Annotated in this window: 108 protein-coding genes, 1 pseudogene and 1 riboswitch (2 of these 110 running past the window's edge); of the genes and pseudogenes, 41 read left to right on the forward strand and 68 right to left on the reverse strand. The window is 67.6% G+C overall.

Going from position 1 to position 114711, the window contains the following annotated elements:
• The 6 genes from C5E41_RS04795 to C5E41_RS04820 all read right to left on the reverse strand — a co-directional run.
• Positions 1-166, reverse strand: the 5' portion of a protein-coding gene (locus C5E41_RS04795; protein ID WP_104374623.1) for a carbohydrate ABC transporter permease. 674 nt of this gene lie to the left of the window's left edge; only the first 166 of its 840 coding nucleotides appear in the window; its start codon is at positions 164-166; the stop codon falls past the left edge of the window.
• A complete protein-coding gene (locus C5E41_RS04800; protein ID WP_104374624.1) occupies positions 156-1022 on the reverse strand; it encodes a carbohydrate ABC transporter permease in 867 nt (288 codons plus the stop codon). The genes C5E41_RS04795 and C5E41_RS04800 overlap by 11 nt, the downstream gene beginning before the upstream one ends.
• Before the next feature lie 55 nt (positions 1023-1077).
• The gene (gene fabG, locus C5E41_RS04805) at positions 1078-1830 is read right to left on the reverse strand and encodes a 3-oxoacyl-ACP reductase FabG (RefSeq protein WP_104374625.1); all 753 of its coding nucleotides are present in this window, start codon (positions 1828-1830) and stop codon (positions 1078-1080) included.
• Between the two features lie 108 nt (positions 1831-1938).
• A complete protein-coding gene (locus C5E41_RS04810; RefSeq protein ID WP_104374626.1) occupies positions 1939-2799 on the reverse strand; it encodes a DUF4190 domain-containing protein in 861 nt (286 codons plus the stop codon).
• 161 nt (positions 2800-2960) lie between these two features.
• Positions 2961-3215 (reverse strand): hypothetical protein, encoded by a 255-nt coding sequence (locus tag C5E41_RS04815; protein WP_104374627.1) that lies wholly within the window; start codon positions 3213-3215, stop codon positions 2961-2963.
• The gene (locus tag C5E41_RS04820) at positions 3212-3415 is read right to left on the reverse strand and encodes a hypothetical protein (RefSeq protein ID WP_104374628.1); all 204 of its coding nucleotides are present in this window, start codon (positions 3413-3415) and stop codon (positions 3212-3214) included. Before C5E41_RS04820 ends, C5E41_RS04815 begins: the two co-directional genes overlap by 4 nt.
• 527 nt (positions 3416-3942) lie before the next feature.
• Here C5E41_RS04820 and C5E41_RS04825 point away from each other — a divergent pair.
• Positions 3943-4080, forward strand: coding sequence for a hypothetical protein (locus tag C5E41_RS04825; protein ID WP_258080744.1), 138 nt, complete (start codon positions 3943-3945; stop codon positions 4078-4080).
• 100 nt (positions 4081-4180) lie between these two features.
• Here the strand turns inward: C5E41_RS04825 and C5E41_RS04830 are convergent, their stop codons facing one another.
• From C5E41_RS04830 to C5E41_RS04860, 7 genes are all read right to left on the reverse strand, one after another.
• Positions 4181-4927, reverse strand: coding sequence for a succinate dehydrogenase/fumarate reductase iron-sulfur subunit (locus C5E41_RS04830; RefSeq protein ID WP_104374630.1), 747 nt, complete (start codon positions 4925-4927; stop codon positions 4181-4183).
• Positions 4928-4929: 2 nt separating this feature from the next.
• The gene (locus C5E41_RS04835; protein WP_104374631.1) at positions 4930-6945 is read right to left on the reverse strand and encodes a fumarate reductase/succinate dehydrogenase flavoprotein subunit; all 2016 of its coding nucleotides are present in this window, start codon (positions 6943-6945) and stop codon (positions 4930-4932) included.
• Between the two features lie 60 nt (positions 6946-7005).
• Positions 7006-7836 carry a hypothetical protein gene (locus tag C5E41_RS04840; RefSeq protein WP_104374632.1) on the reverse strand — a complete coding sequence of 277 codons (831 nt, stop codon included), beginning with the start codon at positions 7834-7836 and terminating at the stop codon, positions 7006-7008.
• A gap of 306 nt (positions 7837-8142) precedes the next feature.
• The gene (locus C5E41_RS04845; RefSeq protein ID WP_030514117.1) at positions 8143-8433 is read right to left on the reverse strand and encodes a hypothetical protein; all 291 of its coding nucleotides are present in this window, start codon (positions 8431-8433) and stop codon (positions 8143-8145) included.
• A gap of 180 nt (positions 8434-8613) precedes the next feature.
• Positions 8614-9117, reverse strand: a complete 504-nt coding sequence (locus tag C5E41_RS04850) for an alpha/beta fold hydrolase (RefSeq protein WP_439956352.1) — start codon at positions 9115-9117, stop codon at positions 8614-8616.
• 616 nt (positions 9118-9733) lie between these two features.
• Positions 9734-11719 (reverse strand): acyl-CoA dehydrogenase family protein, encoded by a 1986-nt coding sequence (locus C5E41_RS04855; protein ID WP_104374634.1) that lies wholly within the window; start codon positions 11717-11719, stop codon positions 9734-9736.
• 93 nt (positions 11720-11812) lie between these two features.
• The gene (locus C5E41_RS04860) at positions 11813-12997 is read right to left on the reverse strand and encodes an ATP-binding protein (protein ID WP_030514121.1); all 1185 of its coding nucleotides are present in this window, start codon (positions 12995-12997) and stop codon (positions 11813-11815) included.
• 165 nt (positions 12998-13162) lie between these two features.
• Here C5E41_RS04860 and C5E41_RS04865 point away from each other — a divergent pair, with 165 nt between their 5' ends.
• The 3 genes from C5E41_RS04865 (at position 13163) to C5E41_RS04875 (ending at position 14997) form a co-directional block, all read left to right on the forward strand.
• Entirely contained in the window at positions 13163-13447 is a 285-nt protein-coding gene (locus tag C5E41_RS04865) for a hypothetical protein (protein ID WP_104374635.1), read from the forward strand.
• A gap of 249 nt (positions 13448-13696) precedes the next feature.
• Positions 13697-13860: riboswitch (cyclic di-AMP (ydaO/yuaA leader) on the forward strand.
• Positions 13861-13878: 18 nt separating this feature from the next.
• Positions 13879-14550, forward strand: a complete 672-nt coding sequence (locus C5E41_RS04870) for a C40 family peptidase (RefSeq protein WP_104374636.1) — start codon at positions 13879-13881, stop codon at positions 14548-14550.
• A 60-nt stretch (positions 14551-14610) separates the two neighbouring features.
• A complete protein-coding gene (locus tag C5E41_RS04875) occupies positions 14611-14997 on the forward strand; it encodes an RNA-binding S4 domain-containing protein (RefSeq protein ID WP_258080774.1) in 387 nt (128 codons plus the stop codon).
• A gap of 17 nt (positions 14998-15014) precedes the next feature.
• Here C5E41_RS04875 and C5E41_RS04880 read toward each other — a convergent pair whose 3' ends face one another.
• The 4 genes from C5E41_RS04880 to C5E41_RS04895 form a co-directional block, all read right to left on the reverse strand.
• Entirely contained in the window at positions 15015-16703 is a 1689-nt protein-coding gene (locus C5E41_RS04880; protein WP_104374638.1) for a fatty acyl-AMP ligase, read from the reverse strand.
• Positions 16700-21865: a type I polyketide synthase gene (locus C5E41_RS04885; RefSeq protein WP_104374639.1), complete on the reverse strand. Its 5166-nt coding sequence runs from the start codon at positions 21863-21865 to the stop codon at positions 16700-16702. Before C5E41_RS04885 ends, C5E41_RS04880 begins: the two co-directional genes overlap by 4 nt.
• Entirely contained in the window at positions 21862-22158 is a 297-nt protein-coding gene (locus C5E41_RS04890) for an acyl carrier protein (RefSeq protein WP_258080745.1), read from the reverse strand. Before C5E41_RS04890 ends, C5E41_RS04885 begins: the two co-directional genes overlap by 4 nt.
• Positions 22159-22347: 189 nt before the next feature.
• Entirely contained in the window at positions 22348-23319 is a 972-nt protein-coding gene (locus C5E41_RS04895; RefSeq protein WP_181063102.1) for an NAD(P)H-dependent flavin oxidoreductase, read from the reverse strand.
• Between the two features lie 417 nt (positions 23320-23736).
• Here C5E41_RS04895 and fadD5 point away from each other — a divergent pair, with 417 nt between their 5' ends.
• On the forward strand, positions 23737-25302 hold the full coding sequence (fadD5, locus tag C5E41_RS04900) for a fatty-acid--CoA ligase FadD5 (RefSeq protein ID WP_104374641.1): 1566 nt from the start codon (positions 23737-23739) through the stop codon (positions 25300-25302).
• 165 nt (positions 25303-25467) lie between these two features.
• On the opposite strand, the gene C5E41_RS04905 is transcribed toward fadD5, so the two are convergent.
• The 3 genes from C5E41_RS04905 to C5E41_RS04915 all read right to left on the reverse strand — a co-directional run bounded on the left by C5E41_RS04905 (position 25468) and on the right by C5E41_RS04915 (position 29616).
• Positions 25468-27840: a lysylphosphatidylglycerol synthase transmembrane domain-containing protein gene (locus C5E41_RS04905; RefSeq protein WP_104374642.1), complete on the reverse strand. Its 2373-nt coding sequence runs from the start codon at positions 27838-27840 to the stop codon at positions 25468-25470.
• A gap of 248 nt (positions 27841-28088) precedes the next feature.
• Entirely contained in the window at positions 28089-28859 is a 771-nt protein-coding gene (locus C5E41_RS04910; RefSeq protein ID WP_258080746.1) for an SDR family NAD(P)-dependent oxidoreductase, read from the reverse strand.
• Positions 28846-29616: a 2OG-Fe(II) oxygenase gene (locus C5E41_RS04915; RefSeq protein WP_104374644.1), complete on the reverse strand. Its 771-nt coding sequence runs from the start codon at positions 29614-29616 to the stop codon at positions 28846-28848. The genes C5E41_RS04910 and C5E41_RS04915 overlap by 14 nt, the downstream gene beginning before the upstream one ends.
• An 87-nt stretch (positions 29617-29703) precedes the next feature.
• Between C5E41_RS04915 and C5E41_RS04920 the strand changes: the two genes are divergently transcribed.
• Together C5E41_RS04920 and C5E41_RS04925 are read left to right on the forward strand one after the other, a co-directional pair.
• Positions 29704-30330: a GDSL-type esterase/lipase family protein gene (locus C5E41_RS04920; protein WP_104374645.1), complete on the forward strand. Its 627-nt coding sequence runs from the start codon at positions 29704-29706 to the stop codon at positions 30328-30330.
• 123 nt (positions 30331-30453) lie between these two features.
• Positions 30454-31014 (forward strand): dihydrofolate reductase family protein, encoded by a 561-nt coding sequence (locus tag C5E41_RS04925; protein WP_104374646.1) that lies wholly within the window; start codon positions 30454-30456, stop codon positions 31012-31014.
• Between the two features lie 92 nt (positions 31015-31106).
• On the opposite strand, the pseudogene C5E41_RS34785 reads toward C5E41_RS04925, so the two are convergent.
• The 3 genes and pseudogenes from C5E41_RS34785 to C5E41_RS04940 all read right to left on the reverse strand — a co-directional run.
• Positions 31107-31217, reverse strand: a pseudogene (locus C5E41_RS34785) (glyoxalase); the annotation flags it as partial.
• Between the two features lie 35 nt (positions 31218-31252).
• Positions 31253-32815 (reverse strand): phytoene desaturase family protein, encoded by a 1563-nt coding sequence (locus C5E41_RS04935; RefSeq protein WP_104374647.1) that lies wholly within the window; start codon positions 32813-32815, stop codon positions 31253-31255.
• Positions 32816-32827: 12 nt separating this feature from the next.
• Complete coding sequence (locus C5E41_RS04940; RefSeq protein ID WP_258080747.1) at positions 32828-33499, reverse strand: class I SAM-dependent DNA methyltransferase; 672 nt, start codon at positions 33497-33499, stop codon at positions 32828-32830.
• Between the two features lie 96 nt (positions 33500-33595).
• Here C5E41_RS04940 and C5E41_RS04945 point away from each other — a divergent pair, with 96 nt between their 5' ends.
• Complete coding sequence (locus tag C5E41_RS04945; RefSeq protein WP_104374648.1) at positions 33596-34123, forward strand: NUDIX domain-containing protein; 528 nt, start codon at positions 33596-33598, stop codon at positions 34121-34123.
• Positions 34124-34134: 11 nt separating this feature from the next.
• Here C5E41_RS04945 and C5E41_RS04950 read toward each other — a convergent pair whose 3' ends face one another.
• Both C5E41_RS04950 and C5E41_RS04955 read right to left on the reverse strand, forming a co-directional pair.
• Positions 34135-34830, reverse strand: a complete 696-nt coding sequence (locus tag C5E41_RS04950; RefSeq protein WP_104374649.1) for a class I SAM-dependent methyltransferase — start codon at positions 34828-34830, stop codon at positions 34135-34137.
• A gap of 26 nt (positions 34831-34856) precedes the next feature.
• Positions 34857-35879, reverse strand: coding sequence for an NAD(P)/FAD-dependent oxidoreductase (locus C5E41_RS04955; protein ID WP_104374845.1), 1023 nt, complete (start codon positions 35877-35879; stop codon positions 34857-34859).
• 78 nt (positions 35880-35957) lie between these two features.
• Between C5E41_RS04955 and C5E41_RS04960 the strand changes: the two genes are divergently transcribed.
• The 4 genes from C5E41_RS04960 (at position 35958) to C5E41_RS04975 (ending at position 39731) form a co-directional block, all read left to right on the forward strand.
• Positions 35958-36548 carry a helix-turn-helix domain-containing protein gene (locus tag C5E41_RS04960; protein WP_104374650.1) on the forward strand — a complete coding sequence of 197 codons (591 nt, stop codon included), beginning with the start codon at positions 35958-35960 and terminating at the stop codon, positions 36546-36548.
• A 394-nt stretch (positions 36549-36942) separates the two neighbouring features.
• Positions 36943-38202: an MFS transporter gene (locus C5E41_RS04965; protein ID WP_104374846.1), complete on the forward strand. Its 1260-nt coding sequence runs from the start codon at positions 36943-36945 to the stop codon at positions 38200-38202.
• Between the two features lie 120 nt (positions 38203-38322).
• The gene (locus tag C5E41_RS04970; protein WP_308706028.1) at positions 38323-38679 is read left to right on the forward strand and encodes a metalloregulator ArsR/SmtB family transcription factor; all 357 of its coding nucleotides are present in this window, start codon (positions 38323-38325) and stop codon (positions 38677-38679) included.
• 41 nt (positions 38680-38720) lie between these two features.
• Positions 38721-39731: an LLM class flavin-dependent oxidoreductase gene (locus tag C5E41_RS04975; RefSeq protein WP_439956351.1), complete on the forward strand. Its 1011-nt coding sequence runs from the start codon at positions 38721-38723 to the stop codon at positions 39729-39731.
• 54 nt (positions 39732-39785) lie between these two features.
• Here the strand turns inward: C5E41_RS04975 and C5E41_RS04980 are convergent, their stop codons facing one another.
• Positions 39786-41477, reverse strand: coding sequence for a cutinase family protein (locus C5E41_RS04980; protein ID WP_104374652.1), 1692 nt, complete (start codon positions 41475-41477; stop codon positions 39786-39788).
• Between the two features lie 251 nt (positions 41478-41728).
• Here C5E41_RS04980 and C5E41_RS04985 point away from each other — a divergent pair, with 251 nt between their 5' ends.
• A complete protein-coding gene (locus tag C5E41_RS04985) occupies positions 41729-42313 on the forward strand; it encodes a helix-turn-helix domain-containing protein (protein WP_104374653.1) in 585 nt (194 codons plus the stop codon).
• 25 nt (positions 42314-42338) lie between these two features.
• Here C5E41_RS04985 and dnaB read toward each other — a convergent pair whose 3' ends face one another.
• The 5 genes from dnaB to rpsF all read right to left on the reverse strand — a co-directional run bounded on the left by dnaB (position 42339) and on the right by rpsF (position 46230).
• Positions 42339-43718: a replicative DNA helicase gene (dnaB, locus tag C5E41_RS04990; RefSeq protein WP_104374848.1), complete on the reverse strand. Its 1380-nt coding sequence runs from the start codon at positions 43716-43718 to the stop codon at positions 42339-42341.
• A gap of 786 nt (positions 43719-44504) precedes the next feature.
• Positions 44505-44960, reverse strand: a complete 456-nt coding sequence (gene rplI, locus C5E41_RS04995; protein ID WP_104374654.1) for a 50S ribosomal protein L9 — start codon at positions 44958-44960, stop codon at positions 44505-44507.
• 16 nt (positions 44961-44976) lie between these two features.
• Positions 44977-45231: a 30S ribosomal protein S18 gene (rpsR, locus tag C5E41_RS05000; protein ID WP_104374655.1), complete on the reverse strand. Its 255-nt coding sequence runs from the start codon at positions 45229-45231 to the stop codon at positions 44977-44979.
• Positions 45232-45289: 58 nt separating this feature from the next.
• On the reverse strand, positions 45290-45829 hold the full coding sequence (locus C5E41_RS05005) for a single-stranded DNA-binding protein (RefSeq protein ID WP_104374656.1): 540 nt from the start codon (positions 45827-45829) through the stop codon (positions 45290-45292).
• A 110-nt stretch (positions 45830-45939) separates the two neighbouring features.
• Positions 45940-46230, reverse strand: a complete 291-nt coding sequence (gene rpsF, locus C5E41_RS05010) for a 30S ribosomal protein S6 (protein WP_030514152.1) — start codon at positions 46228-46230, stop codon at positions 45940-45942.
• 260 nt (positions 46231-46490) lie between these two features.
• Here rpsF and C5E41_RS05015 point away from each other — a divergent pair, with 260 nt between their 5' ends.
• Complete coding sequence (locus C5E41_RS05015; RefSeq protein ID WP_104374657.1) at positions 46491-47861, forward strand: glycosyltransferase 87 family protein; 1371 nt, start codon at positions 46491-46493, stop codon at positions 47859-47861.
• Positions 47862-47921: 60 nt separating this feature from the next.
• On the opposite strand, the gene C5E41_RS05020 is transcribed toward C5E41_RS05015, so the two are convergent.
• The gene (locus C5E41_RS05020; RefSeq protein WP_104374658.1) at positions 47922-48485 is read right to left on the reverse strand and encodes a CGNR zinc finger domain-containing protein; all 564 of its coding nucleotides are present in this window, start codon (positions 48483-48485) and stop codon (positions 47922-47924) included.
• Between the two features lie 283 nt (positions 48486-48768).
• Between C5E41_RS05020 and C5E41_RS33675 the strand changes: the two genes are divergently transcribed.
• The gene (locus C5E41_RS33675) at positions 48769-48930 is read left to right on the forward strand and encodes a hypothetical protein (protein ID WP_181063103.1); all 162 of its coding nucleotides are present in this window, start codon (positions 48769-48771) and stop codon (positions 48928-48930) included.
• A gap of 140 nt (positions 48931-49070) precedes the next feature.
• Here the strand turns inward: C5E41_RS33675 and C5E41_RS05030 are convergent, their stop codons facing one another.
• From C5E41_RS05030 to C5E41_RS05045, 4 genes are all read right to left on the reverse strand, one after another.
• Positions 49071-49823, reverse strand: coding sequence for an isocitrate lyase/PEP mutase family protein (locus C5E41_RS05030; RefSeq protein ID WP_104374659.1), 753 nt, complete (start codon positions 49821-49823; stop codon positions 49071-49073).
• Positions 49820-51535, reverse strand: a complete 1716-nt coding sequence (locus tag C5E41_RS05035; protein WP_439956357.1) for a glycosyltransferase family 87 protein — start codon at positions 51533-51535, stop codon at positions 49820-49822. The genes C5E41_RS05030 and C5E41_RS05035 overlap by 4 nt, the downstream gene beginning before the upstream one ends.
• A gap of 29 nt (positions 51536-51564) precedes the next feature.
• Positions 51565-54219 (reverse strand): transglycosylase domain-containing protein, encoded by a 2655-nt coding sequence (locus C5E41_RS05040; RefSeq protein WP_258080748.1) that lies wholly within the window; start codon positions 54217-54219, stop codon positions 51565-51567.
• 359 nt (positions 54220-54578) lie between these two features.
• Positions 54579-54992, reverse strand: coding sequence for a DUF5318 domain-containing protein (locus C5E41_RS05045; RefSeq protein WP_030514161.1), 414 nt, complete (start codon positions 54990-54992; stop codon positions 54579-54581).
• Between the two features lie 146 nt (positions 54993-55138).
• On the opposite strand from C5E41_RS05045, the gene C5E41_RS05050 reads away from it, so the two are divergent.
• Both C5E41_RS05050 and C5E41_RS05055 read left to right on the forward strand, forming a co-directional pair.
• Positions 55139-55696 (forward strand): PadR family transcriptional regulator, encoded by a 558-nt coding sequence (locus C5E41_RS05050; protein WP_104374661.1) that lies wholly within the window; start codon positions 55139-55141, stop codon positions 55694-55696.
• The gene (locus tag C5E41_RS05055; RefSeq protein ID WP_104374662.1) at positions 55689-56783 is read left to right on the forward strand and encodes an inositol-3-phosphate synthase; all 1095 of its coding nucleotides are present in this window, start codon (positions 55689-55691) and stop codon (positions 56781-56783) included. The genes C5E41_RS05050 and C5E41_RS05055 overlap by 8 nt, the downstream gene beginning before the upstream one ends.
• A gap of 149 nt (positions 56784-56932) precedes the next feature.
• Here C5E41_RS05055 and C5E41_RS05060 read toward each other — a convergent pair whose 3' ends face one another.
• The 6 genes from C5E41_RS05060 to C5E41_RS05090 all read right to left on the reverse strand — a co-directional run bounded on the left by C5E41_RS05060 (position 56933) and on the right by C5E41_RS05090 (position 63737).
• On the reverse strand, positions 56933-57358 hold the full coding sequence (locus C5E41_RS05060) for a GyrI-like domain-containing protein (RefSeq protein WP_062966483.1): 426 nt from the start codon (positions 57356-57358) through the stop codon (positions 56933-56935).
• A gap of 6 nt (positions 57359-57364) precedes the next feature.
• A complete protein-coding gene (locus C5E41_RS05065; protein WP_104374663.1) occupies positions 57365-57868 on the reverse strand; it encodes a GyrI-like domain-containing protein in 504 nt (167 codons plus the stop codon).
• A 110-nt stretch (positions 57869-57978) separates the two neighbouring features.
• Positions 57979-60270 carry a transglycosylase domain-containing protein gene (locus tag C5E41_RS05070; RefSeq protein ID WP_104374664.1) on the reverse strand — a complete coding sequence of 764 codons (2292 nt, stop codon included), beginning with the start codon at positions 60268-60270 and terminating at the stop codon, positions 57979-57981.
• 283 nt (positions 60271-60553) lie between these two features.
• Positions 60554-61405: a carbohydrate ABC transporter permease gene (locus C5E41_RS05080; RefSeq protein ID WP_104374665.1), complete on the reverse strand. Its 852-nt coding sequence runs from the start codon at positions 61403-61405 to the stop codon at positions 60554-60556.
• A complete protein-coding gene (locus tag C5E41_RS05085) occupies positions 61405-62388 on the reverse strand; it encodes a carbohydrate ABC transporter permease (RefSeq protein ID WP_104374850.1) in 984 nt (327 codons plus the stop codon). The genes C5E41_RS05080 and C5E41_RS05085 overlap by 1 nt, the downstream gene beginning before the upstream one ends.
• An 86-nt stretch (positions 62389-62474) precedes the next feature.
• Positions 62475-63737 carry an ABC transporter substrate-binding protein gene (locus C5E41_RS05090; protein WP_439956356.1) on the reverse strand — a complete coding sequence of 421 codons (1263 nt, stop codon included), beginning with the start codon at positions 63735-63737 and terminating at the stop codon, positions 62475-62477.
• Between the two features lie 287 nt (positions 63738-64024).
• Here C5E41_RS05090 and C5E41_RS05095 point away from each other — a divergent pair, with 287 nt between their 5' ends.
• Complete coding sequence (locus C5E41_RS05095) at positions 64025-64864, forward strand: DUF2786 domain-containing protein (RefSeq protein WP_104374851.1); 840 nt, start codon at positions 64025-64027, stop codon at positions 64862-64864.
• A gap of 247 nt (positions 64865-65111) precedes the next feature.
• On the forward strand, positions 65112-65624 hold the full coding sequence (locus C5E41_RS05100) for a TIGR04338 family metallohydrolase (protein WP_104374667.1): 513 nt from the start codon (positions 65112-65114) through the stop codon (positions 65622-65624).
• 58 nt (positions 65625-65682) lie between these two features.
• Here the strand turns inward: C5E41_RS05100 and C5E41_RS05105 are convergent, their stop codons facing one another.
• Both C5E41_RS05105 and C5E41_RS05110 read right to left on the reverse strand, forming a co-directional pair.
• Complete coding sequence (locus C5E41_RS05105) at positions 65683-66480, reverse strand: VOC family protein (protein WP_104374668.1); 798 nt, start codon at positions 66478-66480, stop codon at positions 65683-65685.
• 122 nt (positions 66481-66602) lie between these two features.
• Positions 66603-67574 carry an o-succinylbenzoate synthase gene (locus tag C5E41_RS05110; protein WP_104374669.1) on the reverse strand — a complete coding sequence of 324 codons (972 nt, stop codon included), beginning with the start codon at positions 67572-67574 and terminating at the stop codon, positions 66603-66605.
• Positions 67575-67810: 236 nt separating this feature from the next.
• Here C5E41_RS05110 and C5E41_RS05115 point away from each other — a divergent pair, with 236 nt between their 5' ends.
• Positions 67811-68155: a hypothetical protein gene (locus C5E41_RS05115; protein WP_104374670.1), complete on the forward strand. Its 345-nt coding sequence runs from the start codon at positions 67811-67813 to the stop codon at positions 68153-68155.
• Between the two features lie 3 nt (positions 68156-68158).
• On the opposite strand, the gene C5E41_RS05120 is transcribed toward C5E41_RS05115, so the two are convergent.
• Positions 68159-69328, reverse strand: coding sequence for a thiolase family protein (locus tag C5E41_RS05120; protein ID WP_104374671.1), 1170 nt, complete (start codon positions 69326-69328; stop codon positions 68159-68161).
• A gap of 109 nt (positions 69329-69437) precedes the next feature.
• Between C5E41_RS05120 and C5E41_RS05125 the strand changes: the two genes are divergently transcribed.
• Positions 69438-69941: a winged helix-turn-helix transcriptional regulator gene (locus tag C5E41_RS05125; RefSeq protein ID WP_439956350.1), complete on the forward strand. Its 504-nt coding sequence runs from the start codon at positions 69438-69440 to the stop codon at positions 69939-69941.
• Positions 69942-70051: 110 nt separating this feature from the next.
• On the opposite strand, the gene C5E41_RS05130 is transcribed toward C5E41_RS05125, so the two are convergent.
• A complete protein-coding gene (locus C5E41_RS05130) occupies positions 70052-71131 on the reverse strand; it encodes an ABC transporter ATP-binding protein (RefSeq protein WP_104374673.1) in 1080 nt (359 codons plus the stop codon).
• A 168-nt stretch (positions 71132-71299) separates the two neighbouring features.
• Here C5E41_RS05130 and C5E41_RS05135 point away from each other — a divergent pair, with 168 nt between their 5' ends.
• The 3 genes from C5E41_RS05135 (at position 71300) to C5E41_RS05145 (ending at position 74882) form a co-directional block, all read left to right on the forward strand.
• The gene (locus tag C5E41_RS05135; protein WP_104374674.1) at positions 71300-72094 is read left to right on the forward strand and encodes an LLM class F420-dependent oxidoreductase; all 795 of its coding nucleotides are present in this window, start codon (positions 71300-71302) and stop codon (positions 72092-72094) included.
• Between the two features lie 215 nt (positions 72095-72309).
• The gene (locus tag C5E41_RS05140) at positions 72310-74106 is read left to right on the forward strand and encodes an ABC transporter substrate-binding protein/permease (protein WP_104374852.1); all 1797 of its coding nucleotides are present in this window, start codon (positions 72310-72312) and stop codon (positions 74104-74106) included.
• A gap of 44 nt (positions 74107-74150) precedes the next feature.
• Positions 74151-74882 carry an amino acid ABC transporter ATP-binding protein gene (locus tag C5E41_RS05145; protein WP_104374853.1) on the forward strand — a complete coding sequence of 244 codons (732 nt, stop codon included), beginning with the start codon at positions 74151-74153 and terminating at the stop codon, positions 74880-74882.
• Here C5E41_RS05145 and C5E41_RS05150 read toward each other — a convergent pair.
• Positions 74879-75637, reverse strand: a complete 759-nt coding sequence (locus C5E41_RS05150; protein WP_104374675.1) for a glycoside hydrolase family 25 protein — start codon at positions 75635-75637, stop codon at positions 74879-74881. The genes C5E41_RS05145 and C5E41_RS05150 overlap by 4 nt on opposite strands.
• A gap of 51 nt (positions 75638-75688) precedes the next feature.
• Positions 75689-77023 (reverse strand): glucosylglycerate hydrolase, encoded by a 1335-nt coding sequence (gene ggh / locus C5E41_RS05155; protein ID WP_104374854.1) that lies wholly within the window; start codon positions 77021-77023, stop codon positions 75689-75691.
• Between the two features lie 345 nt (positions 77024-77368).
• Between ggh and C5E41_RS05160 the strand changes: the two genes are divergently transcribed.
• Positions 77369-78079, forward strand: coding sequence for an SDR family oxidoreductase (locus C5E41_RS05160; RefSeq protein WP_104374676.1), 711 nt, complete (start codon positions 77369-77371; stop codon positions 78077-78079).
• A gap of 163 nt (positions 78080-78242) precedes the next feature.
• Entirely contained in the window at positions 78243-79064 is an 822-nt protein-coding gene (locus C5E41_RS05165) for a polysaccharide deacetylase family protein (protein ID WP_104374677.1), read from the forward strand.
• A 36-nt stretch (positions 79065-79100) separates the two neighbouring features.
• Here C5E41_RS05165 and leuS read toward each other — a convergent pair whose 3' ends face one another.
• Positions 79101-82157, reverse strand: coding sequence for a leucine--tRNA ligase (gene leuS / locus C5E41_RS05170; RefSeq protein ID WP_104374678.1), 3057 nt, complete (start codon positions 82155-82157; stop codon positions 79101-79103).
• 168 nt (positions 82158-82325) lie between these two features.
• On the opposite strand from leuS, the gene C5E41_RS05175 reads away from it, so the two are divergent.
• Both C5E41_RS05175 and C5E41_RS05180 read left to right on the forward strand, forming a co-directional pair.
• A complete protein-coding gene (locus tag C5E41_RS05175) occupies positions 82326-82730 on the forward strand; it encodes an SdpI family protein (RefSeq protein ID WP_104374679.1) in 405 nt (134 codons plus the stop codon).
• Between the two features lie 25 nt (positions 82731-82755).
• Positions 82756-83367 carry an HAD family hydrolase gene (locus C5E41_RS05180; protein ID WP_104374680.1) on the forward strand — a complete coding sequence of 204 codons (612 nt, stop codon included), beginning with the start codon at positions 82756-82758 and terminating at the stop codon, positions 83365-83367.
• A gap of 207 nt (positions 83368-83574) precedes the next feature.
• On the opposite strand, the gene C5E41_RS05185 is transcribed toward C5E41_RS05180, so the two are convergent.
• From C5E41_RS05185 to C5E41_RS05205, 5 genes are all read right to left on the reverse strand, one after another.
• Positions 83575-83907, reverse strand: coding sequence for a YnfA family protein (locus C5E41_RS05185; protein WP_104374681.1), 333 nt, complete (start codon positions 83905-83907; stop codon positions 83575-83577).
• 73 nt (positions 83908-83980) lie between these two features.
• Positions 83981-85330, reverse strand: a complete 1350-nt coding sequence (gene gdhA, locus C5E41_RS05190; RefSeq protein WP_104374682.1) for an NADP-specific glutamate dehydrogenase — start codon at positions 85328-85330, stop codon at positions 83981-83983.
• Between the two features lie 143 nt (positions 85331-85473).
• Positions 85474-86238 (reverse strand): ABC transporter permease, encoded by a 765-nt coding sequence (locus C5E41_RS05195; RefSeq protein WP_104374683.1) that lies wholly within the window; start codon positions 86236-86238, stop codon positions 85474-85476.
• Positions 86235-87173: an ATP-binding cassette domain-containing protein gene (locus C5E41_RS05200; RefSeq protein WP_104374684.1), complete on the reverse strand. Its 939-nt coding sequence runs from the start codon at positions 87171-87173 to the stop codon at positions 86235-86237. Before C5E41_RS05200 ends, C5E41_RS05195 begins: the two co-directional genes overlap by 4 nt.
• Positions 87174-87305: 132 nt before the next feature.
• Positions 87306-87821, reverse strand: coding sequence for an EXLDI protein (locus tag C5E41_RS05205; RefSeq protein ID WP_104374685.1), 516 nt, complete (start codon positions 87819-87821; stop codon positions 87306-87308).
• 160 nt (positions 87822-87981) lie between these two features.
• Here C5E41_RS05205 and C5E41_RS05210 point away from each other — a divergent pair, with 160 nt between their 5' ends.
• The 5 genes from C5E41_RS05210 (at position 87982) to C5E41_RS05230 (ending at position 93041) form a co-directional block, all read left to right on the forward strand.
• The gene (locus tag C5E41_RS05210) at positions 87982-89667 is read left to right on the forward strand and encodes a thiamine pyrophosphate-binding protein (protein WP_104374686.1); all 1686 of its coding nucleotides are present in this window, start codon (positions 87982-87984) and stop codon (positions 89665-89667) included.
• A complete protein-coding gene (locus C5E41_RS05215) occupies positions 89664-90332 on the forward strand; it encodes an SRPBCC family protein (RefSeq protein WP_104374687.1) in 669 nt (222 codons plus the stop codon). Before C5E41_RS05210 ends, C5E41_RS05215 begins: the two co-directional genes overlap by 4 nt.
• 11 nt (positions 90333-90343) lie before the next feature.
• A complete protein-coding gene (locus C5E41_RS05220; protein WP_104374688.1) occupies positions 90344-91381 on the forward strand; it encodes a 3-oxoacyl-ACP synthase III family protein in 1038 nt (345 codons plus the stop codon).
• On the forward strand, positions 91381-92469 hold the full coding sequence (locus tag C5E41_RS05225) for a pyridoxal phosphate-dependent aminotransferase (RefSeq protein ID WP_104374689.1): 1089 nt from the start codon (positions 91381-91383) through the stop codon (positions 92467-92469). Before C5E41_RS05220 ends, C5E41_RS05225 begins: the two co-directional genes overlap by 1 nt.
• Before the next feature lie 95 nt (positions 92470-92564).
• Complete coding sequence (locus C5E41_RS05230) at positions 92565-93041, forward strand: DUF1772 domain-containing protein (protein WP_104374690.1); 477 nt, start codon at positions 92565-92567, stop codon at positions 93039-93041.
• Between the two features lie 94 nt (positions 93042-93135).
• On the opposite strand, the gene C5E41_RS05235 is transcribed toward C5E41_RS05230, so the two are convergent.
• The 4 genes from C5E41_RS05235 to C5E41_RS05250 all read right to left on the reverse strand — a co-directional run bounded on the left by C5E41_RS05235 (position 93136) and on the right by C5E41_RS05250 (position 95690).
• The gene (locus tag C5E41_RS05235) at positions 93136-94044 is read right to left on the reverse strand and encodes an anti-sigma factor family protein (RefSeq protein WP_104374691.1); all 909 of its coding nucleotides are present in this window, start codon (positions 94042-94044) and stop codon (positions 93136-93138) included.
• Positions 94041-94577, reverse strand: coding sequence for a sigma-70 family RNA polymerase sigma factor (locus C5E41_RS05240; RefSeq protein WP_104374855.1), 537 nt, complete (start codon positions 94575-94577; stop codon positions 94041-94043). Before C5E41_RS05240 ends, C5E41_RS05235 begins: the two co-directional genes overlap by 4 nt.
• Before the next feature lie 72 nt (positions 94578-94649).
• A complete protein-coding gene (locus C5E41_RS05245; RefSeq protein WP_081879338.1) occupies positions 94650-95273 on the reverse strand; it encodes a YqgE/AlgH family protein in 624 nt (207 codons plus the stop codon).
• 87 nt (positions 95274-95360) lie between these two features.
• Complete coding sequence (locus C5E41_RS05250) at positions 95361-95690, reverse strand: GNAT family N-acetyltransferase (protein ID WP_104374692.1); 330 nt, start codon at positions 95688-95690, stop codon at positions 95361-95363.
• Positions 95691-95816: 126 nt separating this feature from the next.
• Here C5E41_RS05250 and C5E41_RS05255 point away from each other — a divergent pair, with 126 nt between their 5' ends.
• Positions 95817-96041: an alpha/beta hydrolase gene (locus tag C5E41_RS05255; protein WP_104374693.1), complete on the forward strand. Its 225-nt coding sequence runs from the start codon at positions 95817-95819 to the stop codon at positions 96039-96041.
• 149 nt (positions 96042-96190) lie between these two features.
• Positions 96191-97366, forward strand: a complete 1176-nt coding sequence (locus C5E41_RS05260; protein ID WP_104374694.1) for a glycerate kinase — start codon at positions 96191-96193, stop codon at positions 97364-97366.
• Between the two features lie 7 nt (positions 97367-97373).
• Here the strand turns inward: C5E41_RS05260 and C5E41_RS05265 are convergent, their stop codons facing one another.
• Positions 97374-97721: a winged helix-turn-helix transcriptional regulator gene (locus C5E41_RS05265; protein ID WP_104374695.1), complete on the reverse strand. Its 348-nt coding sequence runs from the start codon at positions 97719-97721 to the stop codon at positions 97374-97376.
• A gap of 92 nt (positions 97722-97813) precedes the next feature.
• On the opposite strand from C5E41_RS05265, the gene C5E41_RS05270 reads away from it, so the two are divergent.
• Positions 97814-98716: an NAD(P)-dependent oxidoreductase gene (locus C5E41_RS05270; RefSeq protein ID WP_258080777.1), complete on the forward strand. Its 903-nt coding sequence runs from the start codon at positions 97814-97816 to the stop codon at positions 98714-98716.
• An 8-nt stretch (positions 98717-98724) separates the two neighbouring features.
• On the opposite strand, the gene aroQ is transcribed toward C5E41_RS05270, so the two are convergent.
• Positions 98725-99153 carry a type II 3-dehydroquinate dehydratase gene (gene aroQ, locus C5E41_RS05275; protein WP_062966518.1) on the reverse strand — a complete coding sequence of 143 codons (429 nt, stop codon included), beginning with the start codon at positions 99151-99153 and terminating at the stop codon, positions 98725-98727.
• 19 nt (positions 99154-99172) lie between these two features.
• Positions 99173-99757 carry a hypothetical protein gene (locus C5E41_RS05280; protein ID WP_104374697.1) on the reverse strand — a complete coding sequence of 195 codons (585 nt, stop codon included), beginning with the start codon at positions 99755-99757 and terminating at the stop codon, positions 99173-99175.
• Between the two features lie 346 nt (positions 99758-100103).
• Between C5E41_RS05280 and C5E41_RS05285 the strand changes: the two genes are divergently transcribed.
• Positions 100104-101708, forward strand: a complete 1605-nt coding sequence (locus C5E41_RS05285) for an NTF2-like N-terminal transpeptidase domain-containing protein (protein ID WP_258080778.1) — start codon at positions 100104-100106, stop codon at positions 101706-101708.
• 13 nt (positions 101709-101721) lie between these two features.
• Here the strand turns inward: C5E41_RS05285 and C5E41_RS05290 are convergent, their stop codons facing one another.
• The 3 genes from C5E41_RS05290 to C5E41_RS05300 form a co-directional block, all read right to left on the reverse strand.
• A complete protein-coding gene (locus C5E41_RS05290; protein ID WP_104374698.1) occupies positions 101722-102132 on the reverse strand; it encodes a DUF3054 domain-containing protein in 411 nt (136 codons plus the stop codon).
• 48 nt (positions 102133-102180) lie between these two features.
• Positions 102181-103353: a lysylphosphatidylglycerol synthase transmembrane domain-containing protein gene (locus C5E41_RS05295; protein WP_104374699.1), complete on the reverse strand. Its 1173-nt coding sequence runs from the start codon at positions 103351-103353 to the stop codon at positions 102181-102183.
• 72 nt (positions 103354-103425) lie between these two features.
• Entirely contained in the window at positions 103426-104901 is a 1476-nt protein-coding gene (locus tag C5E41_RS05300; protein ID WP_104374857.1) for an adenylate/guanylate cyclase domain-containing protein, read from the reverse strand.
• A gap of 238 nt (positions 104902-105139) precedes the next feature.
• On the opposite strand from C5E41_RS05300, the gene C5E41_RS05305 reads away from it, so the two are divergent.
• The 4 genes from C5E41_RS05305 to C5E41_RS05320 all read left to right on the forward strand — a co-directional run bounded on the left by C5E41_RS05305 (position 105140) and on the right by C5E41_RS05320 (position 108987).
• Positions 105140-106384: an AI-2E family transporter gene (locus C5E41_RS05305; RefSeq protein WP_219823097.1), complete on the forward strand. Its 1245-nt coding sequence runs from the start codon at positions 105140-105142 to the stop codon at positions 106382-106384.
• On the forward strand, positions 106368-107564 hold the full coding sequence (gene macS, locus C5E41_RS05310) for a MacS family sensor histidine kinase (RefSeq protein ID WP_104374858.1): 1197 nt from the start codon (positions 106368-106370) through the stop codon (positions 107562-107564). Before C5E41_RS05305 ends, macS begins: the two co-directional genes overlap by 17 nt.
• Positions 107565-107602: 38 nt before the next feature.
• Complete coding sequence (locus tag C5E41_RS05315; protein WP_181063115.1) at positions 107603-108232, forward strand: response regulator; 630 nt, start codon at positions 107603-107605, stop codon at positions 108230-108232.
• A 110-nt stretch (positions 108233-108342) separates the two neighbouring features.
• The gene (locus C5E41_RS05320) at positions 108343-108987 is read left to right on the forward strand and encodes a DUF1707 SHOCT-like domain-containing protein (RefSeq protein WP_104374701.1); all 645 of its coding nucleotides are present in this window, start codon (positions 108343-108345) and stop codon (positions 108985-108987) included.
• A 117-nt stretch (positions 108988-109104) separates the two neighbouring features.
• On the opposite strand, the gene C5E41_RS05330 is transcribed toward C5E41_RS05320, so the two are convergent.
• The 4 genes from C5E41_RS05330 to C5E41_RS05345 form a co-directional block, all read right to left on the reverse strand.
• A complete protein-coding gene (locus tag C5E41_RS05330) occupies positions 109105-112653 on the reverse strand; it encodes an MMPL family transporter (protein ID WP_104374702.1) in 3549 nt (1182 codons plus the stop codon).
• Positions 112653-113408, reverse strand: coding sequence for an NYN domain-containing protein (locus C5E41_RS05335; protein WP_062966523.1), 756 nt, complete (start codon positions 113406-113408; stop codon positions 112653-112655). Before C5E41_RS05335 ends, C5E41_RS05330 begins: the two co-directional genes overlap by 1 nt.
• A gap of 2 nt (positions 113409-113410) precedes the next feature.
• Positions 113411-114151, reverse strand: a complete 741-nt coding sequence (trmB, locus tag C5E41_RS05340; protein WP_104374859.1) for a tRNA (guanosine(46)-N7)-methyltransferase TrmB — start codon at positions 114149-114151, stop codon at positions 113411-113413.
• Between the two features lie 300 nt (positions 114152-114451).
• Positions 114452-114711 carry the 3' portion of a lipase family protein gene (locus C5E41_RS05345; protein ID WP_104374860.1) on the reverse strand. The gene runs 1096 nt beyond the window's last position, so the window shows 260 of its 1356 coding nt (coding positions 1097-1356); its start codon lies off the right edge, out of view — the gene reads right to left on this strand; it ends in the stop codon at positions 114452-114454.

Here is a 114711-nt window from a genome sequence, read left to right on the forward strand (position 1 = left end):
GCAGTGCCAGCGGAGATTCCGTCGCGAACTGCCCCGGCGTCTTCACGGCCGTGAACGCTCCCAGCACCAGCGGTGCCACCGTGCATACCGCGCCCGCGAGCAGCAGCAGGTAAGCGACGATCGATCGCACACTCGCTGAACGGCGATGTCGGGCATCAGAATTCATAGCCGGTCCGGGTGCGGAAGTAGCGATGCTGGAGCACGGTGATCGCCAGCACGATCACGAAGACCACGATCGCCATGACCGCGGCCCGCCCGGGTCGCGCGGCGTCGAACGCTTCCGAAAAGATCTGCATCGCCACCACATTCGTGCGATCGCCCGGGCCGCTCTCGGTCAGGGCATACACGGTGTCGAAGGTCTGGAACGCGGTGATGGTCCCGGTCACCAGGACGAAGAACATGGTGGGTCGCAGCAGCGGCAGTGTCAGCCAGCGAATCCGCCGCCAGCCGGTGGCCCCGTCCAACGCCCCCGCCTCGTGGATCTCCGAAGGTATCGCCCGCAGTCCCGCGACGAAGAACAGGGCCACATAGCCGAAGTTCGACCAGATGCTCACCGCCGCAACCGAAGGCAGGGCCAGCGCCGGATCGGCCAGCCATTCGATCCGCCGGCCCAGCAGTGCGTTGAGCGCCCCGTCGGTGGGTGCGAACAGCCAGCGCCAGATCACGCCCACCGCCACCGGCGCGCACATCCAGGGCAGTGCGAACAGCACCCGGAACGCACCACCGGCACGGCGGCGCACCAGCAACGCGGCCACCGCGAACCCCAGGACGGTCTGCAGCGGCACCACAAGCAGGGTGAGCGCGGCCGTCACCAGGAGCGAGTGGCCGAACCCGGCATCGGACAGCACCGAGCGCCAATTGCGCAGGCCCGCGAACTCCATGGGCCCCAGCAGATTCCAGCTGTGCAGGCTGAGCCAGCCGACCAGCACGATAGGCAGGATCAGGAAGACCCCGATCCCGAACAGGCTCGGCGCCAGCAGCACCCAACTCGTCACGGCACGACGAACCGCTCGTCGGTTCACAGCAGATGACGCTACCGGGCACCCGGTATCGGGGTCGCCGCGGCGACGGGCTCGTTCAGTCCAGCGGGCCGCCGGCGACGTAGACGACCTGCCCGGAGACGAAGCCGGCGCCCTCGCTGACCAGGAACGACGCGGTATGCGCGATGTCCTCCGGCCGGCCCACGCGCTGCACCGGGATCTGCGCGGCGGCGGCCTCCTGGAAGTCCTCGAACGGTACGCCCACCCGCTCGGCGGTCGCGGCGGTCATATCCGTGACGATGAAGCCGGGCGCGATGGCATTGGCCGTGACGCCGAATTTGCCGAGTTCCAGCGCGAGGGTCTTGGTAAAGCCCTGCAGGCCGGCCTTGGCCGCGGAATAGTTGACCTGGCCGCGGTTGCCCTGTGCCGAACTGCTCGACATGTTCACGATGCGACCCCATTTGGCGTCGACCATGTACTTCTGCACCGCGCGGCTCATGAGGAACGCCCCGCGCAGGTGCACGTTCATCACCGCGTCCCAGTCGTCGACGCTCATCTTGAACAACAGGTTGTCGCGCAGGATGCCGGCGTTGTTGACCAGGACGGTCGGCGGTCCGAGCTCGTCGGCCAGCGTCGTCACCGCGGCGGCGACGGAATCCTCGTTCGAGACATCGGCGCCCAGCGCGAGGGCCCGGCCGCCGGCATCGGTGATCGCCTGGACGGTGTCGGCGCAGTGCGCCGCGTCCAGGTCGAGTACGCCTACCTGCAGTCCGTCCTGAGCCAGCCGGGTCGCGATCGCTGCCCCGATGCCTCGTGCCGCGCCGGTGACGACGGCAACGCGTTCGCCCATTGGCGGTCCTCCTGTACCTCTCGCAACATTCGCTGTGCGGAACGGTACGCGCCGCTGTTCCACCTCCCGCGGCGGCAGCCGCTGTTCCACCTCCCGCGGCGGCAGCCGCTATTCCACCCACAGCGACCAGATGCTGCTGCGCCCCTGTCCTTCGCAGACCAGCGCGTGCCCGTCCGGGGTGCGGGCCGTCTTGTCCAGACCGGGATCACATTTCGCCCCGCCCTCGTACACGGCCGTCGACACCGTATACGGCCCGGTCCAGCGGTAGCCGCTGCTGCCGTGCAGGCACAGCAACGTGCTGCCGTCGGTCGCGGACCCGATCAATCCGGCCTGCGCCTGCGTGCACACCTCGCCCTTGGCCGCCGAGACGGGACCGGCGGGAGCGGCCGTGGTCGTGGGTGGCGCGGTGGGCGGCGGTGTTACCACCGTCGTCGGCACCGCGGTTCGCGTCGCGGCGGTATTCGAGGTGACGGTCTCGGTGCTGAGGGCGGCGGGAACCGCGCCCAGCGTGGTGCGCGGCACGGTGACGCCCGAAAGCACCAGCGCCGCAGCGAGGATCAACACCTCGGCCAGTCCCAGTAGCAGGGCGGACATCGCCATCACCCGTCCGCGCGGATGGCTGAAGGCGATCAGGCCGAATACGATTGCCACCGGGAACAATCCGAGCAGCGCGGCCACCAGCGCGACGATCGCGTACGGATTGACGAGAGGCGGCACCTCCACCCGCAGCCGTCCGGTGCGGCGGCGATTGGGTGCGCCGTCGCGGCGGTCGTCCTCGGCCTCGGGCGCCGGCCGCCGCCGGTTCGGCGTGGTTTCCCACCGGTCGTCGGGCGGTTCGGCGATCCGGGGATTGGCGGCCCGTCGCGGCGGCGGATCCCAGCGATCGTCCGTGGGGACGGGCTCGTCGGCCCAGTACTCTTCCTCGGGGACCTCGGACCAGCGATCCTCCGCGTACTGGTTGCGGACCATGTGGTTCCTCTCGGTCGTGCAGGAACCTGGACACGCGGACCCGCCCGTTACCGAAGAAGAATAGGTGGATCGGCGCGACCCGCAACCCCCGTCTCTTCAGAGCGGGCAGCCGGTGTGCGCGCAGCCGCCGGACGTCATCCCCGAGCGTCCGACGCGCGCCACTAGACCTCGTCGATCACGTGCTCCCCGACGAATGCGATCCGGATCGCCAGCAGCCAACCGGCAATCGCGAGAACGATGCGGTCGTACAGGTCCGGTCCGCTGCGGCGCGCATGGCGGGGGCGGTGGGCGCCATCGCCGACGGGTAGCGGCCGGGTGTCCGGGAGATAGACCGCCGCGCGGTGGCCGCCGTCGACCCGGTGCCGTGCGTGTCGGTGGGCGGCATGCCGGGCGCCTCCCCCGGCGAACGCGGTCACGGGATGGCCCGATCGTCGAGGACGCAGCGGCCCTGTTCGACCAGCACCGCCCGCGCCCGCCGCCTGACCACGCACGTATCGACGGTGCAGTCGAGGTGCAGTTGCATTGCGGCGTGGGCTTGTTCGACGGTCATGATGCCCGGGTCGGCGCCGCAGTGCAGTAGTCCGGCGACCGGCATGTGCAGATTCGTCAGTTGCATTCGGACACCTCCGCTGCGAACCGGCGGCGCGGTGGAGCTGGTGGATCCTGTGGTCCGGTCGCGGCGCGGCCGGTCGAAGCGGACGAAAGTTCGCTGGTCATCAACGACGACCCGATGACATGAACAGCCATGACTCCTCGTTCCTGCATGCGATACCCGACTGTGCCCGGCGAGCCGACTCCGGGGCCCCGCTGCGAGCACACTCCCAGCATCCATCAGATCGTCGCTGCGCGGGGCGGAATCGCCGATCCCGTCCGATTCCCAGCGAATCGCCAGCACCGAATCAGCTTGGGAGAACAGGACTTTTCGCATCCGCCCGAGCGTCGCTACCCGCGAACACCCCGGGCATGCCGCCGCGCCGCCGCCCGGGATGCGCGCCCCGAATATTCGCCGGCAGATCACGAAACCACACCCGTTTCGCAACGAACGTATGTTTAACGCGGGACCGATCGGGTAATAAGAACTACATGGATCGCGGGCTGAGAAATACCTCAACTCGGTACCGCAAACTGCTTCCGGGTGACTGGGTGGAACACCTTATCGTCGGAATGTTGTTCGTGGTATCGGCCGTCGGGGTGTACGTACTGACCGGTGCCATGCTCTCGTCACTGCTGGTAGGAGCGCTGGTCGCCGTGGTCGCGACCGGTGTGGTGACAATGCTGTAGCCGGTCGGCGAACCGACCGGCCTACTTGGTTACCGTTATTCGAAATAAAGCGAAAAAGGCGGAATCGGCGAAGAATTTCTGCGCCGATTCCGCCGTAGGATTATCGCCGGAACAATTTGTTACCCAACCAGACGATCGGATCGTATTTGCGATCCACAACCCTTTCCTTCATCGGGATGAGGGCGTTGTCGGTGATCTTGATGTGTTCCGGGCATACCTCCGTGCAGCACTTGGTGATGTTGCAGTAGCCGAGTCCGAACTCCTCCTGCGCCATCTCGCGCCGGTCCGCGACATCCAGCGGGTGCATCTCCAACTCGGCCACCCGCATCAGATAGCGCGGCCCGGCGAAGGCGTTCTTGTTGTCCTCGTGGTCGCGCACGACGTGACAGGTGTTCTGGCACAGGAAACATTCGATGCACTTGCGGAACTCCTGCGAGCGTTCCACATCGCGCTGCTGCATCCGGTAGTCGCCCGGCTTCAGATCGGCCGGCGGCGTGAAAGACGGGATCTCCCTGGCCTTCTGATAGTTGAACGATACATCGGTGACGAGGTCGCGGATCACCGGGAAGGTGCGCATCGGGGTCACCGTCACCACCTCGTCGGCGGCGAAGGTCGACATTCGGGTCATACACATCAGGCGCGGGCGGCCGTTCACCTCCGCCGAGCAGGAACCACACTTGCCGGCCTTGCAGTTCCAGCGCACCGCCAGATCCGGAGCCTGGGTGGCCTGCAACCGATGAATGATGTCGAGGACGACTTCGCCCTCGTTCACCTCGACGGTGTAGTCCCGCAGTTCACCCTTGTCGTCGTCACCGCGCCACACGCGGAAGTGGGCATCGTAACCCATTGCTACTCATCCCCTTTCGCGGATGATTCGGCGGCCGCGGGATGAGCGGCGGTCTCCGCCGGGGTGTAATACTTCTCCAGCTCGCTCAACTCGAACAGGGCGAGCAGGTCCGGTCGCATCGGCTGCTGATCCTCCGAGGTGACCACCACCGGTGGCACGGTCTGGCCGACACCGTCCGGATCGGTCCGGCACACCAGCAGCCGATTGCGCCACTGCGGATCCATCTGCGGATGGTCGTCACGGGTGTGACCACCCCGGCTCTCGGTGCGCAGCAGCGCGGCCTGCGCGACACATTCGCTGACCAGCAACATGTTTCGCAGATCGAGTGCGAGATGCCATCCGGGATTGAACTGCCGGTGGCCCTCGACGGTCACGCTGTCGTAGCGCTCCCGCAATTCGCCCAGGCGCACGATGGCCTGTTCCAGTTCGTGCTCCTTGCGGATGATGCCGACCAGGTCGTTCATCGTCTGCTGCAGATCGGTGTGCAGGGTGTACGGATTCTCGCCGGTCCCCGTTGTCGGCGGATCGAAGGGCGCCAGTGCGGATTTCGCGGCCGCGTCGACGTCGGCGTCGGCGACCGTGGGCCGCTGTGCCAGCTGTTCGACGTAGCTGGCCGCGCCCAAGCCGGCGCGGCGGCCGAAGACCAGCAGGTCCGACAGGGAGTTGCCGCCGAGGCGATTGGATCCGTGCATACCGCCCGAACATTCACCCGCGGCGAACAATCCGGGCACGGTGGCCGCGCCGGTGTCGGGATCGACCTCGATTCCGCCCATTACGTAGTGGCAGGTCGGCCCGACCTCCATCGGCTCCTTCGTGATGTCGACATCGGCCAGCTCCTTGAACTGGTGATGCATCGACGGCAGCCGCCGCATGATCTCGGCGGCCGGCAGCCGGGAGGCGATGTCGAGGTACACGCCGCCGTGCTCGGTGCCGCGCCCGGCCTTGACCTCTTCGTTGATCGCGCGAGCCACCTCGTCGCGGGGCAGCAGGTCCGGGGTGCGGCGTGCGGAATCGTTGTCGCGCAGCCACTGATCGGCCTCGTCCTCGGTCTCGGCGTACTGGCCCTTGAACACCGCCGGGATGTATTCGAACATGAAGCGCTTGCCCTCGGTGTTCTTGAGCACGCCGCCGTCACCGCGTACGCCCTCGGTGACCAGAATGCCCTTCACACTCGGCGGCCAGACCATACCGGTCGGATGGAACTGCAAGAATTCCATATTGATCAGCGAGGCGCCGGCGCGCAGTGCGAGCGCGTGGCCGTCGCCGGTGTACTCCCACGAGTTCGAGGTGACCTTGTAGGACTTGCCCACCCCTCCCGTGGCCAGCACTACGGCCGGAGTCTCGAAGAGGATGAACCGCCCCGACTCCCGCCAGTAGCCGAAGGCACCGGAGATGACGCCTGTGTCTGTGGAGCGGGATCGGGCGCCCTCCGTGGTTACGCCGGCTGCCTCCTCCGGGCGCTGACCGATTCCGCTCGTGTCCTTGAGCAGATCGGTGATCGTGCACTCGGCGAACACCTTGATACGAGCCTCGTAGTCGCCGGTCGCGGCATAGTCCTCCTGCTGCAGCGAGACGATCTTCTGCTGCATGGTGCGGATGATCTCGAGGCCGGTACGGTCGCCGACGTGGGCGAGACGGGGATAGGTGTGCCCGCCGAAGTTGCGCTGACTGATCCGCCCGTCGGGCGTCCGGTCGAACAGCGCACCATAGGTCTCCAGCTCCCACACCCGGTCGGGTGCTTCCTGGGCGTGCAGTTCGGCCATGCGCCAGTTGTTGAGGAATTTTCCGCCGCGCATGGTGTCGCGGAAATGCGTCTGCCAGTTGTCCTTCTCGTTGGCATTGCCCATCGAGGCGGCGCAACCGCCTTCGGCCATGACCGTATGGGCCTTGCCGAACAACGATTTACACACCACCGCCACCGACAGACCGTGTTCGCGCGCCTCGATCACCGCACGCAGGCCGGCGCCACCGGCACCGATCACGACGACGTCGTACTTGTGCCGTTCGACTTCAGGCATGAAACGAATACTCCTGGGACACTGAGGAATTGGGCTCTATGGCGTTATCTGACGCCGGAATCAGCCGACGAAACGCGGATCGGAGATGGTCCCGCTGGCGACCAGCATGATGTAGAAGTCGGTGATCGCCAGGGTGGCCAGCGTGGTCCACGCCAGCTGCATGTGCCGAGTGTTCAACTTCGACACCTGCGTCCACATCCAGTAGCGCACCGGATGGGCGGAGAAGTGTTTGAGACGGCCGCCGGTGATATGCCGGCAGGAGTGGCACGAGATCGTATATGCCCACAGCAGAACGACATTCACCACCAAGACGATGTTGCCCAGGCCGAAGCCGAAGCCGCCGTCCTTGCCGTGGAACGCCATGACCGCGTCGTAGGTGTTGACCACCGACACGATGACCGCCACATAGAAGAAGTAGCGGTGCACGTTCTGGATGATCAGCGGAAGCCGCGTCTCACCGGTGTATTTGCCGTGCGGTTCGGCGACCGCGCAGGCCGGGGGCGAGAACCACACCGCGCGGTAGTAGGCCTTGCGGTAGTAGTAGCAGGTCAACCGGAACAACAGGAGGAACGGCAGCACCAGGAAACCGAGCGGAATCCACATCGGCAGGTTGCCGACCCAGTGCCCGAAGTGGCTCGAACCCTCGACGCACGAAGTGCTCACGCACGGCGAGTAGAACGGCGTCAGATAGTGGTAGTCGGAGACCCAATATGCCGATCGCACAAAGGCTCTCACGGTTGCGTAGATGATGAATGCGGCCAGTCCGAGCACCGTGAGCAGTGGGGGGACCCACCACCGGTCGGTACGCAGAGTGCGTGTGGAAATGGCCGCGCGGCCTTTGCTGAAAACTCCCGTGCCCGCCTCGGGGGCGCGTGTCGGTGCTGCGCTCACTGCAAGCTGCCTCGCTGGTCTACCCCGTGGAACGTCATCGTTACCTCCGGCGTCGAATGTGATGCTGAGCACCATACGACACCCGGGCTATGACTCGAGGCCGGTCCAGGCAAGATGCATCCACGCCGCGTCCTATGATTTGCGCCACATTTTCTGCGCGCTCGGCGGCGGCGGTGCAACGAGTGAATGACGAGCTACTTCAGACCTTCTTCGCGAATACGGTGGGTTGAGAACCGACGGACCGCAGCGCTGTCCCGGCGGGGTCGATGGCCGCCTCGACAGCCTGTGTCGCTGGTGAATGTCCGGTTACTTGGTGCGTGGCCGCGAATGGAAGCCGAGGCCTTCGTCCTGCGCGCCCATCCATGCCGCCTCGTCGGACTTGCTGTCCGGCACGTAGATGACCTCCTGCTGACGGCGGCTGTCCACCTCGGGCGGCGGGGTGTGTTCGAACTCCTCGGCATCGATGGTGAGTCGTTCGAGATCGTTCTCCAGCCGGCGGACCGAATTCGCATCTCCGTAATGGGTGCGCAACGCGCCGACGCATTGCCGGAGCTGTCCGACCGCGAAGCGCAGTTCGGCGATCTCACTGCGTGTCATCGAAACCTCCTGGTGTTTCCGGGCCGATCACCGGCTCGGACCTCGCCCGAGGGCGAAATCAAACCTGTGACGGACCGCACATCGTGATCTACAACACATTACGTGATCATTTGCGTTCTGGCTCGCCGCACACGGAAAAAGATCTCCTCACCTGCGCGTACCCGGCGCGGGATCGGAGTCTCATCCGGCGGCCGGCAGGACCGCCGTCACCGACGGGGACTCCACCTCGCCGAGAGATGTGAGAACCGGAAGTACGGCGGGGATGGCCGGACGGCTTCCGGAGGTCCCGGCCGACGTTCCGAGTGCGCGGCCCACGAGCGCCGCTACCAGCCCCACCGCCGTGATGCCGGCGGCCGCCCCGGCGATCAGCCCGACGCCGACCACCCGGGTGCCGATCGTGGCCGGGAACAGGCGAGCGTAGGCCAGGACCACCATCGCGCCCATGGAATGGCTGATCAGCACCACCGGTCCGGTCGGCGCGACCGCGCGCAGGACCGCGTCGAGATCGTGGCCCAGCTGGTCGATGGTGTAGGTTGCGGGATCGGCGCCGGCGGAATCGCCGTGACCGCGGTGGTCGTAGAACACCATCCGGGTGTCCGAGCCCCATTGCCGCAGCAACTCATCCCGCAGGAACCACCAGGCTTCGGTCCGCAGGCAGTGACCGTGCACGAAGACCACGATCACCGAGGCCGTGGTCGAACCGAAGGTCCACGCGGCCAGCGGGGTGCCGTCGTCGGCGCAGACGGTGACGCGGGTGGTGATCGCGTTAACTGCTCTTACCTGGTGTTATGCATAAGTTGCACAACCGAGGCCGCTGGGTCGCCGACGATCCGGCGGGGCGGCGATCGGGAGAATCTTCTCGTATCTATGAACATCTGTAGACAGCCGTAGAAAAGAATCGAGACCTTTCCCGCGCACTAGGACGGTGTCTGGCCTACATCGCCCATAGCGTGGTGGTCATGAGCGCAGAGATCCGCGGCTTCCGCAACCGGATGGAGCGCCGAGCGCGTCGGCCGGATGTGGGTGGAACTGGTGCGCCGGCTCGGCTCCGAGCGGTACGGCGTCCACGGCGGCGACCTCGGCGCCTACGTGGGCACCGCGATGGCCGAGGCGGCGCCGGATCGGGTAGCCGGGCTCTACATCACCGCCGGTCTCGCACTGGCCCGAGCGCAACCCGCCGGGGCACCATTTCATCGCGATGGATCAGCCGCAGGCATACGCGGCGGACCTGCGCACATTCTTCGGCAATCTGGGCTGAGCGACGTTTCATCGGGAAATCTAAGGCTCTCGATCGCTGAAGCTAGAAAGCCCTAGATTTCCCGATGGATCGCGAGGCGTCGGCCGCCGTGCGCGTGGACGGCAGGAACGGGGTGAGCAGATTGTGCTCGGTGGACGGCCCGAATTCCCATTCCGCGATCCACGGGCCGGTGCCCTCGCTCGGGTCGAGCACACCCGACTCCAGCCATTCGTAGCGGCCCTCGAGCACCTGACGAGTCAGCGCGGTGTCGGCATCGTCGGTGTTGTCCCACAGCGCGTCGAAGGCGGCCTCCACCCGCAGCCGGGATTGGCGGCAGAAGGTGTCGGCCAACTCCGTCGCCGCGGCCGCGTCCCGGCTGTCGTCGGCGCGCATGGCCTGTGCCCGAACGCAGGCCGCCGACATGGCGAACAGTTCGGCGCCGATATCCACGAGGCGGCCCAGGAACCCCTGCCGGTATTCGAGTTTCGCCTGCCAGCGCGCCATCGCGTACATCAGTTCGCGCGCCTGCTTACGGGACATGCGCTCGACGAAGCGCAGATGCGTTGCCAGCGGCCCGAATTCGGTATATCCGGCGGGGAATGTGCCACGGCCGACCGCCAACTGCGGGAACCACTTCGCGTAGAATCCGCTCGCCCCGACCGCGGCGGTGGCCTTGTCCTTCAACGCCGCGTGGCGATCCACGAGTGCGCCCGCGGCGGCCATGTGCGCATCGGCCATCTCCCGGGCGATCAGCAGCCGCATGATCTCGCTGGAGCCTTCGAAGATCCGATTGATCCGCAGATCGCGCACCAGCTGTTCGGCGGGCACCGCCCGCTCACCTCGATGGCGCAGGGAGGCGGCGGTCTCGTAGCCGCGCCCGCCGCGTATCTGCACCAGCTCGTCGGCGATGCGACAACTCATCTCGGAGGCCCACAGTTTGGCCAGTGCGGCTTCGATGCGGATATCGTTGCGCGCCTCGTCGCACATGGTCCCGGACAGCTCGAGCACCGCCTCCAGTGCGAAAGCGGTTGCGGCGACGAACGATATCTTCGACGCGACCGCCGCGTGTTCACCGACCGGGCGGCCCCACTGCACGCGCGCCGCCGACCAGCCGCGGCTGATCTTCAGCGACCACTTCGCCGCCGCCGTGCACAGCGCGGGAATCGCCAGCCGTCCGGCGTTGAGCGTGGTCAGCGCGATCTTCAGGCCGTCGCCCTCGCGACCGATCAGATTGCGCGCCGGCACCCGGACCTTGTGCATGCGGGTGACGCCGTTCTCGATCCCGCGCAAACCCATGAAGGCGTTGCGGCGCTCGACGGTGATGCCGGGGGTGTCGGCCTCCACCACGAAGGCGGATATCCCGCCGCGATGTCCGGGCCCCTTCGGCACCCGCGCCATCACCACCAGCAGTTCGGCGACCACACCGTTGGTCGTCCACAACTTCACTCCGTCGAGTTCGTAGGCCTCGCCGTCGGCGGTCGGGGTCGCGGTACTCGCCATCCGGGCGGGGTCGGATCCGACATCCGGTTCGGTCAGCAGGAAGGCGCTGATCGCGCCCCGCGCGCATCGGGGCAGGAATTCGCGCTTCTGTTCCTCGGTGCCGGCCAACTTCAGCGGTTCCGGCACGCCGATCGACTGATGCGCCGAGAGCAGCACGCCCAGACTCGCGTGTACCGAGCCGACCAGCATCAGCGCCCGGTTGTAGCCGACCTGCGACAGGCCCTGTCCGCCGTATTCCGGCGGAATCTTGAGTCCGAAGCAGCCGAGTTCGGCCAAACCGCGGACGTAGTCGTCGGGGATCTTCGCTTCGGCCTCGATAACCGACCCGTCCAGGGTCTCGCAGAAGGCTCGCAGCCGTTCCAGGTAGGCCTCGGTCCGCGCCGCATCGTCGGGAGCCGGCTGTGGGTACGGATGAATCAGGTCGAGCCGGAACCGGCCGAGGAACATCTGCTTGGCGAACGACGGTTTGGCCCAGGTACTTTCGCGTGATTCCTCGACCAGTGCGCGGGCCTGCTCTTCGGTGGCGTGAACTTTCGCGGCTGTCGCCATGGGACCCTCCCTCGAAACGTGATAAGGATCACATTCGAGTGTAGGAGGGTTGGTTACCCGCCGGTAGGCCTCCGGTGAAATCGGGGTGAGTAATTACTGCACGCCGCGCAGATAGCGTCCGAAATGCGGCACCGTGAAGCCGATCGTGCCTCGCTCGGCGGAATAGATCAGCCCCTTCTTGATGAGTCCGTCCCGGGCCGGGGACAGGGAGGCGGGTTTGCGGCCCAACTCCTGGGCGACGGCCGCGGTCGGCACCGGCCCATCGTCGCCGGCCAGGTCGGCCATCGCCCGCATGTACTCGCGCTCGGCGGGGGTTGCCCGTTCATAGCGGGAGCCGAAGAACCCGACCGCCAACTCCTCCTCGGCCGCGGGCGCCGCGAGTTCCACATCCTCGGCGCCGATCGGGCTGCGGGCGGCCACATCCCAGGTCGCCTTACCGTAGGCCTGGACGAAGTAGGGGTATCCATCTGCCTTGTCGTACAAGGCTTTCAGTGCCTCCTCGGTGAACTCCACCGCCTCGCGCTCGGCGGGGGCGATCAGCGCGCGGTCCGCGGAATCGCGATCGAGTCGGTCGATGCGGTGGTAGCCGAACAGTCGCTCGGAATAGCTCTTGGAGGCCGAGAGGACGGCCGGCAGATGTGGCAGGCCCGCGCCCACCACGATCAACGGCGCTGTCTCCTGGCTCAATTCGTGGCAGGCGCCGCAGATCGCGGAGATATCGGCCGGTCCCAGATCCTGCATCTCGTCGATGAACACGGCGATGCCCACGCCGATATCGCGGGCGAGCTGGGCGGCCTCCAGGAGCAACTCCACCAGATCGATCTCGATGTCACCGGAGTCCGCGCGTCCGGTGACGGCGGGGACGTCGATACCGGGCTGCCAGCGCTCCCGCATCCCCTTGTCGGCGGTCGCGCGCAGGGCGAAGGCCTTGAGGATGCCGAGGAAATCATCAACCATCTCGGGATTGCGGTGGGCGACCGCGATCTGGCGCACCGCCATATGCAGCGCCGATGCCAGCGGGCGCCGCAATTCCTGATCCGGGCGAGCCTCCAGTTTGCCGGTCCCCCAGCCGCGCGAGCGGGCCGTGGACCGAAGTTGGTTGAGCAGCACGGTCTTTCCCACGCCGCGCAGTCCGGTGAGCATCACACTGCGTTCGGGGCGCCCGCGTGAGATGCGTTCGAGCACGATGTCGAACGCGTCGAGTTGTTTGTCGCGCCCGGCGAGTTCGGGCGGGCGCTGGCCGGCGCCCGGGGCATACGGATTCCGCACGGGGTCCATGCCCCGACACCGTAGCGCGTTCGTACCGAAATCTCGGGATATATACGGGATGTCCTAGATTGCGCTATCCAACCGAATGGCAGCCGCTGCGCGGGGGATGACCGGGCGCGAGGGGCTCTCTACGCTGGTGGCCGGTCGAGGTTCGAGATGTCCGCAGGAGGGATCATGTCCACCGATTCGGAAGATCAGCAGTCCGGCGATCGGCCGAACCCCACGGTGGCCGAGGTCGTCGGATCCTGGGACGTGCCCGCCGGAGCGAGCGTCGCCCGGCAGATTCGCGACAACATTCTGCAGGCGATCGCCCAGGGATACGACGATCCGCAACTGGTGGCCGATCTGGCGGTCGGTCCACTGGTGATCGCTCTGGGCCGGCTGGAAACGGAACTGGCGGACGCGCGAGGGCGCATCGCGGAACTCGAGCGTGCGGTCCGCTCGCGCGGCGAGGCGTGAATCGGTCGCCGGGGTACGGCGCCGGGATGTAACGCCCCGGCGACTCGTTTCGATAACGAGGGCAGAGCCGCGGATACCGTGCCGTGATCTCCATAGCAGGTGGATTCGTTGGGCTGTAATGGGGGGTGGTCCTGGCGTTTTGGCGACACGCGGGCAGACACGCCGTCGTGTGGGGTGGACAACCACACCGAGCCGTCGTAATCTCTTCGTGACTTCGCGGAGTATGTCGCTTCATTAGAGGGGCGGCCCGCTGAGTCACCGCCTAATCAGCAGTCGAGTGGGCAGCTCGACCGCTGAACCGGGGACCCAGGTTTCTGGGGTGAATCCTCTTCGGTCGCAAGGTCGATGGGGTAGGGCCGATCTTCCCGGTCCGAACCCGTCAGCTAACCCGGTCGGCGCGTGGGCAAGGAAGAAACAGGAGACTCAGCTCGGTGGGTAAACACAGTCTGCAACGGGAATCTCGGCTGCCGAATTCCGTCAAGGGTGCGCTGGTCTGCGGCGCGGTAGCGGCCACAACCGGTGCGATTCCGGCGATTCCGGCCATGGCGGCCACGATCAACGTTCCCGGCGTCGGCAACTTCGACGTTCCGCTGGGTTCGGAATTCGACCAGCAGGTCAGCCAGGCGAACCAGGCACTTGCCGATCACGCGGATCAGATCAAGGGAGTTCAGCAGGCGCTGAGCTCGCAGGCGATCGCACCCAGCATCCCCAACGCCGCGCAGAACCCGATGGGTGGCATGTTCGGCCAGCAGCAGCACGGCGCCGGTGACGTCGCTCTCGATGCTGCGCGCAGCAAGATCGGCGCCGACTACGTGTGGGGCGCCTCCGGTCCTTCGAACTTCGACTGCTCCGGCCTGGTGCAGTGGGCGTACAAGCAGGCCGGAATTCAGTTGCCGCGCACCAGCTTCGAACAGTCACATGTCGGCAAGCCGGTCGCCTTCCAGGACCTGAAGCCGGGCGACCTGGTCATCCAGAACGGCGGCGGCCACGTGGCCATGTACGCCGGGGATGGCAAGATTCTCCAGGCGCCGCAGTCGGGTGAGACCGTCAGCTACGCGCATCTGGATCCCGACTCGATCGTCACCGCACGCCGCGTCGCCTAGTCGTTTCGCTCGACAGCACGGCCCGGCGGTGACCCGCCGGGCCTACTGTGAGGAGCGAAACTGGAACAGGCACAACCAGCTACAGCTCGGATCGACTCCTGGATCTGGGCTGTCCGGCTGTTCAAGACTCGATCCGCCGCGGCCACCGCGTGCCGCGGCGGTCATGTACGTGTCAACGGCACGACGGTCAAACCCGCTCATCCGATCAAGCCCGGTGATGAAGTGCGGGTCCGCAATGCCGGGATCGAACGCATCGTCGTCGTGGTCCGGCTGGTCGTCAAACGCGTCGGCGCTTCGATTGCGACGCAATGCTATATCGACAAGAGCCCTCCGCCACCCGCACCCGAAATCGCCGCCGCGATGCCCAAGCGCGACCGTGGCGCCGGACGGCCCACCAAGCGCGAACGCCGCGAAACCGATCGGCTACTCGGCCGGGATTCGACCTGAGTTCGCGCGGAGGGCGCTTACTTCGGTGCCGAATCCCCGCTGAACTCTCCTGCCCGATAGAGAGTGCGGCATTCGCCCCGGCGCACCTTTCCGCTCGACGTCTTAGGAATCGCGCCGCGCGGCAGCAACAGCACATCCGCCGGCGCGATACCGTGCACAGTCGCCACCGCGGCCCGGACCCGTCGGCCGATATCGCTCGCTGCGGCCCGTGGGCTCACCACTTCGGCGATGACCACCAGGTCCTCGCGTTCACCGGTATCGACCCCGAACGCGGCGATATGCCCGGGCCGCAGTTCGGGCGCGGAGTCCGCGGCGGTGGCTTCGATATCGGCGGGGAAATGATTGCGGCCGTCGATGACGATCGTGTCGCGCAAGCGGCCCGCGATGTAGAGACCCCCGTCGTGGACGAAACCGAGATCTCCGGTGCGCAGCCACCTTCCGGAGTGTCCGGGTAGCACCGCGCCGAAGGTGGCCGCGGTCCGCTCGCGCAGTCCCGCATATCCCGCGCCGACATTCGGGCCTCGCACCCATATCTCACCGACGGCACCGTCGTCGCATGGTGTGCGCGTGACGGGGTCGACGATGCGCACGGTTTGCCCGGCGGGACGGCCGCAGTCGACCAGTGCGATACCGTCGTGGCGCGCGGACGTGACGATCGCCCGGCCCGAGCTCAGCGCGGCGCGGTCGAAGTCGACGCATACCGGTTCCGCCGCCGGGCGCGAGATGGTCACCGGGAGGGTCGCCTCGGCCAAGCCATATCCCGCGGTGTGGGCCCGGTGACGGAATCCGTATGGCGCGAAGGTGCGAGTGAAGGCGCTCAGAGCGGTGGCGCGGATCGGTTCGGCCCCGTTGAGCAGCAGATCCAGCGATGACAGCTCGAGACCGTCGCGTTCCTTCGCCGTCGTGCCCGAAACGGCCAGTGTCAGACCGAAATTCGGGCTCGCGGTCGCGGCGGCGCGATAATCGCTGCACGCGCGCAACCATCGGATCGGGCGTTTGGCGAAGTCGGCCGGTGGCAGCGTGATCGCATGAACGCCCAGATACAGCGGCAGCGACAGGGCGAAAACCAGGCCCATATCGTGGAAGAACGGCAGCCAGGTCACCATCGGACCGTCGTCGGCCGGTGCCAGGGCCGTACGCAACTGGTCGAGTGCCGCCGCGAGATTGGCGTGGGTGATGCACACTCCCGCAGGCGAAGTGGTGGAGCCGGAGGTGTACTGGAGGTAGGCGGGATGCGCGCCGGCCGGATCCACTCGGACGTCGCCGGTGCCGGCGTGTGCATCGACCGTCAGGAGTTCGCCGTGCGGGATGTCGTCGGCATCCGGAAACTCGGGCGTGCCGGTCGCCGAGCGTGGCGAGACGAGGCTCAGACGCGGCTCGGCGTCGACGAGGATCGTCCGTAACCGTTCGGCATTGCGGCGCATCGCCATCGGAAACAGGGGAACCGCGGTGCGGGCACTGTAGAGACAGGCGAGGAAGGCGACGACATAGTCGAGCCCGTGCTCGCACAGGATGGCGACACGATCACCGGGCGATGTCCGCTCCCGAAGCCGCCCGGCCAGTGCGCCTGCCGCACTGTGTAATTCGGATACGGTGACGGTGGCCGCCGTACACCGACCGCCCGGGTACGACAGCGCGGTGAAGGCCGGATGGTTCGGTGTTCCCGCTACCCGGTCCGCGACGGTGGCCGCCAAGCGGTTGATCATGGTCGCTCCTGTCGCGGCATTCGAAGCGCCAACGCGGCCGACAACGCAGTGACAGAGGGGTTGTCGAACAGTTCGGCGGTGGCGATCCGGATCCCCAGCCGCGTCTCCAGACGGCGCCGTAGATCTATGGCCAACAGCGAGGAAAGATTCAGTGTCGCGAAATCCGCTTCGGGATCGACGGATTCGACGTCGCGCGACAGTGCACCCGCGACCGTGGCGCGCACGATTCGCTGTAGGTCCTCGCCCGCGTCGGCCACAGTGGTTGCCGAGCCCGGCGCGCGCCCGCGCGGCAGATCGGCTGCGAGCGACCCCGCAGGAGTCAGGGCCTCGCGAAGTCGGGCCGCAACCGGTCCTGGGTCGTCGGTGGGCGTGTAGTCCAGCGCGAGCACCACCGCCTGCGGACGGCCGAGGACCGCGGACAACACCGACATGCCGCGGGCGGCATCGAACGGGGTGATGCCGGCGGTCCGTAGATGTGCGGCGCCTCCGGCCGAGCGGGCGAGGCCGGCGTCCCAGCTGCCCCAGGCGATGCTGGTCACCGGTCGGCCGGCGGCGGCGTACGCCAGCGCGTCCACTGCCGCGTTGGCGGCGGCGTACGCGGCTTGTCCGGGCGCCCCGAACAGACCGGTGGCGGAGGAGAAAAGAAGGGTGAAGTCGACCGGGTCGCTCGCCGTCAGTTCGAGCAGCGAGACGGCCGCGGCCACTTTCGGTTCGAAGTGCAAGGCCAGGGATTCGCCTGTCACGCGGTCGAATTCGGCGTCTTGCAGCACACCGGCGGAATGCACCAGACCTCGTATCGTCGACCCACACGCTCGGATGTCGTCGAGGGCGTTGGCCAGGTCCGCGCGATCGGCGACATCACAGCGTACGACCACCACGCGGTCCTCGGCGCCGTCGAGCAGCGGCGGCAGCGGCCGAGGGCGCCGGGTCAGGACGACCACATCGCGTGCTCCCTGCTCGAGCAGCCACCGCACGGCGGCTGCCCCCAGCGCGCCGAGCCCGCCGGTGACCACGTAGGTGCCGTCGGCACAGATCGGGACCCCGGAGCCTGCTCCCCCGAGTCGCCGGAACCGCCGCATCAGCGTCCGCGCACCGTCCACTCGTACTTCCGCCGGCCCCTGCGGGTCCAGGACGAGGTCGCGCACGGTATCGGCGCCCGATTCGTCGGACCAGATCAGGCGCGCCGGGCGGCCTGATTCCAACTGCAGGGTCCGGACCAGTGCGGCGACAGCATTGTGTTCGACGGATGCCGGATCCCGAAGTACCACAGTGAGGCTCGCCGTTGTTTCCGCGGCGATCACCTGCTGCAGGACGTGCAAGGCTCGCTCGAGCCCGGTCACGACCGGACTCGTGTCGGTCCCCGCTGTTTCCGCCCAGACCAACACCACGGCCGTGGGCGCCGATCCCGGTGCCGCTGCCGCCGTCAAGGCCGTCGACTCGCCGGGCTCCCGAGCGATCCGCTCGGCGGGGATGTACCGGTCCAGCGCGCGGGCGATCGACCTGGCGAGGCGTGATTCTCCGACGACCGACGCCCGCTCGACGGCCGGGTACACCGCCCGCGCAGCCTCCGCTGAGAACGGCAACGCAATCCACTGTTCCTCGCGCAGTACGGAGTTCGCCCACTCCGGTGCCGTGGCGACCGTCGCGTCGTACTCGGCTCGTCCGCGCGCGGCGGTGCGCCCGCGAAGCAGGTTGATCCCCGCGCCGACGGCGTCTTCGAAAACGGCTTCGGCACTGCCGCGTTCGCGCGGCACCCCGTCCGGGACCGGCGCGCGATTCTTCTGCGACTGTGTGTACCGACCATCGTCGGCGGCAGCGTCGGGTCGGTCGACGTCGGCCCCGGCGCTTCCGGAAGGCCGGTAGGCGACCGTGTTCCCGGACGGGTCTCTCGGCGCCCGCTGCGAGGAGAAACCCTTGTCCGCGACCGCGATTCGCACGCCGATCAGTGCCACGGCGGGGGCATCGTCCTGGTCCAGCGCGATCACGTCGCACAGCAGCCCGCGCGGCTCGTGCCCGCGCACGAACGCATGCGCCTCGGACAGCAGCACGCGGGGGGCATCGGAAAGCCATACCGACCCGATGGCTACCGGCACCGCGAGCCCGCCCGCGGGCAGGACCTCCCGGCCGGCGGCGGCGATCAGCTGTAAACAGCCGTCGAGCGCGGCGGTGGTGAGCGGGATCGAATCGAAAAGTCCTACGGCGCTGCGGCTTCCGGCACGGACGGAGGCCAGCGTCCGGAAGCGCGGACCGTATTCGAGTCCGCGGGTGCGCAAGGACGTATAGAACTCGTCGATATCGAGTTCGTCCGCCGGCGTAACGGAGATGCGATGGTCGTCCACCATCCGCATCCACCGGAGAATGTCGGCGGGTGAGGCGGCTCTCTCCGCTCGCGCCGAGGCCAACGACACCGGCCCCAGCAGTACGCGCAGATCCGACCCGCTGCGATAACCGACCGCCGCGAGATCCGCGATATCCGTGCGTTCGTGAACCGTGAAATCGGCCAGCCGAATCGGGCCGGGAATCGAATCCAGCAGGCGCCGAATCCAATACGCGGCGGGCACGGTCGGCACACCGTCCACCACGTGATCGTCCAGTCGTTCGCGGCCGGGATCGGTCGCGGTACGGGTGAGCAGCGGGAAAGTCTTTCGCCGCCATCGTCGTTCGACCGCCGGACCGGCCGTCGCGCCCTGGATCGACCAGTCGACATCACGCCCCCGCAGATACATGGCACCGACGGTCCGGAGCAGGGCGGTGACCTCGCCGTCGCGATGCGCGGCCGAGAAGACGGCGTCGGCCAGTTCGGGATAGTCCCGCACGGCCGGCGCCAGCACCGGATGCGGTGAAATCTCCACGATCGAGGTGTAGCCCCGGCTCACGGCGGATTCCACGGCCGCGTCCAGATCGACGGTGTCACAGAGGTTGTCGATCCAGTAGTCGGTATCCATCGCGGCGGAATCGATCACCCGGCCGGATCGTGCCGTCGAGAACACCGGCACGCGGGGCGCCCGCGGCGCCGGCGCTCGCAGCGCGGTGGTGAATTCGTCGGCGAGCGCGCGAACCTGCGGGCTGTGCGCGGCGAAGTCCACCGGCACCGGTCGCACGTAGTACTGCCGCCGCCGCGCTCGCCGCAGCAACGTCTCCATATACCGCGTCGTCCCGGAGACCACCACCGCCCGGGGCCCGTTCACCGCCGCCACCGCGACCTCCGCGCGCAATGGCTCGACCAGCCGCCGTGCTTGATCCGGTGTCGCCTCGAGCAGCGCCATCATGCCCTGCCCGGCCAGCCGGCCCAGCGCCCGCGAGCGCACGGTGACCAGATGCGCGGCATCGTCGAGGGTCAGGGCTCCCGCGATCACCGCGGCCGCGATTTCCCCCAGGCTGTGCCCGGCCACCGCATCCGGCTCGATTCCCCACGCCGCGAGCAACCGGGCCAGCCCCACCTGGTAGACGAACAGTGCCGGTTGCACCGTCTCGGTGGCGCCGACGCTGTCGGCGAAGCCGTCCCGGGGCGTCCACACTCGCGGACCGCCCGCATCCGCCACGGCGTCGGCCGCTTCGGCCACGGCCTGGGCGTATTCGGGATACCGAGCCGCCAGCTCGCGCCCCATCCGCGCATGCTGACCACCCTGTCCGGAGAACAGGAAAAGCACGCGTCCGCGCCGTCGCCCACCGACTCCGACCAGGGCCTGCGATCGGGAGCCGCTCGTCACCGCGCGCAGTGCGTCGGCCGCGTCGTCGGCCTCGCCCGCCACGATCGCGGCCCGAATCGGCTGGGGCAGTGCGCGTCCGGTCGCCGCCAGCGTGGACAGCGATATCTCGCCGCTGCCGGCCAGTTCGGCCGCGGTGTCACGCAGTTCGTCCTCGTCGCGACCGGTGAGGCCGATGAGTACCGGAGGCCGCACCTCCCGCACCGGTCCCGGCTCCACCTCCCGCAGGACCACATGCGCATTGGTCCCGCCGAATCCGAACGAACTGACGCCCGCGCATCGCGGCATGCCGGAATCCGCGGGCCAGCCGACCACTTCGCCCGGCACCCGGAGGCCACGTTCGGACAATCGCAGCAGCGGATTTTCGCGCTGAAAGTTGATGGTGGGCACGATGGTTCCGTGGTGCAGGCACAGCGCCACCTTCGCCAGCCCGGTCACCCCGGCGGCCGCCTCCAGATGGCCGATATTCGATTTGATCGATCCGACATACGGTTTCACCGTGCCAGTCGGCGCATCGAGTACCGTGGCCAGCGCCTCGATCTCCACCGCATCGCCGACCGGGGTTCCGGTGCCGTGGCATTCGAAGTATCCGGCGGAGCGGACATCCAGGCCGGCGCGTGCCCACGCTGTGCGGATCACCTGTTGTTGCGCGCGCCCGTTCGGGGCGTAGAGACCGTTCGAGCGGCCGTCAGAACCTACTGCGGCACCCGCGATTTCAGCGTAGCGGCGGTTACCCTCGCGCTGCGCGTCGGCGGTGCGCTGTAGCACCAGCACGGTCGCCCCGTCGCCGCGGACGTATCCGTCGGCGGCCGCGTCGAACGGCTTGCACCGCCCGTCCGCGGCGAGGAAGCCGCCCTGTTCCAAATACTGCGAAGTGTGCGGCAGCAGCGCGAGATTCACGCCGCCGACGACGGCGTACGGCACCGCGTCGTCGGCCAGCAACCGCACCGCGAGGTCCACCGCGGCGAGCGAGGACGAACACGCGCTGTCGAGCACCACACTCGGTCCATGCAGATCCAGCGCATACGAGATCCGATTGGCGATGATGCTCAGCGCGGACCCGGTCACCGCGTAGGGCGCGTCCTGTCCGCCGCTGCCGAGGACGACCGCGCCGTGGTCGAAACCGCAGGCGCCGAACAGAACCGCGGTATTCGAGCCGCCCAGCCGATAGCCGATTCCGGCATCGTCGATCGCTTCGACCGAGACCTCGAGCGCCAGCCGCTGTTGGGGATCCATCAGGGCCGCTTCGCGATCGGAGATCGAGAACCGCTCGTTGTCGAATTCCGTGATCGAATCCAGATAGCCGCCGCGGCCCGCGCCGTCGCGTCCCAGCGGCGGATCGCCGACTCCGCTGCGACTCTCGATCAGCAAGCGCCACAATTCGTTCACACCGGAGGCGCCCGGTACCCGGCATCCGATACCGATGATCGATATCGGTGGTGTGGCGGCTCTCATCGGCCCTCGAGATGGTCGACGAGCCGCTCGATATCCGGGTTGTCGTAGAGCTCGGTGAGCGAGATCTCCACGCCCAGAGCATCTTCCAGCACGCCGGCGAGTCGGGCGAGCTGCGCGGAGCTCAAGCCCAGATCGGTGAAAGGCACTGTGGTCGAGACGGATTCGGGTTCGGCGCCCAGCATGTGCGCGACCGCGGCGACCGCCGCGTCCGCCAAGGTGCCGCTCCGTTCCCGCTGCCCCACCGCCATGTCCTCCCCGTATCCGGCGCCGTCGCACGACGGTCGAATGGCCACGTGAGCGATATTCGCGCAGCGGCTCACGGTGCCGACCGGGTGCGGGTGTCCCGCATAGTGCAGGTTCCTCAGCGATTATGCCGATAAGTCGGGGCTCGGTGAAGAGGGCGAGACAGCTGAGGCCACAGGGGCGGGAGTGACGAAACGAGCCGCGGCACATACCGGTCGCGGCTCGCCCCGTATGCCGAATCAGACGACCAGCGAGCCCAGCCGCGCGTTGATCAGCGTCTCGGCCTCGTCCACGATGCGCGAGATCAGCTCGGCGCAGGTGGGGATGTCGTCGATCAGGCCCTGCACCTGTCCGGCCGTCCAGATGCCGGCGTCCAGGTCGCCCTCGTCGAAGACGCGGCGGCCGCGGGCTCCGGCGACCAGATCGCGCACATCCTCGAATTTGCCTCCGGCGGCCTCGATTTCGACCACCTTGCGGCTGATCTCGTTGTCGGCCACGCGGGCGGTGTTGTGCATGGTGCGGAAGATGAGCTGCGTGTCGCGCTCGGTGTGGGCGACGATCTGCTCCTTCACCTTTCGATGCACCGGGGACTCCTCGGTGCACAGGAAGCGAGTGCCCATGTTGATGCCGTCGGCGCCCAGAGCCAGCGCGGCGACCAGGCCGCGGGCGTCGGCGAAACCACCCGACGCGATGACCGGAATGTCGAGAGCCTTGGTGGCGGCCGGGATCAGGATCAGGCCGGGCACGTCGTCCTCACCCGGGTGGCCGGCGCATTCGAAACCGTCGATGCTCACCCCGTCGACGCCGATCTTCTGCGCCTTGAGCGCGTGCCGGACGCTGGTGCACTTGTGCAGCACCTTGATTCCGGCTTCCTTGTAGTACGGCAGGAACGGCTCCGGGTTGCTGCCCGCGGTCTCGACGATCTTCACGCCCGATTCGATGATCGCCCGAACGTATTCCTCGTACGGCGGCGGGTTGATCGACGGCAGGATCGTGACGTTGACGCCGAACGGCTTGTCGGTGAGCTCGCGGGTGCGCTCGATCTCGCGCCGCAGATCGTCGGGGGTCGGCTGGGTGAGGGCGGTGATGAAGCCGAGGCCCCCGGCATTGGCGACCGCCGCCACGAGTTCGGCTCGGCCGACGTGCATCATGCCGCCCTGCACGATCGGGTGTTCGATACCGAACATCTCGGTGAATCTGGTGCGCAACATCTGGTTGTCCTCCTGGCCGCGGTACGACTCGGGGCGGCGCGCCCGGCATCTCCGGCACCCCTCGATGCCGGTGTGTGCGCAGACTGCCGCCCCTCGGGTGCCTGGCCGCGTGCGAGCCGGGCCTGCCCGGATGGGTCGATACTGGCATGGCGACCGCATCGGAGACAACAGGATGTGAGCGGCAGTTTGCTCCGATGGTCCCGGAGTGCCGGGAACTGACGTCACCGTGAACTCAGGCAAAAAGCCAGTTCATCCCCATCAAAGGGCTCGATATTGCGAATATTCGGTGAATCTGGATTCTCGTATGTAACCCTTGTCACGGTAAAAAGTTAGTTGTTATTCTCCCTGTTGGTTCAGCCGTCGACGCCGCCGGGCCCATTCGGTGGCGAACTCCGACGGTCCGAGAGGAGTTCCAGCATGACCACCGGTGTCCAGACCGACGAACCGATCCGGTCGCGTCGAAACCACTGGAACAATCAGATCGCCACGCATGCGCTGATGCGCCCGGACGCGGTGGCGATCCGGTTCCGCGGGCAGGACACCACCTGGAAACAGCTGCACGAGCGGTCCCTGAAATTCGCCGATGCCCTGGCGCGGCGCGGTGTCGGCTTCGGCGACCGGGTGCTGATTCTGGCGCTCAACTACACCCAGTACCTGGAGGCCGTATTAGGCGTCAACGCGCTGGGCGCGATCGCGGTACCGGTGAACTTCCGGCTCACCCCGCCCGAGTTCGCCTACATCGTGGCCGATTCGGGGGCCGCGGCGATCGTCACCGACTCGCTGCTGCAGCCGCTGGCCACCGGTGTGATGACGCAGAGCGAGGCGTTGCGCACCTGCGTCGTCATCGGCGGCACCACGGGCGAGGGCGTCATCGGCTACGACGACTTCCTCGCCGAGACCGGCGAACCGCATGTGCCGCAGGACATTCCGGAGGACACTCCGGCGTTGATCATGTACACCTCGGGCACCACCGGCAGCCCCAAGGGTGCGATCCTGTCCTACGCGAATCTGAACGCCCAGGCGCTGACCTGTATTCGGGCGATGAACGCGACCCCCGAAAGCATCGGCTTCTGCACCTCGCCGCTGTTTCACATCGCCGGGCTGGGCTCCCTCACGCCGGCGTTCATGCTCGGCTCCAAGACCGTGCTGCATCCGCTCGGCGCGTTCGACGCGACGGAGTTCCTCGACGCCATCGAGTCCGAACAGGCCACCACCGTGTTCTGTGTCCCCGCCCAATGGCAGCTGATCTGCGAGGACCCGACGGTCAAGGAGCGCAAGCTGGCGTTGGAGACATTGAGCTGGGGCGCGGCACCGGCCTCGGAGACCGTGCTGCGGGCGATGGCTGAATGCTTCCCGAACGCGCAGAACCTCGCCTTCTTCGGCCAGACCGAGATGTCGCCGGTCACCTGCGTGCTCGAGGGCAAGGACGCGCTGCGCAAACTCGGCTCGGTCGGTAAGCCCATCCCTACCATCCAGAGCCGCGTCGTCGACGACGAGATGAACGATGTCGCGCCGGGCGAGATCGGCGAGATCGTCTACCGCGGGCCGACGATGATGCAGGGCTACTGGAACAAGCCCGAGGCGACCGCGGAAGCCTTCGCCGGCGGGTGGTTCCACTCCGGTGACCTGGTTCGCCAGGACGAGGAGGGCTTCGTCTGGGTGGTCGACCGCAAGAAGGACATGATCATCTCCGGCGGCGAGAACATTTACTGTGCCGAAGTGGAGAATGTGTTGTTCGCGCATCCCAAGATCCACGAGGCCGCGGTGGTCGGCCGGGCCCACGAGAAGTGGGGCGAGGTGCCGGTGGCCGTGGTCGCGTTGCTCGATGGCGAAACGCTGACCCTCGAGGAGCTGACCCCGTTCCTCAACGAAAACCTCGCCCGGTACAAACATCCGAAGGATCTGGTGATCGTGCCGGAGCTGCCGCGCAATGCCAGCGGCAAGGTGGTGAAGGTGCAGCTGCGCAAGGACTACGCGAGCTGACCCTTCGGGCAGGACGACATTCCCGGCACGGCCGGGAATGGGCCTGCGCCGCCCGCATACCCGGTCGTGAACGAGTCGCCGAGGCGACACTCGGCGACTCGTCGCCGTATCGGCCCCGCGGCCTCGCTGTTTTCGCTCCGCGACCGGTGCGTATCGGCGTGCGGCTCAGATCATGTCGTGCTTGGTGAGCCAGTTCATCAGTGGCCAGCCGCAGAAGACCGGCAACCAGCAGGTCAGTACCCGGTACAGCAGAACGGCCGGCACGCCGATCGCCGCGGGCACGCCGAAAGCGGCCAGACCACCGATCAGCGCCGCCTCCACCGCGCCCACACCACCGGGCGTGGGGGCGGCCGAGGCCAGCGTCCCGCCGATCATCGTCACGACCGTCACGGTCACGAATGTCGTTGCGCCGCCGAATGCCTCGATGGCCGCCCACAGCGCGCCCGCGGCGCCGAGCGTGGTGGTCGCGCAGCCGCCGACGATCATCAGCAGCCGTTTCGGTTCACGTGACAGCGTGCGCAGTTCCGCGACGACCTCCGCCAGCTGCGGTCGCACCTCGTTGCGCAGCCAGCGCCGCACCGTCGGCACGAACATGGCCGCACCGACCGCGCCCAGCAGGCCACCGGCCAGCAGGTACAGCACGGTCGCACTCGGCACGAAATGTTCCAGGTTCGTCGAAACACCGGCGGCCACACTGAAGACGATCAGCAGCACCACGTGCGTGATCACCTGCACCGCCTGGTTCAGTGCCACCGCCGCGGTCGCCTTCACCGTGCCCAGGCCGCTCTTCTGCAGGAATCGCACACTCAGCGCCAGCCCGCCGACCCCGGCCGGTGTCGTGGTCGCGGCGAAGGTGTTGGCGACCTGCATGCCCAGCAGCTTGCGGAAATTCACCGACGTCCCGGCGCATCCCCACAGCGCCATCGCCGCGCCCACGTAGGTGGAGGCCGAGATCGTCAACCCCAGCATCGCCCACCACCAGTTCGCGGTGCGCAGTTCGGTGAAGAAGGTCGGCACCTGGCTGATGAACGGGTAGGCCACGTACACCAGCGCGATCAGCAGCACCAACTGCACGATCTGGTTGCGCGAGTACCGGGTGATCCGCGCGGCCTCGATCCGATCCTTACCGGTCTGCTGAAGTACGTGGGCGCGGACCGTTTTCATCAGTTCGCCGCTGTCGGGGACCGATTTGCGGACCTGGGTGCCGATTCCGTTCTTGGTGAGCCGGCGGGAGGCGTCGAGCACCGCCTGTTCCCCCAGCACGTGAATGGCGGTGGCCACCACCGTTTCCGCCCCGAACAGGGAACTCGTGGTGAGCAACAGCTGTGCGATATCGGCGGAGAAGCGGGAGTCGAAGGCGCCGAATTCCGCCGCCATGAAGCCGCCGAACAGGACCCGGCCCTCGGCGATGCGGATTTCCTCGACCCGCAGATCACCGTGGGTGATCTGGGCGCGATGCATGTTCTGCAGTGACCGCCAGACGTTGGTCAGCACCACCTCACTGTCGCCGACGGCCAGCTGCCGGCCCCGGGGCGCGGTGTGCGCGTACAGGGTCCAGCCGCGGCTCAGCGCGGCCACCGTGAGCGGTTTGTTGCTCGCCAGGCCCAGATCGCCGAGCGCGATACCCATCAGTGCGCGATGTTCGACCGCGCGGCGCATCGAGGCGAAGGCGGGGGTGCGTTCACTGCTGCGGAAGGTCAGCCAGCGCCGGACCTGCCGCAACATTCCCCAGCTGCGCTGATTCTGTCCGTACATCTCCACGATCAGCTGGCGATGCGGCCCGGTGTCGGCGCTCAGCAGCAGCGGTCCGGGACCGGCCGGGCGCAGCACGGTGAATCCGGTGACGGTGTATCCGCGGCCGGCCAGCACCCGCACGGCGGCCTCCAGCGGCACCTCCAACGCCGGAGTGCCGACGACCAGCACGATCACCGCGCCGACGAACCAGCCCACGACCAGCCCGAACATCGCCCGCGAGGGCACCACCAGACTCACGAACAGGTGCAGCGGCACGAATGCGATCAACAGCGCCCACCACAACCGCCGCCAGGATGCCGGCAGCCAGGGGCTGGCCACGGTCAATCCGGCGGCCAGCATCGCGATCCAGCGGGGATCGTCGAGAAATTGGGACAGGAAGGTGTCGAGTTGGCGTGGCACCGCCAGATGCCACTGCGGCGCCGAGATTCCGGATTCGGTGATGGACAGCGCCAGCACCGCGATCAGACCCGCGGCGACATAGCCACTGAGCAGTTTCCATTGCATCCGCAAGATCAGGCGAACGAGAATCGCGAAGGGCAATGCCAGAATCGCGATGCCGTAGAGCAGATAGACCAGGTTGGACTGTTCGGGCGTGAGGAAGCCGACGATATCGGAGACTGATCGTTCCAGGGCTTCCCAGCGCGGCCGGGTGATGAGCGATCCGGCGATCACCACCGCTACCAGCAGGGCGGACAGCACCACGCGAATGATATCGCTGGTCCGCCTGATCCGCGGCTGCAGCAGACTGCCGGAGACGGGGATCTCCCGCCCGTCTACTCGCATGTCGTATCGAAACTTTCGGATCGAGGGAGCTGCGTTGGTCCCTGGGTCGGCTCGGGTGTGAGTATGCAGGAGGCCGTCCGAGCGCCCGTCGGCAACACGCCGTTCTCCGGGTTCACACAGGTGGGCGGGCGCGTACTCCACACGAGTCGATCGAACTCGGGTGGATGCTGCGCGTCCGGATCTCCGCTCGCTCGGGCCGAGGCCACCGCGCGAGCGCCCGGGTCTTCGCGGACCGGCAGGGCGCAGCGTCACCCGGGCGGTCCCGGACCGACTGTGACGGGTTCGGGTGCGTCGGTGTCGCCGACACTGAAGATCCCGCCGGTCATGGTGCCGGTATCGAGTTCGGCGATCGCGGCCGCGACCAGCTCCGTCGGCACCAGCGCGGGAAAGGAATTGGGGGCGACAGCGTTCGCGCGGACCCCGAATTCGGCGAATTCCGCGGCGATATGCCTGGTCAGGTGGTCGAGTGCGGCCTTGGTCGCGGAATAGACGGCCTGCCCGCCGGAATAGACCCGGGATCCCGACAAACTCGAGACGTTGACGATATTGCGATTGCGCGTCCGATTCTCGTCACCGCGATGCAACCAGCACCGCTGCGCGAGCCGCGTCGCCAGTCGCAGCGGCACCTCGACGTTCATCGCGAACTGCGGCGCGAGCGCGTCTAGGGCGGTGTCGCCGTCGACCAGCCCATTCGGCTGCGGATCCAGCTGCGCCGCATTGTTGACCAGCAGATCGACCGCGCCGAATTTCGCCAGTGCCAGATCCACCACTCGCTCGGCCGCGCCCTCGCGGCGCAGATCGGCGCGCACGACGAAGACGCGAGAGTCGTTCTCCGGAACCGGCTGCCAGGGTTCCAGCGGATCGATGAACCATTCCTCCTGGGAGGGCGCGGCCGGAACACGATTGCGGCAGACGGCCACGATGTCGTAGTTCCGGTAGTACGCGCGGCAGAACGCATCGCCCAATCGCCCACCCGCCCCGGTGAGCAGGCACACACGACGGCTCTCACCAGTGGACAATGTGGTCCCCTCCCCAGCAGCTCGCCGCCTGCTCCTTCGGCCGATGCAACCACATCACCACACTGTTGCGGGCCGTGGTGTTGGCGCCGAGGAAGGTGTGCCAGGACCGCGGCGTGCATTCGAAGACGACCATCGAATTGTCCAGCGGCGGAACGACCACCGTCGGCGCCGGCTCCGCGGCGCCGATCTCGGCGAACAGTCCCGTCTCGCCGCTGTCGCCCGGCCGCCATTCGCCGTTGCCGAGATAGAACAGCACCGCGACGGCGCGCACCATTTCACGCGCCGGCACCCCCGCGGGCCGTGCGCCGGACTTCAGATCGATATCGTCGCTCGGCAGACCGACCGCGTCCGGCCCGGGCGCTGCCCCCGGGAACCAGGCCGGGGTGAGGTCGTGGTGCGGCCGGCCGCGCGGACTCCCCGGCGGGTGATGGCGCAGTGAGCCCTCCACGTCGCCGCTGGCCGGGACGCCCGCGACCCGTTCGATCAGGTCGTGCCAGGCGCGCGACAGAAAGACCTCGAGCGGTCCGTTGCGCATCCGGGTCAGGCTCGCGCCGCAGGCACCGTTTCCCGCAACCGGACCGAACAGGTCCGGGCGATCGGTGCGCACCCGTTCGAATTCGACCGCGAGCCGCTGGTAGAACTCGGCGATGAAGACGTCACGGACGTAGACATGGGGGAAGGGACGGGTGCGGCGAATCCACCGCCGATGTGCCAGCAGATCGACGAACCAGTGCGGCAACGGCGCCTCGGACACCATACAAGCTCCCTCCCGGACTACCCCGCCGATCCTATTGCCTTCCCGGTACCGCGCCGAGTTCGTCCCGGTTTGTGCAACCATCACCCGGTGGTGCGCGACGTCCGGGTCTGTTTCGTGGGGGATTCTCTGGTGGCGGGGCTGGGAGATCCGCAGTGTCTCGGCTGGGCGGGCCGGCTCGCCGGGCGTGCGACAGCGGCCGGAATACCGCTGACCTACTACAACCTCGGAGTGCGACGCCAGACCTCCTCCGATATCGCCGCCCGCTGGGAGGCTGAGTGTGGACAGCGATTATCCGGCGAGGTCGACGCGCGGGTCGTCTTCTCCTTCGGCGTCAACGACACGCTGTGGGAAAACGAGGCGATCCGGGTGCCGGCCGACGAGTCCGCGGCCAATCTCCGCCGCATGCTGCGCCGCTGCGCCGAACTCGACTGGACCGTCCTGGTGGTCGCGCCACCGCCCTGTAGTGACGGCGAACAGAACGCGCGCACAATCGAATTGGACGATCGATTCACCGAAATGTGCTCCCGCGAACAGGTTCAGTATCTTCGCGTTCACCAACCGCTGCGCCACAACGACATCTGGATGCGCGAACTGCGCGAGGGCGACGGCTACCACCCCGGCGCGCCGGGCTACGAGCAACTGGCGGCCATGATCGGCCCGCACTGGCTGCAATGGCTGACCGAACCTCGCACCCGCCTCCCCACGGTGAGCTGATCCGCTGATTTCTCCGCACCGCGTTTTCCCGCACCGATTAGTTACCGTTGTTCGTCCCGTCTTCATGGTTCGAACGCATCGGCCGATCCGGCCGGTCACCGGTTGCAGAGGAGCAGGTAGATCATGGGAAAGATCGTTGTCGCCGAGTTCGTTTCGCTGGACGGATTCATCCAGGATCCGCTGTGGACCGCACCCTTCTGGTGCGACGGCATCGCGAACTACAAATCCGGTGAGCTGGACGCGGTCGACGCCCTGTTGCTGGGCCGCACCACGTATCAGATGTTCGCCGCGTCCTGGCCGGACCACCCGGAAGAGGGTGCGTACAAGGACAAGATGAACAGCATGCCCAAATATGTGGCGACCGATTCGCTGCGCGATCTGGAGTGGAACGCTCAGCGCATCGAGGGCGACCTCGCCGCCGGCATCGCGAAATTGCGGACCGAGCAGAACCTGCTCGTCTTCGGCAGCGCCTCGCTGGTGAAGTGCCTGCGCGAACACGAACTGGTCGACGAGTACCGCCTGGTCGTCTACCCCGTTCTGCTGGGCAGCGGACTGCGCTTGTTCGAGGCGGTCGAGCCCGAGGCCACCCTCGCCCTCGCCGAATCCGAGGTCCTCGACAACGGCGTCGTCCTGACCACCTATCGGGTCACCGAGAATTCGGTGGTGCGACCGAGCTTCGGCTGACCGGTCCGCCGCTCACTCGCGGTGTCGGACGATATTGCGCACCTTGCCGTGTTGAGCACCTTGCCGTATTGAGCACCTTGCCGTATTGAGCACCTTGCCGTATTGACCACGTTGCCGTCCGGGGCACGGACCAGAAACCGGCGAACTCCCCAGGGTTCGGTGGTGAGTGGATGGACGATCTCGTAGCCGAGGCGTCGCGCCTGCGGTTCTCCTGTCCGCCGGGCATCGGTCGGTAATGCTAGTCCGCCGCGGCGGCGGTGCGGCCCCTAATCTCCAGTACCGCCATCGCCGCGTTGTGACCCCCGATCCCGCTCACGCCACCGCCGCGGACCGCGCCGGCACCGCACCGGAATATATTGCGATGGCCCGTGCCGACTCCCCAGCGAGCGGCGGGCGCGGAATCGTCATCGGTGCGAAACGGAAAATCCAAGTCGCCGTGGAAGATATGGCCGCGTGGCAGGCCGAGTTCGGCTTCCAATTCCAGCGGCGTTCTGGCCTCGATACACGGATCGCCGTTGGCATCCGCGGCGAGACAGCCGGAAAGCGGCTCGGCCAGAACGGCATCCAGCTGTCGCAGCGTCGATGCCAGCAGCTCGTCGCATGATCCGTGCTCGAAAAGAGTTGCCGGAGTATGCAAACCGAACAGAGTCAAGGTATGCATGCCCTGTTCGGCGGCCCCGGAACTCAGAATCGATGGATCCGTCAACGTATGGCAGTAGATCTCCGACGGCGGAGCGCTCGGGAATCGCCCGTCGGCCGCCTCGCGATAGGCCCGTTCCAGCTGGTCGTATCCCTCCGCGATATGGAACGTCCCCGAGAACGCCTCGCGCGGATCGATCTCGGTGCGCAGCCGGGGGAGTCGGCGCAGCAGCATATTCACCTTGAACTGACTGCCCTCGGGCATCACGTCGACCGGCTCGCCCACCAGCCGGGCGAGGGTCGCGGGCGCCGCGTTGACCAGGACGTGGCGGGCATCGGCCAGACCGGATTCGTCCGGCGTGTCGAACCGGACCTGCGCTGTGGCGCCGTCGGTGTCGATCCCGGTCACCGTGCACGAGGTGCGCACGCGCGCACCCGCCCGCCGCGCCGCATCGGCGAGGGCATCGGTCAGCGCGCCCATCCCGCCGACCGGCACGTTCCACTCGCCGGTCCCGTTGCCTATCACGTGGTAGAGAAAGCAGCGATTCTGCCGCAGCGCCGGATCGTGCGCGTGCGTGAACGTGCCGATCAGCGCATCGGTGAAGACCACGCCGCGCACCGTGTCGTCCCGGAATCGCGCCTCCACGGTTTCGCCGAGCGGCCGCTCGAACAGCATCTCCCAGGCTTCCGGATCGTCGAGCACTCGCTGTAGTTCGGCGCGGGTGGGCAGCGGCCGCAGCATGGTCGGAAAAATCCGCTGCGCGGCCCGCGCGGTCGTCGCGTAGAACCGTTGCCACGCCTCGAAATCCGCATCGGACCCGGTGACGCGGCGAAAGCTCTCGCGGGTTCGTCCGGCGTCGGCCGTATCGACGAGCAATCCGGTATCGCCGACCGGCGTGTACGACGAGATCCGCCGCTCACGGGTCCGGAACCGCAGATCCAGATCCCGGACGATCCGATCCGGAAGCAGACTCACCAGATACGAATAGCGCGACAGTCGCGCATCGATCCCGGCGAATACCCGCTCGGACACCGCCGCCCCACCGGTATGGTCCTGCCGCTCGAGGACCAGTACCGACAGTCCGGCGCGCGCCAGGTACGCCGCGGCCACCAGCCCGTTGTGCCCGCCGCCGACGATGACGACGTCATAGGAGTCGCGCATCAGCCCTGGATATCATGAATTCGCGCGACCCGCGTCCGCTCCGCCGGGTGTCGCGGACTTGCGTACCAGCAGATATCCGTGCGGACACCGCTCGTCGGGTTCCGGGGGGCGCACCATCCGGGTCACCGGGACGAATCCGTGCGGCCGCAGCATCTCCGTGAGGCGTTCGGGAGACCACCGCACCACCGGCGCTACCTTGTGGTCGTACGGTTGCCGGTCGGCGCCGTCGTCGGCCGCCTGAAACGCCAGCATCAGATAACCGTCGGCGGCCAGCGCGCGAGCGAATTCCGCGAATAGATCCGGCAATTGCTCCGGCAGCATATGAATAATGCTGTACCAGGCCACAATTGCGCCGAACCCGCCGTCGGCGACATCCAGCTTCTCCATCGAGCCCTGTTCGAATCGCAGATGTGGATGGACCTCGCGGGCCATCCGGATCATCTCCGCCGAGGCGTCGAGCCCGAAGATATTCAGCCCCAACTCATCCAGATATCCGGTGATCCGGCCCGGACCACATCCCAGGTCTGCCACCGGCCCGCGGTCCTCGGCCTGCACCAACTCCGCGAACAGCCCCAGCATCGCCCGATCGACCGGCGCTTTCACCATCGCATCCCGGAAGAGGTTGGTATAGAGCTCCGCCACCTCGTCATATGCGGCCGCCACCGCATCGGAATTCGCACTCACCCCGGCAGCTTACCCACGCCGAGCCCGGACCCTTCCGGGTTTCGGAGCGTAGGGTCGCGGCATGGCCACCTCGACGCAGCACCGGGAGGCGGACGGATGAGGACGCTCACCTCCCGCATCGTGTATCGAAATCCCTGGATCGAGGTCCGCGAGGACAGTATTCGCCGCGCCGACGGCTCCACCGGCATCTACGGCGTGGTCCACCGGGCGGAATTCGCGGTGGTGGTGCCGCTGGAGGGCGACCGCCTGCATCTGGTCGAGCAGTTCAGATACCCACTGGGACAACGGTGCTGGGAGTTCCCGGCGGGCGCGCTGCCGGGTGGCGAGTCCGGCGACCCAATCGAGATCGCCCGCCGCGAACTGCGCGAGGAGACCGGTCTGCGCGCCACCGACCTGACCCACCTCGGCATCCTCGACGCCGCTCCGGCCACGCTGGCCCAGCGCGGCCACGCCTACCTGGCGACCGGTCTCACCGCGGGCGAACCCGAACGCGAACCCGAAGAACAGGACATGCGGTCCCAGTGGTTCGACCGCGGCGCCGTGGAACAGATGATCCGCACCGGCGAAATCACCGACTCCCAGACCATCGCCGCCTACGGTCTGCTCCTGCTCCACGAGCGCTGATCCAGCGGTGGTCAACGCTTCCGGGCTCGGAAAACGCTGTCCTGCAGTGTGATCGACTCACCGTTGGTACGAACGACGGATCGCGTCCGGTTCTCGACCCGCTGGATATCCCAGCCATCCGGCGCCAGTGCGGCGGCGATCTGCTCGGCGGTGACGTGCACGTGGGAAGCGGAGGTGTGGGCGGCCGACTCGTGATCACCGGGGGCGTGGCCGACGATGAACAGCGTTCCGCCCCGCGCCACGGCGGCGGCCAGGCGCTCGAACAGGGCATCGTTCGAATCGACCGGGTGCACGTAGCACGCGCAGACCAGGTCGAAGCGGTTCTCGCCCGTGACCCACTGCGTCATATCCGCTGCGTGCCAATCGATTCGGTCGGCAATAGCGCGTCCGGCCCGATCGGCCCCCATTCGGCCGCGCGCGACGGCCGCCGCCGCGATGTCGACGGCGGTGACCCGCCAGCCTTGCCGGGCCAGCCAGATCGCCTCCGCGCCCTCACCGCAGCCGGCGTCCAGGGCCGTGCCGGGCGGCAGTTCGGCGAGTTCGCCGGTGAGGTGGGGATTGGGTTCGCTCTCTGAGGCCGAACCGGCACCGTGATAACGCTGTTCCCAATAGTGCCGGTCGAATTCACGCGCGGCGGAGCCGTGCCGGTGCTCATGGTGTGCGTGATCACCGGTCGTGTCGCCGCCGGTCGGATGGTTGCCGCTCATGTCGACTCCTTGGGTGGGGTGCGAGCTCACAGGCCGTGGCGCCGATCGCCGAGCACCCGGTCGGCAAGCTCCCGCTCATCGTCCGCGGAGAACCCGCGTCGCCGCCGTTCCACCGCCCGGCGCGTCTGCTCCTCCACCAGATCGGCATTGATCTGCGCGGCCGCGAACGCGCCCGCGGCGGCCGCCGCACCCACCTGTGCGCTCAGGTCGGTGACATTGCCCGCCGCCCACACGCCCGGAACGTCGGTGCGGCCCATCGCATCGGTCGGAATGTATTCGCCTGCGCCCGAGGGATGCTCGACGGGCTCGAGGCCGAGTTTGCGAAGGATCTCGGACCGCGCGACCATGCGCGGGCCGACGGTGATCACCTCGCGTGCCACCACCGTTCCGTCGGCCAGCCGTACGCCGGTGATGTGGTCCCCGGCGACCTCCAGCGCCGCCACTGTCCCCGTGATCACCGGAATGCCCCGCGCGGCGAGCTTTTCCGCCGCTTCGCCGCCGGGCGCGTCCATGGTGTGGGTGAACAGGACGACATCGTCGGTCCACTGCCGGAACAGCAGCGCGCCGTGGACCGACATCGGGCCGTTGGCGATCACCCCGATCCTGCGGTCCCGGACCTCCCATCCGTGGCAGTACGGGCAGTGCACGACATCTCGGCCCCAGCGTTCCCGCAGGCCCGCGATATCCGGAATCTCGTCGACCACGCCGGTGGTCACCAGCAGGCGGCGCGCTCGCACGGTCCGTCCGTCGGCGAGGTCGAGGAGAAATTCACCGTCCTCTCGGATCGCGCCGGTGATCTCACCGGACACGATGTGCCCGCCGTAGCCGCGCACCTCGGTCCGGCCGCGGGCGAGCAGTTCCGCCGGCGGCATCCCTTCCCGGGCGAGCAGTCCGTGCACCCCGTCGGCCGGGGCGTTGCGGGGTGCGCCGGCGTCCACCACCGCCACTGATCGGCGGGCTCGTGCCAGCATCAACGCGCCGTTCAACCCCGCTGCTCCACCGCCGACGATCACCACGTCGTAGTTACTGTTCAGCTCATCGGTCACCATGACCACCTCCTGGCGTTCACGGTGCCGGACACATCGAAAAAATGGCAAACATCTTTGCTGAAATGGCAAACTGGGGTCATGGACGACAACCTGGACCGCGCGCTCGACGCCGTGGGCCCGCGGCTGCGCGCACTGCGACAACAACGTCAGACCACGCTCGCCGACCTCGCCGCGACGACCGGCATTTCGGTGAGCACCCTGTCCCGGCTGGAATCGGGCGACCGCAAGCCGACCCTCGAACTGCTGCTGCCGCTGGCCCGGGCCCACGGCGTCACGCTCGACGAACTCGTCGACGCCCCGCCCACCGGCGACCCGCGCATCCATCTGCGACCGATCACCCGGCACGGGATGACCATGCTGCCGCTGACCCGGCGCGCGGGCGGCATTCAGGCTTACAAAATGGTGATCCACCCGGAGAACCGCCGCGGTGAACCGGATCCGCAGACCCACGAGGGTTACGAATGGCTCTACGTCCTCAACGGACGTCTCCGCCTGATCCTCGGTGAACACGACCTGGTGCTGGCCCCCGGCGAGGCCGCCGAATTCGATACCCGCGTCCCGCACTGGTTCGGCCCGGCCGACGAACAGTCCGTCGAATTCCTGAGCCTGTTCGGCAAACAGGGCGAGCGCGCCCACGTGCGCGCCCGCCCCAGATCCGGCGGGGATTGACGTCCGGCCATATCCAGCGCGGCCAGATGGCTGAACAGCACCGATGCACCAGCGGTGACCTTCCTTCCCTCGTGCGCCCTGCCGTGATTCCCCAGGGACCCATGGTGGCCACCGAAAGTCCTTCCCGCGCAGCGGTATAGGCGCCGGCCAAACCGCCGCCCGAACCCGCGACCAGTACATCGACTTCTTCGTTCCAGTCCGTCACCGCACACTCCCCGCACTCGTCTGTGCTCACGGTAAGCGTCCGGCGCCCCCGCGTCACCGATGATCCCGATGGGCAGGAATGTGGTGGTCGCCGCGCCCGATCCGTGCCACCGCGATACAACCGGCGGTTGTGGCCGCGCGTGTGTCGGTTGTTTGCGCGCCGGCCGGGCCGATTGCTTCGATCCCCTCGATGATGAATCGTTCGCTGGGCACCTCGTTCACCCGGCTCTGGTCCGCCTACGCGGTGAGCACCTTCGGCACCTGCCTGGCTCTGGATGCTCTACCCCTGATCGCGATACGCGTGCTGCACGCGGGACCGGGCGCGGTCTCGGCACTGGCCGCGGCCGGTCTGGCGGTCGGCGTGGTGCTCGCCCTCCCGCTCGGCCCCTGGGTCGAGTACCGGCCGAAACGCCCGGTGATGGTCGCGACCGATCTGCTGCGGTTCGCCGCCATGCTCAGTATTCCGGTCGCCTTCGCCTTCGGCGTGCTCGGTTACGCGCAACTGCTCATCGTCTCCGTCATGGCGGCCGCGGCCGATATCACCTTCCGCGCGGCGAGCGGCGCCTACCTGAAAAGCGTTGTCTCGCAGGCGAATCTGCTCGCCGCCAACGGCAGATTCGAATCCACCACCTGGACCGCGACCGCGCTGGGACCGCCGCTGGGCGGTACCGCGATCGGGTTGTTCGGCCCGGTCACGACCGTCCTCGCGGACGCGTGCAGCTATCTGCTGTCCGCCGCGGCGCTCGGCTCGATCCGCGCCGACGAACCGCGTCCGGATCGTGGGAAGGCCGCGCGCACCCGCGCCGCCGACCTGTTCGTGGGCTGGCGCTATCTGCTGGCCCATCCCGGTCTGCGGCCGCTGTTTCTCAACTCCGTTGCGGTGAGCGGGCTGATCATGGCGACCGCGCCGGTGCTGGCCGTGCTGATGCTCGGCCGCCTCGGCTTTCCGACCTGGCAGTACGGGCTGGCATTCGGAATACCCTGCCTGGCGGGCCTGCTCGGCTCCCGGCTGTCGCCGCGACTGGTCCGGCGGTACGGGGAACGCCGGATCGTCTTGGTCGCCGGCACCCTGCGGGCCTGCTGGCCGATCGGATTGGCGGGGATCACCGCAGGGCTCGGTGGTCTGGTGCTCGTGATCGTCGTCGAGGCCGGCCTCATCGCGAGCATCGGGATCTTCAATCCGGTGATGGCGACCTACCGCCTGCAGCGCACTGATCCGGGAGTGGTGGCACGCATGCTGACCGCGTGGTCGATCACCGGAAAGGCCACCACCGCGATACTGACCGCACTCTGGGGCGTACTGGCGCAACTCACCGGCCCGCGCACCGCACTCGCCGTCGCGGGTGTGCTGTTGCTGGCCACGCCGTTGCTGCTGCGAGGCGGATACGTCGACGTGGACACCGCGACGGAACCGTCGCAGTCGCCGCCGGCGCCGTTGCGGCAGGGGTGAGCAGCGACCGAGCGAGCACCGACTCCAGTGATCACCGACCCCAGTGATCACCGACACAGTGCCGTGTCGCCGTTCGCCGCCTAAATTCGTTAATTAGCGAAATGCCGAAGGATGGTGGATGTGCGCGACAGCGGATCGGTCCGCGCGGGAGACCTCGCCGAGGAGGTGGAGGCCGAATGCGAGATGCTCGAGGAATGCAAGGCCCTGGCCAACCGAACCAGGCTGCAGATCCTGCACTGGCTCAAGGATCCACACGCGAATTTCGCTGAACTGGAACATGATTCGGCCGGACTCGGCGTGTGCGTCGGACTGATCCAGCGCCGGGCCGGAACGTCGGCCTCGACCATCTCGGCCCATCTGGCGGTACTGCAGCGCGCGGGTTTCCTCACCGCCACCCGCCGCGGGCAGTGGACCTACTACCGCCGCGATGAGGCCCGCATCCGGCACTTCACCGACCGACTACACCGCGTGCTCTGATCGACGCGCCCCGAGTACGAAAGGCAGCGACCATGCCTACCGTGACTGCGCCCACTGCCCTGTCCATCCTCGACCTGGCGTCGGTGGCACCCGGCGCGACCGCGCGCGAGAGTTTCGCCAACAGCGTCGCCCTCGCCCAGGCCGCCGAGCGCAGCGGATATCGGCGCGTCTGGTACGCCGAACACCACAACATGCGCTCGATCGCGTCCAGCGCCACCAGTGTGCTCATCGGCCACGTCGCCGAACACACCGAGACCATCCGGCTCGGTGCGGGCGGCATCATGCTGCCCAACCATTCTCCGCTGGTGATCGCCGAACAGTTCGGCACCCTCGAAACGCTCTTCCCCGGCCGCATCGATCTCGGCCTCGGCCGCGCGCCCGGCAGCGATCAGAAGACGATGCTCGCCCTGCGCCGCGATCCGCGTTCGGCCGACTCGTTCCCGCAAGACGTTCTGGAGCTGCAGGGCTACCTGAGCGGCCGGTCGCGGATCCCCGGAGTGGAGGCCGTGCCGCGCGCGGAAGGCATCGTGCCGCTCTACATTCTGGGTTCCTCGCTGTTCGGCGCGCAGCTCGCGGCGCATCTCGGCCTGCCGTACGCGTTCGCATCGCACTTCGCGCCCGACGCACTTCACCAGGCGGTCGAGGTCTACCGCGAGAAGTTCCGAGCCTCCGAGCAGCTTTCCGAACCGTATGTGATGGCCGGCGCCAACGTGTTCGCCGCCGAGACCCACGACGCGGCGATCGCGCAGAAGACCGTCTCCTACCGCGCCCGCGCCCGCATGATGATCTCTCGCGGCGCCGGCACGGCAACCTTCACCGACGAGGAGATCGACGCCTTCCTCGCCTCCCCGAACGGCGCCCAGCTGTCCTCGATGACGCGCTACACCGCCGTCGGCACCGCCGACGAAGTGCGCGACTACCTCGACGAATTCGCCGCCTCGATCGGCGCCGACGAGCTGATCCTCGTCCACCACGCCGCCGATATCGTCGACCGCGTCCGATCCGTCGAACTGACCGCGGCCGCGATGCTCACCGAGCGGGCTGCCAACTGAAACGGCCGGGCCCGTCGCTACGGGCCCGGCCGTTGTCGGCTCATCTGTGCTCGGCTACTTCGTGGCCGTGGTCGGTGCCGCCGATGTGGTGGTCGGCTGCGTCTTCGGCTGGGTGGTGGTCGGCTCGGTGGTGGTCGGCTGGGTGGTGGCCGGTGCCGTGGTCTCGACCGGGGCCGCGACCTGGGTGCGAGCCGGCGGTTCGGCCGGTGCGACGGTCGTGGTGGCCGGGGCCTGCGTGGTGGTCGGCGCCGCGCTGCTGTTGGTGGTTGTCGGCGTCGCGGTCGTCGGCGCGGGCTGAGTAGTGGTGGGCGCCGGGCTCGTGGTGGTGGTCGCCGCCTTGGCGTCCGCCGCCTTACTGTCCTGCACGGTCTTGTACGCTGCCTGGACGTCGGCCTGGGTCGGCTGCGACTTCGTGTCGATCTGCTGTCCCGCCTGCGCCTGCTGAGCCAGGTGGGTGAGATACGCTGCCGCATATTCGGCCGAGGTCATCGGCTTGCCGTTCGCGGCATCGGAATCACGCCAGTAGTCGAAGTGGTGACCGGTCCCGTTGGGGCCCAGGGTCAGCTGGTATGGATCACTCATGATCACCGGGATCGTGTTCTGGTTGGTGACGATCAGGCCGATGATCTCGTTGAGCACCTTCTGCGGCAGATAAGCCAGCGGCGCCATCTGATCGGTCGAAATCGACTGTGCCGGAGCGGGTGCGGGCGGATTGTCGCCCGGCTTGTAGCCCGGCTCGGACACTTTCAGCAGTACCTGCAGGAAGGTTTCGTTGCTCGCCATCCAGTTCGGCTGCGAAGCGATGTAGGAAAAGGCGTTCATGGCGATCCGGCCGAGCGTGACGGCCACGTCCTGACCCGTCGCGGGCGTCAGCCCCTCGTTCTGCAGGGCGTCGACGTTCAACTGCCGGCCCACGTTCGCAGCCAGTTGCAGCAACGAGATGTTCTGCGGCGCAGCACAAGTGAGATCGCCTTCGGAGCAGAACGAGGCGACCTTGCCGTTCAGCGCACCGAAGTCGCCGGCCTGGTCCGGCAGCGCGCCCTGCCCGGAGATCGGCTTGTTGCCGTTCTGGTAGTTCTGATCGAAGCCGTCGGGATGGTTGGGGTCCTTGGCGCCGGGGAACGGGCCATCGCCCGCGGTACGACCCGCATCCGCCAGAATCACCACGCCCAGAACGTTTTTCGGGTCGACGACATCGTATTTGCCGTCGGCGCCCGGCTGGTCGTGCCCGATGCCCATGGCCACGCGGCGCGCGACGTCGGCGCCCTCGCTGTAACCGACGATCGAGAATTTGGTATTCGGACAGGCCGCCGAGATGTCGTGCATCACCTTTTCGGCATTGGCCACACCGGTGTCCACCGCTTGCTCGTAGGTGCTCATATTCGCCGGATACGCGATGTATACCGCGGCATAGGAACCCGGGTCCACCTTGTCGGCGGGTGCGTTGACCACCGGATCGACCCAGTGACTGCTGTAATCACTCGACAGCGCCGCCGGTAGCGCGTTGCCGTTCGCGTCGACCAGCATGGCCGTCTTGTTCGGGTCCGGGCTGTCGTTGCGGCCGGCCACCGAGATGGTCACCATGTCATGACATTCGGTGACCGACGAGGTGAGCCGCGTATCGCGGGTCTCGGGCGTCGCCATCAGGCCCCACGAGGCCGCGACAATGGCCGCCACCCCCAAAACTGCTGGTCCGGCAGCCGCGGAGGCGATGCGGTGCCGTTTGATGAACTCGCGAAGAGCCATGTCCTGATCCCCAATTCGGTCCGACAAGAAAGCGGGACAGGCCCCCCGACGGGCCGTGTGTGTCACGAGAGGTGTCGGGAACCACAGGGCGAGTGTTACCAGCCGGAACAGTTCTGTGATCTGAACCGCGACGTGTAAACGCGAGGCGTCGCCGCAGCGATAAGGCTTTTTCCGCCACCGCGAGGACAACCGCTTTGACGATCCGGCAAATTTCTTTGCGCTCCGGGCGCGGGACCGGTCACGGTGAGGGCGTGGACGACGGGTTCGAACCGGTAGTGGCAGCGCTGGGACCACGGCTGCGCGAGTTGCGCCGCCGCAGCGGCAGGACGCTGACCGAGCTCTCGGCCGCGACAGCGATTCCGGTCAGCACTCTGTCGCGGCTCGAGTCCGGGCAGCGCAAACCCGGACTCGAACAGTTGCTGGCGCTCGCCCGGGCCTACCGGATTCCACTGGACGAACTGGTCGGCGCCCCGGCGAGCGGTGATCCCCGCGTCTATCCGCAACCGTTCACACGCGACGGCATGACCGTCATCCCGCTGACTCACAATCCCGGTGGACTGCAGGTATTCCGCCAGATCCTGCCCGCCGGAGGCGGTCACCGCGAGCCGGCACCGCGCTCGCACGAGGGCTATCACTGGCTGTATGTGCTCGATGGCCGGTTGCGCGTGGTGCTCGGCGACCAGGACCTGATTCTGGGCACCGGCGAGGTCGCCGAATTCGACACCCACCTCCCGCACTGGTTCGGCAACGCCGACGCCCGCCCGGTGGAATTCCTGAGCATTCTCGGTCCCCAGGGCGAACGTTTCCACTTGCGAGCGCGCTACCGCCCGAACTGAATTCGCCGGCCGCGGCAACTGCCCGCTACCCGCGAGCCATGTCCACGAAGCGGCTGAGGTGGAGCTGGTGGGCGACGGTGATCGTCGCGGTGGGGCCGTTTCGGTGTTTGCCGAGGATCAGGTCGGCCTCGCCGCCGCGCGGGTCGTCGCGTTCGAACGCGTCGGGGCGGTGCAACAGGATCACCATGTCGGCGTCCTGTTCCAGTGAACCGGATTCGCGGAGGTCGGAGACCATGGGGCGCTTGTCCGTTCGCTGTTCGGGACCACGGTTCAGCTGACTGATCGCGACCACCGGAACTTCCAATTCCTTGGCCAGTAGTTTCAGGCTTCGGGAGAATTCCGACACTTCCTGCTGGCGAGATTCGACCTTCTTACCGGATGTCATCAGCTGCAGGTAGTCCACCACGACGAGCCGCAGATCGTGGCGCTGCTTGAGCCGCCGCGCCTTGGCCCGGATCTCCATCATGGTCAGGTTCGGCGAGTCGTCGACGAACAGCGGCGCTTCGCTGATCTCGCTCATCCGGCGCGCGAGTTTGGTCCAGTCGTCGTCGCTCATCCGCCCGGCCCGCATATCCCCGAGCTTGATCTTCGCCTCCGCCGACAGCAGACGCATCACGATCTCGGTTTTGCTCATTTCCAGCGAAAAAATAACGCTCGCCAAGCCATGCTTGATCGAACAACTCCGCATGAAATCCATTCCGAGGGTTGATTTTCCGACTCCAGGCCTGGCCGCGACGATGATCATCTGGCCGGGGTGCAGGCCGTTGGTGACCTCGTCGAGTTCGGTGAAGCCGGTCGGTACGCCGAGGGAGATGCCGCCGCGGCTGGCGATGGAGTCGATTTCGTCCATCGTCGGCTGGAGGAGTTCCTCCAGGGGCAGGAAGTCTTCGCTGGAGCGGCGTTCGGTGACCTCGTAGATTTCGGCCTGGGCGCGGTCGACGACCTCGGCGACGTCCTGACCGTCGGCGCCAGCGTAGCCGAACTGGACGATGCGCGTGCCGGCCTCGACCAGTCGGCGCAGAATCGCCTTCTCCGCGACGATTTCGGCGTAATAGGAGGCATTGGCTGCGGTCGGCACCGTCTGAGTCAGCGTGATCAGATACGGCGCGCCGCCGATGCGTTTGAGTTCGCCGCGGCGATCCAGGGTGGCGGCGACGGTGACCGGGTCCGCCGGTTCGCCACGGCCGTAGAGGTCGAGAATCGCGTCGTAGACGGCCTGGTGCGCCGGACGGTAGAAGTCGCCGGGTCGGATGACCTCGACGACGTCGGCGATGGCGTCCTTGCTGAGCAACATGCCGCCCAGGACCGACTGTTCAGCGGCCATATCGTGCGGCGGCTGCCGACCGAAATCCTCGCCGGGCTGATCGTTGTAGTCCGAGTGCCCGCGATCGTCGACGACTGCCACTCGACCGTCCTCTCTCATCGCACCCGGCCTGATCCCACCCGGCTTCGACCCTATTGACGACTTGTTGTACGCCCGGGTACCGACACGTCGGAACATGTCGCACCGGTCGTCGCGGCGGCCGCCACATGATCGGGAACCCGCCCGTAGCTAACGATTTCTCGCAGCGAGAACCGCGGCGCTACCGGCGCGTGATGACGGCGCCTGGAAGAACCTAAGGGACCGAGTTGGGGATCGCCAAACCGTCCTGTGGAAACAACTGTGGATAAACTGGGCACAGTTCACCCGCTGTTGTGTAGGCCTTGTGCATCAACTGGGGACAAACCGGTATGCGCAGTGGCTATGACCAGGTGGAACCACGTTTTTTCGATTTCCCACATGTGGATCGAAATGCCTTCGGCGTGTCATTCGAGATGAACGGCCGGGCGTGTTGGGTTAACACCGCTCTCTCACGATATGACGCAGATCACATTCAAGACGGTCGGTTCGGCTATTTGTCCACAAATCCCCAGGAGCTGGGTAAAAAGTGCGCAGGATCTATCGGCGACGGGAACCGGTGCCCACCGTCACCATATAGCAAATCTTTCGCAACTCTATCGTGTCGCATCCGATTCCGGTCCGAAATGCGACAAGAGCCGTAGACGCGTGTGTCCGGCCCGGCGAACGCGCGCAGGCGAAGACCATCCCCGCAGTGACTACGGGGATGGTCTTCGGAGAACTGTGATCCACCGTCCGGATCGAGCACACCGGCGAACCGGTGCGGTGCCCCGGCGGACGGCGGAGCGGACATCACTCCGCGGCAGCAACCTGCAGATCGAACGTGGCAATCACGTCGGGGTGCAGGTGCACGGTGACGTTGTGCTTGCCGGTGCTCTTGATGTGCGACTTCGGCAGCTCGATGCTGCGCTTGTCGAGCACCGGGCCACCGGCGGCCTTGACCGCGCCGGCGACGTCGGCGGTGGTGACCGAACCGAACAGCTTGCCGGTGCCGGCGGTCTTCACCGACAGGGACACGCCCTCCAGGCCCTCGATCGCGGCCTTGAGCTCCTTGGCGTGGTCCAGGTCGCGCACGCGACGGGCGTCCTGCGCCCGGCGGATGCCCTCGACCTGCTTCTCGGCGCCGCGGGTGGCGACGATCGCCAGGCCGCGGGGCAGCAGGTAGTTGCGGCCGTAGCCGTCCTTGACCTCCACGGTGTCGCCGGGCGCACCGAGGTTGTCCACATCAGCAGTCAGAATCAGCTTCATCGTCTGCCTCCCGTTCTCAGCGAGCCGTGGACACGTACGGCAGCAGCGCGACCTCGCGAGAGTTCTTCACCGCGACGGCGATGTCCCGCTGGTGCTGCACACAGTTTCCGGTGACGCGGCGGGCGCGGATCTTGCCGCGGTCGCTGACGAACTTGCGCAGCAACGCCGTGTCCTTGTAGTCGATGACGGCCGTGCCGTCCTTCTTCGCTTCCTTGCAGAAGGCGCAAGCCTTCTTCTTCAGCACCTTTTCGCGTGCCGGTGCTTTGGCCATGGGTATTCACTCCGTTTGCCTGGGAGCCGCATATCGCGGGCCCCTCTATGTGAGCCGTTCAGAACGGCGGTTCGTCATCGATCTGGCCGCCTCCGAAGGAGCCGGCCGCGGGAGCGCTGCCCCACGGATCGTCACCGGCGGAACCCTGTCCGCCGCGACTGCCACCGTTGGAGCCGCCGAAGCCCCCACCACTGCCGCCGGAATTGCCGCCGAAACCACCACCGCCCCCGCCGCGCGAGGTCTTGTTGACCTTCGCGGTCGCGTAGCGCAGGGAGGGACCGACCTCGTCGACCTCGAGTTCCACGACCGTGCGCTTCTCACCCTCGCGGGTTTCGTAGGAGCGCTGCTTGAGCCGTCCGCTCACGATCACGCGAGCGCCTCGGGTCAGGCTCTCGGCGACATTCTCCGCGGCCTCACGCCAAATGTTGCAGCGCAGGAACAGTGCCTCGCCGTCTTTCCATTCGTTGGCGTTGCGGTCGAACACCCGGGGAGTCGAGGCAACGGTGAAATTGGCCACCGCCGCGCCCGCGGGCGTGAATCGAAGTTCCGGATCTGCCGTCAAATTGCCGATGACGGTGATTACGGTGTCGCCTGCCATGGTTCCTCCTGGTCTCCGGTGCGATCAGCTGTGCACTCGCCTGTTGCGCTAGAGCCTAAGCGCAGGCAACGACAAGTGCGGTTTGCTTTCCGACAGGTATGCCAGGGGGCTTACTTCTTGTCCTGCCGCAGGACCTTGGTGCGCAGCACCGACTCGTTCAGGCCCAGCTGACGGTCGAGCTCGCTGACCGTGGCCGGCTCGGCGGTCAGGTCGACGACGGCGTAGATGCCCTCGGCGCGCTTCTCGATTTCGTAGGCCAGCCGGCGGCGGCCCCAGAGGTCGACCTTGTCGATCTTGCCGCCCTGCTGCGAGACCACACTGAGCATCTTGTCCAGGTTCGGACCGACAGTGCGCTCGTCCAGGTTCGGATCGAGGATGACCATCACTTCGTAATGACGCACGGGAACCCATCACCTCCTGTGGACTGTGAACGGCCACGGACTTTCCGTGGCAGGAGGGGTCGTTGCGTCAGCAACCCGACAAGGCTACATGAACGGCCGGTCCGGACCCGAATCCGGGGCACCGGGTGCGAAATGGGTCTCCTTCCCGGGGAATAACGCCGTTCGCGGGGTAGCCCACCTATCGTGGTGCACATGCCGATTCGACCCGCCGATCGTGGGGACCGCGGCGGTCGCGACGGCGTGGCTGCGGAGGTGGCCGCGTGGCCGATGCGGTAGTCCGAGCGCGCGCAACCGGCCGGGTCGCGGCCACGGCCGCGGTGCTGGCCTGCGCGGTCACGCTGATCTTCGCCTATCTCAACAAGGCCCGCTGCGCGGGCGCGCCGTTCGACGGCGACGGGCGCAGTCTGATCTTCGACCGCATCAAGGATGCCGAGGTCTGCTATTCCGACATCCAGTTCCTCTGGCTCGGCCGCGGCATCGACGAGCACCTCTTTCCGTACGTCGGCGGCGGCATTACCCCCGACGGCACGCTGACCGGTGGCGCTGTGGAATATCCGGTGCTCAGCGGGCTGCTGATGTGGCTCGGCGCGGCCGGGGTGCACGACGACGCCGGCTTCCTGCTGCATTCGGCCCTGCTGCTGGCGCCGTTCGCCTTGCTGACCGCCTGGATGCTGGGACGGATGTCGGGAGCCGTCGCGCTGCTGTGGTCGGTGGGGCCGCCGCTGGTGCTCTACGCGTTCCACAACTGGGAACTGCCGGTGGTGTGCACGGCCGTCGGCGCGGTCTACGTGATGACCACGCTGACTCGATATTCGTTGCGCACCAGGGGAATCGTCGCGGCGGTTCTGCTGGGCATCGGGTTCTGCCTGAAGTTGTATCCGGGGATCTTCGTCCTGCCGCTGATGCTCCACATATTTCTCGGCGAGCCGGACCTCGGCGAGTCGCGGCCGGATACCCCCCGCCGCGGCTACGACCCGGGCGGCGCGTTCGCGGCCGCGGGTGCGGCGATCGCGACGGTGGTGGCGATCAACCTGCCCTTCGCGCTGCTCGGCTACGACGGCTGGCGGGCCTCGTTCACCTTCCAGCAGATGCGCCAGGCCGATATCACCACCAACTCCGTCTGGTACTGGGGGCTGCGGCCGATGTTCGCGCAGGGGCAGAGCGGGGAAGCGTCGTTCCAGGATGTCGTGGCGACCGCCTCGCCGGTCCTGGTGGTCGCCTCGTTCGCGCTCGCTGTCTGGATGGGGTGGAAGCGTTTTCCCGCACTCGGCTACTACCCCTGGGTGGGCGTGAGCGCGGCGATGCTGTGCGGATTCCTGCTGTTCCACAAGGTGCACTCACCGCAGTACACGCTGTGGTTGCTGCCGTTCTTCGTCCTGCTCGAGGTGCCGTGGGTGGCGATCGGCGCCTATCTGCTGGCCGATCTGGCCCTCGGTATCGGGGTCTTCCGCTACTTCCATGCCCTGGGTAGCGGAACGGGTGCGGACTTCTCCGAGAAGCTGGTGCAGTTCGGGGTATGGGGACGCGCGGTACTGCTGGTGTTCTTCTTCTTCGCGTTCGCCCGCGCCCGCCCGCGCGGACACCGGCCGATAATGTCGCCGGTCGCGCGCGAACTAGTTCCCGCGCGGTGAATTACGGCTTGCCGTGGCGAGCGCGGAACGACGCGCTCTTGGCCCGGTTGCCGCACAGCGTCATATCCACCAGCGTCGCGAGCCCGCGCGGGAGGTGTCGCGGTAGAGGCGTGTGCAGGTGTCGCGGCCGCATTGTTCGATCCGGTCGCGATCGGGGCCGCCGAGGAGTTCGATCACCGCGGTCGCGATCCGGGCGAGGGCATGGTCGCACTCGCCGCGCCGGGTCACGCCGGCGTCGGCGCGCCGGGTGATCGAGGGTTTCGGCCCGTCGGCGATCCGATTCACCAGCAGGCGGTCGGCATCGCGCCACGGCTCGCCGAGGCTCGTGGCCAGGGCCAGGCGGTACACCGCTTCGCGCAGTTCGACCGCCCGCGCGAGCGCTGCCGCGTCGCACCGTGCCGCGGAGTCCAGCACTCCGGCCGCGATCAGCCATTCGTCGAGTGCGGCGGGGCGCTTCGCCTTCGCCGGGGTGGCCTTGGCCGCGTACTGGTGCAGGGAGTGAATCGAGTCGTGATCGCGCTGTTCGCCGGGACCGTGCTCGGGGAGTCGGTCACCGTGCGGCAGTGGACCGGGTTCGGTGTCGGCGGCATCGGCGTCGGACTGGCCGTCTTCGATCAATCCCATTTCTCCGCAACGGGATTGGTGCTGTGCGTGGTCGGTCTGCTGGGACTGAGTCTCGGCACGGTCTATCAGAAGCGTTTCGTGCCGCAGGTCGACCCGCGCACCAATACCGCTGTGCACGTTCTGGTCAGCGCCGGTGGCAGGAATCTTCCTGCTCGCGAACGGCAGTTACCCACATCGCCGATCCACTTCGCTTCGCCGGCTCGCTGCCAATGTCGGCGAGAACCGCGCGCCGACCACACCGGCGGCGGCCGAGCGGGTGCTCGCCGATGGCTGAGCCGACCGGGTGTCCTTAGGGCGCGCCTTCATCGCCAACCCCGATCTGGTGTCGCGGATTCGGCACGACCGAGCGCTGGCGCCGGTGCGCGGGGACGGTCTCTACGGCCGGGGGCCGACCGGATATACGGACTACCCGTCCTGGTCCGACCGCGACGAGCGGGTTGCCTGACCGGGAATCGCAGCGCCGATGACCGCCCCGTTCGCATGCCGTCGGCTCGCTCATCTCGGGCTTCGCGGCATGCGTTGCGACGGGCATCGGCGTGTTCCATTGTCACAGAACCACACCCGGTTCGGTGCCGGGTTCCGGGATTACTGCCAGCGCGCCAGCAACCGGTTCGCCTTGGTGCTCAGCGCCCGTTGCAGGAAGGGCCCGAAACTGACTCGGGCAACACCCAATTCGGCGAACCAGGCCCGATCGCCCTGATCCGGCAGACCGATGGCGTTGACCGGCAACGGAAGTTCGGCACACAGCCGGCGCAGGATCTCCGGATCGCGCTGGCCCACCGGATACAGCACGTCGGCGCCCGCTTCGGCCGCCAGCCGCATCCGCTCCAGTGCTCGCTCGACCCGATCCGGGGTGTTCTGGTCCTCGCGCAGGAACAGGTCGGTGCGGGCGTTGACCACCACGTGCACACCGGCGGCATCGGCCGCCTGCCGCAGTCCGGCAACGAAGTCGGCGTGCTCGCCCGGCTCGCGCAGGCGGCCACCCTCGCTGTGCACCGAATCCTCGATGTTGAGGCCGACCGCGCCCGCCTCCAGCAGCCCGTCGATCAGTTGTGCGGGCTTCAGGCCGTAGCCGGATTCGATATCGACCGAGACGGGAATGTCCACCGCCGCGGTGATCTCGCGAACGCGGGCCATCGATTCGGGATAGGTCATCCCCTCCTGATCCGATTTTCCCAGCGAATCCGCCAGTGGATGACTGCCGACGGTGAGTGCGGCGAAACCGGCCGCCTGCACCAGATTCGCCGACCACGCGTCCCAGACGGTCGGCAGAATCGCCGGGTCGCCAGGGCGGTGCAACTCGAGGAAGGTGGTCGCCTGCTCGCTCAATGCGGTCATGTGTCGATCCTGGCCCACGAGCGGGTGTTCGCGCCAGATGCCGGATACGGCGCCTTGGGTTGCAGGGCCGACGGCAACCACGCCAGCGCCGGATCCTGCGCGCGGTCCAGAATCCCACCCGCCGGATCGTCGGCGCCGTCGCTTCGCACGAGGTCCAGGTCGGGCCGGTAGATCTGGCGGACCACCAACGCGCACAGGCCCACGACCGCGAGGTCGCGGATCAGGACCGCGCTGGTGAACCACTGTTCGGGGACGCCCTTGTCCTCGGTGCCGAGGTAGTAGTACATGCGCGGGAACCACACCAGCGCATCGATCGTCATCCACGCCAGCAGGATTCGCCGGTGCGGCAGGGCCAGCACCGCCAGCGGCACCAGCCACAGCGAATACTGCGGACTCCACACCTTGTTGGTCAGCAGGAACGCCGCCACCACCAGGAAGGCCAGCTGTGCCACTCGGGGCCGGCGGGCAGCGGTCAGCGCGATGTAGCCGATCACCGCGCAGGCGGCCGCGAACAACACCAGCGACACCAGATTCAGTGCGGTCGGGGTGTCGGAGGAGGCGAGTGGACCGTCGAATCCCTGCCAGCCGGTGAAGGAGGTGATCACGTTGTAGAGCGAATCGGGATCGGCATGGCGTTCACTGTTGAGCCGGAAGAATTCCCACCAGCCCTGGGTGAACGGCACGGCAATGGGCAGATTCACCGTCAGCCAGGCCAGCACCGCCGACACCACCGTCACCAGGGCCGCGCGCAGTGGGCTGATCCGCGCCCCCGCCAGATAGTCGCGCAGCGCGCCGATCACGTTGTTGCCGTTGCGCCGCAGCTGTTCTCGCAGGCCCGGCAAGCGGTCGCGGCCGTCGACGCGCAGGCACAACACCACGATCGGGCCCAGGAGCAACAACGGATACAGCTTGGCCGCACCGCCCAGCCCGAGCAATATCCCGGCCAGGACCGGTCGCCGCCTGGCCCACGCCAGCAGACCCGTGGCCGCGAAAGCCGTTGCCAAGGCGTCGAAATTGGTGAAGATGTGCACGAGCACCAGCGGTGAGAGGGCAACCAGCGCCGCGTCCCAGATGCGTCGGCCCGCCAGCATCGCCGACGCCCACACCGTCACCAGCCAGGCCAGTGCCAGTCCCACGGCGACGACGTTGAAATACACCACCACCGACAGCGCCTTCGGCAACGGCAGCGACATCCAGATGTTGGCGACCTCCATCGCCAGGTACTGGTAGAGGCCCGACAGCACCGGATACTCCATGTACCGGGTCTGCAGTTTGCCGTCGGGGCCGACCTCGGTCCACTTCTTCTTGTAGGGGAACGCGCCCTCGTCGAGATGTTCGGCGCCGTAGAGCGGCACCGTATCCGAGTAGCACATGGCCACGTATTGGCGGCCGTTGTTCCAGTCGAGGGTGAGATGGCCCTCCGAGGTGGTCGTCTGCTGAATGCAGCCGGCCTTACCGGCCCAGCCGAAGGCGAGGAACACCACCGCGAAGGCCAGCAGGATGCGCAGCGGAGTCCAGAATCGGGAACGGCCGATGAGGGCGTGGTCGCCGACCGGGCCGCCGATCGTGCTGCTCAACTGAGCGGTCATCGAATCGGTGCGGCTGGGTTTGTCCCGGCGTGCCGCCGACCTCCGATCCGCCGCTAGGGGCGCCGCGGAAACCAAACCGGTGGCGGTCTCGACACCTTCGTCACCGAACGTCGAGGCCGCCACCGGCTGTTGTTCACTCACGTCACCCGAGGCTACCGGTGACTGTTGGTGTACCCGTCTCCTGTCCCGTCGGTACTGTTGCCGACGCCCGCGCCCGGACGCTGGGACCGTGAATTGCCGCTGGTGTCACCGGAGTTCGAGGTACTCGGCGAACTGCCGTCGGCGGGCGCCACCGGTTGCCCCGGCAGCGGCCCCGTGTCCTGCGACTGCGGCTGGTTCTGCTGCGGTTGTGAGCGCGGATTCGGCTGGATGCCCGGTACCGGAATGGTGATGCCCGGCAGGATCTCGACCTGCGACGGCTTCACCACGACCGGCGGCTGATACTCCTGCTGCGTGGTGGTCGGCGCGGTGTAGGGCGCCGAATAGGACGGCACACCGGCCTGGCCGCCGATCGCGGCCGGCTTCGGGAAGTTCTCCTTCGGCGTGCCCTCGAGCGCGCCGTCCATGGTGTCCTTCCAGATATCCGATGGCAGGCCGGAGCCGTACATGATCGAGCCGCCGGGCGTCTTCAGTGCGACACCGTCCGCGGTACCCACCCAAACCGCTGTCGACAGCGACGGGGTGAAGCCGATCATCCACGCGTCCTTGTTCTGACCGGTGTCACCGAGCTGGGTGGTACCGGTCTTGGAGCCGGACGGCCGGCCGCCAGCCAGGCCGTGGTTGCGGGACGAGGCAGCGATCGGTTGCATCGCCGACGCGAGGTTGTCGGCGACCGCTGCGGAGATCCGCTGCTCACCGGCGACCTGTCCGCGGTCGAGCAGAACCTGACCGTCGGCCGTGACGACCTTCTGCACGAAATGCGGTTTGTGGTAGACACCCGAGGCCGCGATGGTCGCGTACGCGGAGGCCATATCCAGTGGCCGCACCTGGTACTGACCCAGGATGATGCCGTTGTTGGGCCCGGAACCATCGGGTTCGGTCAGGGTCTGGCCCACGCCCGGAATCGTGTCGGGAATGCCCATCCGATGCGCCATCGCCGCGATCTTGGCCGGGCCGTCCGGCATATCGAGTTCCATGCGGTAGAAGCTGGTGTTCAGGGAGCGCTTGAGCGCCTCGGCGATGGTGCAGGTACCGCAGGTTTCGCCTTCGGCGTTGGTGATCTTGATGCCGTTGACGGTCAGATCGGAACTGTCGTACATCGTCGACAGCGGCTTGCCGAGTTCGAGATTCTCGGCCAGGCCGAAGACCTTGAAGGTCGAGCCGGACTGCAACCCGGCATTGGCGAAGTCCCAGCCGGTCGCGTTGTCGCCGCCGTAATAGGCGCGCACCGCACCGGATTTCGGATCGACCGAGACGACCGCGGTCCGGACCTCGTCGCGTTCACCCTGCATGTTCTTGTGCACCGAATCGATCGCCGCCTGCTGGGCCTTCTGATCGATGGTCGTGGTGATCTGCAGACCCTCGGTGTTCAGCTGGGTATCGCTGATGCCGGCCTCGGACAGCTCGCTGAGCACCTGCCGCTTGATCAAGCCGTTGGGGCCCGCGGTCTTGCTCTCGCTGTCGTCGTTGTTGGCGCTGGACGGCAGGACCTTCGGATACACCATCTTGGCGCGTTCGGCGGCGGGTACGGAACCAGCCTTGACCATGCCGTCGAGGACGTAGTTCCAGCGCTGTTCGGCGCCCTTCGGATTGTTCTCCGGGTCCAGGCCGTACGGCTGGTTGATGGTGGCGGCCAGCATCGCGCCCTCTTCGACGGTGAGCTGTTCGACCGACTTGCCGAAGTAGGCCTTGGCCGCGGCGTCGATACCGAAGGTGCCGCGACCGAACGGGATCGTGTTCAGATACGCGGTGAGGATGTCGTCCTTACTCCACTGCCGCGCCATCTTCGCCGAGATCACCAGCTCGCGCATCTTGCGGCTCAGCGAATGCTGATTGCCGACCATCGCGTTCTTGACGTACTGCTGGGTGATCGTCGAACCACCACCGGCGGTGTCCTTGCCCATCAGGTTGTCGCGCGCGGCGCGGGCGAAACCGCTGATGGAGAAGCCCGGGTTGGAGTAGAAGTCCCGGTCTTCGGCCGCGATCACGGCGTTGCGCACGTGCGGCGGGATCTGGTCGATGGTGACGTCGGTCCGGTTACCTTCCGGCGGAACGATTTTGCTGATCTGCGTGGTGCCGTCGGAGGCCAGGATCGTGGCGACCTGAGGGGTTTTGAGATCGCCCGGCTGGGGTATCGAGACCGTCGTGTACGCGATCAGGAAGACCGCGCTCGGCACCACGATGGCCAATGCCACCAGGACATAGATCACTCGGCGCACGATGCGCCACGGCGATTTCTTCTTGGTCTTCGGCCCTTTGCCCGCCGAACCGCCCGGACCGTCTCCACCGCCGTTGCCCTTGCGCGGCGGCGGACCCGACGGAGGCGTACCTCCGGCGACCGCGCGGCGCCCGCCGGTGCCCGGACCGGATCCGGAGCGTGTCCCGGCGCCACCGGGCGCCGACCGGTTGGCCGCGGTCGAGCGCGGGCCGCGCTGCGCCATCGCCTCGCCGAGGGTTCCGGCCGCGATCTTCTGGGTCGCCTGAGGTTTCTGCTCGCCCGGTTTGGCGATCTTCTGCGTTGCCCCCGCACCCGGACGCGGTGCTGGGTTCGCGGAACGCCGCGGCGGGCCACCGGCCGGATTCGGCTGACCGCCGCGCACCGTGGGCTGCCCGCCCGTGCGGGGCGGGCCACCGGCCGGGCCGCGCATCGGCGGCGTGCGGTCCCCGCCGGGCGGCGGACCGGGGCGTCGCGGCGGGCCGCCGGCCGGATTCGGCGGTCCGCCCGGCTGGCCGCCGCGGGGACCGCCCGGTCCCGGAGGCGGTGCCTGGCGACGCGGCGGTAGCGGCCGGGCGCCGGGCGGGTTGCCGCCTGCCGGACGCGGTGGTTGACCACCGGGTCCGGATTGCGGGCCGCGCGGGGGCCGACCGCCGTTCGGTCCATCGTCGTAAGGCGAAGTCACAGCCTGGATCTCCATAACTCGATACGGTCCGGATAGCTCGGTGCGGGCGTGCACGGCCGTCGCCGGCCGGTATGGGAACGGCTCCACATATCAGTCGAGTGTGCCCGTCATTCGGCGGCAGTCCGGCGAGCGCCGCCACCACGACGGCGCCGCGGTGCCGGAGTATGCCCCAGCACATACGACTGCACCAGATGATTCCAACTACAGGTCCGGCACACCTCGACCACGTGCACCGAGAACTCTTCCCGAGTCTCGGCCAGCCGTACCAATTCCTCGGGGGTTCGGGCCGAACCCGCGATCGGTCCCAGTCCGTCGCCGTAGACCCACGAAACGAGCGTGAGCTGCTCTTTCCGGCAGATCGGACATGTGACCTCGCTCCCCCGCCCGTGGAATTTCGCCGCACGCAGCAGGTACGGATTCGCATCGCATACCTCGGCGACGTCCACACGGCCCGCATAGACATCGGCCAGCAGCGACCTGCGCCGGAGCGCATAGTCGACCACCTGCCGCTGAATTCGCACGGATCCCAGAGTACTTGCGTCGGCGGGGGCACGGCATGCCACCGAGAGAAGCCCCACGTTCCTTTCCGCTCACTATATCGGTCCGATATAGTTTGTAATCGCATCCATCGGTTAGGTCTGTTCAATAGAGTCAGGAGGTGAGGCCCGTGCTCGAACTCGCGATTCTCGGGCTGCTCCTGGAGTCACCCATGCACGGCTACGAGCTGCGCAAACGGTTGACGGGCCTGTTGGGACCGTTCCGGGCCTTCTCCTACGGGTCGCTGTATCCGACGCTGCGGCGCATGCAGACCGACGGTCTGATCGCCGAGGAGAGTCCGGCCGGCACGGTCACCCGCCGGGCCCGCCGGGTCTACCAACTGACCGAATCGGGTCGGGAGCGGTTCGGTGAACTGCTCGCCGATACCGGTCCGCAGAACTACACCGATGACGGCTTCGGCGTTCATCTCGCCTTCTTCAGCCGCACCCCCGCCGAGGCGCGGATGCGGATCCTCGAGGGCAGACGACGGCAGGTCGAGGAGCGCCGAGAAGGACTGCGGGAGGCGATCAAACGCGCCAGCGGAACACTGGATCGCTACACCCGCCAGCTCCATCAACTCGGTCTCGAATCAAGCGAGCGCGAAGTGCGCTGGCTCAACGAGTTGATTGCAGCGGAGCAATCAATGAAGGCGGCACCACAGAAAGAGGGAAATGTCGGCCATGAGTGATGTCAACCCGGCTGCCAATGAGATTCGCGTGGCCATCGTCGGCGTGGGCAACTGCGCCTCCTCGCTGGTCCAGGGCGTGCAGTACTACAAGGACGCGGACGAGAACGCTACCGTTCCCGGCCTCATGCACGTCAAGTTCGGCCAGTACCACGTGCGCGATGTGAAGTTCGTCGCCGCATTCGACGTCGACGCGAAGAAGGTCGGATTCGACCTGTCCGATGCGATCTTCGCCAGCGAGAACAACACCATCAAGATCTCCGACGTGCCGCCGACCGGCGTCACCGTCCAGCGGGGCCCGACCCTCGATGGCATCGGCAAGTATTACGCGCAGACCATCGAGCTCTCCGAGGCCGATCCGGTCGACGTCGTGCAGGCGCTGAAGGATGCCGAGGTCGACGTGCTGGTTTCGTACCTGCCTGTCGGTTCGGAAGATGCCGACAAGTTCTACGCGCAGTGTGCCATCGACGCCAACGTCGCATTCGTGAACGCGCTGCCCGTCTTCATCGCGTCCGACCCGGCGTGGGCGCAGAAGTTCGTCGACGCCGGCGTGCCGATCGTCGGTGACGACATCAAGTCTCAGGTCGGCGCGACCATCACCCACCGCGTGATGGCCAAGCTGTTCGAAGACCGCGGCGTGCAGCTGGACCGCACCATGCAGCTCAACGTCGGCGGCAACATGGACTTCAAGAACATGCTCGAGCGCGAGCGCCTGGAGTCGAAGAAGATCTCCAAGACCCAGGCGGTCACCAGCAACCTGAAGAAGGAGCTGGGCGCCAACGACGTGCACATCGGCCCGTCCGACCACGTCGGCTGGCTCGACGACCGCAAGTGGGCCTACGTGCGCCTCGAGGGCCGCGCCTTCGGTGACGTGCCGCTGAACCTGGAGTACAAGCTCGAGGTGTGGGACTCGCCGAACTCGGCCGGCATCATCATCGACGCCGTGCGCGCCGCCAAGATCGCCAAGGACCGCGGCATCGGCGGACCCGTCATCCCGGCCTCGGCCTACCTGATGAAGTCCCCGCCGAAGCAGCTCGCCGACGACGTCGCGCGCACCCAGCTGGAAGCGTTCATCATCGGCGCCGAGTAATTCGGCCTCGCTCCGCTCGGCGGGTTCGCGGTCGCCCGTGCGTGGTTGCGGTAGGCGCGCTGTCGCCTGGGGCGTTGGCTGCCGAAAAAGGCTGGGCTACATGGTTTTCCATGTAGCCCAGCCTGATTTCGTGCTCTGCCGTCCGGCGGTCAGTCGAGGGAGACGTAAACCTCGACCGAGGTGGGGCCGGTGTAGCGTTCGATCTCCGCGGTGTGGGAGCGGGTGATCGTGCCGGCGCTCTCGGCCTTGGCGACCTCGGCCCAGGCGGTGCGGAGCAGGTCGTAGGGCTTGTCGGAGACGACGAATTTGGCGTAGCGGCCCGCGGGGATGCGGGTGATCACGTCGCCGGTGTCCAGTTCGTCGAGTCCGCCGAGTTCGTAGCCGAGGACCGCGACCGCGTGGTCGTCCTGGCCGATGTAGGCCGCCACGCGGGGGACGTTCTTCTCCCGCGACAGATAGCGGTCCCAGGTGAAGTTCACCAGATCAAGATCTCGTGCGGTCACCTCGCGCCCGGCCAGCGGGACCGTGAGCCCGCCGACGAGGCTGGGTTCCAGGGTGACGATTTCGAAGTCCACGAGTCCCTACCTGTTCTCGCCGGAATCGGCTTGGGCCACACCGTTGTTCAACGCGTCGGTCAGCGGGTCGCTCTGCAGGGCGACGAACACCTCGACCGTGCGCGCCTCCGGATAGTGCTCGAAATCGCCGGTATAGGCCCGCACCAGCACGCCGGCCGCTTCCAGATCCCAGACCGCGCGCCAGATCGAGACGATGGTGTCGCCCAGGTTGTCGCCGGTGCGCAGGAAGCGCGCGAACTTCGCCGCGGGGACACGGGCCAGCACATCACCGGGCTGCAGATCGTCGAGGCTTTCGCATCGGTAACCGACGATATGGGTCAGATAGGAACCGATCTCGGGCGCGTGGTCGACATATGCGGTCGCCGGCGGGCCGGGTAACCGGCGTGCCAGAGTTCGCTTCCACGCCTCTTCCACCTTCTGCCGGCGCGGTCCCTCGACCGCCAGCGCCGGGCTGCGTAGCACCGTGCCCGCCACCAGTGTCTCGTGGCGCTCAACCACTTCGAAATCCACCCGTGTCGCCCCTAATGTCTCGTATCAACCCCGTTCCACCCTATCGGCGTGTGCTGGGTGATGGCCGGATAACTCCAATTCGTTTCATCACAGCGTGCCGGATCGGACCGTCATCCCGGAACCGGGACGGTCAGCCCCGGAAAGATCTCCACCTGCCGCGGCGGCGGGGGTGGTGGCGGCGGAGCGGGCGGAATGACGATCACCGGGGGTGGCTGCTGCTCCGACTGCGACGGCGGTTGCAAGATGTCGAACGGCGCGTTTGCGGTCGGCTGCGGCGCCGCGGTCTGGGGCTCCGGCTCCGCGAACGGCCCGGCCGAATTCGGTGGCGGCGGCGCCGCGAACGGTCCGGCCGCGGCGCTCGGATCGGGATTCGCGAACTGCTCGACCGGAGTGCCGGCGAGCGCGCCGTCCATGGTGCGCTTCCAGATATCGGACGGCAGCCCCGAGCCGTAGATCATGCCGCCGCCCGCCGTGCGGATCGGCTCCGGCTGATCGGTACCCACCCACACCGCGGTGGACAGCGACGGGGTGAACCCGATCATCCAGGCGTCCTTGTTCTCGCCGGTGTCACCGAGCTGGGTGGTCCCGGTCTTGGCCGCCGACGGCCGCCCGGCCAGATTGTGGCCGTTCGAATACGCCGGGATGGGTTGCATCGCCTTGGTGGTCGTATCGGTGATTCCGCGAGGAAAGCGCTGCTGCGGCGGTGGCGGCTGCCCCGCCCCCGGCTCCCCGCGATCGAGTAGGACCCGCCCGTCACCGGCCACCACTCGCTGCACGAAATACGGCTGGTGATAGCTGCCCGACGCCGCGATGGTGGCATAGGCCGACGCCATATCGATGGGCCGCACCGAGTACACGCCGAGGACGATCGTGGGAGCCGGCTGCCCGTCGGGCTCCGACAGCGAGGTGCCCGGTACACCCGGGATCTGCTGCGGGATACCGGCCTGGTGGGCGGCATCGGCCACCGCGCGCGGCCCGATGGCTTGGGTGAGCCGGATGAAACTGGTGTTCAGCGAACGCTTGTAGGCCTCGGCGAGACTGCAGGTCCCGCAGGATTCGCCCTCGACGTTGGTCACCCGCACCCCGTTCACCACGACCGGCGAACTGTCCAGCTGGGACGTCAGCGTATAGCCCTGCTGCAGCGCCGCGAGCACGGCGAAGGTCTTGAACGAGGATCCCGTCTGCAGGGGCGCCTGGGCGAAGTCGTAGCCGACCCCGTCCTCACCGCCGTAGTAGGCCCGGATCGCACCCGAACGCGGATCGATCGACACCACCGCGGTGCGCAGCTGCGGCGGCTGGCCGTCGAGGGTGCGGTGTACCGCGTCCAGCGCGGCCTGCTGCGCTTTGGCGTCGATGGTCGTCATGATCTGCAGTGCACCGGTGTTGATCTCCTGATCGCTGATCCCCGCGGCGCGTAACTCCTTCAGCACCTGGGTGCGGATGAGCCCGGCGGGGCCGCGAGCGGCATCGTCGTCGGGTTTGCGCGCGGGCGCGATCGTCGGGAATTGCACTTTGTCGCGTTCGCCGAGCGGCAGCACGCCCATCCCGACCATGCCGTCGAGCACGTAGTTCCACCGGGCTTTCAGCTGGTCGAGGTGCGTCTCGGGGTCCAGGATCGACGGCGCGCGCACCACCGCGGCCAGCACCGCGCCCTCGGCCAGGGTCAGCTGCGAGACCGGTTTGTCGAAGTAGGCGCGTGCGGCCGCCGCGATCCCGTAGGCATCCCGGCCGTAGTAGATGGTGTTGAGATACGCGGCGAGAATGTCGTCCTTACTCCACTGCCGCGCCATCTTCGCCGAGATCACCAGCTCCCGCATCTTGCGCGACAGGGTGCGTTCCGAGCTGAGGAAGGCGTTCTTGACGTACTGCTGGGTGATGGTGGACCCACCGCCCGCGTCGTCGCGGCCGAGCAGATTGTCGCGCGCCGCTCGCAGGAAGGCCGGCGCCGAGAATCCGGGATTGCGGTAGAAGTCGCGATCCTCGGCCGAAAGCATGGCGTCGCGCATGGTCTGCGGTACTTCCGAAAGCGGCACCGGCGTGCGATTGCCTTCGGGGGGAACTATTTTCGCCAGGACGGTCGTTCCGTCGGCGGCGGTGACGGTGGCGATCTGATTGGTCTGCACCGCACTCGGATCGGGTATCTCGGCGCTCCAGTACGCCAGCACCAACAGCAACGACGGAATCGCGACGAAGATCAGGAACAGGGCCAGCAGCAGGCGCCGAATCCGCTGCCCGCGCGTGCGTGGCGGGCGTTCGCGGGCGCCGGCCGGTTTCTCGCGGCGGCGGGGACGCCCGCTGTTCGGCCGGGGCACACCGTCGAGCTGCTTCCACCCGGCAATCGAGGCATAAGGCGCCGTTTCCGGGCGGCCGCGCCGCGGTTTGCGGGTCGAGCTCACGATCATCTCCTCCCGGAGCGTCGGCGGACCAGCGAGAAACAACGATCCCGTCCAGCCTACGGGGCCGGTCGGTGGTCAACCAGAACAGCTAATACCCAGTAAATCGTGATTTCACTCGCAAACCGGCCACGACCGGCCGACGGCGCGTCGATGTGAGCCGAATAACCACGACCGCAACCGGAGCTGCGAAGGGGCGGCACAGCTCGGTCTGCGCACCCTCCACTACACCGGCTCACCCGCCGATATCGAAAGGCACCTCGGGACGAAATCGGTCGCCGCCCGAGTTCCCCTAGCTCTTGACGCCGCCCGCGGTGAGGCCGGAGATGATGCGGCGCTGGAACAGCAAAACCATGATCACCAGCGGCACGGTGACGATGATGCCCGCCGCCATGATCGCCGCATACGGCTGGACCAGCGGATCGTTACCGGAGAATCGCGCGATCGCGACCGTGACGGGTTCGGTGCGGTCGACCGAGAGCAGGCTGGCCAGCAGGTATTCGTTCACCGCGGCGATGAACGCCAGAATCGCCGTGGTGAACACCGCGGGCGCGGCCAGCGGCAGCATCACCAGCCGGAAGGCCTGGAACCGGGTGGCGCCGTCGATCCGGGCCGCTTCCTCGAGCTCCCATGGCAGCTCGGCGAAGAACGAGGCCAGGACGTAGACCGTCATCGGCAGCACGAACGAGATGTTCGGGATGATCATCGCCTGGTAGTGCCCGATCCAGCCGATGTTGGTGAACAGCTGGAACAGCGGCGTCACCAGGACGACGACCGGGAACATCGAGGCGCTCAGGATCAACCCGGCCACGAGGGTCTTACCGCGAAAGGCCATGCGCGCCAAGGCGTAAGCGGCCATCATGCCGATCACCAGTGCGATCACGGTGGTGGTCGCGCCGATGACGACGCTGTTGGTCAGCGCCCGCCCGAAGTCGTTGCCGCGGCTGGTGTCGAACGCGTTGCGGAAGTTCTCGAAGGTCAGGTGCGTCGGCCACGGGGTGTTGTCGAAGGTGTAGTCCGGGTCGCGAAAGGCGGTCACCGCCATCCAGTAGAACGGGGCCAGACCCCAGATCAGCACGATCAGCGCACCGACGTACACCCGCGCGGACCGCCACGGTTTGCGGCCAGAGGTAGCAGTGGTCATCAGTGTGCCTTCCGCTGTTCTTCCTGCGTCGCCACCGCGTTGGCACCCAGCATCTTCACCAGCACGAATGCCACCGCGAAAATCATCAGGAAGGTGAGCACCGACAGCGCGGCCGCGCTGTTGGAGCCCTGCCGCACCTGATCGACCACCAGGATCGAAATGGTCCGGGTCGCCGGATTGCCCTGCATCATGATGGCCGGCAGGTCGTAGAGGCGCAGTGCGTCCATAGTCCGGAACAGCACCGCGACCAGCAGCGCCGGCTTCAGCAGCGGCAGCGTGATGTGGGTGAAGCGCTGCCATGCCGAGGCGCCGTCGACCTTGGCCGCCTCGTACACGTCGTTCGGGATCACCTGCAGTCCGGCGAGGATCAGCAACGCCATGAACGGGGTGGTCTTCCAGACGTCGGCGATGATCACCGCGAAGCGCGACCACCACGGATCGGTCTGCCACAGGATGTGCGTGTGCAGCACCCGGTTGACCACGCCGTTGTACTGGAACATGAACTCCCACAACCGGGCGGTCACCGCGGTCGGAATGGCCCAGGGGATCAGCACCGCGGCGCGCAACAGCGCCCGCCCGCGGAAGGTCTTGCCCATCACGGTCGCCATGCCGAGGCCGATGCTGGCCTCCAGCGTCACGGTGATCACCGTGAACAGCAGGGTGATTCCGATGGCAGCCCAGAACTGGGAACCCAGGTTGCCGGTGGGGCAGGGCTCGGTTCCGCCGCCGGGCAGGGTGCACTGCTGCAGCAGCCAGTGCGTGTAGTTGCTGAACCCGGCGCTGCCGCCCTCGACGAACATGCCGGTGGCGGGGTCGAGCCCGGCGTCCTTCTGGAACGACATCCACACCGCGCGCACCACCGGATAGCCGATGACGACCGCGAGCGCCACCAGCACCGGCGCGACGAACAACCACGCGCGGCCCGACCCCTGCGGGAGCCGGAAGCCCCGGGAGTTGCTGTCGCGCTTCGGTTTCGGGCTCACCGGCTGATCGTCGGGTGGCGCGAGATCGGTCGCACCCGAAGGACTCGACACGTTCAACTCTCCTACGGGGCAGACTGCGGACAGGGTCAGGAGCCGGCGGCTTCGATGCCCTTCTGCATGCCGATGATCGCGTCATCGACTGATTTCTTACCGGTCAACGCAGCATATGCGTTGTCCTGGATGGCCTTCGACACCGCCGGGTAGAAGGGGGTCACCGGACGCGGCACGGCGCTGGCGATCGAATCCTTCAACGCGGGCAGATACGGGAACTTCGCGATCAGCGCCGGATCGTCGTACATCGACGACCGCACCGACGGGAACGCACCCTCGGCGACGATGCGCTGGGCGTCCTCGCTGATCAGGAAGCGCAGGAAGTCCAGCGCGGTGGCCTTGTGCTTGGAGTAGGCGCTGATGGCGGCGTTGTAACCACCGAGCGTGGAGGCGCCGATGCCGTCCTTGCCGGGCAGCGGGGAGACGCCGAAATTGCCCTTCACCGCGGAGGAGTCGGCCTGGGCCACACCGTAGAAGTTGGGCCAGGTGCGCAGGAACAACAGCTTGCCCGAGGCGAAGGCGTTCTGGCTCTCGGGCTCCTTGTAGGAGATGGCCTCCTTGGGGATGTCGCCGTTCTTGTAGGCGTCGGTGAGCACCTGCAGGCCGGCGCGCGACTGCGGGGAGTTCACGGTCGCGGTCTTGCCGTCCGGGCCGACGAACGAGCCGCCGTAGGCGTTGATCACCTCGGCCGCGTTCACGGTCAGACCTTCGTAGGGCGCGAACTGCCCTGCGTAGCAACCGATTCCGTGATCACGCGCGATATTGCAGTCGGTCAGCAGTTCCGGCCAGGTCTTCGGCGGATTCGGAACCAGATCCTTGCGGTAGTACAGCAGGCCGCCGTTGGTGTTGCGCGGCGCGGCGTAGAGAGTGCCCTGGTAGGTCGCGCTGGCGACGGTCGGCGAGAGCAGCGTCGAGGTGTCGAGCGCGAAGGAGTCCTTGAGCGGCTGAATCCAGCCCTTGGCCGCGAACTCGGCGGTCCAGGGCACGTCCAGCGCCATCACGTCGTAGTCGGACTGTTTGGCCCGCATGTGCTGGGCAAGGTCGTCGTACTGCTGGGAGGCGTCGTTGGACTGCTCTTTGAACGTCACCTGCTCGTTCGGATGGGCGGCGTTCCACCGGTCGATGAGCTGCTTGACCGCACCGGTCTCGGTGGTGTCCTTACCCTCGACGTAGGTGATCGGACCGCGACCGCCCAGGTTCTGACCGGTCGGGTTGCTGCCGTCGCCGCTCGAACAGGCGCTCGTCAACCCGGCGGTGAGCAGTGCCACCGACGCGGTGGCCAGCGCGGCGCGGGACACGAGGGACGAGCGTCGTGACGTGGCGCGCGCGCGAACCCTACGCGCCTTGTTCGAGGACGCCTTGTTCAAAGCCATCGATACTCCAGGGTCGTAACGAACACAGGTGCCAAGCGTGAGCGCCCGCACACTGCGCCGGTTGCACAAGGCAAGATACATTGTTCGGCTGCTCCGTGGGACTCGGCGTCCGCCCCCGCCCTCCGTGGTTACGCGAGCTGCCGCCTCTGCCACCGGCGATCATGTGGGGATGTCGGTGAGTTCTCGTATCCTGGCGCTCGATGTCGACCCAGATGCCCCAGGACAAGTTGCTCACCCGGATCGGTGGGCTGTTGCGTCAGGCCGAGTCGACCGACAACGAGCACGAGGCCGAAGCCTTCATGGCGGCCGCCCAGCGCCTGGCGACCCGTTCGTCGATCGACCTGGCGGTGGCGCGTGCCCATATCGCCGGCCGCGAACGCCGCCCGACGCCGATGCAGAAGGTCGTCCCGATCGGCGAGGCGGGCAAGAAAGGGCTGCGCACCTATGTGCAGTTGTTCGTGGCGATCGCCGCGGCCAACGATGTGCGCTGTGACGTGACCCGCACGTCCACGCAGGTGTACGCCTACGGTTTCGACACCGATATCGCGACGTGCGAGGCGCTGTATACGAGCCTGCTGGTGCAGATGGTGCGTGCCTCGGACCACTACATCAAATCCGGCGCCTACAAATCGGCGACCGTGGAGAAGGTCGTGGTGGCGACGCGCTGGGGTCGGCCGGTGCAGCGTCGCATACAGGCCCCTGTCGCAGCCGTGACGGCTCGGCTGAATTTCCAGATGGCGTTCGCCGATCGAATCGGCCGCCGGCTCGCGCAGGTGAAGGCGGATGTGGAGGCCGAGGCGGTGCGCGACGATCCGGTCTCAGCGGAATCCACCGCGGGCACCGCGCTGGCCCTGCGCAACAAGGACCTCGAGCTCACCGATTTCTACTCCCGCACCTCCGAAGCCCGCGGCACCTGGCGCGGTCCGCAGGAGTCCACCGGGTACTCGCCGGCCGCGCGCCGGGCGGGCGACCGCGCCGGTCGCACGGCGCGCCTGGGTCTGTCGCCCGAACTGCCCTCGGCTCGCGGCACTCTGGAAGCTCCCGGGGCATGAGGCGCCCCGCCGCATCGATGCCGGCCGCTGCCGGTCGTGGCTGCGGCGACGCCGCCATCGGTCGGTACGCGAAGCGTTCGCCGCGTGCCGGATGTCGTCGGCGCACCGGATCGGAGGGCGGGTCGGAGTGTGCGGGCGGGGTGTGGCCCGACCGTAGGCTGGGCGGCCGTGTTCCTGCGCTGATACTCGCCGCTGCGCCGGTGCGTACTCGCGGCCCGGTGGGGTCGGTTTCAGGAGATGAGCCCCTGTGACGCAGCGGGATTCGCAGCGCAGCCGGGTCTACGATGCCGAGGGCCTGGTGCGGCGGATGTTCGAACGAGCCGAGGAGTTCGGGGCTCGCACGGTCGACGTGCACGGATCGCAGCTCACGCTGCCGATCGAGCGGAAGTTCGCCTCGGTCGAGTCGGTCCAGAGCTATGTGGACCGGGTGCTGGCACTGAATTGGGTACGCGCGCAATGGCTTCGAGCCGGTACCCCGCTCGCCGTGCGGGCCCGCGCGGGCACCGCGGCGGCGCACTACGAAACCGGCCGCGCCGTCTTGGCCGTCCCACTGCACACCGGCGGGACCGCCTGGGCGCTCCGCGAATTGGTCATACTCCACGAACTGGCCCACCACTTGGAGCCGCTCGGCGCCGACCTCGCCCCGCACGGCCCCGAATTCTGCACCCGCTACCTCGAACTGGTCGACGGGGTCATCGGCCCCGAAGCCGCCCTTCTCCTGCGTGCCACTCTGCACGACTGCGGCGCCCGGGTCGGCTGAACCACCACGGAACAGGTGTGCCCCGGGCGGTTCCGGACGATCCGGGGCATGGGAAGCGCTACTGCCCAGGTGCCTGCGCCCGCACCGTCGGGTCGATGAGGCCGAAGATCTCGCCCTGGGGAGCCTGAACGATCGCGGAGCGGCCGAACGGGGTGTCGTCCGGTCCCATCAGTGCCGTGGCGCCGAGTTCGGTTGCGCGGGAGAGTTTTTCGTCCGTCCCGTCGACCTGGAACCAGGTGAGCCAGTAGGGCGGGTTGTCGCCGGGGGCCTTGCCCGCGTCCATGACACCGCCGGCGACGTCCGCGCCGGGCGGGGAGAAGGTCGAATAGACGAAGTTCTCACCGTCGCCGATTTCGTCGTATGTCCAGCCGAAGACGCGGCGGTAGAACTCCTGCGCGGTGGCGTAGTCGCCGGTGTGCAGTTCGTTCCAACAGTAGGAGCCGGGTTCGTTGTAGATACCGGCGCCGGTGTGGGCCTTGGCCTGCCAGACGCCGAAAATGCCGCCGGTGGGATCGGAGGCCACGCACATGCGGCCCACGTCCATGACGTCGAAGGGTGGAGCGAGCACGGTTCCCCCGGCCGCGCCGATGGCCTCGGCGACCGCGTCGACGTCGTCGGCGGCGAGGTAGGTGGTCCATACCGAGGGCATCGGCGCCTCGCCCATCTTGGGGCCGATTCCGGCGGCCGGTTTACCGCCCAGCATCGCCATCAGATATCCCCCGGCCTCGGGCGGGCTGTCCATGATCTCCCAGCCCAGCAAACCGGCGTAGAAGTCGCGGGCGGCCTGCGGATCGTCGACCGAACAATCGATCCAGCAGGGCGTACCCTGCGGCCACGCAGAATCACGAGTGGGCATTGCGGAACTCCTATCGTGTGTTCGAGCACGTGAGAACTGCCGATGGCACACGATCAGCTAATCACAGAAGGGCGGGTGGGAAAACCCTCGTCCCGGACCCGCCGAGGCGCGCGAGGGCGCGGTCAATCCAGGAGCCGCAGCACCCGCTCCAGCCGGCTTCGCCACCACGCCGTGCGCTCCGGATCGGGATGGCGGAAGCGTTCCAGGAGTGCGGGATCCGGGGCCGGCGGGGTGCGCGGCACGCTCAGATATCCGTCGACGGGACGTAGCGAATGCGCGACCACGTCGCCGGCGAACAGATTGACGGTGCCCAGCCCGCAGGCGTGGTCGAGTTCCGGTAGGGCGCCGGCCAGCGCGAGCTGGGCCGACAGTCCGACGCTCGTCTCGAGTGCCGAGGAGATCACGCACGGCAGCCCCGCCGCTTGCGCTACCCGCAATGCCCGCCGTACCCCGCCGAGCGGCGTGCATTTCAGGACGGCGATATCGGCCGCTCCCGCCACCGCGACCCGCAGCGGATCCTCGGCGCGTCGGATGGATTCGTCCGCGGCGATGGGAATCTCGACCCGCCGCCGGACCGCCGCCAGCTCCTCGATCGTCCGGCACGGTTGCTCGGCGTACTCCAAACCCTCTGCGGCACGGTCGATCTGCCGCAGGTTGGTGACCGCGGTATCGACATCCCAGACCGCGTTGGCATCGACCCGGACGGCGCCGTCGCGGCCCAGCGCAGCGCGGACGGCCGCCACCCGCTCGATATCCTCGGCGAGCGAGTCGGGATGATCAGCGATCTTGACTTTCGCTGTGCGGCAGCCGGATTCGGCGACGATGGAATACGCGCGCTCGGGTCCGACCGCGGGAACGGTGCAATTGACCGGAATGCGATCCCGGACCGGTTCCGGCCAGCCGGCCTCGATCTGCTCGACCGTGGTGGCGAGCCAGTTCGCGGCCTCGCGGTCGTCGTATTCGACGAACGGGCAGAACTCACCCCAGCCGCGCGAGCCTTCCAGCAGCATCCCTTCGCGGACGGTGATGCCGCGGAAGCGAGTCCGCAGCGGAATCGCGTACACCAGGGCGGACGACGGATCCAGATCGCTCACCCGAACCAGCCTAACCACCGCCCGCCTCGCAAACTCGAGCACCGGGGAGCATCCGGAACCCGAGCTCGGAGGGTCCGAGGCGCCCGGCCCACGCAAGCCGCATCAAGCCGGCCCGCGCAGTTGCGGCCTACCCGTGATCGCCGCCTATCCCGCAGCGACCGATGGAACGGGCGCCGGACATCGCTCGCCCGGATGCGCTTGCGAATCGCACGCGACCCGCGTTTCCATGAGTAGCTATGGAGTTTTGGCCGGACCGCCCGCCGCTGCGGCGCGGCGATGCCGTGCTGAGTGCCATGGTCTATCTGGCCGGTTGCGGTGTGGCGTGGGTGATCTGGCGGTACGGCCTGCCGTACCGAGATATGGCGCGGCAGCGCACTCGGCCGGGGCACACTCATCTGCCGCCGGCGTACGCCGTGGCGTTCCTGTCCCTGGTCGGTGCGCTGCTGCTGGCCGGGCGGTGGACCCTGCGGGCGTTGCGGGAACGCCGCCCGGCCTGGCCCTACGCGCTGCTCACCCTGCCGCTGCTGGCCGAGGCGTGGCTGCTCGGTTTCGCGGCGGCGCTGGTCGTGGTGTCGGTCTGAGGATCAGAGCCGCTCGTAGATGGTCGCGTTCGCCAAACCACCTGCCTCGCACATGGTTTGCAGTCCGAAGCGTGCTCCGCGTTCATGCAGTGCGTGGACCAGCGTAGTCGCCAACCGCGCACCGGAGGCGCCGAGCGGATGACCCAGCGCGATCGCGCCGCCGTTGACGTTCACCCGGGACAGATCCGCGCCGGTGTCGGCGGCCCAGGCCAGGACCACCGAGGCGAAGGCCTCGTTGACCTCGAACAGATCGATATCGGCCAGCGAAAGGCCCGAGCGCTGCAACACTTTCCGAGTCGCCGGGATCACCGCGGTGAGCATCAGTAGCGGATCGTCGCCCGCGACCGCGAAACTGTGCAGCCGGGCCAGTGGCGTCAGGCCCAGTTGCGCTGCCTTCTCGCTGGTCATGATCAGCACCGCCGCGCTGCCGTCGTTGATCTGACTCGCATTGGCGGCGGTCACGTTCCAGCCGATCTCGGGGAATCGGGCGGCATAGGCGTCGCTGTAGTAGGCGGGACGCAGCCCGGCCAGGGTTTCCAGGGTGCTGCCGACCCGAATGCCCTCGTCGGTACTCAACCCGGCCAACGGCGCCAGTTGTGCCTCGAAGGATCCGTTCTTCGTTGCGGTGGCGGCCTTTTCGTGGCTGGCGAGCGAGAATTCGTCCATGGCGGTGCGTGCGATGCCCCAGCGCGCCGCGATCAGTTCCGCGCTGATCCCCTGCGGTACCAACTCGTCCGGATACCGCTCGGCGAAGCCCACGCCGTTGATATCGGTCGCGCCCGCCATACTCGACCCCATCGGCACCCGGCTCATCGACTCCAGACCGCCGGCGACGACGATGTCGTAGGCCCCGGCCAGCACGCCCTGCGCGGCGAAGTGGATGGCCTGCTGGCTGCTACCGCACTGCCGGTCGACCGTGGTGGCCGGAACGGACTCCGGATATCCGGCCGCGAGCGCGGCCCGGCGGGTGATGTTGACCGACTGCTCGCCGACCTGGGTGACCACGCCGCCGATGACGTCGTCGATCAGCGCCGGATCGATCCCGCTGCGCCGCACGACCTCGCGCAGGCTGTGGGCGAACAGGTCGGCCGGATGCAGTTCGTGCAGCGCTCCGGTGGCTTTGCCCTTCCCGATCGGGGTGCGTACGGCCTCGACGATCACTGCGTCTCTCATGGCGATTCCTCCGGTATCGCGCCGTTGCGACAATCTGACTTAGTCGCCCTATAGTCAGGGTAGGGGCTGGCATTAGTTATGGCAAGTCAGAGTTGGTATGATCGTCGTCATGCCTGTGAAGCTGGAAGGATCCCTGCGTGATCTGAATTCGTGGCAGCCGGACGGCTGTTCCATCGTGAAGGCGCTGGATATCGTCGGCACACGCTCGGCGATGCTGATTCTGCGCGAATCCCTCTACGGCACCACCCGCTTCGACGGTTTCGCGGCGCGGGTGGGTATCACCGACGCCGCCGCGGCCGCCGCGCTGCGCAAACTCACCGACGCCGGGCTACTGCGCAAACAGCCGTATCGCGAAGAGGGTAAGCGCACCCGCAACGAGTACGTGCTCACCGATATGGGCCGGGATCTGCTGCCGGTGATCTTCGCGCTGTGGCAGTGGGGGGACAAATATCTGCAGGGCGGAGTGCCGCCGCTGGAGCGGGTCGAGGACACCACCGGAGAACCGGTGCGGGTGGAATTGCGCAGCGCCGGAGGCGACGAACTCGCGCTCGAGGATATCCGGGTCCGGGTCAACCAGGACTGGCGCCGGGCGAGCGTCCAGCCCGGGATGTGACCGCGCGGCGATGAGACGATCGGCGCCGGCATGCGGCGGACCGGTGCGTGAGCCGTTACGATCGTGCCCTCGAGCACCCGGAAGCGCTCGAGGGCAACGAGATTCGAATCCTAGGTCAGTCGTCTACCGCCGGCCGGGTCGAAGAAGTAGGTGTGCTCCGCATCGGTGGTGAGCGTCAGTTTCTCGCCCTTCTGCGGCGGATTGCGCCAGTCGGCGCGGGCGACGATCGTCTGATCTCCGCCGGCCTCGCCCAGGGTGCGGCCATAGATGTAGGCGTCCGATCCCAGCTCCTCGACCACATCGATCTCCATGGCGATGCCGTCGGAACCGCCGGCCAGATCGAAATGCTCCGGCCGGATGCCGACCACCACGGTCTCGCCCGCGGCGCCGGCCACCGCGCGCGGCAGCGCGATCGAATGTCCGCCGAGGGTCACCGCACCGTCGGACACCGGCAGGGTGAACAGATTCATCGCCGGGGAGCCCATGAAGCCGGCGACGAACAGATTCGCCGGATCCCGATACAGATCCCGGGGTGAGGCGCACTGCTGCAGCAGTCCGTCCTTGAGCACCGCCACCCGGTCGCCCATGGTCATCGCCTCGACCTGGTCGTGGGTGACGTAGACCGTGGTGGTGCCGAGCCGGCGCTGCAACTGGGCGATCTGCGTGCGGGTCTGCACACGCAGTTTCGCGTCCAGATTCGACAGCGGTTCGTCCATCAGGAATACCTGCGGCTGCCGCACGATCGCGCGTCCCATCGCGACACGCTGACGCTGACCGCCGGACAGTGCCTTGGGCTTGCGGTCCAGGAAGTCCTCGAGGTCGAGCAGTTTCGCCGCCTCCAGCACGCGCTGGTTGCGCTCGGCCTTACCGACCTTGGCCATCTTCAGCGCGAAACCCATGTTCTCCGCGACCGTCATATGCGGGTACAGCGCGTAGTTCTGGAAGACCATCGCGATATCGCGCTGTTTGGGTTCGGCGTCGGTGACATCCTTCTCGCCGATCAGAATGCGGCCGTCGTCGACCTCCTCGAGTCCGGCCAGCATGCGCAGCGAGGTGGATTTGCCGCATCCGGACGGTCCGACCAGTACCAGGAATTCGCCGTCGGCGATCTCGAGATTCAGCTTGTCGACGGCGGGTTTGGTCCCACCCGGGTAGAGCCGGGTGGCATGGTCGAAGGTGACCGTGGCCATGGTGAATCAATCCCTTCACCGGCAGGAACGTGCCGGACGATCCGAGTAGAGGGGTCGGTGCGCGCCCCACAGTAACCCAGCGGCACGCGCGGGGTGCAGCGGGCGAGTAGCCTCGTCAAGGGCCGCTGACGGGCCGCGAGAGCAGCTGACCAGACGAAGGAGCATTGGATGACTCGACCGGTTCGTATCGGAGTTCAGCTACAGCCGCAACATGCTCCCGACTACGGGTTGATTCGCGATGCCGTACGCCGGGCCGAAGATGCGGGCGTGGACATCGTCTTCAACTGGGACCACTTCTATCCGCTCTACGGCGATCCCGACGGTGCCCACTTCGAATGCTGGACCATGCTCGGCGCGATCGCCGAGCAGACCGAACGAGTCGAACTCGGCGCCCTGGTGACCGGCGGCGGATATCGCAATCCCGATCTGCTCGCCGATATGGCCCGCACCGTCGACCACATCTCCGGCGGCCGGCTGATCCTCGGCATCGGCGCCGGCTGGTTCCAGAAGGACTACGACGAGTACGGCTACGAATTCGGCACGCCCGGAACACGTCTGGGGTTGCTGAAGGAATACCTCGCCCGCATCGACGCCCGGCTGCCGAAACTGAATCCGCGGCCGACGCGCCACATCCCGATTCTGATCGGCGGTGGTGGCGAGCGAAAGACGTTGCGACTGGTGGCCGAGTACGCCGACATCTGGCACAGTTACGCCGATATCGAAGCGCTGGAACGGAAGTCGAAGATTCTGGCCGAGCACTGCGCGGAGGTCGGTACCGATGCGAACCGGATCGAGCGGTCGGTGTCCTGGCCCGGCGCCGAAGAGGCAGAGCGGCTGGTACAAGCCGGCGCGACCCTGTTCACCGTGGGCGTCGGCGGGCCGGACTACGACCTGAGCGTGGTGGAGCAGGCCGTCGCATGGCGGGACAACGTCAATCCGGAGTCGGTGACCGGAATCGCCTGACCGAACACCGCCGGATCGAACACCGCCGGATCAAACACCGCCGGATCGAAGACCGCCGGATCGAACACCGCCCGATCGAACCCCGATCGAACACCGCCACCGCCGGATCGAATCAGTGGGATTCGATTTCCGCCGGGCGATGTGGCAGGGGCGGTGGCCCGTGGACCCGCGTCGCCACGCTCGGCGTGCTACCGGCCCGGCTAGGGTTCTCGGCTATGGCCCGTTTGCCCGTCTCGCGCCCGCGTGCGCTGATCGCGCTGATGGCGGTGATGATGCTGCTGTTCGCCGTCGCCTGCAGCTCCGGCGGCGGCAGCTCGTCGCAGGCCTCGAACCTGTGCGCACCGCCTGGACCGTCGGCCGCCTCCCCCGCGCCGACGAAACTGGCGAGCGGTGCGACTGCCGGCACCGATCGATACACCACCGCGATCACCGCGCCGCTGAGTTCGATCGATGTCACCAAGCTCGGTTTGTCCCAGCCCGGGGTGCTCAGCGTGGGCACGCTGTCGGACGCGCCGCCGAGTATCTGTGTGGATCCGTCGGGAACCTTCACCGGATTCGACAACGAACTGCTGAAGGCGATCGGCGCGAAACTCGGACTACGGGTGCAGTTCTCCGGCACCGAATTCGCCTCGCTGCTCTCGCTCGTCGCCACCGGCCGGTTCGACGTCGGGTCGTCGAGCATCACCACCACCGATGCCCGGCGGCAGCAGGTCGGTTTCACCAACGGCTACGATTTCGGCTATTTCTCGCTCGTGGTGCCCAACGGCAGTGCGATCCAGGGATTTTCGGATCTGAAACCGGGCGTGCGGGTTGGCGTGGTGCAGGGCACCGTACAGGACGAATACGTTACCGGCACCTTGCATCTGGACGCGGTGAAATTCCCCGACTACAACACCGCCTACGCGAATCTGAAGACCGGGCAGATCGACGCCTGGGTCGCGCCCTCGCAGCAGGCCACCGGAGCGATCAAACCGGGTGATCCCACCTCGATCGTGCAGAACACCTTCAGCCTGGACAATTTCACCGCCTGGGCGGTGCGCAAGAACAACCAGCCGCTGATCGACGCGCTCAATTCCGGCCTCGACGCGGTGATCGCCGACGGGACCTACGCCAAGCTCTACTCCGACTGGGTGCCGCGGCCGCTGCCGCCGGGCTGGAAACCGGGCTCCAAATCCGCTCCGATGCCGCAACTTCCGGACTTCGAGAAGATCGCCGCCGAACATCGGCACAGCGATCAGCAGAACGCGCCGAAATCGACGCTGGCGCAATTGAAGGATACGTTCTTCGATTGGTCGTTGTACCGCAAGGCATTTCCTGATCTGTTCAAGACCGGGCTGCCGAATACGCTGATCCTGGCGCTGGTTTCGGGCGTGCTGGGCACGCTCATCGGCATTCTGCTCGCGGTGGCCGGTATTTCGCGCACACGCTGGTTGCGCTGGCCCGCCCGGGTCTACACAGACATCTTCCGCGGTTTGCCGGCGGTGGTGATCATTTTGTTGATCGGCCTGGGCATCGGCCCGGTGGTGAAGGGGATCACCGGGAACAACCCATACTGGCTGGGCGCGGTGGCGCTGGCGCTGCTGGCCTCGGCCTATATCGGCGAGATCTTCCGCTCGGGTATTCAATCGGTGGAGCCGGGACAATTGGAGGCCGCGCGGGCGATCGGATTCGGCTATCGGCAATCGATGACGCTGGTGGTGATTCCACAGGGCGTGCGCCGAGTGCTGCCGGCGCTGATGAACCAGTTCATCGCGCTGATCAAGGACTCCTCGCTGATCTACTTCCTCGGCCTGCTCGCCTCCCAGCGGGAACTGTTCGCCGTCGGCCGCGACCTGAATTCGCAGACCGGAAACCTGTCGCCGCTGGGCGCGGCGGGCCTGGTCTATCTGCTGCTCACCATCCCGCTCACCCACCTGGTGAACTACATCGACCGCCGATTGCGCACCGGCCGCGCCGAAGCCGCCGCCGACGAAATCGACCAGGCTGTCATCACGGAAGGACGCGGAGCGTGAGCGACCAGGATGCGAAGGGCGTGAGCGACCAGGATGCGAAGGGCGTGAGCACCAGTTCCTCGCTGACCGGGGTCGATCTGCATCTGACCCTGGGCAACAATCAGGTGCTGCGCGGCGTCGACATTCACGTCGAGGCCGCGCACACCACCACGGTGATCGGCCCGTCCGGTTCGGGGAAATCTACGCTGCTGCGGGTGCTGAACCGGCTGCACGAACCCGATTCCGGCGATGTGCTGATCGACGGGGTTTCCGTGCTGGGTGAGAATCCGGATCGGCTGCGCCAGCGCATCGGAATGGTCTTTCAGCATTTCAACCTGTTCCCGCACAAGACGGTGGCGGAGAACGTGGCCCTGGGGCCGCGGAAATTGCGCGGCCTGAGCAAGGAGGCGGCACGGGCGCTGGCCCTGGAACAACTCGAGGCGGTTGGATTGGCGGCGCGAGCCGATACCCGCCCCGCGAATCTGTCCGGTGGTCAGCAGCAGCGCGTCGCCATCGCCCGTGCGCTGGCGATGAAGCCGGAATTGATGCTGTTCGACGAGGCGACCTCGGCCCTGGACCCGGAGTTGGTCAAGGGTGTGCTCTCGTTGATGGCGGATCTGGCCGCGGGTGGTATGACGATGATCGTGGTGACCCACGAAATGGGTTTCGCCCGTTCGGTTTCCGACAGCGTGGTGTTCATGGACAAGGGCAAGGTGGTGGAGTCGGGGCCTCCGGATCGTCTCTTCGACGATCCGGAAACCCCACGCCTGCAACAGTTTCTGTCCCAGATCCTCTAACTGCCAGAACTGCTGCCGCTGAACGGCATATTGGCGAACTGTGCGAAACTGCCCTGCGCTCCGCTGTAGACGTTGAGGTCGGTATTGCCCGCGATACCCGGCACACTGCCGGAATCGGTGGTCTGCCAGAAGGTCCACGCCGGCCAGCCACCGGGAACCTCGGGCTGGGCGTTGCCGCGATAATCGGCGATCCACAGCGGGTACTGGTGGAACTGATCGGAATCGGCCATCGCCGTCTGCCAGAACCGCGGGTAGGTGTAGATGATCGGCACCCGGCCGGTCAATGCCTGCACTGTGGTCAGATAGCGATGAGTCCAATCGATCAGCTCCCCCGGGGGCAGCCCGCCGGAATTCTCCATATCGAGCACCGGCGGCAGATCCAGCGGGCCGTTCTGGCCGAGGACGACCGCGGCGTAGAGGGCGGCCTGCGGTTCCGGCGGCAGATCCGGATGGGCGTAGTGATAGGTCCCGCGCGCCACCCCGGCCGCGCGCATCAGCAGGCTGTCGGGGACGAAATAGGGATTGACGTAGTTCAGCCCCTCGGTGGCCTTCACCATGGCGAAGTTGTGCCCGGAGGCCCGGACCGCGAACCAGTCGATCAGACGGCCGTCGATGTGCTGCCAGGACGACACATCCGGCCCGGTGGGTCCAGCGGAGGCGATACCGGTTGCCGAGAATATGCCGGCAACGGCGAGCAGCGGCAGGGCTGCGGTGAAGCGACGGACTTTCGGACGAGCCACGGTGCGTCGATACATGGGTACGAGAGTAAGCAGCCGAGGCGCTTGTGACCAGTGTTTACGCGTGACTCATCCGAGCCAGTCGAGGACGGCGGCGGCCGTCCACGACTGCTGCATGCTCCCCAGCGGATCTCCGGTGAACGGGTCGTAGTACTCCGCAAAGCTGCCGTCGCCCGCCTGCCGCAAACCTTCCGCACGCAGCATGAAGGATCGTTCGGCCCAGCCGCGGCGGGCGAAGACCCACGAGAACAGCCAGCTCATCACCGGCCACACCGGCCCGCGCCAATATTCGCGCGGGCGGAAATCCTTCGACACCGGCGAGGTCGAGGGCGGCAGCGCGTAGCGCAGATCGGGATGGCCGCAGAAGCGTGGCCCCTCGAACAGGCGCAGCAGACTGCGTTCAGTGGCGCGCGGTAGTCCGCCGCACAGCAGCGGCGCGAACATGGCCAGCGTTTCGGTGCTGATCCATTCGTCGGTCCGCAGGTCGAAGTCGCGCGCGGCGCCGGAGCGCGAATCGGCGGTGGCGATCACGCCGGCACGGAAATAGTCGGCCCACTCGTAGAGCTCGCGCACATCGGCGTGCGGCATGCGGTAGTCCTCACCGATTCCGGCCAGCACCTCACAGGCCAGTGCGAAGACGGCGGTCACGAAGACGTCCTCCACGGCGAAGCTCATCGTCGAGGCCAGGTGGAAATCGTCGTAGCCACAACGCCGCATTTGCTCCACAAGCCACAGGTAGCGGTCGTATTCGCGATCGGTGGGACGCTGCGCCGGGTCGACCACGTCGATATCGGCCCGCCGATACGGCGGCAGGTCGCCGACCACCACGTTGGCGTAGGCGCGATCCCACCGCGGCGAATTGTCCATCCCGGACTCCCAGCCGTGATACAGGGTGATCCGGCCGTGCTGTTTGGGGTCGCGGGCATGTGCCAGCCAGCGATGCCAGCGCATCAGATCGACCCAGCGCCGATCCAGGAATTCCGCGGCGACCGCCCGGGTGGTGCGGCCATGGCGCCGGGAGTGGTCGAGAATCCGCTGGACCGCGATCGCGTGCACCGGCGGCTGGGTGATGCCCGATGTGTCGACACCGGCGGGGGCGTTGGCCGCAAGCCGGCGGCACTCCCACCGGCTCGGTCCCGGGAAATAGCCGTCGACGCCGTTGGCGAACACGATGTGCGGAATCATCCCGTTGCGCCACTGCGCGGAGAGCAGAGTGTCGAGTTCGACCACGGCGCGCTCCACACTCAGTGGGGCCAGGCCGACCGCGACGAAGGCGGCGTCCCAGCTCCACATATGGGGGTAGAGCTTGGGCGCCGCGCTGGTCATGGTCCCCAGATCGTTGCCGCGGAGCAGATAGGCGGCCCGGGCAGCCAGCTGGGTGGGGGTGAAGCCGGGACCGTTCATCTCCCTATTCTGCGACGTCACCTTCAGATATGCGCGGCGCCCGGGCGTCGCGTGCCGCACAATGGCCGCCGCCGGGGCATGGTCCGGCCCGGTCATCTGTTCGGCAGTGTCCACCCTCATCGCCTCGTTCTGTGTCATGCGCGGTGCCCGTCCCCCGCCCGCCGCTGTGAACCGGTTGCTCGAGTCTGGATTACACCCATCGGCATCGGCTCGCCACCGATGGACGACAGATGTCCGGTCGCGGCGGTGCAGTTGTCCGGGCCCCGCCCGTGTGATCGTCCGCCCCACCGGGGTGCGTAGCGTAGCGCTGCGACAGCGGGGGCGCGTGGGGTTTACGGTGAGCACATGGCCGCACCTTCGGAAAGCATTGCCGCGCAGGATCTACCGACCGCGCTGATCACCGGCGCCAGCCGGGGGCTGGGAGCCGCGATCGCGCGGGAGCTCGCGGGGACGCATCGACTGCTGCTGGGCGCGCGTTCGGCGGAATCGCTGGCGAAGATACGGACGGAACTTCCCCATGCGCAACCGTGGCCGGTCGATCTGACCGATTACGCCGCGCTGCCCGCGGCGACGGCGCCGATCGACCGTCTGGATGTGCTGGTGCACAACGCGGGCGTCGCCGAACTGGGCTCGATCGCCGACTCGTCGGTCGAGCTGTGGCGAAAGACGCTGGAAGCCAATCTGATTGCCGTCGCCGAGCTGACCCGGCTGCTGCTGCCCGCCCTGCGCGCCGCCGGCGGCCATGTGGTGCTGATCAATTCGGGCGCCGGCCTGCGCGCCAATCCGGGCTGGGGTGTGTACGCCGCGAGCAAATTCGGCCTGCGCGCGTTCGGTGACGCGCTGCGGCTCGAGGAACCGCGCCTGCGTGTCACCTCCGTTCACCCGGGACGCATCGACACCGAAATGCAACGCGCGATCGTCGCCTCCGAGCAGCGGGATTACAACCCTGACGAGTTCTTGACCGCGGCGACGGTCGCCCGGGCCGTCCGCAACGCCGTCGAGACGCCACGCGACGCGCACCCGACCGAGATCGTGCTGCGCCCGATCGCCCGCTGAATCGGCGGTGTCGGCCCGGTTGAATCGGCGCTGTCGGCCGGGCTGAATCGGCGCCGTCAGCGCTGGGGTCGACGCGCCCGCGCGACCGGTGTGCGGGTGGCGAGGGCGCCGAGGGTGCGGTAGCTTAGGGCAGAAATGACCTTCTACCAGGGGCGACACCGTCATGGGTGACGCACGGCCGAATCGGCGGCAGCTGCTCACGCTGCTCGCCGCGGGCACGGCGGCCGCATTGACAGGCTGTACAACGGCCCACAGTGTGACCGGGGAAAGGGCGAAACCTGCCGCCGCGGCGGTCACCCCGTCTCCGCCTCCCGCGCCGCCGCCCCCGCTGTTACCCCCGCCGCCAACCGGGCCGAAGACCGTGGCACCGGCGGGCGCGTTGACCGCTCTGCCGGGCGCCGGCGCGAATCTCGCGCTCACCGTGGACGACGGCGCGAGCCCCGAGGTGGTCGGCGCGTATATCCGCTTCGCGCGCGATACCGGCGCCCGCTTCACCTTCTTCGTGACCGCCGTCTACGACTCGTGGACCGTACACCGGGACGCGCTGCGCCCGCTGGTGGAATCCGGGCAGATCCAGCTGGGCAACCACACCTGGGATCATCCCGCGCTGACCAAGATCTCCGGCAGCGCCGTCGCCGATCAGTTCCGCCGCACGAAAACGTTCCTGCACAACAACTTCGGCGTGGATGGAACGCCCTACTACCGCCCGCCCTACGGATACCACAACGCCGCGGTGGACCGGGTCGCGGCCGATCTCGGATATACGGTTCCGACGCTGTGGTTCGGCTCGCTGTCGGACTCCTCGATCGTCACCGAGGAGTTTCTGATGCAGATGGCCGCGAAGTACTTCAACCCGCAGGCGATCGTCATCGGCCATGCCAACCATCCGGCCGTCACACATTGCTACGGCCGGTTGGTCGACATCATCCGCGAGCGTCACCTCTCGATGGTCACCCTCGACGACGTGCTGTTGCCACCGCGCTGACAATCCACCCTGCTGAAATCTTCAGCGGGGAGGGACTTACGCGACGACGTTGACCAGCTTGCCGGGGACCACGATGACCTTGCGCGGGGTCTTGCCGGCGAGGAATTCCAGCAGCTTCTCGTCGGCGAGCGCGGCCGTCTCCACCGCCTTCGCATCGGCGTCCGCCGGTACGCTGACCCGGCTGCGGACCTTGCCGTTCACCTGGATCGGATAGTCGACCGAATCCTCCACCAGCAGTGCGGGATCCGCGGTCGGGAAGGGCCCGTGCGCCAGCGCCGTGGTGTGGCCCAGGCGTTCCCACAGTTCCTCGGCGATATGCGGGGCCATCGGGGCCAGCATCAGCACCAGCGGTTCCACCACTGTGCGCGGGGCGCCCTGCGGGTACTGCTTGGTCAGATGGTTGGTCAGCTCGATCAGTTTCGCGCCGGCGGTGTTGTCGCGCAGGGCGGCGTAGTCGGCGTCGACACCGTCGATCGTCTTGTGCAGCAGGCGAAGGGTGGCATCGGCAGGCTCGGCGTCGGTGACGCGTGCGGCCCCGGACTCCTCGTCGACCACCAGGCGCCACACCCGTTGCAGGAAGCGGTGCGCGCCGACGACATCCTTGGTCGCCCAGGGACGCGAGGTGTCCAGCGGGCCCATCGACATCTCGTACAGCCGGAAGGTGTCCGCGCCGTACAGATCGCACATCTCGTCGGGGGAGATGGCGTTCTTCAGCGATTTGCCGATCTTGCCGTACTCCTGGAAGACCTCGATCTCCACACCGGAGGTGTTCGTCCAGAAGAACTTGCCGTCCCGCTCGACCACCTCGGCCGCCGGGATGTAGGTTCCGCGCTCGTCGGTGTAGGCGAAGGCCTGGATATAGCCCTGGTTGAACAAGCGCCGGTACGGCTCCGGACCCGAGACCTCGCCCAGATCGAACAGCACCTTCTGCCAGAACCGCGCGTACAGCAGATGCAGCACCGCGTGTTCCACGCCGCCGACGTACAGATCCACGCCGCCGGGGTCGTTCGCACCGTGTTCGGCCGGGCGCGGGCCCAGCCAGTAGCGCTCGTTCTCCGGCGCGCAGAACGCCTCCGAATTGGTCGGGTCGGTGTAGCGCAGCTGGTACCAGGAGCTGCCGGCCCACTGCGGCATCACGTTGGTGTCGCGGCGGTAGGTCTTCACCCCGTCGCCCAGATCCAGTTCGACCGTCACCCAATCGGTGGCCTTGGCCAGCGGCGGCGACGGTTCGGAATCGGCGTCGTCCGGATCGAAGGTGACCGGCGCGAAGTCGCGCACCTCCGGAAGTTCCACCGGCAGCATGGATTCCGGCAGCGGATGCGCCGCGCCCTGCTCGTCGTAGACGATGGGGAACGGCTCACCCCAGTAACGCTGACGGGCGAACAGCCAGTCGCGCAGCTTGTACTGGATGGTTCCCTTGCCGTGGCCGTCGCGCTCCAGGCGCTCGACGACGGTGGCCTTGGCCGTCTCGACGTCCAGTCCGTTCAGGTAGTCGGAGTTCACCAGCAGGCCGTCGCCCGAGTACGCGGACTCCGAGATGTCGCCTCCGGCAATCACTTCCACGATCGGCAGGCCGAATGCCCGCGCGAACTCCCAGTCGCGCTGGTCGTGGCCGGGTACCGCCATGATCGCGCCGGTGCCGTAACCCGAGAGCACATAGTCGGCGATGAAGATCGGCAGTTGCGCCCCGTTGACCGGGTTGGTGGCGTAGGCGCCCAGGAAGACGCCGGTCTTCTCCTTGTTCTCCTGTCGCTCCAGATCGGACTTCGCGGCGATCGACTTGCGGTAGGCCGCAACGGCTTCGGTCGGCGAGGCGGCGTCGAAGGTCCACCGGGGGTCGACGTCGGCGGGCCACTGCGCGGCGGCCAGCCGGTCCACCAGTTCGTGCTCCGGGGCCAGCACCACATAGCTCGCCCCGAACAGGGTGTCGGGCCGGGTCGTGAAAACCTCGATATTCTCCCCGTTCGCTGTATCGACGGTGGCACTCCCGGGGCGCTCCGTGGTTACGCCGGCTGCCTCCTCCGCGCCCGTCGCTCGCGCCACGGCATCGACGGTGGCACTCCCGGGGCGCTCCGTGGTTACGCCGGCTGCCTCCTCCGCGCCCGTCGCTCGCGCCACGGCGAAGGAGACCTCGGCACCGCGCGAGCGCCCGATCCAGTTGCGCTGCATGGCCTTCACATTGTCCGGCCAGTCCAGCAGGTCCAGATCATCGACCAGGCGGTCGGAGTAGGCGGTGATGCGCATCATCCACTGCCGCAGGCGTTTGCGGAACACCGGGAAGTTGCCGCGCTCGCTGCGGCCGTCGGCGGTGACCTCCTCGTTGGCCAGCACGGTGCCCAGTCCGGGGCACCAGTTGACCATCGAATCCGATTGGTACACCAGGCGATAGGAGTCCAGCACCTCGCCCTGTTCGGCAGGCGACAACTCGGCCCACGCGCGACCGTCCGGGGTGGGGCGTTCACCCGCGGCGAATTCGGCCACCAGATCCGCGATCGGGCGGGCCTTGTTCGCCGAGGTGTCGTACCAGGCGTTGTAGATGCGCAGGAAGATCCACTGCGTCCACTTGTAGAACTCGGGGTCGGTGGTCGCGAACGAGCGGCGCCGGTCGTGGCCCAGGCCGAGCCGGTCCAGCTGGCGCTGCATGGTGGCGATATTGGATTCCGTGGTCACCCGAGGATGCGCGCCGGTCTGTACCGCGTACTGCTCGGCGGGCAGGCCGAAGGCGTCGTAACCCAGCGCGTGCAACACGTTGCGACCGTGCATGCGGTGGTAGCGCGCGAACACATCGGTGGCGATGTAGCCCAGCGGATGGCCGACGTGCAGACCCGCACCCGACGGATACGGGAACATGTCCTGGATGAACAGCTTGTCGGCCGGGGTCTCGCCGGCCAGCGGGCCGACCGGGTTCGGCGCGTAGAAGGTGCCGCGCTCCGCCCACACCCGCTGCCACTTGCTCTCCAGGGCGCCGGCCAGTTCCGCGTTGTAGCGGTGCGCGGGCACATCGGTTCCGGGAAGCGTGGGCAGGCTGCTTTCGGGCCCGTCACCCCGGCCGGTCGATGCGCCGGCTGTATCGGTTGCACGAGTGTCCTGCACGGTCCTGCCTTCTTGTCGCCGAGTTCCCCTGGTGAACGTCTGTGGACAACGTCGTCACTCAGGGTAGAGCGTGCGCACGTCAGCACCCAAAAAGGGGTGAGCGGGGCGTTCGCGGCGGCGGCGAGCCCCGCGGGCACGCGGTTTTGATACCGGAGTACCGTATTCCGGGTGTTCGTGGTCGCGCTCCTCCTGTTTCTGCTGGCGGCCGTGGCCGTTGTCACGGGCGTGCTCGGGCTGACCGGCACCCTGCCACCCAATCGGTTCTTCGGTGTGCACACCGAAGAAGCCCTCCGCACCGAAGAGGCGTATCGCGTGGCCAATCGCGTCGCCGGGCCCACCTCGGTCGGCGCGGGTCTGCTGCTCGCGGCCGCCGGTGCGATCGCGCTGGTCGCGACGGTATGGGTGGGCTTGGCTGCCGCCGCGGTGGCACTGATCGTGGCCCTGTTCACGCTGGGCGCCGGGGTCAACGCGGCCAACGAGGCGATCGCGGGGCTCGCGCCCGCCGAGGTCGGCGGCTGCGGCAACTCCTGCGGTGCGTGCTCACTGCGCGACGCCTGCCAGCCGGCCAATTGATCCGTCCGGCGTCCGGCCGTCCGGTATGACGGGTCCGCTCACGGTCGGCTTCGACCTCGATATGACCTTGATCGACTCGCGTCCCGGCATCCGCGCCTGCTATCAGGAATTGTCGAGACGCACCCGCACTCCGATCGACAGCGATCTGGTCGTCACCCGCCTCGGGCCGCCGCTGGAACACGAGCTGGCCAACTGGTTCCCCGCCGACCGCGTCCCGGCGGTTGCCGCTCTGTATCGGGAGATGTATCCGGATTTCGCGATCGCCGGCACGGTGGAATTGCCCGGCGCCCGCGCGGCGACCGCGGCGGTTCAGGCGCTGGGCGGCCGGGTGATCGTGGTCACCGGCAAATACGAACCGAACGCCAAACTCCACCTCACCCACCTCGACATTCCGGCCGACGCGGTGATCGGCGACCTGTGGGCCGAACAGAAGGCCCAGGCCCTGCGCGACCACGACGCGAGCGTGTACGTGGGTGATCACATCGGCGATATGCGCGGCGCCCGTACCGCGTCGGCATACGCCGTCGGCGTGACCAGCGGTCCGTGCGATGCCGCCGAGCTGCGGGCTGCCGGCGCCGATGTCGTCCTGCGCGACCTCACCGAATTTCCCGGGCTGCTGCGCGAGCTCGCGAGCTGACTGCCCCGGCAAGCGCCGCACGTCCTACTGTCGGTGCGGGTCGCACTCCGGTGCGGCGATCGAGCGGGAAAGCGGACTGCCGGCCGGAAGGACGTAGAACACCGTGAGCCGCAAGGGTTTTCGAGTGCGGTTGCCGGCGGTGTGGGCGTGGGCGGCGCCGGCGGGCTCGCGAAATATCCGGCCCGGGCGGTAAGCGACCGGTACCGGTCAGCCACGCGGCGCGTACATGATCACGGTCACGCCCACCAGGCAGATCGCGGCTCCCGCCACATCCCAGCGGTCCGGCCGGAAGCCGTCGAACGCGATGGCCCACAGCAGCGACCCCGCGACGAACACACCGCCGTAGGCGGCCAGGATCCGGTCGAAATGAGCATCCGGCTGTAGCGTCGCGACGAACCCGTACAGCCCCAGCGCGATCACCCCGGCCCCCGCCCAGGCCGACCCGCGATGCTCACGCACCCCTTGCCACACCAGCCACGCCCCGCCGATCTCGGCGAGCGCGGCCAGGACGAACAGCAGAATCGAGCGCACCACGGTCACGAACGGCGAGCCTACGAAACTCGGTGCCGGTGGCTCCGGACGGGACGGCCGGCGCGTCGTCGGCCCCGGGCGTTTAGACGATCCCCAATGCCAGCATCGCGTCGGCGACCTGTGTGAAACCGGCGATGTTCGCACCGGCGACGTAATCGCCCGGGGTCCCGTACTCTTCGGCGGTCTCGAGGCACCGGTCGTGGATGCCGCGCATGATCGTCTCGAGGCGCTGTTCGGTGTGTTCGAAGGTCCACGAATCGCGGGAAGCGTTCTGCTGCATCTCGAGTGCGCTGGTGGCCACGCCCCCGGCATTGACTGCCTTGCCCGGTGCGAAGGTCACGCCCGCGCCGACCAGCAACCGGGATGCCTCGGGCGTGCAGGGCATATTGGCGCCTTCGGCCACGATGGTGCAGCCGTTCTCGATCAGCAGCCGGGCATCGCTGCCGTTGAGTTCGTTCTGCGTCGCACACGGCAGCGCGATATCGCAGGGCACCGCCCAGATCGAGGCGGAATCCACGAAATACGCCGAGCCACGGGCGATGTCGGGGTATTCGTGGATGCGGCCGCGCCGGTCGTGCTTGATCTCCTTGAGCAGTTCGAGATCGATACCCTTGTCGTCGACGATGTAGCCCGAGGAGTCGGAGCAGGCGACGACGGTGCCGCCCAGTTGGTGCACCTTCTCCACGGCGTAGATGGCGACATTGCCGGAGCCGGAGATCACCACGCGTTTGCCCTCGAAGCTGTCGCCACGCCGGTCGAGGATCTGCTCGGTGAAGAAGACGGTGCCGTACCCGGTCGCCTCGGGGCGCACCTGCGAGCCACCCCAGCTCAGGCCCTTGCCGGTGAGCACGCCGGATTCGTAGCGGTTGGTGATGCGTTTGTACTGGCCGAACAGATAACCGATCTCGCGCCCGCCTACGCCGATATCGCCGGCGGGAACGTCGGTGTGCTCGCCGATATGCCGGTAGAGCTCGGTCATGAAGGATTGACAGAAGCGCATCACCTCAGCGTCCGACCGCCCCTTCGGGTCGAAATCCGAACCGCCCTTACCGCCGCCGATCGGCATTCCGGTGAGCGCGTTCTTGAAGATCTGCTCGAACCCCAGGAATTTGACGATGCCCAGATAGACCGACGGATGGAACCGCAGGCCGCCCTTGTAGGGGCCGAGCGCGGAGTTGAACTCGACCCGGAAACCGCGGTTGATCTGCACCGTCCCGCTGTCGTCGACCCACGGCACACGGAAGATGATCTGCCGCTCCGGCTCGCACAACCGCCGGATCACCGCCGCGTCGACGTACTGGGGGTGTTTGGCGACGACCGGCCCGAGGCTGTCGAGCACCTCGCGCACGGCCTGGTGGAACTCCGATTCACCGGGGTTGCGCTGCAGTACCTCGGCATAGATGTCCTGCAGCTTCTCGTCCAGGGCGGCCATGGACGCACTCCTTCCGGTCGTCGACTGCGCCGAAAACCCGGGCCGGATGGGGCCGGCCCGGGTCCGATCGGCCTCGTTCCTACGTTCTCATGCCAGGACAACGCGGTTTCGACCGGTATGTCCGTTAATCACTGGGTGGTAGCTCAGTTGGTCTTGCGGCGGAACAGCGAGCGCGACCAGAGGTAGCCGACCGCCGTGAAGCCGATGCACCAGGCCACCGCCGCGACGCCGTTGCCTCCGATGGCCGTGCCCATGAGCAGTCCGCGCAGCGTTTCGGTCAGGGGTGTGAAGGGCTGGTACTCGGCGAATTGCCGGACACCGGCGGGCATGGTGTCGGTGGGAGCCAGGCCGCTGCCGAGGAAGGGGAGGAAGATCAGCGGAGTGGGGGTATTGCTCGCGCTCTCCGGTGTTTTGGCGGCCAATCCGAAACCCACTCCGAGCCATGCCAATCCGAAGATCACCAGGGCGATGAGGCCGAAGGTGGCGAGCCACTCCACGATCGTGGCATCGGGGCGGAAGCCGATCAGTGCCGCGACCCCGACCATCAGGCCCACACCCAGCACACCTTGGATCACGGTCCCGGCGACCTGGCCGGTGAGGATCGAGGAATGTGCCATGGGCATGGTCCGGAACCGGTTCACGATGCCCTTGGTCATATCCGAGGCGATGGCCACCGCGACACCGACCACCAGATAGGCCGGGATGATCAGCATCATGCCGGGGACCAGGTAGTCGATATAACTGCCGCCGGTGGCTTTCTCCAGTGCGCCACCGAAGATGTAATCGAACATCAGCAACATCACCAGCGGCATGATGAACATGCTGATCGTCATGCCGGGATATCGCTTGGCGTGCACCAGGTTCCGGCGCAGCATCGTGCGGGAGTCGGCGAGGGTGTGCGTGGTCATCGTGCGGATTCCTTCTCGGGTGCGGTGCGGCCGGTGAGGGTGAGGAAGACGTCGTCGAGATCGGGGGTGTGCACCGACAGGCTTTCGGGCTCGATGCGGGCGCGCCCGAGCCGGTCCAGGACGTCGCGCAGCGAGGCGACGCCGCCGTCGCTGGGCACCGCCAGGGTCGAGTCCGTGGTCGTTCCGCCGAGTAGTTCGGCGGCGCTGCGCAGCTGCTCCTCGTCGCCGAAGGTCAGGCGGATATGTCCGCCCGGCACAAGACGTTTCAGCTGTTCGGGCGTGCCCTCGGCGACGATGTGGCCGTGGTCGAGCACCGCGATCCGGTGCGCGAGCTGGTCGGCCTCCTCCAGATACTGGGTGGTGAGGAAGATGGTGACGCCGTCGGCGACCAGCTCGCGGATGATGTCCCACATCCCGCGCCGGCTGCGCGGGTCCAGGCCGACCGTGGGTTCGTCGAGGAAGATGATGCGCGGCTTGCCGACCAGCGTCATCGCCAGGTCGAGCCGGCGCGTCATACCGCCGGAGTAGCTCCCGGCCACCTTGTCGGCGGCGTTCAGCAGGTCGAAGCGGGTCAGCAGGTCGTCGGCGACGCGCCGGCCCTCGCTACGGGGCAGATGGTGCAGATCTGCCATCAGCAGCAGGTTCTCGCGTCCGGTGAGCAGTTCGTCGACCGCCGAGAACTGGCCGGTCACGCCGATGGCAGTGCGGACGGCGTCGGGATCGGTGACCGGGTCGTGGCCCCCGACGCGCAGGTTGCCGTCGTCGGGCCGGGTCAGGGTGGCGAGGATGTGGACGGTGGTCGTCTTCCCGGCGCCGTTGGGGCCGAGCAGCGCGAAGATCCTGCCCTCCGGCACGGTGAGGTCGATACCGTCCAGCACCACATGGTCGGCGAACGATTTCCGTAGACCGGTGACCGATATGGCCGGTGAACTCATGGTGGTCCTTCCATAATAAGATAGCGATGAATGCATGCGTCGACCGAGCCGTGTCCGCGGGATTCCTGCGGACAAGGTGGGTCGATATCGAATTGTCTTGCGGTCGAGGTTATTTCGGCTCGAAGCGGTCGGTCAGATGTCGAGATCCTCGATCTGCGGATGCTCGGTCAGGTCGCTGATGCGGTCGTACAGCTTGTCGGGAACTCTGCCTTTCAGGTCGGCCGGTGAGTCGTAGATGTCCATGGTGAATTCGCCCCAGTCCGGATCGGTGACGCCGAGCATTCGCCGCCAATTGGTCAGATCCTTCAGCCAGTTCGTGTCGGTGGGGTAGTCCGTCCATTCCGCACGCTGCCGGTGCAGCACGAATTTGCCCCTGCGTGTGCGGAATACGCGAATACGCTCGAAGCGCTCGTTGCCCATATCGCTCGACTCGGTGAGCAGTACCCCCGAGAATCGCACCTGCCGGGCGCCGTTGTGGCCGACCCGCAGGACGATCTCGTCGAATCCCTGCAGCCGCCCCTCCTCGAGCTCGATGTATCGGCGCAGTGCCGTCACGATCGCACCCGACAGATTGCCGCCGACCAGCTCCTGCGCGCGCTGGAACAGGGGTAGATCGTCATCGGAGACGTACACGGTCTTGTTCGGCATGTCCCAACTATACGTAGATGTATACGTACACACAAGGGGATCCTTGTGCGACGGCACGCGGGAACGATGAACCGGTCGGGGGCGTGCTTCGTATCTCGGCTGAGTGCGTTCGGTTCGGCACCGCGGCCGGCTTCCGAACTCCCCACGGGAAGGAGCGGCGATGCCGTTACGACTGGTCGACTATCTGGTGCGGGCCGTATCGGACATGGGCGTTCGACATATCTTCGGCGTCGACGGCGCCAATATCGAAGATCTCTTCGACGCGGTCCACGACGCCTCGGACCGGATCACCGCGGTGGTCGCCAAACACGAATTCGCCGCCGCCACCATGGCCGACGGTTATGCCCGTTCCACCGCGGGCCTCGGCGTCGTCTGCGCGACCTCCGGTGGCGGAGCGATGAATCTGGTTGCCGGACTGGCAGAATCGCATGCCTCGCGGGTCCCGGTGCTCGCGTTGGTGGGGCAGGCTCCGACCGACCTCGAAGGTAGAGGCGCCTTCCAGGATTCCAGCGGCCGAGCCGGAACCTTCGACGCTGCCGAACTTTTCGCCACGATCGCGCTGTACTGCGCACGGGTGGAGACGCCCGCCTCGCTTCCGGCCCACCTCTCCCGCGCCGTCGCGGCCGCACGTGCGGGCGGTCCGGCGGTCCTGCTGGTGCCCAAGGATGTTCAGCAGGCCGAACTTCGCGCCGACCCGTTCGTCGCACCGTGTCCGGTACACGGCCGGGACGACGCCGGTATCGATCGGCTCCTGGAGGGGCTGCGAGCGGCCCGCGCGGTCGGCAAGGTCGTGATCATCGCGGGCGCGCAGGTCGCCCGCGACGATGCTCGTGCCGAACTGCGTGATCTGGCAGCGGTTCTCGACGCCGGGGTCGGCGTCGCGCCGGACGCCAAGGATGTGTACGACTGCACCGAACCAGGATTCCTCGGTGTCGCCGGAAGTATGGGCCATACCGAACTGGCCGACGCCCTGAACGGCAGCGCCCTGTGCTTGCTGGTCGGCACCCGGATGCCGGTCACCGCGCGCGCCGGATTGGAATCGGTGCTGGGCGCGTCGACGGTGTCGGTCGGCGGTGAGCCGCCCTACCTCCCCGCGGTCCATGCCACCAGTACCGATCTGGCCGCCACACTCCGCGAACTGACGTCGGAGCTGAGTGCCGGCGCGGGCCGGGTGCACCGGGTGGATCCCCGGCGCCCGCGCCGCAGGCCCGACCCGCTGCCGGTTCCGCCCGCGGACGGACCGGGCCTGCGTTATCGCGACATCGTCGAAACGCTCAACAGCACAATGCATTCGGATACCGATGTCTTCGCCGACGCGGGCAATACCGGGGCATCGGTGGTGCATCATCTCCGTCTGCCGCGTGACGGCCGCTTCGTCGTCGCCCTGGGCATGGGCGGTATGGGCTACGCCTTCGGCGCCGCCATCGGGTCCTGTTTCGCCCGCCGGCACCGCGACGACGGGACCGAGCGGCGCACCGTGGTCGTGGCCGGCGACGGCGCCTTCTACATGCACGGCATGGAGATTCACACCGCGGTCCAGTACGGGCTGCCGGTGACCTTCGTCGTACTCGACAATTCAGCGCACGCCATGTGCGTGACCCGTGAGCAACTGTTCTACGGAGATCGATACAGCTTCAACAGATTTCACAAAGCGCATCTGGGAGCCGGTATCGCGGCGATGTTCCCGGATCTGCCCTCCTTCTCGCCGGCGACGCCGGCCGAGCTCGCGACAGCGCTGTCGTACTGCCTGGAAACGCCCGGGCCCTCGTTCGTTTCGATCGATTGCGATCCCGACGAGATACCGCCGTTCATCCCCTTCCTGTCTGCATCGAGGAGGAATCCGTGACCATCAGCACCGCGCCCGCTCTCAGTGACATCCCCGATCCTCCGCACCGCGTGATTCCCGGGTTGTTGCGCATCGAGAATTCCGATCGCGAGGAGACCACGCCGATCATCATGGATATGCTGCGCTCGGTCTATCCCCACGACCAGATCTTCGGTCAATTCTGCCCGGTGCAGGACTATATCGCCGCGCCTCCGCGCGAATTGTACGAATACCTCTCGCACACACAGAGTTTGGAGGAGTGGACCTACAGTCTGCGCGGATTCACCGAAACCGCCACTCCGGGGCTGTGGGAATCCTACGACCGGCTGGGCAAGGACACCCGGATCTTCACGCGCACCGAGGCCAATCCGGATGCGATGACCGTGGACTACCACTGTGCGTGGGATCAGGGGGAACACCTGTGGATGGTCTACCTGATGCGGGTCGTCGACGCCCAGGTGGTGTTGAACAAGCCCGGTTCGGTGGTGTTGTGGACCAATTGCCGCCACCCGTTCTACGACGCGAATCCCTATCCCGACAAGGCCCCGGTGGGCCGCACGGTCTGGGTCGGCGATTTCTGGGAGATGTTCTCTGCCGGTCATCGGCTGGAGCTGGACAACCTGAAGGCGATCGCCGAATACCGTGCCGCGCACGGACTTCCGATCACCCCCGAGTGGATGAAGTGAGGACGCGCGAGATGGATTTCACCGATCCCGCCCTGCGGCCGGCACCGGTCAGTCTGGTCGATGTGGCCTGCTATCTGCCGGGTGAGCCGGTAGGTACCGAATACTTCACGCAATTCGCGCGTTCGGACCGGATGGCGAAGAACGTCATGTTCCGCGCGCCGCGCGGTCGCCATCACAAGGGCCGCGACGAAACCGCCGTGGATATGGTCGAACGCGCGGTCGCGCCGCTGATCGAACGGCACGGCGCCGGCACGCTCGCCGATATCGACGTGTTGCTCACCCATACCCAGCTCCCCGACAATCCGGTCATGGGCGCCGGGCCGGAGGTGGCGCGGCGGCTGGGGATGAATCCGAACTGGGTCTTCGACGTGCACAACGGCGGCTGCGCGGCATTCATCCACATGATGATGCTGGCCCGGATGATTCTGCAGACGACCGACGCCCGCACCGCCTTGATCGCGACGACGCAGAACACCGCGGGGCCGGTCTTCACCCAGACCGAGATTCGCAAACTGGCGCAGGCGCCGGTGCCGGGAGATGGCTGCGGGGTGGGATTGCTGGTCAAGGACAACAGTGCGCCGATCCTCGATATCGAATGCCGCACCTTCCCGGAATTCGCCGGGGATATGGATTTCTCCACCGGCTCCGAACGCAAGTACTGGGAGCCCGGGGAAGGACAGAGCTGCGTGAGTTTCACCGAATCGAAGGTGACGAAGGTCTTCGCGCGCGGCAACCGGCTGGTCCCGGAACTCGCCCACGCGGTGTGCGACCGCATCGGGGTGAAAGGCCGCGATATCGACACCTTCGTCACCAATCAGCCGAACCGCCTGTTCCTGCGGAATTGGCACGATGCGCTGGAACTGCCCGCGGAACGGCATCCGGATTCCTTCGATCGATGCGGAAATCTGTTCGCCGCCGGCATTCCGGTGACCCTGGATATCGAGAATCGGGCCGGCCGGTTGCGCAACGGGTCGGTGGTGCTGCTGGCGGCCTTCGCCCACGCCGGGGATTTCGCGGCCGCGGCCGCGGTGCGCTGGGGTGCGGCGTGATGAATTCGTCTGAACCCGCCGTGACGCAGCCGATACCGACGCCGCGGTTCGATCTGACGCTCAGCGAAAACCCCTTTCCGCCACTGCCTTCGGTGCTCGCGGTGGTGAACGAGGCGATTCGCGGCGCCAATCGGTATCCGGAATTCCTGCCCCGGCGGTTGCCGGCCGTGATCGCCGCGCACCTCGGCGTCGATGCCGATCAGGTGGTCGTCGGTGCGGGGGCGACCGGTGTGGTGCTGCAGATCATGCGGGCGGTCTCGGGGTCGGGGCGGCGCATGGTGCTCGCGACTCCGACCTTCGACGGCTATCCGATCATGGCCGCTATCGCGGGTCTGCAAGTCGTGGGAGTTCCCCTGGATTCGAGCGGACGGCAGCGGCTGACGGCGATGGCCCGGGCGGTGGACGAGCGCACGGCACTGGTCGCGATCTGCCGCCCCCACAATCCGACCGGGACGGTGGCGCCCGCCGCGGAGTTGAAGGCCTTTCTGTTCGGTGTGCCGCGACACGTTCCGGTGATCCTGGACGAGGCCTACGTGGAATTCCTGGCCGATGCCGAAACGGTCGACCCCTGCGAACTCGTCGCCCGCTATCCCAATCTCCTTGTGTTGCGCACCTTTTCGAAAGCCTACGGCCTGGCCGGACTGCGTATCGGCTATGCGTTCGGCGCGCCGGAACTGATCGCGCGGGTGCGGCGACTGCAACTTCCGTTCGGAATGCCCGACTACGCGGTCGCCGCCGTGCGCGCCTGCTACGCCGCCTCGGCGGAGCTCGCCGAACGGATCGCCGATATCACCGCCGAGCGGGAACTGCTTCGAACGGCATTGCGGCACAAAGGTTTAGCCGTGCCGTGCAGCCGCGGCAACTTCCTCTACCTGCCGGGGCCCGCGGCCCATGCGACGTTGACGGGGGCGGGGATCGCGGCCAAGGGTTACCCCGACGGCAGTGCGCGGATCGCGGTCGGTGATCCGCGTGCCGATGCCGCGGTACTGCACGCCTTCGACGGCCGCGCCGATCCGGTTCCGCGGCGGCGCCCGCCGCCCGGGCAGGCCGCGGGGGATCGGTGTGCCGGCCTTCCGGTCCGGGCCTGACGGTAAAATTTCTAGCATCGCTAGACAACCTAGTTGAGAGCATCTACTGTTGCCCTAGAAGCTAGCAACGCTAGATGTCGACTAGGAGTCCTCCCATGCTGACCGCATTCGCGCAGGTACTGACCGTGCTGGCCGTTCTCGCCAACGCCATCGTCTACGGCACCGATATCGCCGCCACCCTCATCTTCCGGCCCGTCTATCGCAAACTCGACGACGCGACGATGACCGTCTCGGCCGGATGGGGGCACTACTACGGCGACCGGCGAATGCCCTTCGCCGGCGCCGGTGGTGTGATCGGCACCGTGCTCGCCGTCGTCATCGCGGCCGTGGCAGGAGCCACCGGTGCCGCGGTGGCGGCCGGGATCGCGTTGCTGGCGCTGCTGAGCTGGCTCGGTCTCTACGCGCGGATCGCCAAGCCGATCAACACCGCGCAGACGCAGGCGGCGCAGACCGGCGTCATCCCCGCCGATGCCCGCGCGCTGCAGGACAAGTGGGAGAGCATCCTGGGTTACCGGGTCGGCCTGCAGGCACTCGCCCTCGCCGCCCTGTGCACCACCCTCGTCCTGCTGTGACGCCGAGCCGCGGCGCAGAACGCGCCGTCGGCCCGCACGGCTTCGGGCGAAATCGGCGATCTCGATTCCCGGCGGATCGGCTGAGGGCGGCCGCTCACACCGTTCCGCGCAGGAACACCCGGTTGGTCGTGCTCGAACGTATTTCGACCGATCGGATCTTGTCCGCCGGGGCCGAGGTGATGCCGTCCGCGGTCACCGTCTGCCCAGGATGTGCCGACCATTGCGCCACCATCGACTGCGTGCCGTCGGTATGCACCACCCACAGCGCGCCGTCCCAGGTGTAATCGGTATCCGACGGCGCGTAGTTGCACGACATGTTCACGCGTGTACCGGAATTCAGCTGTGTGAGAGTGAAGTTCGCGGTGATCGGAGACGGGATCACCTGATCCATCTGTCGTTCCGTGACCACCTGCTCGGCGGTGGGCGGATTGTTGTGCTGGGTGTGCGCGACGGTGATCGGGATGGTGATGGCCACCGCGGCTGCGGCGGCGGCCACCGCACCGGCCAGGGCGAGCCACGGACCGCTGCGGCTGCGCTTGCGCTCGCGCGCCGCTGCCAGCGAGACGGGGGCCCGCTCCAGCTCGGTTCGCCGGGCTTCGGCGGGGGTCGCCGAAGTGCCCGCGGCCCCGCCGGGCTCGGTCGCGCCCGTCGCGGCGGACGGGCCGGCGCCGTGCGATTCGAAGGGCAGGAGCCCGGCGTCCTCGGTGGTGGCTTCGCTCGCGCGCACCCGGTTCAGCAGGGCGTCGAAGCCGGCGTCGCCGAAACGGCCGGCATGGTCTGCGGCGGACTCGTCCTCGATCAGCGAGAGAGCGACGTCACCGGGAATGTGGCCGAGCAGTCCCGGCAAGCCCGAAAGGTCCGCGACGGCCAGGCGGCACTCGAGGCATTCGGACAGATGCGCCTCGTATTCGAGCCGCTGGTCGGGGTCGAGGGCGCCGAGCACATACGGGGCATCCCAGGTCGCATAGTCGTCGTCGTGCGACGCGGTATCGGCCGATGTCATTTCGTCACCCCCATCTCCTGTAGGGCCGAACGCAACGCTCGCATCCCGTAGTGCATCCGGGATTTGACGGTGCCCTCGGGAATCGCCAATTCGTTCGCTATCTGGTGTGTCGACAGTCCGCGATAGTAGGCCCGCACGATCACCTCGCGGTGATCGGAGCTGAGCCGAGCCAGCGCGTCGGTGATCACCCAGCTGTCCACTGCGCGTTCCGCCTCGTCTGGAGCCGCCTGTTCGGGCGGCGTGTCGGTGCCGTACTCGCGCCGATGCCGCGCACTGCGGAATTCGTCGACGGCGAGATGCCGGGCCACGGTGAACAACCACGCTCGCGCCGAGGCCGTCGACTGGTCGAGGACCTGCGGCCGTTGCCAGGCCCGCAACAACGTCTCCTGCACGATGTCCTCGGCCCGTCCGGCATCGCCGACCAGGCTGTAGGTGTATCGCCACAGCGTCGGTGCGTGCTCGTCGTAGAGCACCCGCAACAAACGCGCCCGGGAGGGCGCCGCGTCGACGGGGGGGATCGCGGAGTCAGACATGGGCGCCGACGGGGTGTATCCGCCGCCTCGGTCGAGGCGAGCGTTGGGGAACCACACTCCGTGGATACGTAATCAATTGCGTTCTAGTTCGATGGGGTGTGTCGCCAGTAGCGACAGCGGCAGCGGCTGCCGTCGCAACACGTGCGCCCACAGATCGGTGCGTCCCGCCAACGGATCCGACGGCAACGCCGACAACACGATCCAGTCCCCGCGTTCCAGTTCGCCCTCCAGCTGACCGAAGGTCCACCCGGCATAGCCGGCGAAGATGCGGATGCCCTCGACCAGCGGTGCGATCGAATCGGGGTCGGAGTCCAGATCGAGCAGCGCCACGCGACCGTCCACGCGGCGCAGCCCGCGGATGCCCTCGATCGAGGCACCGACGCGGACAGTGGTCAGACACAGTGCCGAATCGCGCTTCACCGGCCCGCCCACGTACAGCGTGCGGGGTCCCGCCGCGAGATCGGCCCAGCGTGGTAGCACGTCCTGCACCGCCGTTTCGCTCGGGCGGTTCAGGACGACACCGAGACTGCCCGCATCGTTGTGTTCGACGATGTAGATCACGGTGCGCCGGAAAGTGGGCTCGACCAGCTCCGTTGCCGAGACCAGCAAGGTGCCGGGCCGCACCGCCTGTTCCTCGTACCGGGATTCACGTCTCGGGCGGTCGCCGTGTTCCTCTGCGCGTGCCACGCTAGTCATCATCGCACCGTCGCGGGGCGCGCGCTGTGTTTAGTGGCGCGTGATTCGCGGTTCGGCTCGAAGCGGCCACCCCGATGCGCCCGCCGGCTACTGCGGCAGGCCGAATCGTTCCCGCGCCCATTGCGGCACCGTCGCCAGATACCGCGGCCGGGATTCGACGAAGTGATGCACCATCGCGCACAGCGGCAGGATGCCGAAGCCCTGTTCCACGGTTCGGTCGAGCGCACCCTGCACCAGCAAGCGGCCGTAGCCCTGCCCCTCGTACTGCGGATAGATCTCGGTGTGCACGAAGGCGCGTTCGGAGGCGGTGTCCTGATAGGCGGCCACCCCGGCGTGCTGTCCGTCGACATACAGCTCGAATCGGTCGAGCTGTGGGTTGTCTCGAATCTCGGTGTTCTGCTGCGCACCCTGCGTCATTCGCTGAGCCTAGAGCGTGTCGATCACCGACGGTGCGCGGCTACGCCGACATCCTTGCCCGTGTCGGACGGTTCGAGTTGTCGCACCCGGCGCGGCTGGCGACAATGCAGGAGCTCGAGTGGTCGGATGCTCGATGCGACGACGGCCGTCGACCGGCCGGACGGGGCGACGGCGCGGATGCGACGACGGGGACTACCTGCGGCGGCCCTGCACGGAGATCTGATCACCGTCGACGGTGGCGACCACGGTACCTTCGGTCGCGGTAACACTCCGCTCGACGACGCCGTGGTGACGTACCTGCGTACCGGTCAGGTGGGGATCGATCACGTGGATCAGGCGCCCATGCCGTGAGTCCGGTACGCACCGCGACGGTTCGCGGCGCGGACGCCTCGGCAACCGAGCACGGCCGGCGGCTGGGGCGGACCGCGGTGCACCGCACGATCGGAGCGCGCGCAGTACCGTGAGCGTGTTCGACTGCTTGCCGACGGATTGGGGTTGCGATGGTGCGCGGGAGGCCCTGTCGGGTGGTGGTGGCGCCGGACAAATTCAAAGGGTCGCTGGCGGCGCCCGGGGTGGCGGCGGCGGTAGCGGCCGGTATCGCGCGAGTAGTGCCCGACGCCGAGATCCGGCAGGTGCCGGTGGCAGACGGTGGTGACGGCACAGTGGACGCGTTCGTGGCAGCGGGCTGGGAGCGAGTGTGGGTCGATACCGTCGGTCCGACAGCCGAGACAAGCGCGGGCAGCTATGCGGTACAGGCGAATACGGCGTTGATCGAATTGGCGGAGGCGGTCGGGCTCGTGAAGTTGCCGGCCGGTCGGCGGGCGCCGATGGAGGCGAGTACCTACGGACTCGGCGTGCTGATTCGGCACGCGCTGGACCACGGTTTCCGCGACATCGTCCTGGGGCTGGGCGGCAGCGCCTCGACCGACGGCGGCGCCGGCCTGCTGCAAGCCTTGGGGCTGCGCATCCTCGATGCGGACGGATGCGAGTTGCCCCGTGGTGCGGCAGCTCTCGTGAACGCTCACACCGTCGACTACTCCGGCCTGCATCCCGCGATCCGCGAGACCCAGTTCGTCCTCGCCAGCGATGTCGACAACCCGCTGCTCGGACCACACGGCGCCGCAGCGGTTTTCGCGCCACAGAAAGGTGCTTCGCCACAGCAGTGCGAAGAACTCGAACTCGCCCTGACCCGATGGGCATGTGTGGTCGAGCGCAGCGCCGGCACGTACACCGGAGCCCCGGCGGCGGGTGGGCAGGACGCACCGCGCTACGCCGAGCGCCCCGGGGCGGGTGCGGCGGGCGGAACCGGATTCGGAACCATGGCGGTGCTCGGGGCACGGCCGCGGTCCGGGATCGAGGTGATCCTCGAGTTGATCGATTTCGCCGATCAGCTGCATGGCGCACAGCTGGTGGTAACCGGAGAGGGCGCGCTGGACGAACAGACGCTACGCGGGAAGGCGCCCGCCGGAGTCGCGGCGGCGGCTGGTGCCGCGGGCGTGCCGGTCGTCGCCGTCGCCGGGCGCTGCACCCTGAGCTCGAAGCAACTCCGGGCCGCCGGACTGGCCCGCTGCTATCGCCTCACCGACCTCGAATCGGACCCGGCGCGTTCCATCGCCCACGCCGCGGATCTGCTCGAAGATCTCGGCGCCGGCATCGCCACCGATTACCTGCGCTGACCCGCCCTCACGCCGACGCGGTGTCGAGCAGTCCGTCGCGACGCCGTTCGCCCCACTGCTCGAGCGGGCGCAGGGCCGCGGCCAATTCGATTCCCGATGGAGTGAGCGAGTATTCCACTCGCGGAGGGATTTCGGGGAACACCTCGCGGCGGACCACGCCGTGGGATTCCAGATGGCGGAGATTCTCGGTGAGCACTTTCTCGCTCACCCCGGGCAGCAGGGCACGGATGCGGCCGAAACGCTGCGGGCCCTCGCCCAAGACCCACATCAGGTGGAGTTTCCACTTGCCGCCGACCACATCGATGGCCACCGACATCCCGCATACCGAGTGAGCTGTGTCACTTTCGTTCGCCATCCCGGCCTCCTGACCATTTTTCGAACTTCGAGGTAAGCAACCGCACGTCGACGTGCGTTATTGCCCCGGACGCGGATCCCGGTGACGATCGAATCCGGCGCCGATCGGAAGAACTTCGAAACAGCAAGGAGTACACCATGTCCGAACGTTCCTCCGTCACGGTGATCGGGCTGGGCCCAATGGGCCGGGCGATCGTGCGCGTACTGCTGGCCGCGGGCACCGAGGTGACGGTCTGGAATCGCAGCGCCGACAAAGCCGAGGCGATGGCGGAACTGGGCGCCCGTCGCGCCGAGTCGGTGGCCGACGCGCTCGAGTGCAACGAGGTGATCATCCTGAGCCTCACCGACTACGCCGCCATGTACGACGTCCTGGGCCGGGCTCCGGAACGGGTGCGGGACAAGGTGATCGTGAACCTGTCCTCCGATTCCCCCGAGCGCACCCGCGCGGGCGCCCGATGGGTGCGCTCGCACGGGGCGCGGTTCCTGTCCGGTGGGTTCATGTCGGCCGGCGACAACATCACCCATCCGGCGTCCTATATCTTCTACAGCGGTCCGCGCGAGGTCTTCGACGCATATGCCGACCTGCTGTGCCCGCTCAGCCCACCGGAGTACCTCGGGGCCGACGACGGGCTGGCGCAGTTGTTCTACCAGGCTCTGCTCACGCTGTTCCACCCCTGGCTGATCGGCTACAACCAGGCCCTGGCCGTGGTCGAGCGCGCCGGCCACGACGTCGACCGCTTTCTGCCCTTCGCGCAGCGCTCCGCCGAGGCGTTCCCCTTCTTCATGGCCGAATACGCCACCGCCGCGAAGTCCGGCGGCTGGGGTGATGACGCCGCCGCCCGAATGATGGTGGCGGGCGCGACCCACGTCGTCGAGACCAGCGCGGAGGTGGGTGTGGACGCCACGCTGTCGCGTACCGTGCGGCAGTTGTGGGAGAAGGTGGTCGCCGCCGGCGCCGGAGTGCCGATGTACCGGCTACTGCGCGACGGAGCCTGAGCGAAAGATCAACGGGTGCAGAGAAATTCGATCGCCGCCGCATAGCCCCGGATCCCCATCCCGGCGATCACCGCGGTGGCGATCGGCGAAATGTAGGAGTGGTGCCGGAATTCCTCGCGTGCGTGCACATTCGAGATGTGCACCTCCACGATCGGCACCTCGGGAATCACCAGGGCGTCGCGCAGGGCGACCGAGGTGTGGGTCAGGCCGCCGGGATTGATCACGATCCCGGCTTCCACCCCGCGCGCGGCGTGGATCCGATCGATCAGCGCCCCTTCGGAATTGGACTGATAGGCGGTGATCTCGCGATCGAAGCGGGCGGCGGTCTCCCGGCATAGCTCGACCACGTCGTCGAGGGTGTCCGAGCCGTAGACCTCGGGCTGGCGGGTGCCGAGCATATTCAGATTCGGGCCGTTGAGCACGAGAATCGGTGCCATGACCGGTACCCTAGCTCGGTCACAGGCCGCGCGGCCCCTCGGCTCGCAGGTCGTCCACCTTGCGCATCGCCGACCGCAGTTCCGCCAACCACTCCTCGGCGTGCTTACCGGCCAATTTCACCGTCCAGGCGAGCGCATCGGCGCGAGAGCGGGCGACCCCGGCGTCGACGAGCGTATCGAGCACCTTGCGTTCGGGCTGGCGCAGCCGCGTCATCACCGGCACCGAGAGATGGGTGAACAGGGTGCGTTCCCCGTTGACCGAGACGCCCCAGGCGACATTGCGGCCATAGCGCGCCTGGGCTTCCTGGGCGATCTGCATGCGCGCCGGCCGGGTCGATTCGCGGAAGCGGGCGATCAGGCCGTCCACCGTCGCGGGTGACGGCTCGGATCCGGCTTCCTCGTCCCCGCTCGATTCGGGTGCCGGCAGCGTCAGTTCCCCGATCACCACGATCTCGTCGCGGTCGATCTCGATGGTCGCGGGACCGCTGAACCACTCGCTGGGCAACCTTCCGGCGAACCAGTCCGGAGCGTCGGCGGCGTCCGGAAGGTCCGCTTGTTGCCAGCCGCCGGGCCGCCCGAATCCACGTCCGTGTCCGTGTCTCATGATGTTTCCTCACTGCCGAAGTATCTATGTAACTGTGATTACAAGATTACGCCGCATGACGGCGTGCGGGTTTCGCCGTTGGCGGAAAGGGGAAGCTCCGAACACGTTCGCCGATTTCGCCGACCGGCTGCAACGGTTGTCGGTGATCGGGCACTATTGTGGTCGCTGAGCATGGAAGATGCGGTCGGTGCCTAGGTGGGACCGCGGGCAACTCCTTCGGGTACCGTTGGTCTTGTTGCTGGAGTGACAAGAGTGAAGAGTGGGCGACATGGATGTGTGGGGATCCCGCCGCTTTCGCGTTCGGGGCGCAGTGGCACTGGCCGCAATTGCTGCCGTAGCGATCGTGATGGGGTCGTGCGATTTTCACAGCACGCCGAGTGGACCCGAAGCGGTCGTCGAGCATTTCACCCAGCTAATGGACGATCGTGATGCTGCCGGCGCCGCCGCACTGACCTCGTACCCCTCCGGTGCCGAGAGCACTTTGAAGTCCATGTTCGACGGCCTCCAGCCTGGTAAGCCCGATTACAAGCTGGTTCAGTTCATCAGCCTCGACGCCGATTCGGCGATGTTCAATATGAAGGCCGCCTGGAACTTCGGGCCGGGTAAGGACTGGAGCTACGACCTGCAGGGCAATATCCGCAAGCTGGCTATCGGCTGGCGGATTTCCTGGGACCCGACGGTCGTCATGCCGCAACTGGATAACAAGCGGTCGGTGAAGCTGGTCCGCACCGAGGCGACGCCGGCGCCGAAGGTCAACGACAACGACGGCCAGCCGCTGCTGACCCAGCAGACCATCAACGTCATCAAGGTGGATCCCACCAAGACGGGTGATCCGGTCGGCACCACCAATGCCCTGGCCGATGCCATCGCGCCGGTCGCGCCGCTGATCACCGGCGCCTCGCTGATGCAGCAGCTGGCGGGCTCGCAGGGCAAGCCGATCACCGCGGTGAGCCTGCGCGAGGATGATTTCGCGATTCTCGAGCCTCGGATGGCCTCGATTCCGGGCGTGGTGATGGAGAAGCAGCCGAAGCTGATCGTCGCCGACCGGCGGGTGTGGTCGCCCATGACCGATGCGCTGCAGAAGGTGTGGCAGGAGAACCGGGATCAGCACGCCGGCTGGGGTGTGCAGCTGTTCGAGCCCGACGGCCGGATGGTCACCCAGCTGGCCGGGTATCAGGGCCCGCCCGGGCCGGACATCGCCTCCACGATGGACCAGAAGTTGCAGCGTGCGGCCGAGGACGCCGTGGTCAGTGTCGGTACGGCGGCCTCGATCGTGGCGATTCAGCCCTCCACGGGTGCCGTGGTCGCGGCGGCCCAGAACAACTACGCCAGCGCCCAGGGCGCACCCGCCTTCACCGCCACCTATCCGGTCGGCGGTGCGATGGATCTGTTCAAGGCGGTCGCCTCGATCGTGAAGAAGAAGGCGCCGCAGGACGTTTCGGTGCAGGACGCGGCCGAGGCGGCGGCCATGCTGGGCGTCGGCATCGGGTTCAAGGTGCCCGGACTCGACGAGACCACGGGCCGGCTGCCGATCGGTGGTCGCGGCGTCGAGCAGGTCAAACAGGGCACCAACGATCCGATTCTGGCAAGCCCGTTCGGGATGGCGATCGCCGCGGCCACGATCGCGCGCGGATCGGTGGCTCCGCCGATGATCGAGATCGGGCGGCCCGGCACCACCGAGGCCAAGCTGGAACCGTTGCCCGGCGACGTGGTCGACAAGCTGCGCGGCATGCTGCGCGACGCGACCGGAAGTCCGCAGGAGGTGACGGTCGCCCGCTATGCCGGGGTCACCGCATTCACCGCGAACGCCGGCTCGGGCGGATGGCTGCTGGCCAATGCCGGTGACCTGGCCTTCGCCATCCACATCGACGATATCGACAGCGGTGACGCCACCTCCCGGATGGCCGCGCGGATGCTGCAGTCGCTCGCCACGCCGGACGACAACAAGTAGCGGTCGGCGGTCGTCAGTTCACGGATGCGCCGGTGACGCGAATGCGCCGGGCGGCGAGAATCCACACCGCGCGCCAGCCCAGCAGGAAGACCGCGAGGACGGTCGCCGCAACGATGACGAAGCTGACCGCGGTGACCTGACCGCTGATCACTCGCAGCACCATGCCGCCGATCAGCGTCGACAACCACACCGCCACGCCGGTCGGCCAGACCGCCGATCCGTCGAATCGCGCGAGCGCGGCGGACAGTCGCCCGCGGCCGGCAATCGCCAGAGCAATCACCCAGCCGATCAGCAGACCGGCGCCGAACGGCCAGACCGTGCGCAGCAGACCCGCCGCCACGGCCTCGTCGTGGCTGCGCCGGCCGATCGCGCAGAACACGATCACCAGCACGACATCGATCAGCAGTGGCAGCCATTTCCTCACGGTCGCCAGGGTAGTGACAGCGATGCGGCAGCCGGATCCCGGGACCGCTCAGGGCTGAGGTTCGCCGTCGGGCTCGGCCGGTCCGGGTGAATCGCCCTCCCGCAGGGACCGCTTCCTGCCGCCGTCGGCGCGGCGGGGTTCGGCGAGCAGGGCCGAGCGCTGTTCGAATTCCTCCTCGAACTGCGCGTCACCGAGCTGCGGATTGCGGAAGCGGAAGGCGAAGACGATCCAGCCGATGATCGCGACGAGAACGAAACTCACCATGCGGTAGACGAAGGCGGCGGCCACCGCCTGGGCCGCCGGCAGTCCCGCGGCGGCGGTGAGACTGTAGATCAGGGTGGCATCGACGTAGACGATGCCACCGGGGGCGAACGGAATGGTGCCGACGGCCTTGCCCACGCTGAAGGCGATCAGCAGGCCCGCCCAGCGGGGATCGGCGCCGACCGCGTAGCAGGCCGCACCCAGGCAGGTCACATCGCCGAGGCGATGCACGAACGCCCAGAACGCGACCCACGCGGCATCCCGCCGGTTCACATCCACCGATTCCAGCTGTCGCAGCATCTCGTCGACGTGCGCCAGACCGGCATCGGCCGGATGCCGCCGGATCCGGTTGACCATCCGCACTCCGCGGCGCACCAGCGCCTGCAGCGCGCCGGGGTTGCCGGAGATGTATTTGCCCGCCCACACCAGCAGCCCCACCGCGCCCAGCGTGAGTGCCAGCTTCCACGGACCGATGCGATTGCCGACCAGCAGCGCGCCGCCCACACCGAGCAGCAGCATGCCGCTCGTCGCGACGACGCCCGACATCAGCAGCTGCCAGGACGCGACGATCGGACTCGCACCCCAGCGGCGGGTCTGGCGATAGGTGAAGGCGGTGGAGAACACCTGGCCGGCGGGCAGTGACACCGACATCGCGGTGGCTCCGTAGACGACCGATACCGAGGCGCGCTGCGAGACGTCGACCCCGCCGGCGCGCAGCAGGCGCTTCTGGATGCGGCCGAATCCGCTCATCGACAACGCCTGCATCCAGACGCACAGGGCGACCCAGCCCCAGTGGATCTCCGTGAGGTTGCGCCAGGAATCGTGCAGGCGCGGCCACAGGTATACGCCCTCGGCGATCAGCAACGCCGACAGGGCAACGCCGAGGACCCATTTCAACCAGCGGAATCTGCGCCGCGCGGGCCGCGCCGGTTCGTCGCCGGGTTCAGCGTGGGCCGTCACGACGCCCAGCCTAGTGGGGTCGGGCCCTAAGGCGGCAGCGGACGCGTGCGTTACCACGAAGGCGGCAGCGGCTCAGCCCAGAGCCTTCGGCCACGCGAGTCGGGTCTTGCGGCGGCGACCGCGCAATTGCACCTCATCGCCGGAGATCCATTGCTTCTGTTCGTCGTCGTCGGCGAAGTACAGGGCGCTGCCCGAGGCCAGGACGCGGCCCGGATGTTCCTTCGCCAATTCCGTGAGGCGCGAGGCCTCGTTCACCGGATCGCCGATCACCGTGTACTCGAAGCGATTCGCGGCGCCGATGTTGCCGGCGACGGCGAGGCCGGCCGAGACACCGATGCCGATATCCAGGCCTTGTACCTCGCGCAGCGCCTCGCGCAGATCGCGGGCCGCGGCCAGCGCGGCGGTCGGCGCGTCCGGACGGTCCAGTGGCGCACCGAAGATCGCCAGTGCCGCATCGCCGACGAACTTGTTGATCAGGCCGTTGTGCCGGTCGACCACATCGACCACCACCCGGAAGAATTCGTTGAGCAGGCTGACCACCTCGGTGGGCGACCGCTCGGCGGCGGTGGCGGTCGAGCCGACCATATCGACGAACAGCACGGCCACGAACCGGGTTTCACCACCCAGTTCGGTGCCGTACTCGAGCGCGCGGCGGGCCACTTCCTCGCCGACGTGCTGGCCGAACAGTTCCTGCAGTTCGCGGCGCTGCGCGGCCTCTTCCATCATGCGGTTGAAACCGACTTGCAGCAGCCCGATCTCACTGCCGTCGAAGACCTCGACCTGTACATCGCGCGCTCCCGCCTGCACCCGGTCGATCGCCTGGGAGAGCTGTCGCACCGGGTCGGAGATGCTCGACGCGGTGAGCATCGACAGCGCCAGCGCCTGCATGATCACGACCCCGCACAACAGCAGGATCGAGATGGCCAGCGACTGCGCCGAGAAGTGCACCCGCGAGGTGATCTGGGTGACGCACAGCAGCACGATCGCGATGGTCGGCGCGAATGTGCCCATACCCCACGTCATCGCCATCCGCGTGCCGACGCCGGGGGTGAGGGTGTGATCGAAGGTGCCGGTGGTCAGCGCGTGCGCGGCGACCGGGCGCAGGATCCGTTCACCCAGCATGTAGGTGAAGCCGAACACGATGGTGGCGGCCATACATTCGGTGACGATCACCGCACCGGCGAGCTCGGGTGTTTCCACGATGATCCGCGCGGCCAGGACAGCACCGCCCACCAGCCACAACAGCAGGTGCAGGATGGACTGCCGCAGCGGCGCGTGCAAGGCGGCCATCTGTTCCTGGCGACTGGGCGGACCGCCGCGCATCTGCCAGCGCATCACCGGTCGCAGCATCAGCGCCGAGGCGGTGACGCTCAGGAATCCGCCGATGGAGAAGACCAGAACCGGAAGCAGCAGACCGGCGCGCCGCAGTCCGTTCGGTGTGCCCTCGGGCGCGGGCAGCCCGTACTGAATGAACGCGTAGACCAGGACCGCACCGAAGGCATTGGCCGCCAGCATCGATGCGAGGTACAGCGGCCAGCGCGTTCGCATGGTCTGTTTGACCGCTTCCAAAGGCGCTGACACGATGACTAATCTAGCGGGGAGCGTCGTAGGTCACCGGATTCGGGCGGAGCGGACACGTGCCGGTTGCGTCCCCGGCCGATAGGCTCGCGGCGTGAGTGGGGACAGCAAGACCTCCGGGAATCCGGCCGAGCCTGCCCCGGCGGGCGCCGCATCGGCGGCTTCGAGCCGTAGCACACCCGGGCGCGAGCGCAGCGCGGCCGACTCGGTGCATCCACTGGTGCGTCAAGGCGCCGAATGGTGCTGGCGATTGTTGATCATCCTGGTGGCGGTGCTGGCGGTCGCCTACCTCGCGCACAAGCTGACCACGGTCGTTTTTCCGGTCGCGATCGCCCTGCTCGCGGCGGCGCTGCTCTCGCCACTGGTGGATCTGCTGCAACGCCTCGGAATGCCGCGCGGCATCGGCGTATTCGTGGCCCTGGTCGGCTCGCTAGGTCTGCTGGCGGGGATCTTCACCTTCGTCATCGAGCAATTCATCACCGGTGTGCCGCAGCTGACCGATGAATTCAAGACCAGCATCCATACCGTGCAGGACTGGCTGATCAACGGTCCGCTGCATCTGAGCAACGACCAGATCCGCAACGGTGGCAATACGATCATCAAAACCCTGGAGGCCAATCAGGATTCCCTGACCAGCGGCGCCCTGACCACGGCCGCCGCGATCGGCGAATTCCTGACCGGCGCGTTCCTGACGCTGTTCATCCTGATCTTCTTCCTCTACGGCGGCGACCAGATCTGGAACTTCGTGACCCGGGTCGTGCCCACCCCGCAACGTGAACGGGTGCGCACGGCCGGGCGGCTCGGCTTCGGCACGCTGATCGGATTCGTGCGCGCCACGGTCGTGGTGGCGGCCGTCGACGCCATCGGCATCGGCGCCGGGCTGGCGATTCTGAGTGTGCCGCTGGCTCTTCCGCTGGCATCACTGGTGTTCATCGGCGCCTTCGTTCCGATCGTCGGCTCCCTGCTCGCCGGTTTCATCGCGGTCTTCCTGGCCTTGATGACGAAGGGTTTCGTCACCGCGCTGATCGTGCTCGGCATCACGGTGGCGGTGATGCAGCTGGAAGGCCATGTGCTGCAGCCGTTGTTGCTGGGTCGCGCGGTGAGCATCCATCCGCTGGCGGTGGTTCTGGCGATCACGGCCGGTGTGGTGCTGGCCGGTATCGCGGGCGGTCTGCTGGCGGTGCCGTTCGTCGCGGTGATGAACACCGCGATCCGTTCGTTGCTGGTCGGCAGCCCGGAAGAGCTGTATCAGGAACTCAATACCGGGGAACCGCGGGAGCCGATGTTCCACGCCGATCCCGACCGGCCCGAGCCGGATCGCTGCCGCCGGGCCGAATCGCGGTCCGATGCGGGCGGTGATGATGCGGGCGGTGATGATGCGGGCGGCGGTGATGCGGGCGGCGGTGATGCGGGCGGCGGTGATGCGGGCGGCGGTGATGCGGGCGCGCGCTGAGTCCGCGGGCGCTACGCCGCCCGCCGACTCGACCGCGCCGGGACCGAGGGGCGCGACCGCGCCGCTGTGGCGGGCGGCGCAGGTATTTCGCCTGGTCACGATGCTTTACGCGGTGGGCCAGCAATTCGCCTCGGTCTCGTCGTATGAGCGACAGCCGCTGAGTTGGGTGCTGATCGGGATGCTGGTGCTCTGGTCGGTCGTCTCGGCGCTGTGGTTGTCGCGCTGGTCGGTCACCGGATGGGAGCGGCGGGCGGTGGTGATCGGCGATCTGGCGGTCGCCGTCGGGTTGATGGCGGCGACCCGGCTGGTCGCCGACTATCCCTGGTACCACGGGCATCAGACCGTGCCGACCACGCTGTGGGTGGCGAATGCGGTGATGTCGGCCGCGATCGAGTGGGGTGCGCTCGGCGGCGTGCTCGCGGGGCTGGCGATTTCTGTGGTGAGCACCGTGGTACGCGAACAGTGGGAACTGGATCTGTGGTCGGATGCGACCGCGCCCGTGCTGGTTTCGGTCGGGCTGGCCATCGGGCTGGCGGCCGCGACGGCGCGGCGCGCGCAGGGGCAACTCGAGCAGGCGATGCGGTTGTCCGCCGCCACCGCCGAGCGCGAACGACTCGCCCGCGAAGTGCACGACGGGGTTCTGCAGGTCCTCGCGTACATCAGTCGCCGCGGTAGTGAAATAGGCGGACGCACAGCCGAATTGGCGGATCGAGCCCGCGAACAGGAAGTCGCGCTCCGGGTACTGATCTCCGAACAGGGCAGGAACGGTTCGGCTCTCGGCGCCCGCGCGGACCTGCGTACCCTGCTGACGGCCTTCGCCGCACCGTCGATCTCCGTCTCCGCGCCCGGTGAGTCGGTGACGATCGGCGGATGGACCGCCCGGGAGATCGCCGCCGCCGTCGGTGCCGCGCTGTCCAATACCGCGCTGCACGCCGGTGCCGAGGCGAAAGCCTTTGTGCTGCTGGAGGATATGGGCGATGCAGTGGTGGTCAGCGTGCGCGACGACGGGCCGGGGATCGCGCAGGGCCGGCTGCCGGCCGCGGCCGCCGAGGGGCGGATGGGCGTCTCCCATTCAATCGTCGGACGCATCGAGGCGCTGGGCGGCACCGCCGAACTGCTCGACACCGCCGACGGCACCGAATGGGAATTTCGGATTCCACGGGACGGGGAGCAACGATGAGTGCATCGGAAGACAGTGGAGCAGAAGATGTTTCGGTGATGGTGGTCGATGACCATCCGATGTGGCGCGACGGCGTGTCCCGCGATCTCACCGAGGCCGGTTTCCGGGTGGTGGCCACGGCGGACGGTGCCGGCACGGCGGCGCGCCGGGCCGCCGCGGTCCGACCGGACGTCGTCCTGATGGATATGCAACTGCCCGACGGCAGTGGAGCCCACGCCACCGCGGAGGTGCTCCGTTTCTCGCCGCGCAGCCGGGTGCTGGTGCTCTCGGCCTCGGACGAACGCGGTGATGTGCTGGAGGCCATCAAGGCCGGGGCGACCGGCTACCTGGTCAAGAGCGCGTCGGCGGCCGAGCTGATCGACGCGGTGCGGGCGACGGCCGCGGGCCAGGCGGTGTTCACGCCCGGCCTGGCCGGTGTGGTGCTCGGCGAATTCCGTCGCATCGCCGGGGCGGGGGCCGGTAAGAGCGCCGAGCGCCCGGTCCTCACCGACCGCGAAACCGAGGTGTTGCGGCTGGTGGCGAAGGGATTGTCGGCGAAACAGATCGCGACCAGGCTGAGCGTCAGCCATCGCACGGTGGAGAACCACGTGCAGGCGACGCTGCGCAAACTGCAGCTCGGCAACCGGGTCGAACTCACCCGGTACGCCATCGAGCAGGGCCTCGAATAGGGGCCGGATCAGGGATTGCCCTGATGTGCTGCGGCCGCGGCGTCGGTAGCCTCGGGAACATGGGTGGTGAGACCGTTTCCGCCCCGGGGTCCGCGGGAACCGGGGGAGCCGTGGGCGACCGCGACCTGCGAGTATCGGATGCCGAACGCGAACATGTCGGTACCCTGCTGCAGCGCGCGGTCGGGCTGGGCATGTTGTCCCTGGGCGAGTTCAGTGAGCGGATGGATACCGCGCTGGCGGCCAAGACGCGCGGCGAACTCAACGCCGTCCTGATCGACCTGCCCGGGATTCGCCTTGCGGGACAACCGAATCCCGCCCAGCCGACCGCCTCGCCCGGATCGGCTCAGACGTGGCGGTGGGGTGCCCCCGCTGGACGCACCGAGCCCGAAACCGCCATTCGTCCGCGGCTGTCCGGCGTCACCCGCAAGGGACCGTGGCAGGTGCCGCCCTCGCTGTACGTCAACAGCTATCTGTCCGGCGTCACCCTGGATTTCACCCAGGCCGTGATGTCGACCCAGGTGGCCGAGATCCGGGTCGACGATTTCTGCAGCTCGCTGACCATGATCCTGCCCGGTGAGGCGACCGTCGATCTGAACGGCGTGGAGCTGATCGGCTCCAGCGCCAACAACAAGGTGCGTACCGGCCCGCCGATCGGACCGCTGCACATCGTCGTGCACGGGCGCAGCCGGTTCAGCTCGATCACCGCGAAGCATCCGTTCGGCGTGCAGTGGAAGAAGCTGATGTCGGGGTTCTGATCCCTCCTCGAAGACCACACCGCGCTCGCGCAGGGCGGCCACGGTGCTCTCGAAAGAACCATCGGCCGCCCCGGCCGACGCGAACAGGCAGAACACCCCCCGGCCCGCGACAGGCGATCAGTCGCGGTTCTGGCGGCGCAGCAGTTCGTTGACGCTCACCGTGCGGCCGCTGGTGCGGTGCTTACCCTCGTCATCGGGTTCGGCCGGTTCCGGCTCGGGGCGACGACGGGACGAGCGCAGGTCGGCCATCCACTGTTCGATGTTGTTGCGGTTGTCGTCACCCGGTGCGACGGGGTGGTCGGCCGGATTTCCGGACGCATCGGATTCGGGCGCGGCCGTCGGACCTCCGGTTTCACCAGTGCCGGTCGAGCCCGAACCATGCGGCGTCGTCGAGCCGAGGTCGCCGCCTAGGGAACCCGGAGCCGGTGCGTCGTGGCCGCCGGCCGGTGGCCGGTTTCCCGGATTCGCCGGCTCGTGCAACTCCTGGGTCGCCTCCGTGTCGTTCGGCTCCCGGGGCACGCCGGGAGGCACGCTGCCGGGCCCGGATTCCGTTGTCCGCGTGGGCGAATGCCGCATGCCGCCGGGCGGGATCCGCCGCGGCGGCTGCACGATCGGAGGGCGTCCGTCGGGGGCTCCCCGCTGCGAGCGATCGGGACCCGCGGGAGCGGCGGGCGATCCGCTGTGGCCGGGCCGACCGGCGTCCGGTGTCTGCCCCGGGTGGTACGGCGGCGCGTCCGGACGGTAGAGCTGGGCGCGGACCGACGGATGCGGCGGCACCTTCGACGGTCTCGGCGGCAGCACCCGCGGCGTGGTGCCGACCGGAGCCGTCGGCGGCACGGAATCGGTGGCATCGGGAGCGGTGTCCGGCGCGGGCACCGTCCGGGGCGGCATACCGGGGCGGACAACCTGGGGCGGCCGCACCATGCCACGGTTCGGCGCGGACGAGGCGGCGGGCAGGGCCTGATTGCCGGTGCCGTCCGAGGCGTCGGCATCGCCTTCCCCGGACGAGGCATTGCCCGAATCGGCCGACGGCGCATCTGCGCCGGAGTCCGACCGGCGGAGGCCGAACCGCTTGCGCTTCGGGGACTTTTCCGATTTCTCGGCCTTCCCCTGCTTCTCGGCCTTCCCCTGCTTCTCCGGCGCAGACGAATCGGCTTGCGCTGACCCGGCCTCCGAGTGAGCGACGGCTTCCGCTCGCGATTCCGTCGACTCTCCGGCGTTCGCCGTGGGCCCCGCGATCCGCGACGCCGTCGACTCGGAGCCCTCGGACCGGGACGCCTCGGGGCTCTTGGCGCGAGTCGCGCGCGTAGACGCGCCGGCCGCGGCCGGATCAATGCGATCCAACTGCTCGGTCGGCGCTTCCGGGTCGACGCGCAGGAATTTCAACCGCCGCGGCTTGCGCGGGCCTTTCGGTGTCCCGTCGGGCAGCTGCGGCAGCTGCATGGTCACCGGATCGGTCACTGGCGTGGTCTTGACCAGGTCGACGACCTCGCCGGTGCCGGGACGTTCGTCGTCGAGGATGGGTTCGCCCAGGCCGATGCGCTGCTGAATGCGCTTCATCCAGGCCGGGGCCCACCAGCAGTCGTCGCCCAGCAGTTTCATGGTCGCGGGAACGAGCAGCATGCGCAGCACGGTGGCGTCGATGAACAGCGCGGCCATCATGCCGTAGGCGATGTACTGCATCATCACCAGATCGGAGAAGGCGAACGCGCCGACCACCACGAGCAGGATCAGCGCCGCCGCGGTGATGATGCGACCGGTCTGCGCGGTTCCGGTGCGCACCGATTCGGTGGTACTCGCGCCCTGGGCGCGCGCCTCCACCATGCGCGAGAGCAGGAAGACCTCGTAGTCGGTGGACAGGCCGTAGATCACCGCCATGATCAACACCAGCACCGGCGACATGATCGGCTGCGGCGTGAAATTGAGCAGTCCGGCGCCGTGGCCGTCGACGAAGATCCAGGTCAGAATGCCGAGCGTGGAGCCCAGCCCCAGCGCGCTCATCAATGCCGCCTTGATCGGCAGCACCAGCGAGCCGAAGGTCAAGAACATCAGCAGCGTTGTCACGAAGACGACCAGCACGATCATCAGCGGCATGCGATCCAGCAGCGAATCGATACTGTCCTGCATCAGCACCGGCTGGCCGCCGACCATCAGATCCACATCGCCGGGCACGCTGATCGAGCGCAGATAGGCGATCGTGTCCTCGACGTTCGCGTCCGGCGCCATCGTCGCCTCGGACACCCAGACATCGGAGCCGTTCGGCGGAATGCCCGGCGTGCCGAACGGGTCGGTGAGTCCGGGGGCGCCACTGGCCTCGTCCAGGATGGCCTTGATCTCGCCGGTGTTCTGCGTGGTGATGACCAGCTGGATCGGGTCGGTCTGGCGCAGCGGGAAGATCTCGTCGAACTTCTCCTGCGCCATGCGGGTCGGATTGTCCGGCGGCAGATAGGTTTCGCTGATACCGCCGAACTTCAGGTTCTTCACCGGGATGATCAGCAGCAGCAGGATGATGCACAGCGGCACCGCCACCTTCAGCGGATGCTTCATCACCCACTGTGTGGTGCGGCCCCAGAGACCGTTCTCGACCTCTTCGGCGGTCTTGGTCTTGCGGAACCGCTTGAATCCCAGCGCGTCGACGCGCGGTCCGAGGATCGACAGCAGCGCGGGCAGGATGGTGAGCGAGGCCAGCGCGGCCAGCAGCACGGTCGCGATGGTGCCGTAGGCGACCGATTTCAGGAAGCCCTGCGGGAACAGCAGCATGCCGGCGCTGGCGGCGATGATCATGGTCGCCGAGAAGGCGACCGTGCGGCCGGCGGTCATCACCGATCGGCGTACGGCCTGGCGGGTGGTGTAGCCCTCGGCCAGCTCCTCGCGGAACCGGCTGACTATGAACAAGCCGTAGTCGATCGCCAAACCCAGACCGATCATCGACACCACGGCCCCGACGAACGAGTTCACCTCGGTGACATGCGTGATCGCCATGACGATGCCGTTGGCGCCGAGGACGGTGAGACCGCCGATGATCAGCGGCAGGGCCGCGGCGACGATACCGCCGAAGATGAAGAACAGCAGGATCGCGACGGCCGGAATGGCCAGCATCTCCATGCGCTTCTGGTCGGAGGCGATGGTGTCGTTCAGCGTGCCCGCGACCGGTTGCATGCCCGCCAGCTGGACATCCACGCCCGGGATGTAGAAGGCGTTCTTGACCGCGCGGTAGTTGTTCATCGTGGTCGTGTCGTCGTCACCTTTGATGGCGACCGACGCGAACGCGTATTTCTTGTCCTTGCTCCCGGTGACCGAGGCGCTCCAATCGCCGGTCTCGGTCTGCCAGTACGCGACGTTGACTTTGCTGATCTGGTCCGGATGGTCCCTGGGCAGGCTGTTGAGATTGTCGGTGATCTTGCGCCCGAACTCCGGATCGTCGATGGTCTTACCGTCCGGCGCGGTGTAGAGCACGATCACATCGGACATGTGATCGCGGCCGTAGACCTCGTCCTTGAGCACCGCGGCCTGCGAGGACTCCGCACCGGGGTCGAACCAGCCGCTGGAGCTCAGATGGTTTTCCAGACCGAACCCGTACGCCCCCAGGGCGAGAAGTGCGGCCACCGCTACACCCAGCACGGTGTAGCGGAACCTGTGGACCAGCTCGCCCCAGCGGGTGAACACTAAGCGACTCCTTGAGCGGGGCGGGAGGTGAGCAGCGCGGACAGCGGCCGGAAGGGCTGCAGCCAGGCTCCCTCGTCGGGCAGCGAGTCGAGGCTGACCCGGGGCAGCGGTTCACGGAACACACCCGGGATGTCCTCGAGGTCGACGAAGTCGAGGATATCGGACGTAACCGCCCAACTCGCGTGCTCGCGGAATCCGAGCACCTGGACCGGAACCCCGGTGGCCGCGACCTCCTCGAGCGGTTCGCGGAAGGCCTGACCGTCCGCGGAGGCCACCATGATCCCCGCGAGACCGGCTCCGCCGCGGCGTAACTGGATATGTGCCAGCATGTCGCTGTCGACGTCGGAGTCCTCGTCGATCTTCGGTTTGGCGAAGACCGCGTAGCCGACGTTGCGCAGCGCCTCGACCCACGGACGCACGACATCGGCGGTCCCCGGGGCGATATTGGTGAAGACGGTGGCCTCGGGTTCGATGCGCTGTGTACTGCCGGCGGACAACTCGGCGGTACGCGCCAGCAGCCAGCGGCCGAGTGCGTCGAAGCGCGGCCGGTAGGCCGCGGTGGGACGGCCGCCGAGGATGGCGCCCAGGCCCATATCCAGGTTCGGCGCGTCCCACACCAGCAGCACCCGCCGCACACCGGCGGGCTCGGCGACCGGTGTCGCGGGGGTCGCCGCGCCGGCGACGACGTCCGATTCGTCGCCGCGCACTGTTCCGGCAACCTCGTCGGCCGGCTGGGCCATCTCCCTGAGACTCATATCTAGATCTTCCCCCAAATGAACTCGGTGATGGCGCTTCCGGCTCGATGCGCCTTGCTCTCGAACTTCGTCACCGGGCGTTCGAGGCCGATCACCGTATCGGTTCCGGGGTTGTTCGCATTGCCGCCGGTGGCCTCGTTCAGGCCTACGAGGTGCGGTTCTCCCGCGCCCACCTCGGCGATATGTTCGGCGTAGCCGGCGTGGTCGGTGGCTACGTGCAAAATTCCGCCGCGCTGCAGCCGGCTGGCGATCAGGGTCATCGTCGCGGGCTGCAGCAGCCGGCGCTTGTGGTGGCGAGCCTTCGGCCAAGGGTCCGGAAAGAAGACGCGTACGCCAGCTAGCGAATCCTTGGCAATCATGTGCTCGAGGACGTCGACCGCATCGCCGCGCAGGAGCCGGATGTTGTCGATGCCGTCCCGCTCGACCCGCTGCACGAGCTGGGCGAGGCCGGGCTTGTACACCTCGATGCCGATCAGGTCGAACTGCGGCTCGGCCTGGGCCATCGCCGCGGTCGCGGTCCCCGTGCCACAGCCGATCTCGATGATCAGCGGTGCGGTCCGGCCGAACCAGGCGGCGGCGTCGAGCGGCTCGTCGCTCACCTCGCGGCCGATGCGCGGCCACATCCGCTCCCAGGATTGCTGTTGGGTCGCGGTCAACGCGCCACGGCGCGAGCGGAAGCTGGTTACCCGCGGGTAGAGGCGCGAGGGCTCCCGCTCAGGAGTGGGGCCTTCGTGGTTACGCAAGCTGCCGCCTCCGGCCCCGTCGCTACCAGCTGTTTCTTCGCGCTGTTCGCGGGGGCCTTCGTGGTTACGCAAGCTGCCGCCTCCGGCCCCGTCGCTACCAGCTGTTTCTTCGCGCTGTTCGCGGGGGCCTTCGTGGTTACGCAAGCTGCCGCCTCCGGCCCCGTCGCTACCAGCGGTGTCGTTCGCGGCGTCGTTCACGGCGTCCATTGTCCAGTATTCGATGATCAGGGCCGCAATCGACCGCGTCGAGGAGGGAAATCCCGGGTCAGAAGTGCTGCCGAGGTGGGCGCGGGGCCGGCGTCAGGCGGCAAGCGGCTGTGTCTGCGGCAGCTCCGGTTCGCTCTGCCTGCCCAGCGGCAGGCCCAGGATCATCCGGCCCGCGGTGCCGGCCATCTCGAACAGTCCGCGCCAGCGCGAGGGGGACGCCACCACCGACCAGACGGTCCGGGTGGCGGTGTCGGCATCGGCGACCGGGCGACCGGCGATGCGGTCGGCCAGCCAGTCCAGGCTCAGCGGCGTGGCCAGCGGTAACAAGGTGAAATGGTCGCTCAGCCGGTCGC

The organism is Nocardia nova (assembly GCF_002933465.1).
Classification (GTDB): Bacteria; Actinomycetota; Actinomycetes; order Mycobacteriales; family Mycobacteriaceae; genus Nocardia; species Nocardia nova_B.

Bases quoted from the DNA above. Each gene is read 5' to 3' on its own strand.
- C5E41_RS04830 (WP_104374630.1), bottom strand. From the start codon at position 4,927: ATGGGTTACGATGCCCACTTCCGCGTGTGGCGCGGTGACGACGACAAG.
- C5E41_RS05130 (WP_104374673.1), bottom strand. From the start codon at position 71,131: ATGGCCACGGTCACCTTCGACCATGCCACCCGGCTCTACCCGGGTGGG.
- C5E41_RS05080 (WP_104374665.1), bottom strand. From the start codon at position 61,405: ATGACCACTGCTACCTCTGGCCGCAAACCGTGGCGGTCCGCGCGGGTG.
- C5E41_RS05195 (WP_104374683.1), bottom strand. From the start codon at position 86,238: ATGACCACGCACACCCTCGCCGACTCCCGCACGATGCTGCGCCGGAAC.
- macS (WP_104374858.1), top strand. From the start codon at position 106,368: ATGCGGGCGCGCGCTGAGTCCGCGGGCGCTACGCCGCCCGCCGACTCG.
- C5E41_RS05255 (WP_104374693.1), top strand. From the start codon at position 95,817: ATGCTCGATGCGACGACGGCCGTCGACCGGCCGGACGGGGCGACGGCG.
- C5E41_RS05180 (WP_104374680.1), top strand. From the start codon at position 82,756: ATGACGGGTCCGCTCACGGTCGGCTTCGACCTCGATATGACCTTGATC.
- C5E41_RS04915 (WP_104374644.1), bottom strand. From the start codon at position 29,616: ATGGTGTCCGAGGCGCCGTTGCCGCACTGGTTCGTCGATCTGCTGGCA.
- C5E41_RS05245 (WP_081879338.1), bottom strand. From the start codon at position 95,273: ATGACTAGCGTGGCACGCGCAGAGGAACACGGCGACCGCCCGAGACGT.
- C5E41_RS04820 (WP_104374628.1), bottom strand. From the start codon at position 3,415: ATGCAACTGACGAATCTGCACATGCCGGTCGCCGGACTACTGCACTGC.
- C5E41_RS04935 (WP_104374647.1), bottom strand. From the start codon at position 32,815: ATGCGCGACTCCTATGACGTCGTCATCGTCGGCGGCGGGCACAACGGG.
- C5E41_RS04885 (WP_104374639.1), bottom strand. From the start codon at position 21,865: ATGAGAGCCGCCACACCACCGATATCGATCATCGGTATCGGATGCCGG.
- C5E41_RS04925 (WP_104374646.1), top strand. From the start codon at position 30,454: ATGGGAAAGATCGTTGTCGCCGAGTTCGTTTCGCTGGACGGATTCATC.
- C5E41_RS05005 (WP_104374656.1), bottom strand. From the start codon at position 45,829: ATGGCAGGCGACACCGTAATCACCGTCATCGGCAATTTGACGGCAGAT.
- C5E41_RS05210 (WP_104374686.1), top strand. From the start codon at position 87,982: ATGCCGTTACGACTGGTCGACTATCTGGTGCGGGCCGTATCGGACATG.
- rplI (WP_104374654.1), bottom strand. From the start codon at position 44,960: ATGAAGCTGATTCTGACTGCTGATGTGGACAACCTCGGTGCGCCCGGC.
- C5E41_RS04955 (WP_104374845.1), bottom strand. From the start codon at position 35,879: ATGGTGACCGATGAGCTGAACAGTAACTACGACGTGGTGATCGTCGGC.
- C5E41_RS05055 (WP_104374662.1), top strand. From the start codon at position 55,689: ATGAGTGATGTCAACCCGGCTGCCAATGAGATTCGCGTGGCCATCGTC.
- C5E41_RS05250 (WP_104374692.1), bottom strand. From the start codon at position 95,690: ATGACGCAGGGTGCGCAGCAGAACACCGAGATTCGAGACAACCCACAG.
- C5E41_RS05235 (WP_104374691.1), bottom strand. From the start codon at position 94,044: ATGACATCGGCCGATACCGCGTCGCACGACGACGACTATGCGACCTGG.
- C5E41_RS05230 (WP_104374690.1), top strand. From the start codon at position 92,565: ATGCTGACCGCATTCGCGCAGGTACTGACCGTGCTGGCCGTTCTCGCC.
- C5E41_RS04905 (WP_104374642.1), bottom strand. From the start codon at position 27,840: ATGCGAGTAGACGGGCGGGAGATCCCCGTCTCCGGCAGTCTGCTGCAG.
- C5E41_RS05070 (WP_104374664.1), bottom strand. From the start codon at position 60,270: ATGATCGTGAGCTCGACCCGCAAACCGCGGCGCGGCCGCCCGGAAACG.
- aroQ (WP_062966518.1), bottom strand. From the start codon at position 99,153: ATGGCACCGATTCTCGTGCTCAACGGCCCGAATCTGAATATGCTCGGC.
- C5E41_RS05150 (WP_104374675.1), bottom strand. From the start codon at position 75,637: ATGTATCGACGCACCGTGGCTCGTCCGAAAGTCCGTCGCTTCACCGCA.
- C5E41_RS04945 (WP_104374648.1), top strand. From the start codon at position 33,596: ATGAGGACGCTCACCTCCCGCATCGTGTATCGAAATCCCTGGATCGAG.
- C5E41_RS04845 (WP_030514117.1), bottom strand. From the start codon at position 8,433: ATGACACGCAGTGAGATCGCCGAACTGCGCTTCGCGGTCGGACAGCTC.
- C5E41_RS05205 (WP_104374685.1), bottom strand. From the start codon at position 87,821: ATGCCGAACAAGACCGTGTACGTCTCCGATGACGATCTACCCCTGTTC.
- C5E41_RS05225 (WP_104374689.1), top strand. From the start codon at position 91,381: ATGAATTCGTCTGAACCCGCCGTGACGCAGCCGATACCGACGCCGCGG.
- C5E41_RS05260 (WP_104374694.1), top strand. From the start codon at position 96,191: ATGGTGCGCGGGAGGCCCTGTCGGGTGGTGGTGGCGCCGGACAAATTC.
- C5E41_RS04860 (WP_030514121.1), bottom strand. From the start codon at position 12,997: ATGGACCCCGTGCGGAATCCGTATGCCCCGGGCGCCGGCCAGCGCCCG.
- C5E41_RS05040 (WP_258080748.1), bottom strand. From the start codon at position 54,219: ATGCGCGGCCCGGCCGGTGGCCCGCCCCGCACGGGCGGGCAGCCCACG.
- fadD5 (WP_104374641.1), top strand. From the start codon at position 23,737: ATGACCACCGGTGTCCAGACCGACGAACCGATCCGGTCGCGTCGAAAC.
- C5E41_RS04960 (WP_104374650.1), top strand. From the start codon at position 35,958: ATGGACGACAACCTGGACCGCGCGCTCGACGCCGTGGGCCCGCGGCTG.
- C5E41_RS04855 (WP_104374634.1), bottom strand. From the start codon at position 11,719: ATGGCGACAGCCGCGAAAGTTCACGCCACCGAAGAGCAGGCCCGCGCA.
- C5E41_RS05140 (WP_104374852.1), top strand. From the start codon at position 72,310: ATGGCCCGTTTGCCCGTCTCGCGCCCGCGTGCGCTGATCGCGCTGATG.
- C5E41_RS05105 (WP_104374668.1), bottom strand. From the start codon at position 66,480: ATGCCCACTCGTGATTCTGCGTGGCCGCAGGGTACGCCCTGCTGGATC.
- C5E41_RS05030 (WP_104374659.1), bottom strand. From the start codon at position 49,823: ATGACCGCATTGAGCGAGCAGGCGACCACCTTCCTCGAGTTGCACCGC.
- C5E41_RS04895 (WP_181063102.1), bottom strand. From the start codon at position 23,319: ATGTTGCGCACCAGATTCACCGAGATGTTCGGTATCGAACACCCGATC.
- ggh (WP_104374854.1), bottom strand. From the start codon at position 77,023: ATGAACGGTCCCGGCTTCACCCCCACCCAGCTGGCTGCCCGGGCCGCC.
- gdhA (WP_104374682.1), bottom strand. From the start codon at position 85,330: ATGGCCGCCCTGGACGAGAAGCTGCAGGACATCTATGCCGAGGTACTG.
- C5E41_RS05315 (WP_181063115.1), top strand. From the start codon at position 107,603: ATGGTGGTCGATGACCATCCGATGTGGCGCGACGGCGTGTCCCGCGAT.
- C5E41_RS04835 (WP_104374631.1), bottom strand. From the start codon at position 6,945: ATGCCTGAAGTCGAACGGCACAAGTACGACGTCGTCGTGATCGGTGCC.
- fabG (WP_104374625.1), bottom strand. From the start codon at position 1,830: ATGGGCGAACGCGTTGCCGTCGTCACCGGCGCGGCACGAGGCATCGGG.
- C5E41_RS04980 (WP_104374652.1), bottom strand. From the start codon at position 41,477: ATGGCTCTTCGCGAGTTCATCAAACGGCACCGCATCGCCTCCGCGGCT.
- C5E41_RS05200 (WP_104374684.1), bottom strand. From the start codon at position 87,173: ATGAGTTCACCGGCCATATCGGTCACCGGTCTACGGAAATCGTTCGCC.
- C5E41_RS05280 (WP_104374697.1), bottom strand. From the start codon at position 99,757: ATGAGACACGGACACGGACGTGGATTCGGGCGGCCCGGCGGCTGGCAA.
- C5E41_RS05020 (WP_104374658.1), bottom strand. From the start codon at position 48,485: ATGGGATTGATCGAAGACGGCCAGTCCGACGCCGATGCCGCCGACACC.
- C5E41_RS04950 (WP_104374649.1), bottom strand. From the start codon at position 34,830: ATGAGCGGCAACCATCCGACCGGCGGCGACACGACCGGTGATCACGCA.
- C5E41_RS04965 (WP_104374846.1), top strand. From the start codon at position 36,943: ATGATGAATCGTTCGCTGGGCACCTCGTTCACCCGGCTCTGGTCCGCC.
- C5E41_RS05335 (WP_062966523.1), bottom strand. From the start codon at position 113,408: ATGAGTCTCAGGGAGATGGCCCAGCCGGCCGACGAGGTTGCCGGAACA.
- C5E41_RS04880 (WP_104374638.1), bottom strand. From the start codon at position 16,703: ATGATCAACCGCTTGGCGGCCACCGTCGCGGACCGGGTAGCGGGAACA.
- C5E41_RS05300 (WP_104374857.1), bottom strand. From the start codon at position 104,901: ATGCGAACGCGCTGGCCGCTGTACCTCGCATCGATGCTGGCGGCCAAT.
- C5E41_RS05160 (WP_104374676.1), top strand. From the start codon at position 77,369: ATGGCCGCACCTTCGGAAAGCATTGCCGCGCAGGATCTACCGACCGCG.
- C5E41_RS05285 (WP_258080778.1), top strand. From the start codon at position 100,104: ATGGGGTCGTGCGATTTTCACAGCACGCCGAGTGGACCCGAAGCGGTC.
- C5E41_RS05240 (WP_104374855.1), bottom strand. From the start codon at position 94,577: ATGTCTGACTCCGCGATCCCCCCCGTCGACGCGGCGCCCTCCCGGGCG.
- C5E41_RS04865 (WP_104374635.1), top strand. From the start codon at position 13,163: ATGTCCACCGATTCGGAAGATCAGCAGTCCGGCGATCGGCCGAACCCC.
- C5E41_RS05115 (WP_104374670.1), top strand. From the start codon at position 67,811: ATGGAGTTTTGGCCGGACCGCCCGCCGCTGCGGCGCGGCGATGCCGTG.
- C5E41_RS05220 (WP_104374688.1), top strand. From the start codon at position 90,344: ATGGATTTCACCGATCCCGCCCTGCGGCCGGCACCGGTCAGTCTGGTC.
- C5E41_RS05165 (WP_104374677.1), top strand. From the start codon at position 78,243: ATGGGTGACGCACGGCCGAATCGGCGGCAGCTGCTCACGCTGCTCGCC.
- rpsR (WP_104374655.1), bottom strand. From the start codon at position 45,231: ATGGCCAAAGCACCGGCACGCGAAAAGGTGCTGAAGAAGAAGGCTTGC.
- C5E41_RS05265 (WP_104374695.1), bottom strand. From the start codon at position 97,721: ATGGCGAACGAAAGTGACACAGCTCACTCGGTATGCGGGATGTCGGTG.
- C5E41_RS05095 (WP_104374851.1), top strand. From the start codon at position 64,025: ATGCCCCAGGACAAGTTGCTCACCCGGATCGGTGGGCTGTTGCGTCAG.
- C5E41_RS04810 (WP_104374626.1), bottom strand. From the start codon at position 2,799: ATGGTCCGCAACCAGTACGCGGAGGATCGCTGGTCCGAGGTCCCCGAG.
- C5E41_RS05120 (WP_104374671.1), bottom strand. From the start codon at position 69,328: ATGAGAGACGCAGTGATCGTCGAGGCCGTACGCACCCCGATCGGGAAG.
- C5E41_RS05135 (WP_104374674.1), top strand. From the start codon at position 71,300: ATGACTCGACCGGTTCGTATCGGAGTTCAGCTACAGCCGCAACATGCT.
- C5E41_RS05125 (WP_439956350.1), top strand. From the start codon at position 69,438: ATGCCTGTGAAGCTGGAAGGATCCCTGCGTGATCTGAATTCGTGGCAG.